The organism is Pantoea sp. SYBGC1 (genome assembly GCF_057197005.1).
On the sequence record NZ_JBXUNM010000001.1, the window covers coordinates 1,026,513 to 1,141,855 of the forward strand.

Sequence of the window (115,343 nt, forward strand, 5' to 3'; positions counted from 1 at the left end):
CGCGAACAGGGGTTCCCGCTGGAGCTGCGCATTCAGCCGGGTTACGACCATAGCTACTTCTTTATCGCCACGTTTGTGGAAGATCACCTGCGCTTTCACGCGAAACATCTGCTGGTATAACCGCCTCGCCCTGCTGGGCGAGGCTGCACAGGGCGCGCAGGCTGCGCGCCCTGCCTTACATCAGCGACTCTGCCACCAGCCCGTCAATCATTACCTGCGGCATGCCCTGCGAGCAGTGCTCAATACGGCCGCGCACGCCGTACACCTGCGCCAGCGTCTGCGGCGTAATCACCTCTGCGGGTATGCCATCCGCCAGACGTCTGCCCTGCTTCAGCATCAGCGCGTGGTCAGCATGCCGCAGCGCGATATTGATATCATGCACCACCACCACCGTGACCATATTACGCAGCCGGGTTTCGCGTCGTACCAGATCCATCACGTGAAACTGATAGTTGAGATCCAGCGCGCTCAGCGGTTCATCCAGCAGCAGCAGCTCCGGCCGGCGGATCAGCGACTGCGCCAGGCCTACCAGCTGCTTCTGCCCGCCTGAGAGCTGATCGAGGTAGCGCATCGCCAGATGAGCGATACCCAGCTGCTCCAGCAGCGCCATAATCTCCGCTTCGCTGTCCGCATTATGGAGGCCGCCCGAGGCGCGCTGCGCCACGATAATCGACTCCAGTACGTGCAGGTGGACTCCGGCAGGCAGCGTCTGCGGCAGATAGACCACCCGCTTTGCACGCTGCGTGAAGGGCTGCGCCATTAAATCAACGCCGTTCAGCCAGAGTGCGCCCTCACCTTTACCCAGGCCCGCCAGCGCGCGCAGCAGCGTGGATTTACCGCAGCCGTTAGGACCAAGCAGCACGGTGATTTTGCCGCGCGGCAGCGTGGCAACGTCCAGATTGTCGATCACCTGACGCTTAGGATAACCGGCGCTGAACTGCTCAATACGTAAGCCTGAATCCATTACACGCTCCCCCGGTGACGCAGAATAATACTCAGGAAGAAGGGAACGCCGACCAGCGAGGTCACGATCCCCACCGGAATAATCACGCCCGGGATCAGGTTTTTCGACGCAACCGAGGCCAGCGACAGCACCAGCGCGCCGACCAGCGCGCTGGCGGGCAGATAGTAACGATGATCTTCGCCAAACATCATGCGGGCGATGTGCGGGGCGACGAGGCCGATAAAGCCAATCGGCCCGACAAAGGCCACTGCCAGCGCCGAGAGAATGCTGATGCGTAACAGCGTTGCCAGTCGCAGGCGGCGCACGTCGATACCAAAACTAATGGCGCGATCTTCCCCCAGCCGCAGCGCGGTCAGCTTCCAGCTGCTCAGCATGGAAAACGGTACCAGCAGCGCAAAGGCGGCGCTGAGCACGCCCAGCTTCTCCCACGACGCGCGCGCCAGGCTACCCATGGTCCAGAACACCAGCCCCTGTAGCGTATCTTCGCTGGCGATAAACTGCATCATGGAAACCAGCGCGTTGAAGGTAAACACCAGCGCAATACCAAACAGCACCACGCCGGAGGTGGAGACTTTACTCCAGCGCGTAATGCCATCCAGCATCAGCGCGGCAAACAGCGCAAATACAAAGGCGTTAGCGGAGATAAACCACTGATCGGAGAGGCCGGGAAAACCCACGCCGAGGATAATCGCCAGCGCGGCACCAAAGGCTGCAGCGGAAGAGACGCCCAGCGTAAAGGGACTCGCCAGCGGGTTATTCAGAATGGTTTGCATCTCAGCACCCGCCAGCCCCAGAGAGAGTCCGACAACCACCGCCATCAGCGCATAGGGCAGACGGATATCCCAGACGATGACGCGGGTACCGGCATCCATAGCATCCGGATGCAGCAGCGTCTGTCCGAGCGTTTCCAGCGTAAGCCCGGCCGGACCGAGGGTGAAATCGAGAATAACCGAGGCGAGAATAGCAACAACCAGTATGCCAGTCAGCAGCAGTCGCTGACGCAGCACCTGACGATAACGTGTCAGGGTGTCAGCTTCAGGGGGGTGTTCCGCTATCAGCACGGAATCCGTCGTACGCATGAGTCTACCTGTATAGCCGTAATCATAACGGCTGACACAATAGAGCAGGTGATAATAATTATCAATTATATCTCTGTAACAAAGCTCAACCCGGCAGGGATGCATAAATACGCCAGGGACGCATGAATGCGCCCCCTACGTACCGTGCAACCGTTGGGGCGGCATTAATGCCGCCCTGGGTTGGGTGAATCGTATGAAACCAGGGACGCATTAATGCGTCCCCTACGTACCGTGCAACCACAGGGGCGGCATTTATGCCGCCCTGGGTCGGGTGAATCGTTTGAAACCAGAGACGCAAGAATGTGTCCCCTACGTATCGTGCAACCGTAAAGGCGGCATTTATACCGCCCTGGGCCGGGTGAATCGTTTGAAACAAGGGGCGCATGAATGCGTCCCCTACGTACCGTGCAACCGTAAGGGCGGCATTTATACCGCCCTGGGTTGGGTGAATCGTATGAAACCAGGGACGCATTAATGCGTCCCCTACGTACCGTGCAACCACAGGGGCGGCATTTATGCCGCCCTGGGTCGGGTGAATCGTTTGAAACCAGGGACGCATAAATGCGTCTCCTACGTACCGTGCAACCACAGGGGCGGCATTTATGCCGCCCTGGGCCGAGGTGAATCGTATGAAACCAGGGACGCATGAATGCGTCCCCTACGTCTGGATTGGGTGCAACCGTTGGGGCGGCATTAATGCCGCCCTGGGCCGGGTGAATCGTTTGAAACCAGGGACGCATAAATGCGTCTCCTACGTCTGGATTTGATATAACCCTAGGGGCGGCATTAATGCCGCCCTGGGTCGGGTGAATCGCCTGAAACCAGGGACGCATGAATGCGTCCCCTACGTCTGGATTCGGTGCAACCACAGGGGCGGCATTAATGCCGCCCTGGGCCGGTTGAATCGTTTGAAACCAGGGACGCATAAATGCGTCTCCTACGTCTGGATTTGATATAACCGTAAGGGCGGCATTTATGCCGCCCTGGGCCGGGTGAATCGCCTGAAACCAGGGACGCATAAATGCGTCCCCTACGTTTAGACTGGAATACCGCTGCGCCAGGTTTTACTGTTTAAAAACCGGGAATTCCATCTCGCTATATTTCACTACGCGACTGCCGCGCGTCAGCCTGTAACCCATCCAGATAATCAGGAATAACGGGATACCGATATAGGTTGCCGCCACGCCGTACCAGTCGATGGTATCGGCGAGGAACGCCTGATAGTTCTGCCCCAGCGTAATAATCAGGCAGAGCACAAAGGCGAAGACAGGACCCAGCGGGAAAAAGCCGGAGCGGTAAGGTAGATCGGCCAGATCGCGTCCCTGCGCTTCATAGCCGCGACGGAAACGATAGTGGCTGATGGCGATGCCCAGCCAGGCGATAAAACCGGTCATACCTGAGGTATTAAGCAGCCACAGGTAAACTTCCTGATTACCAAACTTTGACGTCAGGAAGCAGAGGCCCGCGACTACGGTCGTCGCAATCAGCGCATTGCGCGGCACGCCGCCTTTTGAGAGTTTTGCAAAGATGCGCGGCGCTTTGCCCTCACGGGCGAGATTAAACAGCATGCGCGTTGAGGCGTACATACCGGAGTTACCTGCTGAAAGCACCGACGTCAGGATCACCGCGTTCATGATCGCCGCCGCTGAGAGCAGACCGGCATTCTGGAACACCAGCGTAAACGGGCTGACGCTGATATCGGTCACGTCATTATGCAGCAGCTGCGGATCGGTATAGGGCAGGATCAGACTGATGATCAGAATCGCAAACACGTAAAACAGCAGAATACGCCAGAACACCTGCCGCACCGCGCGCGGAATATTTTTGGCGGGATCTTCAGATTCACCGGCGGCGATACCGATAAGTTCGGTACCCTGGAATGAGAAACCGACAATCATCGCCACGCCGATCATTGCAGAAAATCCGCCGGCAAAAGGCGCATCGCCCACGGTCCAGTTGTGCCAGCCTGCATGTTCCGCACCGCGCATAATGCCGGTGATCATCAGAATCCCCACTACGATAAAAATAACGACGGTGGCGACTTTAATCAGCGAGAACCAGTACTCTGTTTCGCCAAAACCTTTAACCGAGATGAAGTTAATCAGGAACATCAGGCAGAGGAAAGTCGCGCTCCAGATCCAGCCTGGCGTATCGGGGAACCAGTAGTTCATCACCAGCTGCGAGGCGACCAGATCAACAGCGATGGTCACCGCCCAGTTGTACCAGTAGTTCCAGCCCAGCGCGAAGCCAAAGCCCTCTTCAACATATTTTGCGCCATAGGTGGCAAAGGAGCCGGAAACCGGCATAAAGGCAGCCAGTTCGCCGAGGCTGGTCATCAGAAAGTAGACCATCAGCCCGATCAGGGCATAGGAGAGCAGCGCGCCGCCGGGTCCGGCCTGTGAAATGGTGGCGCCGGAAGCGACAAACAGGCCGGTACCAATGGAGCCGCCGATGGCGATCATCGTGAGGTGGCGCGCTTTTAATTCACGGCGCAGCCCAGGTTGTTGTGTTGTTTTTGAGTCATTATGCATGTGTAAACGCTATGCCGGATAAAAATAAGGCGCGATTGTAGCAGCTAACCCTGAGCTGTATAGCATTCACCTCGGGTTATTAGTTACCTTCATGATCGGCGGGCGATTATTAGCAGCACCCGCCGCCGCCGGCTATTCACAGCAGTAGGCGAGAAAGCGGTTGAGTGCATTCGAGAGATGTTTTTGCCGGTGGTGAATGCGGTAGAGCGTGCGCGTCAGGCGCGGCAGCGGAACCGCCACTTCTGCCAGCGTGCCCGCTTCCAGCAGGTCGGCAATGACCCGGCGCGACAGGCAGCTGATGCCCATGCCGTGCCGTACCGCATGTTTAATCGCTTCGGAGTTACCCAGTTCCATACCCAGCTGAAACTGCGGCAGATGCGACAGCAGCTGATAATCAACAATTTCACGCGTGCCGGAGCCGCGTTCACGCAGGATCCACGGTGCCGCCGCAAGGCTTGCCAGCGTCACCGGCTGCTGCAGCAGCGCCGAGTCGGGTGCTGCAAACACCACCAGCTCATCTTCCAGCCACGGCGTGCTGATGATATCCGGCTCGTGACACGGCCCCTCGATCAGGCCGATATCCACGCGAAAATCGGCCACTGCCTGAATCGCATCCTGACTGTTGCCGACGCTCAGCTCCAGCGGAAGTGCGGGAAAATCGCGCCGGTAGGCGGCAATCATGCCCGGCAGCAAATAGTTACCGATAGTGCTGCTGGCAAACAGCCGGATCGCCCCGCTATCTTCCCGGAAGAGCTGCTCTATTTCACCCGCCTGCTCCAGCAGCCCGACGGCGCGCGGATAGAGCAGCCGGCCATGCTCATTCAGCACCAGCCGCTTGCCTACGCGATCGAACAGCTGTACTCCCAGCTGGTTTTCGAGATCCGCCAGCGCCGCGCTCACCGCCGACTGCGACAGTGACAGCACCTGCGAGGCCTGGGTGGTGGAACCGCTCTTCAGCACCTCAGTAAACACTTCAATCTGGCGTAGCGTAATATGCATGCTTGCTCCTCACGCCATATAGCGCTGTATCAGCCAGACGATAATGCCGATCCAGATCAGCAGGATCAGGCCAAATCCGGCGCGACTGACAATTTTTACTCCGCGTGCGCGCTGCACTTCCGCGCGTTCAGCGCTGCTGATGCGAATATCGCGCGGCAGCAGGCGCAGCAGAATAATCACGCCAAGCGGTACAATGATGGCGTCATCCAGCAGACCAATAATCGGGATGAAGTCCGGAATAAGGTCAATCGGGCTGAGCGCATAGGCCACCAGCCCAAACGCCATCAGTTTGAACCACCATGCCGTACGCGGATCGCGACAGGCAAACCACAGCGTCAGCACATCCCGCTTAATCAGCTTTGCCCAGCGGCGCAGGCGCACAAACATAGCCCTTCTCCTTATCACTTATTCCGGTCGATTATAAAGATATTATCAATTTCACTTTTATATCAGAGAGGCGCAGGCTATTGCCATACTCAGGAGGTGGTTAATGGCTGAATTTAGCATAATAAAACCGGCGCTCCCGCCCTGCCGCGTGGTGGCGGGTCTGGCACTAACGGCAGCGCTGGCAGGCTGCGCCGCCTGGCTTACCACGCTGCCGTGGCTGTCTCACATCGGTCTGGGCGCGCTGACGCTGGCGATCGTTGGCGGCATTATTGCAGGCAATACTTTTTACCCGCGTATCGCCAGCCACTGCGACAGCGGCGTGCTGCTGGCAAAACAGCGCCTGCTGCGCCTCGGCATTATTCTTTTTGGTTTTCGCATCACCGTTCAGCAGATAGCCGACGTCGGCCTGCGCGGCGTGATTATCGATACGCTGATTATCGGCACAACGTTCCTGCTTACCTGCCTGGCTGGCATCCGGCTGCTGAAGATGGATCGCGAGATGGTGTGGCTGATTGGTGCCGGCAGCAGCATCTGCGGTGCGGCGGCGGTGCTGGCGACGGAACCCGTGGTCAAAGCTGACGCCTCGAAAGTGGCGGTGGCGGTGGCAACCGTGGTGCTGTTTGGTACTGCCGGGATCCTGCTTTATCCCACGCTGTTTGCGCTGCTGCCCGCTGTCAGCGCCGCGCAGTTTGGCATCTTTACCGGCTCCACGCTGCATGAGGTGGCACAGGTGGTGGCGGCCGGGCACGCCATAGGCGCTGAAGCAGAGAATATGGCGGTGATCACCAAGATGCTGCGCGTCATGATGCTGGCCCCTTTCCTGCTGCTGCTGGGTAGCTGGCTCCGTCAGCGCGGTCCGCGCACGGCAACGTCTGCGCGCAGCTTTCCGTGGTTTGCACTGCTGTTTATCGCGGTCGCGCTGGTTAATTCACTGCAGCTGCTGCCAGCCGGAGTGGTTAGCGCGCTGAACCAGCTGGCTAACCTGCTGCTGGCGATGGCGATGGCAGCGCTGGGTCTGAGCACGCGTTTCTCCGCGCTGAAACAGGCGGGCGTGAAGCCGCTACTGCTGGGGCTGATGATGTTCTGCTGGCTCATCGTCGGCGGCGGCGGCCTGAATTTGCTGGTGCAACATTTCATGGCATAGCCGCTTCCGCTATCATGTGCGCCTTGTTTTAGTTAACGTCCATACAGGAGAGCGGCATGAAATATATCGGTGCACACGTCAGCGCATCCGGCGGCGTGGATCAGGCAGTGATCCGCGCCCATGAGCTGGAGGCCACCGCCTTTGCGCTCTTTACAAAAAATCAGCGTCAGTGGAAAGCTGCACCGCTCTCTGCGCAGACCATTGACGCGTTCAAAAGCGCCTGCGCACGGTATAACTACTCTTCCGCGCAAATCCTGCCGCACGACAGCTTTCTGATTAACCTGGGTCATCCGGAGGCTGAAGCGCTGGAGAAATCACGCGCCGCTTTTCTGGATGAGATGCAGCGTGCTGACCAGCTTGGCCTGACGCTGCTGAACTTCCATCCCGGCAGCCATCTGCAGAAGCTTGATGAAGAGACATGCCTGAAGCGCATCGCCGAATCGATTAATATCACGCTGGATAAAACGCAGAATGTCGTCGCGGTGATTGAAAATACCGCCGGCCAGGGCAGTAATCTCGGCTATCGCTTTGAACATCTTGCAACCATTATTGAGCACGTGGAGGATAAATCGCGCGTGGGGGTCTGTCTTGATACCTGTCACACCTTCGCCGGCGGATACGATCTGCGCACCGAAGCTGACTGCGTCGCAACCTTTGCCGAATTTGAGCGCGTGGTGGGCTTTAACTATCTGCGCGGTATGCATCTGAACGATGCCAAAAGCGCACTTGGCAGCCGCGTCGATCGCCATCACAGTCTGGGTGAAGGCAACATCGGCAAAACCGTGTTCAGCTGGCTGATGAAAGATGCGCGCTTCGATAACATCCCGCTGATCCTGGAAACCATTAATCCCGATATCTGGAAAGATGAGATCGCCTGGCTTAAAGCTGAGCAGCACGCCGGATAGCCGACAATAAAAAAGGGAGCCGCAGCTCCCTTTTTTTATATCCGCAGGTTACGCGGCTTTCGCCAGCTCCTCTTCCGGACGCTTCAGTACGGCATAACCGAGACCGGCAATCGCGGTACCGATGATAATCGCCAGCAGATAGCCCAGCACCGGCGTAATCGCACCCGGGATCAGCAGCACAAACAGACCGCCGTGAGGTGCCATCAGCTTCGCGCCAATCGCCATTGAGATGGCGCCGGTCACGGCTCCGCCAATGATACAGCACGGCAGCACGCGCATCGGATCGCGCGCCGCAAACGGAATGGCCCCTTCAGAGATAAAGCAGAGACCCAGCACCAGCGCCGCTTTGCCGCCCTCCTGCTGTCCTTTATTGAACTTGCGGCGTGCAACCAGCGTCGCCAAACCCATCGCCAGCGGTGGCACCATGCCCGCGGCCATAATCGCGGCCATTGGCGCATAGGTTTGTGAACTCAGCAGCCCGACGCCAAACGCGTAGGCTACTTTGTTGACCGGGCCGCCCATATCGGTACACATCATACCGCCGAGAATGGCGCCCAGCAGCACGGCGTTCGCGGTGCCCATGTTTGCCAGCCAGCTGGTCAGGCCGCTCATGATGCCGGCAACCGGTTTGCCCACCACGTAGATCATCAGCAGGCCGGTGATCAGGCTCGCGACCAGCGGAATAATGAGAATAGGCTTCAGGGCTTCCATACTCTGCGGCAGCTTCACTTTGCTGCTCAGGAACTTCGCCGCATAACCGGCGATAAAGCCGGCGATAATACCGCCCAGGAAACCGGCATTGATGCTGGTGGCGATCATGCCGCCAATCAGACCGGGCGTCAGGCCGGGACGATCGGCGATAGAGAACGCAATAAAGCCTGCCAGTACCGGTACCATCAGCGCAAATGCGCTGCCGCCGCCAATCTGCATCAGCGCCGCTGCCAGCGTGCCCGGCTCTTTAAACGCGGTGATCCCGAACGCAAACGACAGCGCAATGCTCAGGCCGCCTGCAACCACCATCGGCAGCATGTAGGAGACACCGGTCAGCAGGTGACGATAGGCGCCCGCTTTCTCTTTGCTGTCGCCCTGTGCGCTGGCGCTCTGGCTGCCGGAAGGCTGATAAACTTTCGCTTCTGCCTGTGCTTTATCCAGCTCCTGCGCCGTTTTCTTCAGCGCCAGGCCGGTAGAGGTGCGGTACATCGGCTTGCCGGCAAATTTCGCCAGGTCCACATCGATATCCGCTGCCACGATCACCAGATCGGCGGCGGCCACCTCTTCCGGAGTAATCGGGTTGCCCGCGCCAACGGAACCGCGGGTTTCTACTTTTACCCACCAGCCGCGTTTTTTCGCTTCCGCGTCAATCGCTTCTGCCGCCATAAAGGTATGTGCGACGCCGGTCGGACAGGCGGTCACAGCGACGATGCGCTTTTGTGCATTGGCCGTAACCGGTGCTGTCGCAGCGCCGGCTGCCGGTGCGGTTGCGGGCTGCCAGCGCTGCGCGTTTGCCTGCGCCTGTGCTATCGCCGCCTGCGGATCGCGCAGCGCCTGCTGTACATCAACGCGCGCCATGGATTTGCCCGTCAGCTGCGCATCTTCCGGAATATTATCGCCGGCAACCAGGATCAGTTCGGCTTCAGCGGCAGTGCTGACCAGCTCCAGTCCGGCCTGTGCTGCTGCAGCACGCAGACGTTCGATAGCCAGATGTGCGGAGGCCAGTCCCAGTGAAGAATCTTTTATCAGCAGCGTTTTCATTATCATCGCTCTCCTGCTGTTAGTTAACGGGTTGTAAGTCGACGCGCGCCATCATCGCGGCCAACCGGGTACGATCGGCTACGCCGACGTTGCTCTGGCTGACAGCCATTGCCGCCACGGCGGTAGCCAGCCGCAGCGTATGTTCGCTGGATTCACGCATCAGCAGGCCATAAATCAGGCCGCCAACCATGGAGTCACCGGCACCAACCGTGCTGACAACCTCACAGACCGGCGGTTTTGCCAGCCATTCGCCAGATGCGTTGACCCAGAGTGCACCTTCTGCGCCGAGCGAGATCACCACGTGGGCAATGCCCTGTTCGCGCAGCTCATGCGCCGCGCTAATCACATCCTGCAGTTCAGGCAGCTTGCGGTTAGCCCAGATTTCCAGCTCGCGCCGGTTTGGTTTAACCAGCCACGGGGCGGCTTTCAGACCCGCAACCAGCGCATCACGGCTACTGTCAAAAATGATGCACGGACAGAGCGTACGCAGATCGCTCATCCAGCGGGTAAACGCCTCTGGCGTTACGCCGCCCGGCAGGCTGCCGCTGACGCAGACCATATCGAACTGGCCGAGCCAGGTCAGTGAGTCTGCGGTAAAACGCTCCCAGTCCTGCGCGGTTACTTCAAAGCCGGAGAAGTTGAGGTCGGTCACCTCGCCATCTTTCTCCGTAAGCTTTACGTTGATGCGGGTACGTCCCTGCACGACCTGAAAGCGGTTAGCTATTCCCAGCTCGCTAAACAGCTGCTGGAAGCCATCCTGATTTTCCCGGCCGAGAAAGCCGCCAACGGTGACGTCGATGCCGAGATCTTTAAGCACTTTGGCAACGTTGATCCCTTTGCCTGCCGCATGCAGGCCGGTGGTTTTGACCAGATTGACTTCACCGCGCTCTATCTCCGGCGTAAAGCCTACCAGGTCATACGCCGGATTCAGCGTAATGGTGGCGACACGACGGCTCATGCTGCCCCCTCGCCCAGACCGGAATTAATGGCCTCTTCGATAGCCTGCATCGCCTGCGGCGCATCGTCACCGCTGGCGGTAAAGCGCAGGCGATGGCCTTTCTTCACGCCCAGCGCCACCACTTTCATCAGGCTGCGGCCGTTAGCGGGCTTACCGCTGCCGTCAAGGTTGGTAACCGTGACATCACTGTTAAACTGCTTGATAACGCTGACCAGCGCCGTTCCCGGACGCGCATGCAGGCCATGCTCATTGCGAATGGTAAATTCTGCGGTCAGCACTTCAGCGGCTTCATCCACCTCGCTGGTGAGCAGCGCCAGTACACCGGCTGCATCCGCTTTCAGCAGACGTTCAGCTTTATTGTTCTGCAGCAGGTTGCTCAGGTAGCCCAGCACCTCCAGCGGACGCTCATCCACTGCGGCAACCGTCAGCAGCAGCGCCACGCGCTCGCCCTGCCGGTCAAACGGCACCGCCGGGCGGCTTACCGCGACTGCGCTGCCCAGGTTGCCCTGCGCGCTGTCGTTCAGCCAGATCCCCTGCCCCAGACTCAGCGGCGTGCGGGAGATAACGTCGGTGATAAATGCGGCGTCAACTGCGCCCGCCGCCTGCAGACGACCGGCATTCAGCGCCTGCAGCGTGATCAGATCGCTCGCCGCCACATCTACCGCAATCAGCGAGGTATCAAAGGTAAATTCAGCTCCCTGCTTCTCACCCATCAGCAGCGCGCGCAGATCGTCAGCAGAGGCCGTTTTTAGCTGCTCTGCCACGCTGTCATCGCTTAATACATGCGTCAGCTGACGCAGCAGCGCCAGATGCTCATCTGATTTAGCGGCGATGCCGATAGCCACATAGGCAACCTGCCCTTCGCCCCACTCTACGCCCTGGGGAAACTGAAAAACCTGTACGCCGGTTTTCAGTACCAGGTCGCGGGTGTCGGTGGTGCCGTGTGGAATAGCAATGCCGTTGCCGAGAAAGGTGCTGGTCTGCTGTTCGCGAGCCAGCATGCCGCTGACATAGCCTTCAGCAACGTTGCCTGCTGCAGTCAGCGCGGCGGCAACCTGACGAATAGCGTCTTCTTTTGTCTGTGCCGTGGCGCCGGTATGGATGGCCTGAACTTCGAGCTGGAACATATCTCTCCTCGCTTGCTGAATTGAATCGTTTCAGCTTAATGGCGAAAAAACACGCTGCATCACAGCCACTTAGCCGCAACTACAACGCTGAAACGTTTCAGGGAATATGGTACAGGCGGACCTTTGAGGCAAGAAAATGCGTAAACCAAAGAATAGATCTTTGATGCTACGCACACTTCATCGGGAAATTAAGATTTTTCGCACGCCGCCGCTGATGGGTTTGCTGAAAGTGAAGACGGCGGCCAGGGAAGATTTTCAGCACGCTTACAGCTGTTCAGGGTGCCGTTTCTGCCTCAAGCTGCAGCAGATAAATCATCGCATCTTCCCGGTTGCGACCACACATTTCCGGTCCAGGCTGCAGGCCCGCACAGACCGCCGGACGCAGCGGCGAACCAAATAGCTGGCAGCGCTGCTGCGCGTCAAGCTGAACGCAGGGCGTATTGGCGGGCTTGCCATGAGGCATACCCGGAATAGGCGAAGAGATTGAGGGCGCGGTGCAGCAGGCACCGCACCGATCGCGGCATAACATGAGGCGCTCCGGCAGAGATTTCGCGGCGACAATAGCAGTCCCGCCCTCTGAAAGCTATGCGCAGATAACAATTTTACCGGGCCTTACTTGCCTGTTTCCGATCGCGCGCGTAACGTGACGCGCACCTCTCTTTTCTGAGTAAATAACATTATGCCTAAGGCAAACGAAATCAAAAAAGGAATGGCCGTGACCTGGAACGGCAAGCTGTTGCTGGTGAAGGATATTGATGTGCAGAGTCCCAGCGCACGTGGGGCGGCCACGCTCTATAAAATGCGGTTTACCGATGTGCGTACCGGCCTCAAGGTCGAAGAGCGGTTTAAAGGCGACGATATTATCGATGCCATTCAGCTCAGCCGTCGCCCGGTGACCTTCTCTTATATCGACGGCGACGAATATGTCTTTATGGATGATGAAGATTACACGCCCTACAACTTTAAGCAGGAGCAGATTGCCGAAGAGCTGCTGTTTATCCCGGAGGGCGGTATTCCCGGTATGCAGGTGCTGACGATGGAGGGCCAGGTTCTGGCGCTGGAGCTGCCGCAGACGGTGGATATGGTGATTGCTGATACCACGCCCGGCATCAAAGGCGCATCTGCCAGCGCGCGCACGAAACCCGCGATGATGAGCACCGGCCTCTCAGTGCAGGTGCCTGAATACCTCAGCAACGGCGACCGTATCCGCATTCATGTAGCTGAACGGCGCTATATGAGTCGCGCCGACTGATCGCTGCGTTGTCCGCGCCCGACAGGTTGTTATACTATAACAACATCGGGCGCGGCCCGCGTTACCGGCCGCGCGATCAGTTCACTGCCTGCCAGATAGCAGCAGGCTACAGGGAGAAATTATGACGCGCGTCAACCTCATAACCGGCTTTCTCGGCAGCGGCAAAACCACCACGCTGCTGCATCTGCTTGCGCATAAACCGGCCGATGAAAAATGGGCCATTCTGGTCAATGAGTTTGGCGAAGTCGGTATAGACGGCGCCCTGCTGGCCAACCGCGGCGCTGAGCTAAAAGAGATCCCCGGCGGCTGCATGTGCTGCGTAAACGGTCTGCCGCTGCAGGTCGGGCTCAATATGCTGCTGAAACAGGCCAGACCCGATCGTCTGATTATCGAACCCACCGGCCTTGGCCACCCCAAACAGTTACTTAATATGCTGCGCGCCGCCGTCTATCAGCCGTGGATAACGGTAGATGCGACACTGACCCTGCTCGATCCGCGCCAGCTTGCCGATACGCGCGTGACCGCAAATGAAAATTTTCGCGACCAACTCACTGCCGCTGACATTATTGTCGCCAGCAAAAGCGATCGCTGGCAGCCGGAAGATCGCCAGCGCCTGGCGGAGTGGCAGCGGGACAATCTGGGCGATCGCCTGCTGACAGAGACAGCCTGGGGAAAAATCGATCCGGCGCTGCTGACGCACCCCGCACGAAACGATCGTCCGGTTCCGGACGCACTCCACCACGCTCACAGTACCCGCCCGCAGGGACTGGCGGCGCTGAAACTGGAGGGTCAGGCGCGCTGGCGGCGTGCGTTGAATGAAGGTCAGGGCTATGCTTCATGTGGCTGGATTTTCGATGAAGAGACGCAGTTTGATACCATTCCGCTGCTGGAATGGGCGCGACGTGCGCCGGTCGACCGGGTAAAAGGCGTGCTGCGTACGCCAGATGGGCTGGTGAACGTTAATCGCCAGGGGGACGATCTGTTTATTGAAACCCGTCCGGTCGCGCCTCCCGATAGCCGTATTGAACTGATCCATCATCAGCCAGCCGACTGGAATGCTCTGCAGACCTCGCTGTTGAAGATTCGTTTAAATTAATTGCGATAGGTTTGCCCGTTATTTCACTTTTTGGGTGTTACTTTTTTTATGCGCGCAACACGTCTTGTCACCATCCTGCTGCTTAACGCGCTGGGTGTGATGCTGTTTCTCTCATGGTATCTGCCGGCCAATCACGGTTTCTGGTTCACTATCGATAAAGGGATCTTTTTCAGCTTTAACGATCTGATGGTCGATCACCACGCGTTTGCCGTTTTGGTGGCGATAACCAACTATCGCGGTTTTGACGCGGTTTCACTGCTGGCGATGGGGCTGCTCTACCTCGCCTTCTGGCGACGTGAAACACCTGAAGGCCGTCGTCGTATGCTGGCTATCGGGATCACTATGCTGCTAACGGCAGTTTTACTTAACCAGCTGGGACATCTGCTGCCGGTGAAACACGCCAGCCCGACGCTGTTTTTTGATAACGTCCATCGCGTCAGTGAACTTACCGGTATTCCGGCGAAGGATGCCTCGCGCGACAGTTTCCCTGGCGACCACGGCATGATGCTGATTATTTTTGCCTGTTTTATGTGGCGCTATTTCGGCTTCCGGGCATTTTTAACCGGCGTGCTGATTGTGGTGCTGTTTGCCCTGCCGCGCATAATGGCCGGCGCCCACTGGTTTACCGATATTGCCGTGGGTTCGCTGTCGGTAATATTCGTTGGACTGAGCTGGTGGTTATTAACGCCGGCCAGCGACAAACTGGTGGCGTGGCTATATCGCACGCTGCCTGGCAAATATAAGCCACGCGGGTAATTGTTTAGCGCAGGTAACCGGAGAGCGAAAAGTGACCCGCCTGCGCTTATTGAATGTTTAAAAAAACTATTAGCAACCTAACAGTTTGCCATCAAAAGAAAACATGATGGCAAACAAGCCTTAACATTTTCTCTTGTTATCCCCTGTCCAGTCAGAACCCGCTGAAAATCAGCGCTAACGCCGGAATTACCTGCTTAAGCCGCCGCTTATTTGCGCATTAATTACGCCCGACTGGTGATAAAGTAGCCGTTCAGTGAATGTTTTAATTTACATCAAAAAAACCTATAGAAATTTATATAAAACCACTCGCCACGGGGTCTGTAATCAGTTAACCTCAAGCTCGATTAACCTGGTGCAGCATAAAATGTGGTGGCAAACTGAGCGAAAAATGTGTGCATTAACACATTTTAGTAATTAAGGATTTGTCTTAGACCGCTGTACTTATTAATCTCAACCCGTTTTGTCATCTGGCTGGCGACATTCTGTCGTAAGGACATCGAAGGAACACACGTATAATGGTCAAGTCTCAACCAATTCTGAGATACCTCAGGCGGATCATTCCCGCGGTAGCATTAGCCACACTTTTATCAGCATGTAGCAGCAGCCATAACGGCCAGAATGCGAAAAACGAGAATCATGAAGTTAACAACCACAATGGTTTTTTACTTCAGGCGTCTCAGGACGAATTTGAACAAATGGTGCAGAACGTGGACATCAAGTCCCGCATCATGGAACAGTACAGCGACTGGAAAGGTGTCCGCTATCGCTTAGGCGGTGACACCAAACGTGGCATCGACTGTTCTGCTTTTGTTCAGCGCACCTTTCGCGACCAGTTTGGTCTGGAGCTGCCCCGCTCTACCTATGAGCAGCAGGATACGGGCAAAGGCATTTCGCGCGGTAAACTGCGTCCGGGTGATTTAGTGCTGTTCCGCGCCGGCTCAACCGGGCGACACGTCGGCATCTATCTGGGCAATGATAATTTTGTTCACGCCTCTACCAGCAGCGGCGTCATGATTTCAAATCTCAACGACAGCTACTGGAAAACGCGCTACCGCGAAGCACGACGGGTTCTGGCTAAAAATCCAAGCTGATCCCTCTCTCCGATGATTCTCTCAGCCAGAGAAAACAGAAACGCTGCCCCGGCAGCGTTTTTTTTATTGCGGATATATGCTCCGCTGAAATCCGGTTGGTAATCAGAAATATAACAAGACTTTCCAGGCATCCTCGTTATATTCTCACTCCCTCTCCGGTGCAGCCTCAGACGGTTTACTCACATGGCAATATCAGGAACATTGACACCATGCCACTGTCGCGGACGCTGAAACCGCACGCTACGCACATGCGCCGCCTGTTCTGGAAGAGTGCGCTGGCAGGCATGGTTTCATTTACTCTTTTTATCAGCATATTGCTTACGCTGACCTGGCATAAACGCCAGCAGCAGCATGAATTGCTGCTGCAGCACAGCGCGGACGACCTGCAGCAGATGCTCGCGACGCTGACCGACACGCTGCGTCCGCTGCAGCAGTATACGCTGCTGGATTGCAACAGCATCAGCCGTGAGCTCACCTCGCGTGCCGCCTTTACAGACAATATCCGCGCAATTCTGCTGGTGCGGAACGGCCTCGCCTGGTGCTCATCGGCCACTGGCGCCTTCAGGCTGCCTGCCAGTGAGATTTCACCCGCCACCGATCTGGAAAGCGATCGCGATATACGGCTGCTGCCGGGTACCCCGCTGCTGCCGTCGCGCCCGGCGCTGGTGCTGTGGATCAAATATCCCGGTAGCGCAGAGAGCGGCATTCTGACAACGGTTAACCTCTCCCTTGCGCCCTATCAGCTGCTCGCCTCTTATCACCCTGAAATCACCGGCATGGCGCTGGTTATTGGCAACAATGCGCTGAAGAGCGACGTCAGCCACGCTATCCCGCGCCGCGATCTGCCAGCTGGCCTGACCGCCCTTACGCTGCCGCACAGTGATATCCGCTTTGTTCTGTACGGCAGCACGCTGGCAACGCGCGACTATCAAATGACGCTGCTGACCGGCATCCTGTTTGCGCTGATGATCGGCTGTCTGACCGGCGTGCTGCTTAACCGCCACCAGCGCCCGGCGCGCGAGATCATGCTGGCTATCCGGCGCGGGCAGTTCTATGTTGAATATCAGCCGTTGATCATGGCACATAACGGTGAACCCTACGGCGTGGAAGCGCTGCTGCGCTGGGCGCATCCTATAGAGGGCACGATCCCGCCCGATGTGTTCATCAGCTATGCCGAAGCGCAGAACCTGATTATTCCGCTCACCCGGCATCTGTTTTGCCTGGTCGCGCGCGACGCGCATAGCCTGAGCCAGCAGCTGCCGCGCGGTACGCGTCTGAGCCTGAACCTCTCTCCGCTGCATCTTGCCGCCGACAGCTTTCGTCACGACGTTCAGACGTGGATTGCCGCAATGCCAGCTGACCACTTCAGCTATGTGTTTGAGATCACCGAGCGCACCATGGTGAAAGAAGCCAATGCCGGAGAGGTGTTTGCCTGGCTGCGCGCTAACCAGTTCAGCATTGCCATCGATGATTTCGGCACCGGCCACAGCGCGCTGATCTATCTGGAAAAGTATCCGTTTGATTATCTGAAGATAGATCGGGGATTTGTTCAGAGCATCGGCACCGAGACGTTGACCTCACCGGTTCTGGACGCCGTGCTGCTGCTGGCCAGAAAACTCAATCTCAAAACGGTGGCTGAGGGCGTGGAGACGCGCGAACAGGCCAGCTGGCTGGTCAGCCGCGGCGTAACGCATTTGCAGGGCTACCTGTTCAGCCGGCCGCTGCGGCCGGAAAAGTTGATCAGCTACTATCAAAACTTTCCGCGTTTCGGGTAAGGTGGCTTCACACGCTTACCGGCTGAACTGAAGCACAGACTATTCGGGAGAGTCTCTCACTTATGCTGCGTCTGATAACTCTGCTGCTCTGCGGCGTACTGATGCCGCTGCGCGCCGAGCCGGTACGTGAAGGCTATGCGTTTGCAAAGCTGGGGGTGCCGCGCTACGCGGTCAACTTTACCCACTACGCTTATGCCAATCCCGCTGCCCCGAAAGGCGGCAGCATGACGCTGGCGGTGGTCGGTACGTTTGATAACTTTAACCGCTTTGCTTCACGCGGAAATCCGGCCGCCGGCACGGAAACCCTCTACGATTCACTGTTTACCACCTCAGATGATGAGCCCGCCAGCTACTATCCGCTGATTGCTGAACGGGCACGCTATCCTCAGGATTTCCGCTGGATGGAGGTTACCCTCAATCCACACGCCCGCTTTCATGATGGCACGCCCGTCACCGCCCGCGATGTGGCATTTACTTTTCAGAAGCTGATGCGCGAAGGCGTTCCGCAGTTTCGCGTCGCGTTCCGCGGCACGGAAGTCACCGCGCTCAATCGCCTTACGGTGCGCATTACGCCACCGCGGCCGGATAAAGATCGTATCCTGAGCTGGCTGACGCTGCCCGTGCTGCCGGAAACGTTCTGGCAGAGCCGCAAATTCAATGAGCCGCTTGGCTACCCGCCGCTCTCCAGCGGACCCTACCGCATCTCTGCCTATAAGGCGGGCCAGTTTGTGCAGTACAGTCGGGTAAAGGATTACTGGGCCGCCGATCTGCCGGTCAATCGCGGACGCTTTAACCTGGATACGCTGCGCTATGACTACTATCTCGATGACAACGTCGCTTTTGAAGCTTTCAGGGCGGGCGCTTACGATTTGCGCGAAGAGCTGTCGGGAAAAAAGTGGGCGACGCAGTATAAGGGCGGGCCATTTGCAGAACAGACCATCGTAAAACTGACCACGCCTCAGGACGCCGCTACGGATACCCGCTGGCTCGCCTTTAATAATCAAAAAACGCTGTTTGCCGACCGCCGGGTGCGCGCGGCGTTAACGCTGGCCTTTGATTTTGAGTGGATGAATAAGGCGCTGTTTTACCACGCGTGGCGCCGCCCCGGCAGCTACTTTCAGAACACAGAATATGCGGCGGCCGGCTATCCCGACGCGGCACAGCTGCAGCTGCTGGCGCCGTGGAAAGCGCAGCTGCCGCCTGTCCTCTTCAGTGAAATCTATACGCCACCGCGCTCGGATGGCAGCGGCTATAACCGGGCTAATTTGCTGCGGGCGATGCAGCTGCTGGAAGAAGCGGGCTGGGAGATCCGCAACCGGAAGCTGGTCAATCGCCAGAGCGGTGAACCGTTCCGGTTTGAGATCCTGCTGCGCAGCGGCGCGCAGAATGAGTGGGCGCTGCCCTGGCAGCAGAGTCTGGCCCGACTGGGCATTACGGCCACCCTGCGCCAGGTCGACAACTCACAGTTTCTGCGCCGGCTGCGCGAAGGCGACTACGATATGATTCAGACGCTCTACCCGGCTGCGCCGTGGCCTGCTGCCAGCCTGCGCGTGAACTGGCAGTCAGAGTATATCGACTCATCGTGGAACAGCGCGCGCGTTAAGGATCCCGTGGTCGATCACTTTATCAAAGAGATTGTGGCGCATCAGGGCGATGAGCAGGCGCTGCTGCCGCTGGGTCAGGCGCTGGATCGCATTCTGCTCTGGCAGGCGTATATGATACCGATGTGGTTTAGCGCTGAGCAGCGCCTGGCCTACTGGAACAAATATGCTTACCCTGCCGTCCGGCCCGCTTTCGCAACCGGGCTGGAAAACTGGTGGTACGATGTCAACAAAGCCGGGCGGCTGCCGGCTGATCGACGTTAAGGAGGCTGGCTTGGGTGCTTATCTGCTGCGCAGAGTGTTGCTGGTGATCCCGACCCTCTGGGCGATTATCACGCTGAACTTTTTTATTGTGCAGGTAGCACCGGGTGGCCCGGTTGATCAGGCGCTGGCCACTATCCAGTTTGGCTATACCACCGGGCTGCCGGACAGCAGCGACAGCAGCGCGCACGGTGCGTCGCTGCGCGACAATCCGGGTGACAATCGGTATCGCGGTGCACGCGGCCTGGATCCGGAAGTGATTGCTGAGATCACCCGGCGGTACGGTTTTGATAAGCCGCTGCTGCAGCGCTACGGCGAGATGCTGTGGAACTATCTGCGCTTTGATTTTGGCGATAGCCTGTTTCGCAGCGCCCCGGTGCTGCAGCTGATCAAAGAGAGCCTGCCGGTTTCTGTCAGCCTGGGACTCTGGAGCACGCTGATTATCTATCTGGTCTCCATTCCGCTCGGGATCCGGAAAGCGGTGCATCACGGCAGCCGTTTCGACGGCCTGAGCAGCCTGCTGATTATTATTGGCTACGCTATTCCGGCCTTTATTTTTGCCATCATGCTGATCGTGCTGTTTGCCGGCGGCAGCTATTTCGACTGGTTTCCGCTGCGCGGTCTTACCTCTCCGCAGTTTGCCTCGCTGCCGTGGTATGGCAAACTCCTCGACTACTTCTGGCACATTGCGCTGCCGGTGCTGGCCACGGTCATCGGCGGATTTGCCACGCTTACCATGCTGACAAAAAATGCGTTTCTGGATGAAATCCGCAAACAGTATGTCATGACCGCGCGCGCCAAAGGCCTGGATGAAAAACGTATCCTGTATGGTCACGTGTTTCGTAACGCCATGCTGCTGGTGATCGCCGGCTTTCCGGCCACGTTCATCAGCCTGTTTTTTACCAGTTCAGTATTAATCGAAGTTATGTTTTCTCTGAATGGCCTCGGGCTGCTGGGCTATGATGCCACTATCCAGCGTGACTATCCGGTGATGTTTGGCACGCTCTACATCTTTACGCTGATTGGCCTGCTGATGAATATTGTGAGCGATTTAACCTGCACGCTGGTCGATCCGCGCATCGATTTTGAGGCACGCTGATGGCTCTCTCTGCGGTTCATCGCCAGCGCTGGCAGCGTTTCTGTCACAACCGCCGGGGTTACTGGTCGCTGTGGCTTTTTCTGCTGATTTTCCTGTTGTCACTGGCCGCTGAGCTGCTGGCGAATGAAAAACCGCTGCTGGTGCGCTACCAGCAGCGCTGGTATGTGCCGCTGCTGGTTGATTACAGCGAACAGGATTACGGCGGCGTATTTGCTACCGCCGCCGACTATCAGGATCCGTGGCTGCAGCAACGGATTGAGCAGCAGGGCTGGGCACTCTGGGCTCCGATTCGCTTTAGCGACAGCACAATTAACTTTGCGACCCGTTCGCCCTTCCCTTCGCCTCCGTCAGCACAAAACTGGCTCGGTACCGATGCCAGCGGAGGCGATGTGCTGGCGCGCCTGCTCTACGGCACCCGCGTCTCTCTGCTGTTTGGCCTGCTGCTGACGCTCTTCTCCAGCGTTATCGGTATTATTACCGGGGCGCTGCAGGGCTATTTTGGCGGCCGCATCGACTTAGCCGGCCAGCGGCTGATTGAAGTCTGGTCCGGCATGCCAACGCTGTTTATGCTGATCCTGCTTTCCAGCGTGATACAGCCCGGCTTCTGGTGGCTGCTGCTGCTGACGGTGCTGTCTGGCTGGATGAGTCTGGCCGGCGTGGTGCGGGCCGAGTTTCTGCGCACGCGTAATTTTGACTATGTGCGTGCCGCGCGTGCGCTTGGCGTCAGCGACAGCCGTATTATGCTGCGCCACATTCTGCCCAATGCGCTGGTAGCGACCCTGACCTATCTGCCCTTTATTCTGTGCGGTGCCATTACCACCCTGACCTCACTCGATTTTCTCGGCTTCGGGTTGCCGGTGGGCGCGCCTTCCCTGGGCGAGCTGCTGCTGCAGGGCAAAAATAATCTGCAGGCGCCGTGGCTCGGACTGTCCGGTTTTATTGCGCTGGCGCTACTGCTGTCGCTGCTGATTTTTATCGGCGAGGCGGTGCGCGATGCATTTGATCCGGCGCGGGGAGGCTGAATGGATCTGTTAACCATTAATCATCTTGCGGTGGCTTTTCAGCAACAGCAGGTCGTACATGATGTTTCACTGCGCCTTGAGGCGGGCGAGACGCTGGCGCTGGTCGGCGAGTCAGGCTGCGGGAAAAGCGTGACCGCTCAGTCGGTGATGCGCCTGCTGCCGCAGCCGGCGGTAAGTTATCCGCAGGGTGAAATTCTGTTTCAGGGTCAGGATCTGCTGCAGGCCAGCGAACGCACGCTGCGCGGCCTGCGCGGCAACCATATGGCGATGATTTTTCAGGAGCCGATGGTGTCGCTCAATCCGCTGCATACGATTGAAAAACAGCTGAGCGAAGTGCTGGCGCTGCACCGGGGCATGCGGCGTGAAGCTGCACGCGGCGAGATCGTTGCCTGCCTCGATCGCGTCGGTATCCGGCAGCCGGTGAGCCGCCTGCGCGATTTTCCTCATCAGCTCTCCGGAGGCGAGCGCCAGCGCGTGATGATCGCCATGGCGCTGCTGACGCAGCCGCAGCTGCTGATTGCCGATGAGCCCACCACGGCACTGGATGTGACCGTGCAGCAGCAGATTTTACAGCTGCTGCGCGAACTGCAGCGCGAGCTGAATATGGGCATGCTGTTTATTACCCATAATCTCGCTATCGTACGTCAGCTGGCACACAGCGTTACCGTGATGCGTGCCGGACGCGTGATAGAGCAAAATCGCTGCGCCGCGCTGTTCCGGCAGCCCCGGCACCCCTATACGCGCGAACTGCTTGCCGCTGAACCCACCGGTGAACCGGTACCGCTGAAAGCGACACCGCTGCTGCTTCAGGTCCGCAATCTGCAGGTAAGTTTTCCGCTGCGACGCGGCTGGTTCAGGCGTAAGACAGAGGAGAAGCAGGTACTTAAGCAGCTGAGTTTTTCGCTGCATCAGGGCGAGAGCCTGGGTCTGGTAGGTGAATCAGGCTCCGGCAAAAGCAGTACGGGGCTGGCTCTGCTGCGTCTGATCGCCGCACGCGGTGAGATCTGGTTTGCCGGCCAGCCGCTGCATCAGCTGACGGCCAGAGAGCTGCTGCCGCTGCGCCAGCGCATTCAGGTCGTTTTTCAGGATCCCCACTCCTCGCTCAATCCGCGCATGACGGTGCAGCAGATTATTGCTGAAGGTCTGGCGGTACACCGGCCGGAGCTTAGCGCAGCGCAGCAGGATGCCCGCGTTATTGCCGTTATGCAGGAAACCGGGCTCGATCCCGACAGCCGCAGCCGCTATCCGGCAGCTTTCTCCGGCGGGCAGCGGCAGCGTATTGCGATTGCGCGTGCGCTGATCCTTGAGCCACAGCTGCTGATACTTGATGAGCCGACCTCCTCACTGGATCGTCCGGTCCAGCAGCAGATCCTGACGCTGCTGCGACGCCTGCAGGCGGATCGTCAGCTGACCTATATTTTTATCAGTCATGATATGCAGGTAGTGCGCGCGCTCTGTCATCAGCTGGTGGTACTGCGGCAGGGAGAGGTCGTTGAACAGGGAGAAAGCGCGGTGCTGTTCACTGCGCCAGCGACAGCTTATACACGCCAGCTGCTGGCCTCGGCGCAAATGAGCAAATGAGGGGGCAGAGATCAGCGTCCGTTAAAATCTTCTGCAATGGCCACGCCCTGGTTTTTCAGGCAGCAGCTTGCGGCACTTTCGTTAATTCGCTGGATTAACAGGCAGGGATGCCCTTCACAACTGGCGATTTTGCACTCCACCTGAATCTGCGCCAGCGTTTCACGCAGCTGCTGCAGAATATCCAGCGCCAGCGCGCCTTCATGACTCAGTAATCTCAACGCAACCAGATCTTCATCGTTAATGCCGCTGGTGGTTTCCAGCAGTTCAATTTCGCCTATCTGATCTGCAGACCAGCGATAGAGCTGTGGCAGACGATGCACAACAGAGAGCTGCAGCATGGTGTTCCCCAAAGATGTTAATCCTGTTTCCGGCCTGAACCCTGTGCCCGCAGCCGGAAATCCCACCTCAAATCAAAAAACGGATGTCAGTGATGACCTTCGCGTTTTAAATACAAATCATAGAAAAAATACGTTATTTGCGAGCATTCTCGCAGTTAAGCCTATGTGTACCGCGATCGTCAAACGCAGACAACCAGTTTATACGCATTAGCGTTACTTTTTTGTCTAAAAATTTTCACATCACGGAAACATTAAGCATAACGAATAGCTGGCGTTTAGCGAGCCAGGTTCTCTTTTTTTGTCTGAGTGGGGGGTAAATATCCCCGGGCGCGTAATTACGCCAGGGCCGCATGAATACGCCAGGGCCGCATGAATGCGGCCCCTACAGGGGATAGGGCACCGCATATACGTAAGGGCCGCATAAATGCGGCCCTTACGGGGAGTAAAGCACCGCGTATACGCAGGGGCCGCATTTATGCGGCCCAGGGCGGTATGGAACACCGCATTTATGCGGCCCCTGCGGGATTAGATGGTTTTACGCGGGCGGGCAGCGTAGCTGAACAGGATAATGGAAAGGGTGGCGCACAGCGCGATGGTGGCCACCATTGGCCATGCGCTGTTCATACTGACCAGCGACAGCAGCGCGCCCACCAGGCCGCCGACGCCAAAGCGCAGCGTGCCTGCCAGCGACGAGGCGGTCCCCGCCATGTGCGGAAACTCATCGAGTACAATTGCCATGGCGTTAGAGGAGACAATAGAAACACAGCCGATAAACATCGCCACGCCCAGCACCAGCGGCAGAAAGCCGAGCTGCAGCGCGCTGACAATCAGCAGCCAGATTCCCATAGCAAACTGAATAGTCAGCCCCAGGCGAAACATCTTCAGCGGACCAAAACGGCGTACCGCGCGGCTGTTAACCAGCGTCATCACAAAAAGAAAGATGATATTGAGGCCGAAGTAGTAGCCAAAATCCTGCGGCGATACGTGGTTGACCTCGATATAAACAAAGGGACCAGCGTTGAGAAACGCAAATAATCCGGCAAACGAGAAGCCGCTGGCCAGCATATAGCCGAACACCCGCTTATGCCGTACCAGCGCCACAAAATTGCCCAGCATCGTACGCAGATGAAAGCGCTGACGCTGCTCCGGCTTCAGGGTCTCACGCACCTGCGTCACTACCAGCACGGTCGTTACCAGTGCCGCAATCGCCAGCGCCCAGAAAATAGCGTGCCAGCTCCAGATAAGCAGCAGCCAGCCGCCCAGCACCGGGGCCACCAGCGGCGCGATCGTGGTGATCAGCAACACAAAGGACATCATGCGCGAAAAGTCCTCTTTTGAATAACTGTCGCGCATCAGGGCGTTGATCACCACGCTGGCGGCGGCGGCAGAGAGACCGTGTAAAAAGCGCATCAGGATTAGCTGATCGATAGAGCCGGAGAGTGCGCAGGCGGCAGCGGCACAGGCGAAAATCAGCGTACCCAGCACGATGACCGGCTTGCGGCCATAGCTGTCCGCCAGCGGACCATACACCAGCTGCCCGATAGCGAACCCCAGGATGTAGAGGTTCAGCGTCATCTGCACGCTGCCTGCGGAGACGGCAAATTCGCGGGCAATCTGCGGCATGGCAGGCAGATACATATCAATGGAGAGCGGCATCAGCATCGCCAGCAATCCCAGAATCACCACTAATCCTGCCGGGGAGTTTTTCTCCTTGCGCACCTTGTACTCCGTTATTTGTGCTGTTTCAGTTCGTCTGGCAGACCGATGCTGTCAATCTCTTCGGGGGTCAGTTCGCGATACTCCCCCTCTTCCAGCGCTTCATCCAGCACAATCGAGCCGATACTTTCACGATGGAGCGCAACCACATGGTTCCCCATCGCGGCAAACATGCGCTTAACCTGATGATAGCGCCCTTCGCCGATTGTCAGTCGCGCCGCTTTTTCATCGAGAATCTCCAGCCGGGCTGGCCTGGTCAGCGTCTTCTCATTGTGCAGCTGGATACCGGCAGCAAACGTCTCCACCAGCGCCGGATCGAGCGGTGCCTCCACCTCAACCAGATAGGTTTTTTCTAAATGATGACGTGGTGAAGTGATGCGATGCGACCACTGGCCATCATCCGTCAGCAGCACCAGACCGGTGGTATCGATATCGAGTCGGCCAGCGGCGTGCAGCTTATAGGCTGAGGGCTCCTCGATAAAATAGAGGATAGTGGGATGATCGGGATCGTCTGTGGAGCAGACATAGCCCTGCGGCTTGTTCAGCATAAAGTAGCGTGGTCCCTGCTGTACCACCAGCGGGTTGCCATCGTAGGCAATATCATCTTCCGGCATCACTTTGTATGCGGTATCGCGCACAATTTCGCCATTAATGGTGATCTTTCTGGCGCGAATTTCGCGGCCAGCGATAGCACGGCTAACTTCCAGTTGCTGAGATATGAATTTGTCGAGTCGCATGAATTCGCTTTTGCCTGTTACTGCGGGGGAAAAACTGAAACGGTGCCTGTGCGCAGAATACGTCGGCCAGGGTAACCGTTAAAAAAGTGCGGGCAGTATAGCCTGAAGCTTTGACTGCTAATAGTGCCGATCCTGCGTTTCATCCGCTTACATGGCATAATACGCCTCTGATCCAGAAAAAAGTTTATGCTGATGGCCTTTACACTTCGTCCTTATCAACAGGAAGCGGTTGATGCAACCGTTGCCCACTTCCGGCGCCATACTACGCCGGCGATGATTGTGCTGCCCACCGGTGCCGGTAAGAGCCTGGTAATTGCTGAACTGGCGCGGCTGGCGCGTGGCCGGGTGCTGGTGCTGGCACACGTCAAAGAGCTGGTCGAGCAGAACCACAGCAAGTATCAGGCTTACGGGCTGGAAGCGGATATTTTTGCGGCCGGGCTGCAGCGCAGGCAGAGCGAGGGCAAAGTGGTATTTGGCAGCGTACAGTCCGTGGCGCGTAACCTTGACCGCTTCGACAGCGCATTTTCACTGGTAATTGTCGATGAGTGTCATCGCATCAGCGACAATGAGGAGAGCCAGTATCAGCAGCTCTTCAGCCACCTGCGCCAGCATAATCCACAGCTGCGCCTGCTGGGGCTGACCGCCACGCCGTTCCGGCTGGGCAAAGGCTGGATCTATCAATTCCACTATCACGGCATGGTACGCGGTGATGAAAAAGCGCTGTTTCGCGACTGCATCTACGAGCTGCCGCTACGCTACATGATCAAACACGGTTTTCTGGTGCCGCCGGAACGTCTTGATATGCCGGTGGTGCAGTATGACTTCAGCCGGCTGGTACCGCAGAACAGCGGCCTCTTCAGCGAAGTGGATCTTAACCGTGAGCTGAAACAGCAGCAGCGCGTCACGCCGCAGATTATCCGCCAGATCGTTGAGTTTGCCGAAGATCGGCGCGGCGTAATGATCTTCGCCGCCACGGTTGAACATGCGCGCGAAATCCTGTCGCTGCTGCCGGAGAACAGCGCGCTGGTCTCGGCAGAAACCGCGGTGAAAGAGCGTGACCGGCTGATTCAGCAGTTCAAAGCGCAGCAGCTGAAGTTTCTGGTTAACGTGGCGGTACTGACTACCGGCTTTGACGCACCGCACGTAGATCTGATCGCGATTCTGCGCCCGACTGAATCCGTCAGCCTCTATCAGCAGATAGTCGGACGCGGACTGCGCCTGGCTCCGGATAAACGCGACTGCCTGATCCTCGACTACGCCGGTAATCCGCACGATCTCTTTACGCCGGAAGTGGGTGCGCCAAAAGGCGCCAGTGACAACCAGCCGGTGCAGGTGTTCTGCCCTGCCTGCGGCTTTGCGAATACCTTCTGGGGAAAAGCCACCGAAGACGGGCATGTGATTGAACACTTTGGTCGCCGCTGTCAGGGGATCCTGGAGGATGATGAGGGCGGTCGTGAGCAGTGCGATTTCCGCTTTCGCTTTAAAAGCTGCCCTGACTGCGGCGCTGAAAATGATATCGCCGCACGGCGCTGCCAGCAGTGCGACAAAATTCTGGTCGACCCCGATGATATGCTGAAAGCGGCGCTGAAGCTGAAAGATGCGCGGGTGCTGCGCTGCAGCGGCATGACGCTGGCGCATGGCCGTGATGACAAGGGCGAATGGCTGAAAGCGACCTATTACGACGAAGATGGCAGCGACGTCAGCGAACGCTTCCGGCTGCAGACGCCCGCGCAGCGAAAAGCATTTGAGCAGCTGTTTATGCGCCCGCACCAGCGCGCGCCTGGCGTGGAGCTGGGCTGGCAGCAGGCGGCCGACGTGGTCGCGCTGCAGCCGCTGCTGCGGCATCCTGACTTTGTGGTGGCGCGTGCCCGGGGACAGTTCTGGCAGGTGCGGGAGAAAGTGTTTGATTACCAGGGGCGCTTCCGCCGCGCCAATGAGCTGCGCTAGATGGCAGAATCATTTGCCCCCCTGCCCCGATCCGGCTATAATCCCGCCCGCTTTTGCATCCGCATAAGCGTTTGAATAACCGTCCTGTTGCTGGGTCGCCTGTAGCAGGAATTATTGAAGAGAAATAATGATGTTCACTATCAACGCAGAAGTACGTAAAGAGCAGGGTAAGGGTGCGAGCCGCCGCCTGCGCACAGCTAACAAGTTCCCGGCTATCATCTATGGCGGAAATGAAGCTGCAGTTTCTATCGAACTGGATCACGACTTCGTGATGAACATGCAGGTTAAGCCTGAGTTCTACACCGATGTGCTGACACTGGTTGTTGACGGTAAAGAAACGAAAGTTAAAGTTCAGGCTGTTCAGCGTCACCCGTTCAAGCCAAAACTGCACCACATCGACTTCGTTCGCGCGTAATCGCAGACGAAATCGTGAAAAACGCCGCCTCTGCGGCGTTTTTTTATGCCTGCAATTTACTTCCCGCCGGTGCGGCGCTGCAGCTGATCGCGCAGGTTAGGCGGCGTGCCTTTGATGGTCAGGGTATCGGTTGCCGGATCCCAGAAGATACGCTCGCCAAGCAGCAGCGCGTCAAAATTAAGCGTTAATCCGCCACCGCTGCCGGAGAATTTTGTCAGCTGGCGCAGCGTGCTGCGGTCGGCCGGAAAGTGCTCCTCCAGCTCATAGCCCTGCTCCTGCGTAAACGCCTGAAAGCTTTTCTCCCCCAGCGGTGGCAGCTCCTGCGAGAGATCGTCCAGCGCAATCTCCTCCCCCGCCTGCAGCTGTTCGTTACAGTAGCTGTAGACCTGCTGACGGTAGTTCTGCCGCTCGTTCTTATCCAGATTTGACTCAGCGCAGTAATCATCGACCGCCTGCAGCAGGCCGCGGTTCTGCGCTTTAGTGTCGAGACCGACGCTGGCCCCGAGGAAATCCATGAAGAAGTCAGCCACTTTACGTCCGACGCGACCCCGCAGAAAGGTCAGATAGCGCGTTGACTCCGGGCTGGTTTCCCATTCGGTCAGATCGATACGCGCGACGATATCGGCGTGATTGATGTCAAGATAGTGCGTACTGCTGATATCCAGCTGTTCGTTCACGCGCATGCTCGACTGGCTGTTCAGCACCGCAACCAGCAGATACTCTACCGCCAGATAGCGGTAGTGCATAAACAGCACCACGCCACCGTCAGCAAACGGATATTTGCTCAGCTCGTCGCGCAGGCGTCCGGTGGCAGCCCGGCTGAATGCCAGGAAGTCATCCTGCCCGCGACGACAGTTGCGCAGCGCGTCGGCCAGCTCGCTCTCTTCATTAAACAGGCCATAGGCTTTGCTTTTGGCGCTGTACACGCGATGCAGCTCTTCGGCCATGCTGCTTACCGCCTGCGTCACCGGCAGCAGCGTATCACGCAGTACCAGCTCCAGCTGATTCTCGTCGCGTTTGATTAACTGATGCAGGGCAATCTGGTCAATATCCAGACTCATGATAGACTCTCCTTTAAACTCAGGCGCGTATTCAATCACTGCCCGCCGTCGCTTTCAACTGCGTACGCAAACCGATCGCTTTGCTTGCGATAAAAGTGCGGAAAAAATCGCATGGTTACGGTACTATACCGCCTTTTCACACTTGATTAGTCGACGATATGCCACAATCATCCCGTTATAGCGACGAGCGCGTTGAGCAGCTTCTCGCACAGCTGGCGCAGATTCTTGAAAAAGATAAAGCGCCTGTCGATCTTTCCCTGATGGTTCTGGGAAACATGGTCACCAATTTAATTAACACAGATATCGCACCAGCCCAGCGCCGTAGCCTGGCCCGGTCATTCGCGGAAGCGTTGCAGTCTTCCGTGCGCGATGATAACGCTCATTAATTTGCAGATCTGACTCCTATATATGGTAACCAACCGGCAGCGCTACCGTGAAAAAGTCTCCCAGATGATTAGCTGGGGGCACTGGTTCGCGCTGTTTAATATTCTGTTTGCGCTGGCTCTCGGCAGCCGCTACCTGTTGGTCGCTGACTGGCCCTCCTCGCTGGCGGGCCGGATTTACGCCTTTACCAGCTGGATTGGCCATTTCAGCTTTATCGTTTTTGCCGCCTATCTGCTGATTATTTTTCCGCTTACCTTTGTGGTGATGTCGCAGCGTCTGCTGCGTATACTCTCCGCCATTGTTGCCACCGCCGGGCTGACGCTCATCATGGTGGATGGCGCCGTGTTTAACCGCTTTCACCTGCACCTTAATCCGGTGGTCTGGGAGCTGGTGGTTAACCCCGATCAAAGCGAGATGGCGCGTGACTGGCAGCTGATGTTTATCAGCGTGCCGGGCATTTTTCTGGTGGAGATGCTGTTTGCCACCTGGAGCTGGCAGAAGCTGCGCAGTCTTAACCGGCGCTCATTTGGCAAGCCCCTCGCCGCGCTGTTTATCAGCGCCTTTTTTGCCAGCCATCTGCTCTATATCTGGGCCGATGCCAATTTCTATCGTCCTGTCACCATGCAGCGCGCCAATCTGCCGCTCTCCTATCCGATGACCGCGCGCCGCTTTCTGGAGCGTCACGGGCTGCTGGATGCGCAGGAGTATCAGCGCCGTCTGGTGCAGCAGGGCGATCCTGAAGCGCTGTCGGTCCAGTATCCGTTAAGCGATATCACCTTCCGTGACGGCGGAACAGGTCACAACCTGCTGGTGCTGACGATCGATGGCGTTAATAACGCCACGCTGGACAGCGCACTGCCGTCGCTGAAGCAGTTTGCTGCTGAGAATGTGCGCTTTACCCGGCACTACAGCGCCGGGGTGCAGCCTGAAAAAGGGGTGTTTGGCCTGTTTTACGGCATCTCTTCCAGCTATATGGATGGCGTGCTGGCATCGCGCACGCCGTCGGCGCTGCTGAACGCGCTGAACGCGCAGGGCTATCAGTTTGGCCTGTTCTCCTCTGATGGATTTAATCAGCCGCTCTACCGGCAGGCGCTGCTGGCGGACTATACGCTGCCGGAAGCGACCTCGCAGTCTAACAGCCAGACCGTCACGCAGTGGCAGAACTGGCTCAATGGTCAGAAAAGCAGCCGCTCTCCCTGGTTCTCCTGGGTCGCGCTGAACGGAATAAGCGCCAGCGGCGACAGCACGAAGGCGCGTCAGCGCAGCTATCTGCGCCAGGCGGGCAGCGTGGATGAGCAGATTGCTGCAGTACTGAGCACGCTGCAGCAGCGTGATTTGCTGAAAAACACGGTGGTGGTGATCACTGCCCAGCGTGCGGTGACCTTTAATAACAGTGATAACCCGGGCAACCGTGCGACGCTGCAGATCCCGCTGGTGGTGCACTGGCCCAATACGCCAGCACAGACTATCGATCGCCTGACCGATCAACAGGATGTGATGACAACGCTTATGCAGCGTCTGCTGCACGTGCGCACCAGCCCGGTCAGCTACTCGCAGGGTGAAGATCTGTTCGCCGCCCAGCGCAGCCATAACTGGGTAGCCAGCAGTGAAGATGGCAAACTGGTCATCACTACGCCATCGGTGACGCTAGTGCTGAATAACAGCGGCAGTTATACCGCGTGGGATGCCAGCGGTCGCGAGCTGAAAGATCATAAGCCGCAGCTGGCGCTGCTGCTGCAGGTGCTGACAGAAGAGAAGCGCTTCACGGCAAACTGATTAAATATGAGGCAGTTAACGCTGAGGCATCTTGCAATCGGCTGGGGAATCAGTAGTATGGTTTTCCACGTTCGGCACGTAGCGCAGCCTGGTAGCGCACTGTCATGGGGTGTCAGGGGTCGGAGGTTCAAATCCTCTCGTGCCGACCAAATTATCCCGAAGAAGCAGCCTTTATGGCTGCTTTTTTATTGCCTGTCGGGCGTACTATCGATGCGTGCCCTTTCCTCTCAAACTCTCATTTTTTCAGCCAGTTGTCCCTGCAACTGAGCGCGATCACATTTTGCGCCTGCCCTGGCGTGCTTTCATCAAAACGCAACAAAAGTGTCATGAAGATCCCCTACTCTGATGCTCTCTTTTATTTGATGGGAAATCGATTATGGTCATCAAAGCAAAAAGCCTGCAGGATGCAGAGGAGCTGCTGCATTCAGGCATCAGCAAAGTAGAGCTGGCCTATGATATCGGCAGCGACGACTTCTTTCGTCTGGCGACCCACTGGTGCGATCGTGGTGCCCGCATCACCCGCGGCCATCAGCACTTTGTTGTCCAGCTGAAAAGCTTTGCCATCCCGCCCAACCACTGACGCTGCCGCGTCCCGCCTGTGACCCATGACCGGCTCCCTGGCCGGTTATGAGGAGTGTTACCCGCTGACGTTAACGACCGGTATCCGTTCGCTCCACCGCATCGAGCGTGGCCAGATCGCGCTCGCGACCGCTGAGTTCCACCAGCTGTCCGTTGCGCATCTCCAGCAGACGATCGGCGTGGGTAAAGTAGTGATCGTCATGACTGATAGCAAACACCGTTTTGCCTGACGCCTGCAGCCAGGGCAGCAGCTCGCGGTAGAATATCCGGCGGAAATGAGGATCCTGGTCGGCTGCCCATTCATCCAGCAGCAAAATATCCCGCTCTTCCGCGGCCGCCAGCAGCAGCGCCAGGCGCTTGCTCTGCCCTTTCGACAGCTGCAGATTCAGCACCCGGTTGCCATCCAGCTGCAGTTTCTCACTCATTTTCAGCCGCTCCAGCCAGCGCTGAACCAGGGCCGGATCGGCCGGCTCGCCGCCGTGGCCAATCAGGCGGTCAAACAGATGCACATCGGTAAATACCGCTGAAAAGTGCTGTCGCCACAGATCGGTTTGCTGACTGCTTATCTCTTTACCATCCAGCAGCAGGCTGCCGGCGTGCGGCTGATAGAGGCCGGTCAGCAGCATCGCCAGCGTGGATTTTCCGCTGCCGTTGCCGCCAATAAGAAACAGCAGTTCACCACGTCGCAGCGTCAGATTGATCGGCCCCACCGCAAAGCCCTGTTCGCCATAGTGAAAGCAGACGTCGCGCAGCTCCAGCGTCTGCCATGCGCTGGCCGGTGCCGGGGCGCTGAAGGCAGGCTTATAAGGTGCCAGATCGAAGCGATTGAGTTTGCGAAACGCGACCTGAGCGCTGAGCAGCGTAGGCAGCGCGCCGACGGCTGAGATCAGCGGCGTGCGCAGGAACAGCAGCGTCAGCGAATAGGTGGCCGCCACCGCCGTGTTGGCCCAGCCGAGACCGTTTGCCATAAAGAACACGATACCGATGCCGCCCAGCATCATGATGTTAGACCAGTTAACGGCGCTGAGATGGAAGGTGTCGGCGCGCACAATATGATGGCGATAGCGACCCGCATTCGCCTGGTAAACCGTGTCGTAGATAAGACGCGCCCGATCGCGGTTAAGCTGCAGCTCTTTGCGGCCCTCGATAATGGTCTGGAAATCGCGATAGAGATCATCTTCGATATCGCGCAGCTTTGCCATATGCTGGTAGACGCGCGAAACCAGCAGCCAGCCGCCCACCAGCGTGATCGCCAGCCACAGCATAGTGACCAGCAGCATTTCCGGCGAGAGCCAGGCAAGGTAAATCGCCGATCCCAGCGTGATGATAATGCCCTGAATCAGCTCCGGCAGCCGGACAAAAGCGATGGTAATGGCCCGCACGTCGCTGGTCAGCCCGGCCAGCAGCTGTGCGCTGCCCAGCTGTTCAATGCGCTCAACGTTAGTATCGAGGATACGCTTGATGAATTCGCCCCGCAGTCGCCAGACAAAATGGTGCCCCAGCTGCGTCAGCGCCAGCTGCGAAGCGAGCGTGACTGCCATCAGCAGAAACAGCTGACCGAGAAATGCCGGCAGCACCGTTGCATCGCTATTAATCGCCACAATCAGCTCATTGTTAATATAAGCGATCAGGCCAATACCGAGTGCGGCACTCAGCAGGGTAAGAAAAAGAACGCCGGTAAACGGCCAGCAGTACTGACGAAAAACCACCTGAAGCAATGCCATCAATCTGTTCCAAAGGTCAAAAAAATGCTGCCTGCAGTTTAATGACCCATCAGATGATAGCAAGAATAATTCTCATTCCCTGTTGCGTCAGTGCGCCCGGCGGAAGGTCAGATTGTAGCGAACGGCCCCCGCCGCGGGATGCACGCCGGGTTTAAGCGGCAGAATACCGTGATAGCGCAGCCGCGATGGTCCGCCCCACACCACGATATCACCATGCTCCAGCAGCACGCGCCGGGTGGCATCACCGCGCGCAAAACCGCCAAACTGGAATACCGCCGGCAGACCCAGCGAAACGGAAACGATCGGCTGATGCAGATCGCGCTCATCTTTGTCCTGATGCAGCGACATTTTTGCCCCCGGCGCATAGCGGTTAATCAGGCAGGCGTCTGGCGTAAAGTGACTGAAACCCGCTTCCTGCGCGCACTGCTGCGCCAGCTGACGAAACAGCGGCGGCATCGCGGGCCAGCGCTGGCCAGTGCTGACATCCTGTTCGCTGTAGCGATAGCCGCGCGCGTCGCTGAACCAGCCAACATCGCCGCAGTTAGTCATCGCCACGGACATACGATAGCCTCCCGGCGTGATGCGGTGGGTAAACGGATGCTGCGCCGCAACGGTTTCAATCGCAGCCAGTAGCGCAGGTGCATCATCGCGGGCGCGGCGGCGCAGAATGACCGCGCCTTCTGCCAGCGGCTCCTGCCACGGCGCTTCATCGCTAAACAGATCCAGCATTATGGCCTCCGGTTACGATTTATCGATAAGAAATGCTTTGAAGCCGGGCGACATCCAGTGGCTGAAACTGTCACCCTCTTTGGTGATCAGATAAACGGCCAGGTGCTCTTTCAGCGCCAGCGCTTTTGCGCGCCCGGTCCCCAGCACCATCAGGCCGGTATCCCAGCCATCCGCCTCCAGCGCCGTGGTGGCAATCACCGTAGCAGAAACCAGTTTATGCTGAATGGGCCGTCCGGTTGCAGGATCGATGACGTGTGAAATGCGTTTCCCGTCCAGTTCATAATAGTTGCGATAGCTGCCGGAGGTGCTGATGCCGTGCCCCTGCAGGTCAACGCGCGCCTCAACCGCGTTTTCGCGATCGGTGGGTTTCTGCACCGCCACCCGCCACGGCTGCTGGCTGGCATTGCGACCCCGGCTGAGCACGGCTCCGCCGACCGACACCAGATAGTTAGTTATTCCCTGCTGCTCCATCAGCCGCGCCAGATGATCGGTAGCGTAGCCCTCGCCCATGGTTGAGAGATCCACATACAGACCCGGCAGATCTTTCTGCAGCCACTGCCCGCTTACGCTCTGGATCACCCGCAGATGCGAGAGGCCGGTTTCAGCTTTAGCCGCCGCGATTGCTGCTTCGTCAGGCTGATGCGCCGGCTGTCCGTCGGGTCCAAACCCCCATAAGTTCACCAGCCTGCCTGCCGTGATATCCATGGCGCCTGCGGTTTTGGCGCCAATGCGCAGTGAGAGAGCCACGATATCTGCCATATCTGCGCTAACGGGCTTCGGCTCTGTACCCTGATACTGGTTGAAGCGCGACAGCACTGAGGTGGTTTTCCAGGTAGAGAGTTCACCGTCATCACGATCGAGCTGCTGCTGAATCGCCTGCTGCAGCTCGCCTTTACGCTGCGGGTCAACGCCGGCGAGCGTGACCCGCCACACGGTGCCCATGGTTTTGCCCTGCAGAACCAGGGGTTCATGTTGCGGTGCGCGGTCGCAGCCCGTCAGCCCGGCTACGATCAGAGTAGTCAGAAAAATATTCCGGAAATGCATCGATTCCTCATCTGTTACACGGAAATACAGCGTATTACAAAGCATAAACTGCGGGTAATTTACGCTAAATCTCATTGAATTAACGCCTGCCATGCTGCAGGCTTTACTTCCAGACATCCCCTTTAAGGAGCACAGATGATGTATGTATTAATCGCCGCTTTCTCCGCCGCGCTGTTCCTGTACGGCAGCTATCGCAGCTGGCAGCACGCACGCCAGCGTTCACTGGAGAGCTACAGCGCACGTCGACGTTAAGCACTGCACCATTATTACCCACTCTGCACCGCTTCAGGGCTGACGCAGTGTAACAAACCCCGCCGGGGGCGTGTGACGCTGAGAGCGGCAGCATGGCATAAATGCTGCATTGTTGAGAGCAGGTTTATTCTCAGCGAGGTGCAGCATGGCGATATCAAAAACGCAGAGTGAAAAGTGGCAGCGGTGGCTGAGCTTTTCTGCTTTCACCCTGGCAGGTATTGCGCTGGAGGGCAGCCAGCCGGCCGCGGCAGTGCAGGCTGAACCTCGTCCGGCGGCAAAAGCCCGGCGCTGGCGCAGTGTGCAGTAGTTCAGATGCTGTGCCTGCCTGAGGCGGGTGCTGCAGATAAGAAGCGAATATTACCGACTGAAAAGAGAGGTGGCGCGCAGCCCGCCGGGCCGCGCGCCAGAGGCTCAGAACTGGTAAACCAGACCCAGCGCCACAATATCATCGGTGTTGATACCGGTATTGTTGGTAAAGTTGTTGTCATCCAGCAGATTGATCTGGTAATCCACATAGGTCGACATGTTTTTATTGAAGTAATAGGTCGCGCCCACGTCGATATATTTCTTCAGGTTCTGGCTGCCATAACCTTCAATATCTTTACCGCGTGAATTGACGTAAGCCAGTGACGGACGCAGGCCGAAGTCAAACTGATACTGCGCGACCACTTCCCAGTTGTCCGCTTTGTTTGCATAACCGAAAGCGTCAGAATCCACTGAGCCAAAACGCGTCGCATTGTACGAACGGGTATACATCGCAGCTAAATAGACATTGTTTGCGTCATATTTCAGGCCGCCGGTGTAGGCTTCCGCTTTATCGCCCTGCCCCAGCACACCTGCAGCATTCTGGTTATTGGTGCGATCGGACTGGAACATGGCGCCGCCCAGTGCCAGACCATTACCCAAATCATAGGTGGTGCTCAGGCCCCAGCCGTCACCGTTTTCGCCCAGCACATCACGGCCAGAAGTGGATTCGGTCGGGTTATCATTTTTGCCCTGGTACTGAACGGCCACGTTCCAGCCATCCACCAGACCAAAGAAATTATTATTGCGGTAGGTTGCCATGCCGTTGCCGCGCTGGAACATAAAGTTGTCCGCGCCATAGGTATCGCCACCAAACTCCGGCAGAACGTCAGTCCATGCGCCAATATCATACGCAATGCCATAGTTGCGACCGTAATCGAAAGAGCCAGCGTCACCAAAACGCAGACCGGCAAAGCCGACGCGGGTATAGCTGTTTTTAGTGCCTTCGCTTTCAGCGGTGTTCAGCGCGGCCTGGTATTCCCACTGACCGTAACCCGTCAGCTGATCGGTCACCTGAGTTTCACCTTTAAAACCAAAGCGCAGGTAAGACTGGTCACCGTCTGAGCCATCGTTGTCAGAGAAGTAGTGCAGACCATCTACTTTGCCGTAGAGGTCGAGTTTGTTGCCATCTTTATTATAGATCTCGGCTGCGCTTGCTGAACCCGCCACCAGCAGCGCCGGGATCATCAGGGAGAGAACGCGACGATTCATTTATTTACCCTCGGTTATGTGCCTTTATAGTTATGCCACTGCAAACTGAATGTTAAAAAATTCAGCCGGCAATTCATTGTTGTTTTATAGCGGGCAATAATCTATCACGAAAATGATACTAAATTTCCGAAAGTGTTTCATTTGATTACAAATTTATTGCCAGATGTAAATATCGCGGAACTAATAATCAGCACATATAGATAAAAAATAAAGCACGAATAAACAAACCGGATTAAATTACTTTGCATTCAAATAGATACATTAATTCAATGCCGCACTGAATGATAAAACTTTGTTGCTGTCAGCCTCTACAATTATCCACGCTATCATCATTTATTTTATTATTATCTTCATTCATCCCGAATGAGTGTTTTACCCTGATTCCCGCCGGACATATTTGTCCGGCATTTTTTTATCTGCGCTATTTTCCCGCCAATATAATAACGCATTCAGCGCTCACGCAGCGCTTCAGCCGCTTTATTCAGCGGCTTAAGCAGATAATCCAGCACCGATTTTTGCCCGGTTTTTATCTCCACATCTGCCAGCATACCCGGCAGCACAGGAAAGCGCTGACCGCGCCGGCTGGTAAGCGTCGCCGTCTGTGTCCGCACATAGACCCGAAAATAGGGCGGCTCGCGCAGGTCGCTATCCTGCAGCGTATCCGGAGAAACGCTCTCGACGATGCCCGGCAGATCGCCATAAATAGCGGTATCGTACGCGGTGATTTTAACCGTTGCGGGCAACCCGGCCCGGATCCAGGCGATATCGCGTGGCGCAATGCGTGTCTCGATCAGCAACCGATCCTCCAGCGGGACAATCTCCATCAGTTTACCGCCCGGCTCTACCACACCGCCCGGCGTGGTGATAGCGATGGCTTTGACGATGCCATACACCGGTGAGAGCAGCGCGGTGCGCGTCAGCTGATCTTCTCTGCCTGCCGCAACCTGCAGCTGCGCATCCAGTTCTGCGCTGTTTTTGACCTGCTCCTCATGCGTTCGCACAGCGTAGTCATTATGCACCTCGTCGATTTTTCCCTGCAGGTCGCTGACCTGGCGCCGCAGCCGGAGCGCTTCAACTTTACCCGCCGCACCGCGCGCCACCAGCGGTTCAGTCAGATTGAGTTCTGCCTCTACCAGCTTCAGCGACTGCTGAAGGTTTTGCAGCGTTGTCGTCAGGTTTTGCCGGCGCGACTCATAGAGCTGAGTTTCACGGGCGACCAGCTGCGGGTAACGGCGAATATCCGCGCTGAACTGCAGAGGACGATCGCTGAGCTCAGCATCCAGCCGCTCTGCCGTCGCCCGCAGTGTCCGTACCCTGGCGCTCGCCTCACCGTAGCTGGACTGATAGCGGGCGGGATCGAGCGTCGCCAGCAGCTCACCCTTACGGACAATATCGCCTTCGTGTACGCTGAGCTGTTTGAGGATCCCGCCATCCAGATTATTGATAATCTGCGCCCGGCTGGAGGGCGTGACTTTGCCGCTGCCTGTTGTCACCTCATCCAGCACGGCAACGCGCGCCCAGATCAGCAGCAGCAATAGCGTGAGCGCGCAAAGCCAGATAATGCGCGACGCCGCCGCCTCGTTATCTGTGCTCATCTGCCACCTCCGGCCGTAAAGCGCTACGCTGCAGAATGGCATCGCGCGGGCCATCAGCCACAATCTCGCCGTTCTTCATCACAATGATGCGATCGACCAGCCCCAGCAGCGCCGGACGATGGGTGACCAGCACCAGGGTACGCCCCGGCAGCCACTGCGCCAGCTGACGGATTACCTGCGCCTCCAGCGGTTCATCAAGCGCTGCCGTCGGCTCATCCAGCAGCACAATCTGTGGCTGACGCAACACCATTCTGCTGAGCAGAATCATCTGCCGCTGGCCACCAGAGAGCCCGCGCCCGCCTTCATGAATGAGGCGGTCAAGCGCAGCGGCATCCTGCTGCAGCAGCGATAACGCACCGCTTATGCGCAGCGCCTGCAGCATCTCCTGTTCAGTGGCGTGCGGATTGCCAAGCAGCAGGTTCTGCCGCAGCGTACCGAAAAAGAGGCGCGAATCCTGCGACAGCCAGCCGAGCTGCCGCCGCAAATCAGCCGGATCGAGCTGCTGCATGCTGACGCCATCGATTATGATACGTCCGCTGCCGGGCAGCGCCTGCCCGGCCAGGATTTTCAGCAGGGTCGATTTACCGGCTCCCGCGCCGCCGACAATCGCGATGCGCTCACCGGGACGGATTGTCAGGCTCCCGATAGCAACCGCACGCAGGCTGCTTTCATCATAGTGATAGCGCACCTGCTGCAGCTCATAGTGTCCGCGGAGCACCGCCGCATAAGCCGGCACGCCACTCTGCGGCTGATCAACCGGCTTTTTAAGCAGTTCATTGAGTCCGTTCATGGCGCTGCGCGCATGCTGCCAGCGCGAAAATACCAGCGTCAGCTGCATCAGGGGAGCGAGCGTACGCGCGGAGAGCAGGCTGCTGGCCACCAGCGTACCGGTAGTGATCTGATTGTTCAGGATCAGATAGACCCCGGCGACCAGCATCCCCGCGTAGGTCAGCTGCTGCACGCTGCCCGCCCAGCCGGTAAGCCGCGCGCCCCAAAGCCGCTGCTGGCTGGCGAGCGTGGCGCTGACGTCGTGCGTCTGTTCCCACTGCCGCTGGAACCCGGCCTCGGCCTGCAGCGCCTTGATATCCTCGACTCCTTCCAGCGTCTCCACCAGCAGCGCCTGCCGCAGAGCACTTTCACGCTGCCCCTCCTTAGCCAGCCGCGCCATCGGGATCTGTACCAGCAGCCCCGGGATCACGATCAGCGGGATCGCCAGCAGCGGCACCAGCACCAGCCAGCCGCCAATCGCGGATAAAATCACCAGAAACAGCACCACAAAAGGGATATCCGCTGCGGCACTTACCGTCGTAGAGGTCAGTAATTCGCGTACCTGCTCAACCTCACGCAGCTGAGCAATGAAAGCTCCGGTGGAGCGCGGCCGCGCCTCATTGCGGATGCGCAGCGCGCGGGCAAAGAGTTGTGCAGAGAGGGCCAGATCGATCCGCTTTCCCATGCCGTCAGCCACCCGGGTCCGCGCCAGCCGGATCAGATATTCCATCAGCGCCGCCAGCATCACTCCGCCAAACAGCACCCATAGCGTGGGTTGTGATTGGGCCGGTATCACCCGATCGTACACCTGCATTGAGAACAGGATCCCCGCCAGCGCCAGCATATTGCTGACCAGCGAGGCGAGACTGATTTCCACCAGGCGTCGCTTCATTGGCCGGAAATGCTGCCATAACCAGTGTGGCTGCCAGGGACGGACAAACTCATCCATGCGCGCATCGCGTGCGCGGGTCGCTGGCGTAATGACGCCCACTTCCGGCTGCGCCTGTGCCAGCAGGTCACTCAGCGGAGCTGAGCGCAGGCCGTCACCGCCTGCACTCAGCCAGTAATGCACTCTTCCCTCGTCATCTGCCGCTTCTGCAAGCGCCAGCGTGCCGTCGTTAAGGCGCAGCAGCAGCGGCATTACGGCCTGCCGCCAGCGCAGCTTGCGGGCGCTGACAAACTGCAGCGTCAGCCCCATATGCTGCGCCAGGTCTGTCAGCTGCGCCTGCGGTGACGCCGCGGCCAGCCACTGAAGCTGCAGGCGACGGCGATCGATGGCGATCCCCAGCGCGGCCGCAGCCCGGTTCAGCGCGGCAATCGCTTCGTCGCGCGTATGCAAGGGTGAACGCATCCCTGGGTCGCCTTTCAGAAAAGAGTGATTGTGCTGCGTGTGTCGCAGATAATTTATACCAGCGCCGCTACCGGCTGCTGCTGCAGATGATCGGCCAGCGTCCAGGCAGCGTCGCTGCTGCCATAGTGGTGGTCTGGCTCACTGCCCGCCGCGGCGGCATCCGGTATGGCCTCTCCGGCACCATAGTGCGCCAGCAGAGAATCGATGGTGGTCGCGCTGAAATCTGTGCTGCCGGCGTCCTCCACCGTTACCGTCCGGACGGCGCTGGCCAGATTGCCCGCTTTATCCTGCGCGCTGACGCTCATCTGATAGCTGCCCGGCTCCAGCGTTGCCAGCTGACCCGCCAGAATGGTCAGCGACCACTCTCCGCTCTCATCCACTGCGGCGCTGTAGTGCCGATCGCCCAGCGTGACGGTGACCAGGCTTCCCTGCGTCAGATGGTCAGAGCTGCCCTGGATAAGGTGCCAGTGATCCATGTCGCCGGACGCGATGACGCCATCGCCAAACGGCTGCTGCAGGGTCAGCGACGGCAGCTGGTGAATCGCCACGGTGAACAGATCGCTGAGCGTCTGGCTGTCGTGATTACCGTAGCTGTCCCAGCGTTCGGCCATAGCGCTGACCGGTCCATCCGGCAGCGCCTGCAGGTCGGCCACGCTGAGCGTTACCATGCCATCGACTGGCGTATAGGCCTTACCGTTAAGCGTAAGCTGGTTCACACCCTCCAGATAAAAGCTCAGCGGCTGCTGCGCTTCCTGTGCGTTAAGGAAGGTATCGCCGCCGATATTCATTTCACAGTAGATCTCCGGCAACGTCGTCACGACATTCAGCCCCAGCGTGGTGTCGGTGCTGTTGCCGGCGGCGTCGAGCGCGTAGACGCGGACTTCACCGAGCGAAATAAAGTTGCTGACCTCGCTGGCAGGAACGATCGCCTGCCAGTGGCCCTGCGCATCAATCGCGGCGTGATAGACTTTATCCCCGACGCAGAGCTCCAGTTTCTGGCCCGGAGCCAGCGCCGAGAGCGTACCGCTCAGCGTCAGGTCCTGCTGGCTCTCAGCAAAGTTGATAACGTTATCAGCGGTAACGCTGTCAAAACTGATATGCGGCAGGCTTTCCGGATGGGTTATCAGCGTCAGCTCATGCTGAACCGTGCTGGTTTTGCCATTCGGATCGCGGGCGCTGACCTGCAGCTGATAAACGCCATCCGGCAGCGCGTGCAGATCCTCCGGCGTAAACGTTGCCTGCCATGCGCCGTGCTCATCAACGAGAGCAGTGGTGCTTTTATTTCCCAGCGTCAGCGTGACATGGCTGTTAAGCGGCATATGCGTAACCTGCCCGCTCACCTCCACGCCGTAAATCCCTTCCGCTACGCTAATCGCGTTATCACCACTCACGGGCGCCACGCTGATCTCCGGACGGAGCGTTTTATCCACATAGACGCCAAACCCTACTTCGGTGGCGGTACTGTTACCCGCTTTATCGGTAATGGTCAGCGTCAGGCTGTGGTTGCCATCCGCGACACCCTGTAATACCGAAGGGGGCATGGTTGCATGCCAGTAGCCCCAGTGGTTGACCGTGCTGTGCCAGCTTTCTCCATTAAAGCTGAGTGTGACCGTTGCGCCTGGCTCCTGCTCCGCGCGTCCGCGCAGATGAATGGCGCGGTTGCTCTCCCAGGCAGCGATAACGCCATCCTGCGCCAGCGGCTCATAGGGGTGTAGCGCGGCCGGTGGCGTGGTATCGCGGCGCTGCTGGCTGGCTATTATCGGGCCGACACGCTCAGTGCCAGAGGTAAATAACGATGCGAAAGATGAAGTGGACTGACCTGAAAACATAGGTAACCTCGTTACAGAGTATGCATTGCACCAGTGATTACCTGTATTAATGTTTCAGGCAGATCGGTGCGCCATACAGGCCATAACAGTATGGCCCGTTTCACCTGATGAAAACGGGTTACCCGCAGGTAACAAGGTTAAAGGTATGACGTTAAATGCGCGCTCCCGGCCGGGCTGGCGCGCGTGGCGATCTTGCTATAAGCGGCCCCTTTAGCGGTGACCTGCTTCATCTTAGCGCGCTTTACCCGCTGCTGTCTGGTGGCAAAAATCCGGAAATCGCCGTAAAGCGCGCAACCAGCGAAAACCTTAGTCAGTCGGTGACCTCTCGCTGATTGCATCAGTATATGTCATCAATTGTCTGACTTAATTTGCGTTAAGTCACTTAATGTCTCTCAGGCAGTACCAGGAAATATCTGGAAAAAATTCAGGCCCGGCCAAATATCGGTAAGATGTCCGATTCCTGTGCAGCAGCAGGCAACGCAAATTGCGCGTTAATTCCGCTGCACCGCCTGCTTTGATGCTAAACTTCGACGCTTTAACAGCGGATCAAAATAACGACTATGACTGCACTGGACGCCGCACAGCCAGCCAAACTGCATCAGCGTGTTAATTTCGGCACGCGTACTGTTTTCCTTATCGCCGGGTTGAGTATGTCTGCCTGGGCGCCGCTTGTGCCTTACGCCAGCCAGCGTCTGCAGCTGAGCGGAGCCTCCCTTGGCGGGCTTTTACTGTGCCTGGGCATCGGTTCGCTGGCCGCTATGCCGGTGACGGGGGCGCTGATTGGTCGTTTTGGCTGCCGCCGGATTATGACCTGCTCTGCGCTGCTGATTCTGGCGGTGTTGCCGCTGCTTGCCACGCTGGACCATCTCTGGGCGATGGCGTTTACGCTGATGCTATTCGGCGCCGGACTCGGCATGCTGGATGTGGCAATGAACGTGCAGGCGGTTCACGTGGAAAAAGCGGCGGGCAGGCCGATGATGTCAGGCTTTCACGGCTTCTTCAGCCTCGGCGGCATTATCGGCGCCGGTGCGGTGAGTCTGCTGCTGGGTGCCGGGCTGACGCCGCTGCAGGCCATCGCGATTATGATGGTGCTGATCGCCGTGCTGCTCTGCTGCAGTCTGCCAACCCTGATGAGCGAGCGGCTGCGTCAGGCTGATGAACCCTGGCTGGTGATCCCGCGTGGCTGGGTCGCTTTTCTCGGCTGCCTCTGCTTTATTCTGTTCCTCGCCGAGGGTGCCGTGCTCGACTGGAGTGCCCTGCTCCTGCTGCAGAGTCCGGGCCTCAGCGTAGCCTATGCCGGACTGGGCTATGCGGTGTTTTCGGTTGCCATGACGATTGGCCGGCTGACCGGCGACAAAATCATTCAGCGCTTTGGCCGCTATCGCGTCATGCTTACCGGCGCGCTGGCAGCCAGTGCAGGTATGACGCTGGCCGTGCTGGTCCCCTGGCCGCAAACCGCGCTGCTGGCGTTTCTGCTGGTCGGATTCGGGCTGGCGAATACGGTGCCGATGCTGTTTAATGCCGCCGGTAACCAGCAGGCCATGCCTGTCAACCTGGCGATCTCGGCCATGACAACGTTAGGCTATGCGGGTATTCTCTCAGGCCCGGCGTTAATCGGCTTTATTTCCCAGTGGCTCACACTAAGCGGTGCATTCCTGCTGATTGCTCTGATGCTGCTGGCTGTCGCCGCCAGCGCACGCCGGGTTACGCGTTGATTGCAGGATCCTGAGACTCACTATGCTTTATAAATTTCCACTGACTTCCGGTAACGTTACGCGTTTTGTTGTCGTGTTTAACCTGGTGCTGCTGCTGGCGCTGGGCGCCGTGGTGCACAATAGCGTCAGCGCCTGGATTGCCGAAAAGCGTTATGCCATGGCTGACCTGGCGCGTGATATGCAAAAACGCATCGACGCTTACCGCTTCGCCACCTGGCAGATTTACGAAAACCTCGCCACCAGTGCGGCCGGCTCTGCGCCTAACAGCACGCTGCAGGAGACCCGGCTGCGCCCGGATGTTTACTATCTGGAAAAAACACGCCGCAAAACGGAAGCGCTGATTTTCGGTTCGCACGACGGCAGCACGCTGGATATGACCATGCGTATGTCCGGCTATCTCGATACGTTATGGGGTGCGGAAAACCCGGCGTGGTCAATGTATTTTCTGAACGGTCAGGATAATAGCCTGATTATGATCTCTACCCTGCCGCTGAAAGATATGGCAACGCGCTATAAAGAGAGCGCGCTGAATACGCTGGTCGACAGCCGCCGGGCGGAGATGCTGCAGCAGGCTAACGCCCTGGATGAGCGCGAAAGCTTCTCGCCGCTGCGTCATTTTACCTGGCAGAACGATCACTACTTTACGCTGCGCACCACCTTCAACCAGCCGGGTCATCTGGCAACGGTGGTGGCTTTCGATCTGCCGGTTAACGATCTGGTGCCGCAGAACCTGCCGCTGGAGAATTTCCAGCTGCGTCAGGATGCGACCCCGGGCAGCAGCACGGATGATGGCAGCGACGGTACGACCAGCGTTACGCTGGTTAACCCGGATCTGGAGATCGCCGCCTCGCTGCCCAGCACGCCGCTGCAGCTGGTTTATCGCGTACCGCTGGTTAGCCTTGCGCTTGATATGCTGCATAACCTGATGTGGCCGCTGCTTATCAACCTGCTGCTCTTCCTGCTGTCGATTGCCGGCGTGACCCTGCTGCGTCAGCAGGCGCTGCGCCCGAATGAGAATCAGAGCGCAGAGCTCGATTCGCTGCGTATGCTGAATGAAGAGATCGTCGCCAGCCTGCCGGTCGGGCTGCTGGTGTATGACTTCGCCACTAACCGCACCCTGCTGAGTAATAAGATTGCCGATCACCTGCTGCCGCACCTGAACCTGCAGAAGATTATCAACATGTCCGATCAGCATCAGGGCGTGCTGCAGGCGACTATCAATAACGAAGTCTATGAGATCCGTCATGCACGCAGCGTGCTGTCGCCGCACACGCAGCTGTTTATGATGCGCGACCAGGATCGCGAACTGCTGGTGAATAAGAAGCTGCAGAAAGCACAGCAGGTACTGGATCGCAATCACCAGATGCGCCAGCAGCTGATGCAGCAGCTTGGCCATGCGCTGAACCGCCCGCTGCAGGATATGGTGACGCGGCTGGTACAGCTCAGCCAGCGCGGTGACGATGAGAGCGTGCTGGATCTGCTGGATGAGAGCCAGCGGCTGGCCCGCCTGGTCGATGACATCGTGCTACTGAACCGGCTGGAAGCGCATGACTGGTCGCCGGAAACCAGCCCGTTTAATCTGCAGGATCTGCTGGATGAGATTGCGCTGGAGAGCCTGCCGCTGCTGCGACGCAAGGGCCTGACGCTGGTCGTAAATAACCAGCTGGCGAATGATGAAATGCGCAGCGGTGACCGCCGCGCGCTGCGCAAGGTGCTGACCACCCTGATGCATTATGCGCTGACCACCACGCAATGGGGAAAAATCACGCTGGAAGTGAAAACGCCAGCGGATAAGCCTGACGTGCTGCAGCTGCAGCTGGTCGATACCGGTTCCGGGCTGACGGCGGATGAACTGACCAATGCCGATTTCCCCTATCTTGGTGAGACATCGCAGGATCGTTTTGGTCAGGCCTCCGGAATGGCCTTTTTCCTCTGTAAACAGCTCTGCAAGCAGATGGGTGGTCAGTTAGACATTATCGCTAAACCCGGCATCGGCACGCGCTATAACATCCAGCTGCCGCTGACGCTGCAGCTGCTGCTGGATGAGCAGGAAGAAAAATTACTGGAGGGCGTGACCGCTCTGGTCGATATAGCAGTTGAAGATGTACAGAAAATCGTCTGTCGTCATCTGGAGAACTGGGGCGCTAAGTGCCTGACCTCAGATGAACGGCTTTCGGGTCAGGAGCACGATGTTCTGATCACGGACGATCCTGAACGTCTCAGCGGCTGGGCATTACTGCTGGCGGGCGACGAGCTGGGGCATCACGCCCTGAATGACAGACAGTATCGCGTGAATTATAACCTCAGCAACGCCCTGCTTGACGCACTGCTGGCCCTGATTGAAAAGCAGCTGGCCAGTGATTTGATGGAGGAGAGTGAAGAAAATGAGGCTGCCACACCGCTGTTAAGCGGCGGCTATTTCCAGCTGTTTACCGAGACAGTACCGCCTGATGTCAGGAGACTGTATACTGAAGCGTCGGATAGCGACTATCCTTCTCTTGCTCAGACAGCGCATCGCCTGAAAGGCGTTTTTGCCATGCTCAATTTGCTGCCGGGTAAACAGCTTTGTGAAGCGTTAGAACAGCACATTAAAATGTGCGACGATTTAACCATTAAAAATACCACCAGTGAAATTGACGCCTATGTCAATCAACTGCTGCAGCAAGGTAACCAATAAGATGAATAACCTGAACGTAATTATTGCCGACGACCATCCCATTGTTCTGTTTGGTATCCGTAAGTCTCTGGAACAGATTGAATGGGTTAACGTAGTAGGTGAGTTTGAAGACTCCACAGCACTGATCAACAGCCTCTCTAAGCTGGACGCGAATGTTCTGATCACCGATCTCTCAATGCCTGGCGAAAAGTATGGCGACGGTATTACCCTGATCAAGTACATCAAGCGTCACTATCCCGATCTTTCGATCATTGTTCTGACCATGAACAACAATCCGGCGATCCTGAGCGCCGTTCTGGATCTCGATATCGAAGGGATTGTGCTGAAACAGGGCGCCCCGACCGATCTGCCAAAAGCGCTGGCCGCCCTGCAGAAAGGCAAAAAATATACGCCGGAAAGCGTTGCCAAACTGCTGGAGAAGATCAGCGCAGGTGGCTACGGTGACAAGCGTCTGTCGCCGAAAGAGAGTGAAGTACTGCGTCTCTTTGCGGAAGGTTTCCTCGTCACTGAGATTGCCAAGAAGCTGAACCGCAGTATCAAAACCATCAGCAGCCAGAAGAAATCAGCCATGATGAAACTGGGCGTGGATAACGATATCGCACTGCTGAACTACCTCTCCTCGGTCAGTGCCACGCAGATCGACAAAGATTAATCTTTACGGGCGGCCCGCGGGCCGCCCGTTCGCTTAATCCCCTGCCCTACTACCCCTGACGACCGGTACGCACGCGGGCAGCATAGCGCGCCAGGGTGACTTTCAGCTCATCCAGCGTCACAGGTTTCGACAGGCAGTTATCCATACCGGCATCCATACAGCGCTGCTTCTCTTCCGCCAGCGCGTTCGCCGTTACGCCAATCACCGGGAACACGTGCCCCAGCTGGCGCAGCCGCTGCGTCAGGCGATAACCATCCATGTTTGGCATGTTTACGTCGCTCAGTACGATGTCGATATGATTGCGGCTCAGCACGTTAAGCGCATCAACGCCATCCTGCGCCGTTTTGGTCTGATAGCCCAGCGTACCGAGCTGCTCCGACAGCAGCATACGGTTGATGGGATGATCGTCCACAATCAGAATCGTAATATCTTCATTGCTGCTCGCATTCTCTGCCGCAGGCGGCGGCAGCGGGGTGGTGGTATCGCTGTCAATTGTGATGCGATAGATACGTCCCAGCAGCAGCGGCAGGTCGTGCAGCGTTGCGCTGCTCTGCACCCAGACGCCCGGCGAGCGCTCCTGCGGCATATCGATATGTTCACCGCAGATCAGAATGCGCGCGCGCACCGCCTGCGTCAGTGAATCGTCGTGATCGCTTATCACCACATCATCGCTTTCTGCCTGACCCTGCCAGGCTGCCACTTTCAGTCCCTGCTGCTGCAGCAGGCGCAGCAGAAACGCAGCGAGATAGTCGTTGCGCAGGTCAAGCCAGATCGCTTTCTCCTGCAGGCCATCCAGCAGCGGCGGCGCCGGCTGCTGGCCGGCGTAGATTGGGATACGTACGATAAACTGGCTGCCCATCCCCGGTTCAGAATCGACCTCAATATCGCCATCCATCATGTTGATCAGTTTTTCGCAGATCGCGAGTCCCAGCCCGGTGCCCTGGAAGTTGCGCTGAACGCCGGAGCCGACCTGGAAGAAAGGATCGAACAGCCGCGTCACCTCTCTGGCCGGAATGCCGACGCCGGTATCGCGCACGCGGAAAGCAAGATAGCCCTCTTTAACGTAGGCGTGCAGAATAATGCAGCCGGTATGGGTAAATTTGATGGCGTTATTAAGCAGGTTGGAGATCACCTGCTGCAGCCGTAGCGGATCGCCATCCAGCGCCAGCGGCACGTTGTTTTCCATGAATACATAGAGCGTAAGACGCTTGCGCACCACCAGCGATAAATAGTTGCTGGTGATATGGTTAATCACTTCGCGCGGTGAGAAGGGACGCGGCTCAATTTTCAGCTGCTCTGACTCTATCTTCGAGAAGTCGAGAATGTCGCTGATAATTTTCAGCAGCAGGCTGGAGGAGTTGTTCATGGCGGTAACCAGCGACTCCACCCCTTTGGGCAGGCTTTTGGTCTGCAGCAGATCGAGGTTACCGATGATGCCGTAAAGTGGCGTGCGCAGTTCATGACTGACGGTCGCGAGGAACATCGATTTCGACTGGCTCGCCTGTTCAGCGGCGTGCGCCATCTCCTGCAGCGACTGCTCCATACGTACGCGGGATGAGACATCAACCAGCACGCAGATGGCCACGTTTTCATTGCGGTAGCGCGAATGCACAAAGCTGATCTGCAGGTTGGTATTGCTGCCGGTCAGCACATCCACAAAATTCACCTGCTGGCCGCTGATAATTTCATTAAGCCGCTGGCGATCCTCCTGCGTCAGCAGCGTAAGATAGTTGTGCGCCAGTTCGTTACTCAGAATATTGGTGCCATCGCTGGTGCGCAGAATGCAGATCCCTACCGGTGCCGACGCGACAATTTTACGGTTGAACTGCTCGTGCTCCTCCAGCCGGTGCGCGTTATCTTCCGCCGGCAGGAACATGCGGCGCTCGAATATCCACGCCAGGGTGAAAAGCACAATCGCACTGAAGATGTTAAGCAGCAGCGCGTTAAGCAGCAGCAGCCGCAGCTGATCCACCATTACCGACGTGGGCAGAGACCAGATGATATTCAGATCTGACGGCGGCAGCGGCTTTTTCAGCACCAGCTGGCGGTAGCTATCGAGGTAGCCAAACCAGGTGCTCTCATCGGGCAGATCGTCCAGCGCGTAACCGGGTCCGCTGCGGCGGCTGCTCAGCAGCGGGCGGTAATTTTCATCGGTAATGGTCGCCACCAGCGGCAGTCCGCCGGGCTGTAAAAATTCATCCAGCCGGATATTCTGCTCAACGCCCAGCAGCGCCTGAAGTTTGTTGGCGACGTAAACCGGGACGACCATGTAGAAATTGCCGCTTCCGGGCTGCGCGCTGTCGGTGATCCAGTACATCGGATTGCGCCGATCTTCCTCATTGCTGTTGCGATAGTGCAGCACATGTTCGCGCAGCGCCTTCATGCTGCGCTCCCGGTCTAACGGATTGCTGCTGCCGATGGTGAAATCAGCCAGGCACTGGCTCTCACCGCCGATAAAAAACACGCGATTCAGCTCATAGGCCGCAGCAAAATTGCTTTTCCAGTAGTTGATATAGTAGCTGAGCGAGTCGAGCGAATTGCGCCAGGTGTTGCTCATTGAGGTGCAGTCACCGTCGGAAAAGAGCGGCGTAAACTGCGGCAGCGTGCTTTTACCGGCGGGCAGGCCGTTGAGCATATCCAGCCCGTTGGCGCTGCTGCTAAGACGATTTTCCGTGATGTACTTCAGTTCCCGCATGACGTCAGCCGAGTGCCGGACGTACCACTCTGCTTTACCGTAGTTCGCCGCAAACTCCTGGCGTATTCCGTTCTCTTTTTCATGCAGCACATTGATGATGTAGAAGGTGGTCAGCAATGCACCCAGCGACCAGAGCAGCAGCGCCAGCGCCCGGAAAAGATAGCGCGAGATACGAAGCGTGGTGCGAAAGGAGACGAGATATTTCAAGAGAGGCTCACTGGCGGTAACGGTTAACAGGACCCAAAAAGGTGCACATACACTAGCTTTATCGCTGCGAAAAAGCCAGTTGGTGCAGAGGTGCGGGGCGAAAACTCAGATAATAAAACGGCAGGTCGGTTGCCCTGACCTGCCGCTGATAAGGTGCATCAGACGATTATGCGTCGTCTTCTGCGTCCGGTGCCTCGTCATCGCTGTCGACTTCCGGCGCAATATCCTCTTCGCCTTCCGCCACGCTGCCGTCGATGGCATCCAGCTCCTCTTCTTCAACTGGCTCCGCCACACGCTGCAGGCCAACCACGTTCTCATCTTCCGCGGTGCGGATCAGGATCACGCCCTGCGTGTTACGGCCGACCACACTCACTTCCGATACGCGGGTACGTACCAGCGTGCCGGCGTCGGTGATCATCATAATCTGATCGCCGTCTACCACCTGTACCGCACCGATAACCGGTCCGTTACGCTCGGTAACTTTGATCGAGATAACGCCCTGAGTGGCACGTGACTTCGTCGGATACTCGCTGTTAGCCGTACGCTTACCGTAACCATTCTGCGTAACGGTGAGGATCGCGCCCTCTTCGCGCGGTATAATCAGCGACACCACTTTATCGTTCTCTGCCAGCCTGATACCGCGCACGCCTGAGGCTGAACGCCCCATGGCACGCACTGCACTCTCAGCAAAGCGCACGACTTTACCGCCAGCGGAGAAGAGCATCGCTTCATCATTGCCGTTGGTCAGCGCCACGCCAATCAGCTCATCATCTTCACGCAGGTTGATGGCGATGATGCCAGCGCTGCGCGGACGACTGAACTCCTGCAGCGCGGTTTTCTTCACCGTGCCGCTGGCTGTCGCCATAAAGATATTGAAGCCTTCGGTATACTCACGCACCGGCAGAATAGCGGTAATGCGCTCGTTTGCTTCCAGCGGCAGCAGGTTGACGATGGGACGTCCGCGTGCGCCACGGCTCGCTTCCGGCAGCTGATAAACCTTCATCCAGTAGAGACGACCCCGGCTGGAGAAGCAGAGAATCGTGTCGTGGGTGTTAGCCACCAGCAGGCGATCAATGAAGTCCTCTTCTTTGATACGTGCGGCTGATTTCCCCTTACCGCCGCGGCGCTGCGCTTCATAATCTGACAGCGGCTGATACTTAACGTAGCCCTGATGCGACAGGGTGACGACCACATCTTCCTGGTTAATCAGATCTTCGATATTGATATCCGCGCTGTTGGCGGTGATCTCAGTACGGCGCGCATCGCCAAACTGATCGCGCATCGCTTCCAGCTCTTCGCGGATCACTTCCATCAGGCGGTCAGCACTCTGCAGAATGTGAATCAGCCCGGCAATCTGCTCCAGCAGCTCTTTGTACTCATCAAGCAGTTTCTCATGCTCAAGGCCGGTCAGTTTCTGCAGACGCAGATCCAGAATCGCCTGAGCCTGCTGCTCGGTAAGATAGTAGCGGCCATCGCGAATACCAAATTCAGGCTCCAGCCACTCCGGCCGCGCAGCGTCATCGCCGGCACGCTCAAGCATGGCGGCAACATTGCCGAGATCCCACGCCTGTGCCAGCAGAGCACCCTTCGCTTCTGCCGGCGTCGGCGCGCGACGGATCTGCTCGATAATCGGATCGATATTCGCCAGCGCAATTGCCAGGCCTTCAAGGATATGGGCACGATCGCGCGCTTTGCGCAGTTCGAAGATGGTGCGACGCGTCACTACTTCGCGACGGTGGCGCACAAAGGCTTCGATGATCTCTTTCAGTGACATGATCTTCGGCTGACCCTGATGCAGAGCCACCATATTGATACCGAAAGAGACCTGCAGCTGCGTCAGCGAATAGAGGTTGTTCAGAACCACTTCACCCACGGCGTCGCGTTTGACTTCAATGACAATGCGCATACCGTCTTTATCAGACTCATCGCGCAGCCCGCTGATCCCTTCAACGCGCTTCTCTTTCACCAGCTCGGCAATTTTTTCAATCAGGCGCGCTTTGTTAACCTGATACGGGATCTCATTGACGATAATGGTTTCGCGGCCGGTTTTGGCATCGGTTTCGATTTCGCCACGCGCGCGAATATAGATTTTACCGCGCCCGGTACGGTAGGCCTCTTCAATACCACGACGGCCATTGATAAAGGCTGCGGTCGGGAAGTCCGGACCGGTAATGTGCTCCATCAGCCCTTCTACGCTGATGTTTTCATCATCGATAAAGGCGAGGCAGCCGTTGATCACTTCAGTCAGGTTATGCGGCGGAATGTTGGTTGCCATTCCCACGGCGATACCCGAGGAGCCGTTTACCAGCAGGTTAGGAATTTTGGTTGGCAGCACTTCCGGGATCTGCTCGGTGCCGTCGTAGTTTGGCACAAAGTCGACCGTCTCTTTTTCCAGATCGGCCAGAAGCTCAGAGGAGATCTTCGCCATACGGACTTCGGTATAACGCATCGCTGCAGCGGAGTCGCCATCAACGGAACCGAAGTTACCCTGACCATCAACCAGCATATAGCGCAGGGAGAACGGCTGGGCCATACGGACAATACTTTCGTATACAGCAGAGTCACCGTGCGGGTGATACTTACCGATAACGTCACCTACCACACGGGCAGATTTCTTATAGGCTTTATTCCAGTCGTTACCCAGTTCGCTCATGGCGTAAAGCACGCGGCGATGCACCGGCTTCAGGCCATCACGGACATCGGGTAAGGCTCGGCCAACAATGACCGACATGGCGTAATCGAGGTAGGAGTTTTTCAGCTCTTCTTCGATATTGACCGGTGTAATTTCTCTCGCAAGGTCGCTCATGGAGCCGCTATCCCTCTACTTAATCCCGGATTTTAAAGGTGCGAAAGTATATCACATTGCTTACGTACGGTGAACGTAAAGCGGGGTTTTCTGGCGCTTTTCGTTCACGCTGAGAGATGCCACCTGACGTTTAAGCGTTTATACTCAGGAGATATTTTGCCAGGAGTCGTTATTCAATGAGTGAACAACCGCAGGAAAGCCGTCAGAACGTCGATCACAGCGAGATTGCCAAGTTTGAAGCGGTCGCTTCGCGCTGGTGGGATCTGGAGGGTGAATTTAAGCCGCTGCACCGTATTAACCCGCTGCGTCTGGGCTGGATTGCGCAGCACAGCAACGGCCTGTTTGGTAAAAAAGTGCTCGATGTCGGCTGCGGCGGTGGCATTCTGGCAGAGAGCATGGCGCGTGAAGGCGCAGAAGTAACCGGGCTGGATATGGGCGCGGAACCGCTGGCAGTGGCGCGTCTGCATGCCGAAGAGAACGGCGTCAGCGTCGATTATATTCAGCAGACGGTGGAGGATCACGCGAACAGCCATGCTGGCCAGTATGACGTAGTGACCTGCATGGAGATGCTGGAGCACGTACCCGATCCGCGCTCGGTTGTTATGGCCTGCGCCCGCCTGGTAAAACCAGGCGGTGAGGTCTTTTTCTCCACGATAAACCGTAATCCTAAAGCCTGGCTGCTGGCGGTTTTCGGTGCCGAATATGTGCTGCGCATGCTGCCGCGCGGTACGCATGACGCCAAAAAGTTTATCCGCCCGGCTGAATTACTGGACTGGGTAGACGAAACCACACTGCGCGAACGCCACATGATTGGCCTGCACTATAATCCGCTGACCAACAAGTTCCGTCTCGGGCCGGGTGTGGACGTGAACTATATGATTCATACCCACGCTCAGGATGACACCGCAGGCGAAACACGCTGATAACAGAGGCCCGCTCTGCGGAGCGTGCCTCTCTTCTTCATCCCCGCTAGCCGATCTTCTCCGTTTCGTCTCTGCCTTAATGACGGGTTCCGCGCCTTTGATTGAGATTTACGCGCTCAGTCATACTATTAAAAAAAAGTATGAAGCCGTTGACAGCTAACCCAGGCCTTATGCCACGCGGATCCAGGATTTTTCCCGGCTACCAGGACTGATTCTTTGCCAAAAATCAACTCTTGTTAAGCAAAGAATGCTGACTAAAATACTCACCATATAGTTAGTAAAACTTCCCGAACCCCCTATATATAGTGTTTATCCACAGGCTTACTCACAGCGAGCGGCTTGTGCATAGACCTTGTGAATAGTTAGGGGATAATTTCCTATTTCATGGACAGGTAAACACGCGACATGAACCAAAGTCTGCTCGTCACCAAACGCGATGGCCGTCAGGAACGCATTGATCTCGATAAAATTCACCGTGTACTCGACTGGGCGGCTGAAGGGCTGAACAATGTTTCAGTTTCTCAGGTTGAACTGCGCTCTCACATTCAGTTTTATGATGGCATCAGAACCTCTGATATCCATGAAACCATCATCAAAGCCGCAGCCGATCTGATTTCGCGCGATGCGCCAGATTACCAGTATCTGGCAGCACGTCTGGCTATCTTCCACCTGCGTAAAAAAGCCTATGGCCAGTTTGAGCCGCCGAAGCTTTACGATCAGGTCGTGAAAATGGTGGAGCTGGGCAAATATGACCGCCACCTGCTGGAAGATTACAGCACCGAAGAGTTTGAGCTGATGGACAGCTACATCGATCACTGGCGCGATATGAACTTCTCTTACGCTGCGGTTAAGCAGCTGGAAGGAAAATATCTGGTGCAGAACCGCGTCAGCGGCGAGATCTATGAGAGCGCGCAGTTCCTGTATATTCTGGTCGCAGCCTGCCTGTTCTCAAACTATCCACGCGATACGCGCATGAGCTACATCAAGCGCTTTTATGACGCGATCTCCACCTTTAAGATCTCGCTGCCGACGCCAATCATGTCTGGCGTGCGCACCCCGACCCGTCAGTTCAGCTCCTGCGTTCTGATTGAGTGCGGCGACAGTCTGGACTCTATCAACGCCACCTCCAGCGCTATCGTGAAATATGTGTCACAGCGCGCCGGCATCGGTATTAACGCAGGCCGTATTCGTGCGTTGGGCAGCCCGATTCGCGGTGGCGAAGCGTTTCATACCGGCTGTATCCCGTTCTATAAGCATTTCCAGACGGCGGTGAAATCGTGCTCTCAGGGCGGCGTGCGCGGCGGTGCAGCGACGCTGTTCTACCCGATGTGGCATCTGGAAGTGGAAAGCCTGCTGGTGCTGAAAAACAACCGTGGTGTGGAAGGTAACCGCGTGCGCCACATGGACTACGGCGTTCAGATCAACAAGCTGATGTATACCCGCCTGCTGAAAGGCGAAGATATCACCCTGTTCAGCCCGTCAGATGTCCCGGGCCTGTATGATGCGTTCTTCGCCGATCAGGAGGAGTTTGAACGTCTCTACACCAAATATGAGAAAGATGAGAGCATCCGTAAGCAGCGCGTAAAAGCGGTCGATCTCTTCTCGCTGATGATGCAGGAGCGCGCCTCAACCGGTCGTATCTACATCCAGAACGTCGATCACTGCAATACCCACAGCCCGTTTGATCCGGCGATTGCGCCAGTGCGTCAGTCTAACCTCTGCCTTGAGATTGCGCTGCCAACCAAGCCGCTTGAGGATGTGAATGATGAAAATGGCGAAATTGCGCTCTGTACGCTTTCCGCCTTCAACCTCGGTGCCATCAACAGCCTCGACGACCTCGAAGAGCTGGCGGTGCTGGCGGTGCGTGCGCTCGATGCGCTGCTTGATTATCAGGACTATCCGATTCCGGCAGCACAGCGTGGTGCCATGGGTCGCCGTACGCTGGGTATTGGCGTCATTAACTACGCTTACTACCTGGCGAAACACGGCGTACGCTACTCTGACGGCAGCGCCAACAATCTGACGCACAAAACCTTCGAGGCTATTCAGTACTATCTGCTGAAAGCATCAAATGAGCTGGCAAAAGAGCAAGGCGCCTGCCCGTGGTTTAAAGAGACAACCTATTCACAGGGCATTCTGCCGATTGATACCTATAAAAAGGATCTGGACGCCGTCTGCAATGAGCCGCTGCATCTCGACTGGGAAGCGCTGCGTGAATCGATCACCACACACGGCCTGCGTAACTCCACGCTCTCTGCCCTGATGCCGTCAGAGACCTCTTCGCAGATCTCTAACGCCACTAACGGTATTGAACCGCCGCGCGGCCACATCAGCATTAAAGCGTCTAAAGATGGCATCCTGCGTCAGGTCGTGCCGGAGTATGAGCGTCTGAAAGATCAGTATGAGCTGCTGTGGGAAATGCCATCTAATGATGGTTATCTGCAGCTGGTCGGCGTGATGCAGAAGTTTATCGATCAGGCGATCTCCTCAAACACAAACTACGATCCGGGCCGCTTTGCCAACGGTAAAGTACCGATGAAACAGCTGCTGAAAGATCTGCTTACCGCCTATAAGTTTGGTGTGAAGACGCTCTACTATCAAAACACCCGCGACGGCGCAGAAGATGCACAGGACGATCTGGCTCCGTCGATTCAGGATGATGGCTGCGAAAGCGGCGCCTGTAAAATCTAACCGGCGACGCGTACTTATGTCAGGGCTGGCGCTGCCAGCCCGCTTCACTTTTTGGACTTAGTCATGGCTTATACTACTTTTTCACAGAATAAAAACGATCAGCTGAAAGAGCCGATGTTCTTCGGCCAGTCCGTGAACGTAGCGCGTTTCGATCAGCAGAAATATGACATTTTTGAAAAGCTGATTGAGAAGCAGCTCTCTTTCTTCTGGCGTCCGGAAGAGGTCGACGTCTCACGCGATCGTATCGACTATCAGGCGCTGCCGGATCACGAAAAGCATATCTTCATCAGTAACCTGAAGTATCAGACGCTGCTCGACTCTATCCAGGGCCGTAGCCCGAACGTCGCGCTGCTGCCGCTGATCTCTATCCCGGAGCTGGAAACCTGGATCGAGACCTGGGCGTTTTCTGAGACCATTCACTCACGCTCTTACACCCATATTATCCGCAACATCGTCAACGATCCGTCGCTGGTGTTTGATGATATCGTCACCAACGAGCAGATTCTGGCGCGCGCACAGGATATCTCAAAGTACTACGACGATTTGATTGAGATGACCAACTACTGGCATCTGCTGGGCGAAGGCACGCATCAGGTTGCCGGTAAATCAGTTACCGTCAGCCTGCGTGCGCTGAAAAAGCAGCTCTATATCTGTCTGATGAGCGTTAACGCGCTGGAAGCGATTCGCTTTTACGTCAGCTTCGCCTGTTCATTCGCGTTCGCCGAACGTGAACTGATGGAAGGCAACGCCAAAATCATCAAGCTGATCGCGCGTGATGAAGCGCTGCATCTGACCGGTACCCAGCATATGCTGAATCTGCTGCGCAGCGGTGAAGACGATCCGGAGATGAAAGAGATTGCTGCGGAGTGCCGTGAAGAGTGCTTCGAGCTGTTTAAGAAAGCGGCGCTGCAGGAGAAAGAGTGGGCAGAGTATCTGTTCAGCGGCGGCTCGATGATTGGTCTGAACAAAGATATTCTGTGCCAGTACATTGAGTACATTACCAATATCCGTATGCAGGCGGTGGGGCTCGATCTGCCTTTCCAGACCCGCTCCAACCCGATTCCATGGATCAACTCCTGGCTGGTGTCTGATAACGTGCAGGTTGCACCGCAGGAAGTGGAAGTCAGCTCCTATCTGGTGGGTCAGATTGACTCTGAAGTAGGCGAAGACGACTTCAACGATTTCCAGCTCTGAGCATGAGCCGCGCTGTTGTTATCCTGCGCAGTTCAGGTTCCCGCCTGGAGTGCGCAGATGAACATCCTAATCTGCTGACCACGCTGGAGGCACATAACCTCTGCGTGGAGTTTCAGTGCCGTGAAGGCTACTGCGGCTCTTGCCGCATGCGCCTGGTACGGGGCGAAGTCGATTACGCTGAAACCCCGCTGGCTTTTATTCAGCAGGGTGAAATCCTGCCCTGCTGCTGTAAAGCGCGCGGCGAGATTGAGATTGAGCTATAACCGCCATTTCTGCTGATAGATCTCCCCGCTATTAGCTTCAGGTAAGTCGTCAGAGACGTTACCCCTTGCTGCACCGGCATGAATCCATCCCTGGAGCCTGCCGCCGCGCCGTCCTGGCGCGGAGGCTGCTGCAAGCGGCAACTTCTCTCACGCCCCTGAGGCATATTTACTGCTGCCAGCAAACTTCAGCTTACCGCAGCACCAGCGCTGAGGGGCAGAGGGGATGTTAAGCTAAGCCGGACGTCACGCGGCATGGATGCCGCGTGCCGAGGCCCGCAGGGATGCGGGTTTTGCCGATCCGGGCGTGCTTAACATCCCCTCTGCCCATGCTGATGCTTGCTGCATAAAACATTTAATGCTTTACCGTTTCCAGGATGTCGATCCAGCCGTGTCCGGTTGAAACTTCACTGCCGTGCAGCCAGCGACGCAGCATGTTCATTGCCATCATCGCCACCACTTTCTGCCGGGTTTCCTGATTATGCCGACCGTGTGAAAACTTCACCCGCTGTCCCCAGCCCGCTTCCGGCGTCTGCAGCGCAATCGCGATTTCTCCTTCGGCCAGTTCACCGACAGAGAGCGCCAGAGCGCTGCCCTGCTCTGCCGCCAGCGCGCGTGTCCGCTCAACCTGGGCTTCAAGTGTCTCTGCCTGCGGCGCCAGGATCTCGCCAGCACTTAGCGGCACGCCCGCGGCGGCCAGCTGCCAGTGCAGAAAGCCCGCGGTATACTGCTCACTGGTGGCGAGGCGAAACTCACGCTGCTGCAGCTCACGTGCCAGCAGCGCGGGCAGCCCTTCAGTGCCTTCAAAAATCGTACATTCGGCCAGCAGCAGCTTTACCTGCTGCCAGACCTGCTCCATCGCCACGCGCGCACTGGCAGGCCCGGTAAGCTTGATTTCAATAATCGGCATTGAAGAGCGGTAACCCATTACGACCCCTTCGGGCAGCGCCAGCGGCTCCAGCTCAGCCGCAATATCACTCTCGCCGCGACCAAAGGTCGTCAGGCGCAGGCAGAGCGGGGGTTCAGGCAGGGTAAAGCGCGCTTTCAGGCGCGGAATAATCTCCTGCTCAACCATCACTTTAAATTCTGACGGCACGCCCGGCGTAAAGAAAATCCAGCAGCGGTTGAGCTGGAGTGCGAAACCACAGGCGGTGCCCACCGGGTTATCAATAAGCGTGGCATTGGCCGGGATTTCAGCCTGCTTGCGATTGCTGGCGGCCATCACGCGACCGCGGCTGGCAAACCAGGCTTCCATTTTTGCCAGCCATTCTGTCTGCAGCACCAGCTCGCAACCGCTGGCGGCAGCGGCGGCCTGCGCACTCAAATCATCAGAGGTCGGCCCCAGTCCCCCGTTAACAATCAGCACATCCGCCACCTGGCTGCGGCTCTGTAATGCATCAATCAGCGACGGCAGCGCATCGCCCACGGTTATGCGGCTGGTCATTGGCAGGCCATGCTTAAACAGCACGTCCGCCAGCCAGGCGGCGTTGGTATCCACAATTTGTCCATGCAGCACTTCATCGCCCGTGGCGAGCATCTCAACACGTATCACGTTGCATTCTCCTTGTCCTGGTTACGCTTTACTGTAGAAAGCAGGCGAGGTAAACACAATCATCAGAAAGGGAAATCGGGAAAGAGATCGTAAACAGCGCAGAAAGTGCGGCAGGCGAAGCCGGGCGCAGCGTTGCGTGCGCCCGGCAGCGTATTAACGACGGGCCAGCAGTAAACCTACAAACAGGCCTGCAGCGGCGCCAATACCCACGCCCTGCCACGGTTTTTCATGCACGTAATCATCGGCACGATAAGCCGCCTGTTTGGCACGATAGTAGTAGCTGTCCGAAGCCTGGCTGACGCGGCTCTTCACATCTTCCAGCGCCTGCTCAGCTTTTTGTTTGAGTTCAATATACTTCTGATCGGCCGGGTCGCCGGACGCGCGCAGCACTTCTTCAAGCGTTTCGGTTAACAGCGCCAGATCGTCGTCAACACCTGATTCATAACGGTTATCAAATTGGTCTGAAGATGACATTATGCGGTTCCTCCGTGTTCATAACGTGTCGATTAACTATAGCCACAAATCATAACTTTGCTGGCCGAAATTACGCTGGCACGCTCCGGAAAAGCGTGACGACTTTGTAAAAACAGGCCGGTTAACCCTGAGCGACAGAGAATCTGCTTCGTTTATTTGATTAATCTGATAAATTTTCCGGCGAGTGAATTTTTTGATTGCGCCACTGTCGTAACCCCCTGTAGCCCGACGCTAACCGTCTGGAAACAGACACAATACACCCGAGCAGCTAAGGATTAGAATTCCGGCATGAATCGTAGAAAATTTGTGAAAGCGTCCGTCGCTCTGTCAGCCCTGAGTGGTATGACCGGGCTCTCCTCGCTGTTTGCGCAATCTGCATGGGCCGATGACGGCATCGCCGATGGCAAAGCCGTGCGCTTCGATTTTGATGTATTGAAACAGAAGGCCGCAGCGCTGGCGAAAAAGCCCTGGGGCGGTGCGCCCGGTGCGCTGCCTGACACGCTGGCGACCCTTACGCCGCAAGCCTATAACGAAATTCAGTATGACGCTCAGCACTCGCTGTGGAACAACGTCGCCGATCGCGAGCTGGACGTGCAGTTTTTCCACGTCGGCATGGGGTTTAAACGGCGTATCCGCATGTTCTCCGTTGATGCGGCCAGCCGCGAAGCGCGGGAGATCCACTTTCGCCCGGAGCTGTTTAAGTATCATGACGCCGGTGTCGACACCCAGCAGCTGGCGGGTAAAAACGATCTCGGCTTTGCCGGTTTCCGCGCGTTCAAAAAGCCGGAGCTGGCGCGACGCGATATCGTCTCTTTCCTCGGAGCCAGCTACTTCCGCGCCGTGGATGAAACCTATCAGTATGGCCTCTCCGCCCGCGGCGTTGCTGTTAACACGTTCAGTAACGGTCAGGAGGAGTTTCCTGATTTCACCGCGTTCTGGTTTGAAACGCCAAAAGCAGACGACACCACCTTTGTCGTTTATGCCCTGCTGGATGGTGCCAGCCTGACCGGCGCCTATAAGTTCACCATTCACTGTGAAGAGAAGCGCGTGGTGATGGAAGTGGAAAACCACCTCTACACCCGTAAAGCAATTCGCCAGCTCGGCATTGCGCCGATGACCAGTATGTTCAGCTGCGGTACCAACGAACGCCGCATGTGCAACACCTACCATCCGCAGATCCACGACTCCGATCGCCTGGCGATGTGGAGCGGCAGCGGTGAATGGATCGCCCGTCCGCTGAATAACCCGCAGCGCCTGCAGTTCAACGCCTACAAAGATGAAAACCCGCGCGGCTTTGGTCTGCTGCAGCTGGATCACGACTTTAAAAATTATCAGGATGTGATTGGCTGGTACGACAAACGCCCGAGCCTGTGGGTCGAGCCAACCGGAAAATGGGGTAAAGGCGCGATTAATCTGATGGAGATCCCCACAACCGGGGAAACGCTGGATAACGTGGTCTGCTTCTGGCAGCCAGAGGAGCCGATTCAGGCGGGCAGCGAGCTGAACTTTGGCTACAAGCTCTACTGGAGCCAGCTGCCGCCGGTGCGCAGCGATCTGGCACGCGTGGATGCGACCCGCACCGGCATTGGCGGTTTTCCCGAAGGCTGGGCGCCGGGGGAACATTTCCCGGAGACCTGGTGCCGTCGTTTTGCCGTAGATTTCATTGATGGCGACCTGAAAGCGGCCGCCGCCAGAGGCATTGAGCCGGTCATTACCGTTTCATCAGGCACATTCAAACAGGTAGAGATCCTCTACGTTGAACCGATTAACGGTTATCGCATTCTGTTTGACTGGTATCCGAACAGCGATGCGACCACGCCTGTGGAGATGCGCCTGTTCCTGCGCACCAAAGATGAGACGCTGAGCGAAACCTGGCTCTACCAGTATTTTCCGCCGCCGCCCGATCAGCGTAAATATACCGATGACCGGCAGATGACGCCGGGCTGATAACGATAACGGCGAGGCTTCCCTCGCCGTTATATTTTCTGCATGCCGATATGCGGAATCTCATCTTCAAGGTAAACCGCAGTGACCGCCTGAAAACCGAGCCGGCCATAAAATCCCTCAAGGTGCGCCTGCGCCGACAGATAAATGGCCTGCCCGGGCCAGTACGTTTCGCAGCTGTTCAGCACCTGTTCCATCAGCCGGTAGCCCAGCTTCAGTCCACGCGCTTCTTCAGAGACAATCACCCGCCCCACAACGACCGCCTTATCCGGTTGCATAGGTGTCAGTATGCGCGCGCAGGCCAGCAGCTTACCCTCCAGAAAGCCGAGAATATGACGGTTTTCTGCGGCCAGATCCTGGCCGTCCAGATCCTGATAGGGGCACTGCTGCTCCACAATAAAAACCTGGTTACGCAGCGCCAGCAGCGTATAGAGTTGCTGTGCCGTCAGTTCCTGATGGTGGCAATCAAGCCATGCTATTTCCACAGATCTCCTCCTCTTTAAATGACAATATTCTGAGACTACTCTGTCAGCTGCAGTTACACCATGACGATAGCGGCTGCGGATAGAGATAAAAAAAATCAGGCCCGGAGGCCTGATTTTTGTCAGCAGAAAGCATCGTTACATCAGCGGTTGCGCCATCTGCACCAGCCTGATGAGCGGCTGCGGATAAACACCCAGCAGCAGCACAAGGATGGCGGAGATCAGGACAACCACACCGCCCGCGGTAAATGCCCAGTTAGCAGGCGTATCACGCGTATGCAGCTCTGGCGGGGTGAGATAGAGACTCACCGTGACGCGCAGATAGTAGTACAGGCCGATGGCGCTGCCGGCAACGACTGCAGCAGTCAGCCACCAGAGATGCGCATTCACACCGGATGCGATAACGTAAAACTTACCGATAAAGCCCAGCGTCATCGGAATACCCGCCAGCGACAGCATCATCACCGTCATAACCGCTGAGAGCACCGGACGATGCCAGAACAGGCCGCGATAGGAATAGAGCGAATCGGCATCCGGACCACGATACGGACTGGACATCAGACTGACCACGCCAAACGCACCCAGGCTGCTGAACAGATAACCCGCCAGGTAGACGCCAGCCGTTTCCAGCGACAGCTGATGCGTTTTCACCGCAATCAGCGCGACCAGCAGATAGCCGAGGTGAGCGATAGAGGAGTAGCCGAGCAGACGTTTAATGTTGCTCTGCGAAATCGCCATCAGGTTACCCACCAGGATAGAGACAAAGGCGATAATCCCCAGCACGGTGCGTACCGCTTCGCTGTCGGTCAGCGGCGCGTACATAAACAGGCGCATAATGACACCAAAGATAGCGATCTTGCTGGCGGTTGCCAAAAAGGTCGATACCGGTGCAGGCGCGCCCTGGTAAACGTCCGGCGTCCAGAGATGAAACGGCACCAGCGACAGCTTAAAGCCCAGGCCGATGATCATCATCCCCAGCCCCACCAGCAGCAGCGGCTGCTGGATCATGCTGTCGGTCAGGCTGTTACCCAGCTGAACAAAGCTCAGGCTGCCGGAATCGGCGTAAACCAGCGCAATACCAAACAGCAGAAACGACGAGGCGGCCGCAGAAAGAATGGTGTATTTCAGCGCCGCTTCCAGCGAACGTTTCTGCCGGAAGGCGTAGCCAATCAGGCCAAACAGCGGCAGGGAGAGCAGCTCAATACCGATAAACAGCGCGGCGAGATGGTTGGCACTTGCCAGCACCACGCCACCCAGCGCGGCAATCAGCACCAGCAGGTAAAACTCATCCTTGTTATCCGGGAAGCCCGCCAGCCAGGGATAGGCGAAAGTACAGGTCGCCAGACTCGCCAGCATCACCAGCGCGGTATAAAACATGGAGTAGCCGTCAACGCGCAGCAGCGGCGTGACATCCATTGCGCCCGCCTGACCAACAAACCACAGCGATACCAGCGCAAGGTTCAGGCCAATGACGGTCAGCGTGGCATTAACGAAGTGGTTGCGTCGCCACGCAATGGACAGCATCACCACCACCACCGTCAGTCCGACGATCAACAGCGGCAGTAGCGCGATCAATTGTTGAGGAGTTATTGTCATGGCGAATTACGGCCTTGTAGTTGAAATTGAAGCGGTAAACCACTGCTGAATATTACTCATCGCAGCATGGGACGTATCGAGAATCGGCTGCGGGTAGATACCCAGCAGCACCAGCAGCACGACCAGCACGCCGATGGTGGCAAATTCGCGTACTGACATGCCCGGCAGCGGCTCTTTCGATTTCGCTTCGCCATAGTAAGCACGCTGCATCATGATCAGCGAGTAGACCGAGGCGAACACCAGCCCAAAGGTGGCAATCACGATGATCACAGGCACAACCAGGAAGCTGCCGGTCAGGATCATGAATTCGCCCACGAAGTTGCCGGTGCCCGGCATGCCGAGATTCGCTACCGCAAAAAAGAGTGACAGGCCCGGGATCCATTTGATTCGCGACCACAGACCGCCCATCTGACGCATATCACGGGTATGCAGACGCTCATACAGCTGGCCGCACAGAATAAACAGTGCCGCGGCTGAAAGACCGTGAGCAATCATCTGGATAACCGCACCCTGGAAGGCCAGCTGGCTACCGGTATAGATCGCGATCAGCACAAAACCCATGTGCGAAATCGAGGTGTAGGCGATCAGACGTTTGATATCGGTCTGCGAGAACGCCATCCAGGCGCCGTAGAAGATACCAATGATGCCGAGCCACATCGCAATCGGTGCAAATTCAGCTGAAGCGTTCGGAAACAGCGGCAGGCTAAAGCGCAGCAGACCGTAGGCTGCGGTTTTCAGCAGAATACCGGCCAGATCGACGGAGCCGGCAGTCGGCGCCTGACTGTGCGCATCAGGCAGCCAGCCGTGCAGCGGCACCACCGGCATTTTCACCGCAAAGGCGATGAAGAAGCCCAGCATCAGCAGCCATTCGACATTGCGTGACATCGGCGTTTTCAGCAGCTCTTCATAGCTGAAAGTCCAGACGCCGGTCGCATTGTAGTGCACAAACACCAGCGCCAGAATCGCAATCAGCATCACCAGACCAGACGCCTGGGTGTAAATAAAGAACTTGGTCGCCGCTGTGATACGGGTTTTACCATCCGACGCTTTATGTCCCCAGAGCGCGATGAGGAAATACATCGGCACCAGCATCATCTCCCAGAAGAAGAAGAACAGGAACATGTCGATGGCAAGGAATACGCCGATAACGCCGCCCAGGATCCACATCAGATTGAGGTGGAAAAAGCCCTGATACTTCTCAATCTCGTTCCATGAGCAGAGGACTGCCATCAGGCCCAGCAGGCCGGTCAGTACCACCATCAGCAGTGACAAACCATCAATAGCCAGATGGAAGCGAATACCAAAGCGCGGGATCCACGCAACATCAAAGCTTGATTGCCACTGCGGCAGACCGCTCGCCTGCGTCAGCGAATAGCCCCCCTGCAGCCACAGCTGCAAGCCAAGAGCCAGCGTGAGCCCCATGGTGATCAGGGCGATCCAGCGCGGTACTTTTGCGCCAAGCCGTTCAGCCAGCCAGCAGAGCAGGCCCCCGACGAAAGGTATTATTATTAGCCAAGGTAATAGCACGGCATACTTCCCTTTTTTTAACCTGGTTTCGAGCTATCCTGCTTGCCCGTTTCGTTTCCGGCAGTGCCTGCAATCCTTGCGTACATCAGTACGCTCCGGTTGCTGTGCGCTGGCGATAACAAAACGGGCTGCGCCGATTACGCTTCGTCATTCAGGCAATTTTTACATTCGCTATCAGGAAGAGAAGCGTTTTCTGTCATCTTCTCTTCCAAGCCCATCAATCTTTACATCACCAGCATCAGGGCAAGCACCACAACGGCACCCACACTCATGGAAGCAACATACCAGCGCAGATACCCGTTCTCGCTGACGACCAGACCTTTATTACCAATACGCGACAGCAGCGCAGGCAGGTTCATCAGTGAGTTCAGCGGATCGCGCTGCAGCAGCCAGGCGATACCGAGATAGGGTTTGACAAAGACTTTGTCATACAGCCAGTCGAAGCCCCAGGCGGCAAACCACCAGGTGCCGAAGAAGCGGCCCGGTGCGCTGTTGGCCACGCGGGTCACCAGCTGACGCTTGCCCAGCCAGAGTGCGGCTGCAATCAGGATACCGCTGACAGCGACTAAGCCGGAGGCGATCTCCAGTGCCATTTTGCCGTTTTCGCCAAATTCATTTTCCGGCAGTACACCTGCCAGCGGAGGCGTAATCAGCGCGCCAATGAAGGTGGAGAGGATCAGCAGCACAATCAGCGGCAGATGATGGGTAATGCCTTTACCGGCATGCGCGTGGATCTTCTCTTCGCCGTGAAACACGATAAAGATCATGCGGAAAGTATAGATAGAGGTAAGGAATGCCCCGACCAGACCGGCAACCATCAGATTGATGTGACCATTAGCCAGCGCACCAAACAGGATCTCATCTTTACTGTAGAAGCCTGCGGTAATAAGCGGCAGCGCAGCCAGCGCGGCACCACCCACCAGGAAGCAGGCATAAACCAGCGGAATGCTCTTGCGCAGGCCACCCATTTTGAAGATGTTCTGCTCATGATGGCACGCCAGAATAACGGAGCCAGACGAGAGGAACAGCAGCGCTTTAAAGAATGCGTGCGTCATCAGATGGAAAATCGCCGCATCCCACGCCTGCACGCCCAGCGCCAGAAACATGTAGCCAATCTGACTCATGGTTGAGTAAGCCAGGACGCGCTTGATATCGGTCTGAACCAGCGCAGCAAAACCCGCCAGTACCAGCGTGATAGCCCCGACAATGCCCACCAGGTGCAGAACGTCAGGCGTCAGCAGGAACAGGCCGTGCGTACGGGCGATCAGATAGACACCCGCCGTGACCATGGTTGCCGCATGGATCAGCGCCGAAACCGGCGTCGGACCCGCCATCGCATCCGCCAGCCAGGTCTGCAGCGGCAGCTGAGCCGATTTACCTACCGCGCCACCCAGCAGCATCAGGGTCGCCCACTGCAGCATGCTATTGTCTGCGGCAAAGTGTGCCGGTGCCAGCGCCATCAGCTCACGGAAGTTCAGCGTGCCGAGTTCGTTGTAAAGGATAAACAGCGCAAAGGCCAGGAACACATCGCCCACGCGGGTGATGATAAAGGCTTTCATGGCCGCTTTGCCGTTGTCCGGATTGCTGTAGTAGAAGCCGATCAGCAGATAGGAGCAGAGCCCTACCCCTTCCCAGCCGAGGTACATCAGCATCAGGTTATCAGCCAGAACCAGTACCACCATGCTGGCGATAAACAGGTTGGTATAGGCGAAGAAGCGCGAATAGCCCTCTTCACCACGCATATACCAGGAGGCGAACATATGAATAAAGAAGCCGACGCCGGTGACAACAGAGAGCATGGTCAGCGACAGGCCATCCAGCACCAGGTTCACTTTAATGTCGAAATTGCCAACCTGCATCCAGGTCCACAATGCCTGCGTAAAAGGCTGCTGTCCCTGACTGAAAAATTCCATACCCGCATAGAGCGTGGTCAGGGCTGAAAGACCGACCGACCCCATTCCGACAGCGGCTGACAGGTTCTCCGACCAGCGACCCCGGGAAAACGCTAACAGCAAAAAGCCAATTAGCGGAAACAGTACAGTTAAATAGAGAAGATTCATCCGCGCATCTCGCTCACTGTGTCAATGTTCAGCGTCTGACGACGACGATAGAGCTGCAGCAGCAGAGCCAGACCAATACTCGCTTCCGCTGCCGCAAGGCTGATTGCCAGGATATACATCACCTGACCATCTGCCTGCCCCCAATAGCTGCCCGCTACCACCAGCGCCAGCGCGGCGGCGTTAATCATGATCTCCAGACCAATCAGCATAAACAGCAGATTACGGCGCAGCACCAGCGAGGTCAGGCCGAGAACAAAGAGCACCGCAGCCAGAATCAGGCCATGTTGTAATGGGATCATGCCTGTCCCTCCTTATTGGATGCCGCATCCGTGACGCGATGGCTCATCACTTCAGCGTGACGATCGTCGCGACCGATATGGAAGGCCACCACCAGGCCTGCCAGCAGCAGCATTGAAGCCAGCTCAACTGCCAGAACATATGGGCCAAACAGGCTGATACCGACCGCTTTTGCATCGATAACCGTGCCATCAATACCCTGATCGGTGGCGGTGAGAATAGCGTAAACCATCACCACCAGCAGCAGCGCAGAAACGATGCCGGGTCCCACCCAGAGCGAAGGCTTAAGCCACTCACGTTCCTGCTCCTGCTGCTGCTTGCCGAGATTAAGCATCATCACCACAAACACAAACAGCACCATAATGGCACCGGCGTATACGATAATTTCCAGCGCGCCTGCAAAGTAGGCGCCCATGGCAAAAAACGCGCCGGCAATCGACAGCAGCGAAACAATCAGGTACAGCAGCGCGTGTACCGGGTTCGTATGCGTGATAACGCGCAGCGTCGTCAGCACCGCCACCAGTCCGCAAAGATAAAACGCAAATTCCATACCTGGCTCCTTAAGGTAGTAACCCTTTGACGTCGATCGGTTTGGCTTCGTTTTCCGCGTCGCCCTTCTCTTTTCCGTCGATCGCCATACCCGCCATACGATAGAAATTGTATTCCGGGTATTTGCCGGGTCCCGAGATCAGCAGATCCTGCTTCTCATACACCAGGTCCTGACGCTTAAACTCACCCAGCTCAAAATCAGGGGTCAGCTGAATCGCAGTGGTCGGACAGGCTTCTTCACACAAACCACAAAAAATGCAGCGTGAAAAGTTGATGCGGAAGAATTCCGGATACCAGCGGCCATCCTGCGTCTCTGCTTTCTGCAGCGAGATACAGCCCACCGGGCAGGCTACTGCGCAGAGGTTACAGGCAACGCAGCGCTCTTCGCCGTCAGGATCGCGCGTCAGCACAATGCGGCCGCGATAGCGCGGCGGCAGGTAGACCGGCTCTTCCGGATACATCTGCGTTTCGCGTTTGGCAAAGGCGTGCATACCGATCATCCAGATACTGCGCACTGTCGTGCCGAAGCCAACGACAATATCTTTTAATGTCATCTCAATACCCCTTACTGCGCGTTGTACAGAATCACTGCGGCGGTCGCCAGCAGGTTCAACAGCGTCAACGGCAGACAAACTTTCCAGCCGAACGACAGCACCTGGTCATAGCGTGGACGCGGCAGCGCAGCACGGATCAGGATAAACATCACCATGAAGAACGCCGTTTTCAGGGCGAACCAGATGAATGGCGGCAGGAAAGGTCCATGCCAGCCGCCAAAGAACAGCGTGACAATCAGCGCGGAAACCGTGGTAATGGCGACATATTCACCCACAAAGAACAGACCGAACTTCATACCGGCATATTCAATATGGTAACCGTCAGCCAGCTCCTGTTCCGCTTCCGGCTGGTCAAACGGATGGCGGTGGCACACCGCTACCCCGGCAATACAGAAGGTCACAAAGCCAAAGAACTGCGGAATGATGTTCCACAGGTGCGTCTGGTTTTCAACGATCGCATTCAGGTTAAACGATCCCGCCTGCGCCACTACGCCCATCAGCGACAGGCCAAGGAACACCTCATAGCTCAGCGTCTGCGCAGAGGCACGCATCGCACCCAGCAGCGAGTATTTGTTGTTACTCGACCAGCCGGCAAACAGCACGGCGTAGACGGCCAGACCCGCCATCATCAGGAAGAACAGCAGACCGATGTTCAGATCCGTGACCATCCAGGTGGGTGAAACCGGTACAATCGCAAACGCCAGCAGCAGCGATACAAAGGCAATCACCGGTGCCAGAGTAAAGATGAAGCGGTCGGTAAACGGCGGTACCCAGTCCTCTTTAAAGAACATTTTGATCATATCCGCCGCCAGCTGGAGTGAACCGCCCCAGCCGACACGGTTAGGGCCGTAGCGGTTCTGCCATAAGCCGAGTAAACGACGCTCGGCAAAGCTCATGAACGCCCCGCAGGCTACCACCACCAGCAAAATTACAATCGCCTTAACCACCTTCAGAATGATGTCGATAACGTCCGATGTCAGCCAGCTCATTGCGCAGCCTCCTGCAGTTGATCAATTTGCGCATGCGCAAGGAACGGCGGTACACCCGGCATGCCGAGCGGCAGACCAATTTGCCCCGGCTGCAGGAAAGCGGAGAAGCGTACCGGCAGGCGCAGCGTTTCGCCGGCGCAAACCAGCTCTGCGGCAGCGCCGTGATTGACGCCAAGCTTCTCTGCATCCGCTGGGTTAATCACCAGCTCAGCAGGCACCATACGCTTCTGGAACGTCGGAGAGCGCTGCGTCATCTCTTCACTGCCAAACAGCCGGTAGTAAGGCGCAACGCGGAAATGGCTGCCGCTGGCAAACTGCTCCGGCACATTGCTGAACCACGGCAGTGAGCCTTCGCCCGCTTCAAACAGCCGGACACCCGGATCGCCATTCCGCAGCTTGCCGCCAACTTCATCCTGGAATTTGTTCCACGCCTGCGGTGAGTTCCAGCCCGGCGCCCAGGCAAATGGGATCTGCGAGCGCGGTGCTTCAGGCTGGTTGTTCCCTTCCATTGAGAAGGCAAACATGGTGTCTTTATCCTGCGGCTGACGCGGCTCATGGACGCTGATATTAGCGCGGGCTGCAGTACGACCACTGGCGCGATGCGGTGAACGCGCCAGCTTCTGACCGCGAATGCGGAAGCTGGCATCCGGTGCCGCATCTTTGATGCCTTTCAGCTGCGGCAGCGCAATAATCGCTGCATCAATCACGTGATCCAGCTGCGTCCAGTCGATATGGCGGCTCTCCAGCGCGCTGTGCAGCGAATGCAGCCAGCGCCAGCTTTCCAGCATCACAATGCTGTTGTCATAGTAAGCGGGATCGTAAACCTGGAAGAAGCGCTGCGCGCGGCCTTCATGGTTGATTGAGGTGCCATCACTTTCAGCGAAGCTGGCCGCGGAGAGCACCATGCTGGCTTTCTCCAGCGTGGCGGTCCGCTGGTGGTCAACCACAATCACGCCTGACGCTTTCTGTAGCGCAGCGTCGACGCGGGCTTTCGGCGCGTGGCGATAGAGATCGTTCTCCAGTACCACCAGCGCATCCGCTTCGCCGTTTGTCAGCTGCTCCAGCGCCGCATCCAGCGAGTGACCGCCCATCATGCCCAGCCCTATGCTGTTAGCCGCGCCAGCCAGCAGGGTGATCCCTACGTCGGCACCGCGGGCTTTCAGCGCTTTCGCTACGTTTGCCGCCGCCTCAATCATTGCGGTCGAGCCGGAGTGGGTGCCGGAGATAATCAGCGGCTTTTTCGCCCCTGCCAGCGCCTGCACTACCACATCAATTTTGCTGCTGAGTGACTTATCAATATCACTTACCGCGGGTGCGCTCTCATCCAGCGCGCTGGCGATGGCAAACCCGAGGCGCGCCTGATCTTCTACCGGTGCGCGATAGCTCCACGCCGCGATATCATCCAGACGGGTTTCATCGACGTTAGTGACAAACAGCGGATGTTTCGCATGCTGACCGATATTCAGGATCGCGGCGATCTGCCAGTCTGCGACTTTCTGCGCGGCTGCCATCTCGCGCGCTTTGCCTTTTACGGCCTGGCGCACTGACAGCGCGACGCGCGCGCCCACCTGCGTCAGATCTTCGCCCAGCACCAGCACGGCATCGTAGCTCTCCATTTCGCGCAGTGAAGGCGTATAGATACCGCTGTTCTGCAGCACGTTCAGCATCAGTTCAACGCGCGCCTGCTCTCCTGCCGGCATGCCGGTTGAGAAATTGCCGGCGCCCACCAGCTCACGCAGGGCAAAGTTGCTCTCGATGCTGGCGCGGGGCGAGCCGATACCGATCACGCGTTTCGCCTGACGTAGCATGTCAGCCGCAGCGTTAACCGCCTGCTCTGCGTTCAGCGTAATCGTATCGCTGCCGCGCAGCTGATGCGGGTGACGCGGGCGATCTTTACGGTTGACATAGCCATAGCCAAAACGACCGCGATCGCAGAGGAAATAGTGGTTTACCGTACCGTTATAACGGTTTTCAATACGACGCAGCTCGCCATAGCGCTCGCCAGGGCTGGTGTTACAGCCGACGCTGCACTGCTGGCAGATGCTGGGCGCAAACTGCATATCCCATTTACGGTTATAGCGCTCAGAGTGCGTTTTATCGGTGAACACGCCGGTCGGACAGATCTCAACCAGGTTACCCGAAAATTCGCTCTCCAGCGTGCCATCTTCCGGACGACCAAAGTAGACATTATCGTGTGCGCCATAAACGCCCAGATCTTTGCCGTCAGCATAATCTTTGTAATAGCGTACGCAGCGATAGCAGGCGATACAGCGGTTCATCTCATGGGAGATAAACGGCCCGAGATCCTGATTCTGGTGCGTGCGCTTGGTAAAGCGATAACGACGGAAGCTGTGGCCCGTCATTACCGTCATATCCTGCAGATGACAGTTACCGCCCTCTTCGCAGACCGGACAGTCGTGCGGATGGTTGGTCATCAGCCACTCTACGACGCTTTCACGAAACTCTTTTGCTTCGCCATCATCGATAGAGATAAAAGTGCCATCCGATGCCGGTGTCATGCAGGACATAACGAGGCGACCGCGGGTATCTTCGGCATTCTGGAATTGCTTCACCGCACACTGGCGGCAGGCGCCTACGCTGCCGAGCGCCGGATGCCAGCAAAAATAGGGAATATCAAGGCCCAGAGAGAGACACGCCTGCAGCAGGTTGTCCGCTCCGTTCACATCATATTCTTTACCGTCTACATGGATTGTAGCCATAGTGAACATGCTTCCGTAAGGCTCGTCCGGGGACGAGCGTTAAACATCAAATTCTGTTATCCCGCTTTTCAGCCGGACTGGCGTCTGGCGCCTTCCGTCTACGGTGGCCTGCTTACCAGCGCGCTTTCAGCAGGTTAGGCTGAATACCGCCAATAGAACGGGTATTGCCAAACACCTGCGGCGCAATGCCGGCTTCAAACTCTTCACGGAAATATTTAATTGCGCTCTGCAGGGGCTCAACCGCGCCCGGTGCATGCGCACAGAAGGTTTTACCCGGACCCAGCTGGCGGCAAAGCTGCAGCAGCGTTTCGATATCACCCGGCTGCCCCTGCTTCTGCTCCAGCGCGCGCAGGATCTTGACGCTCCACGGCAGGCCGTCGCGGCACGGCGTACACCAGCCGCACGACTCACGGGCAAAAAACTCTTCCAGGTTACGCACCAGCGACACCATATTGATCTCGTGATCCACCGCCATCGCCAGCGCCGTACCCAGACGGCTGCCCGCTTTACCGATGCTGGCAAACTCCATCGGCAGATCGAGATGCTGGTCGGTCAGAAAATCGGTTCCCGCGCCGCCTGGCTGCCACGCCTTAAACTTCAGGCCATCGCGCATACCGCCGGCATAATCCTCGAGAATCTCGCGGGCGGTAATGCCAAACGGCAGTTCCCAGACGCCGGGGTTTTTAACGCGGCCGGAGAAGCCCATCATTTTGGTGCCGGCGTCTTCACTTTTAGACAGCCCTTTGTACCACTCCACGCCGTTCAGGAAGATAGCCGGCACGTTGGAGAGGGTCTCAACGTTGTTAACGCAGGTTGGCTTGCCCCAGACGCCGGCGCTGGCCGGGAACGGTGGCTTGGAGCGCGGGTTAGCGCGACGCCCTTCCAGCGAGTTGATCAGCGCCGTCTCTTCACCGCAGATATAGCGGCCCGCGCCGGTGTGAACAAACAGCTCAAAATCAAAACCGGTGCCGAGAATATTTTTACCGAGATAGCCCGCTTCTGTAGCTTCGGCGATGGCGCGACGCAGGTTCTCTGCTGCTTCGACATATTCGCCGCGCAGGAAGATATAGCCGCGATAAGCTTTTAGCGCGAAAGCGCTGATCAGCATGCCTTCCACCAGCTGATGCGGCAGCTGCTCCATCAGCAGGCGGTCTTTATAGGTGCCTGGCTCCATCTCATCCGCGTTACACAGCAGGTAACGGATATTCATGGACTCATCTTTTGGCATCAGACTCCACTTCAGGCCGGTGCTGAAGCCTGCACCGCCGCGCCCTTTCAGGCCCGAGTCTTTGACCGCCGTAACGATTTCATCCTGGCTCATGCCTTTCAGCGCTTTTTCGGCGCCAGCGTAGCCATTTTTGCTGCGGTACTCTTCCAGCCAGACCGGCTGTTTGTCGTCGCGCAGACGCCAGGTCAGCGGATGCGTTTCCGCAGCACGAATAATGGGTTTCATCATTGATACTGCTCCAGTAGCGAGGCGATACCTTCCGGCGTCAGGTGAACGTGCGTATCGTCATTCACCATCATGGTCGGCCCCTTATCGCAGTTGCCGAGGCAGCAGGTAGGCAGCAGCGTAAAGCGGCCGTCTGCCGTTGTCTGGCCGGGTTTAATATGAAGATTCTGCTCCAGCGCCGCCTGAATACCCTGGTAACCAGTAATGTGGCACACTACGCTGTCGCAGTAGCGGATCACGTGACGGCCAACCGGCGTACGATAAATCTGGCTGTAGAACGTTGCCACACCTTCGACATCGCTGGCCGGAATACCCAGCACATTAGCAATCGCGTGGATAGCGCCATCCGGCACCCAGCCTCGCTGTTTTTGCACGATCTTCAGCGCTTCAATTGAGGCTGCACGCGCATCCTCGTAGTGATGTTTTTCATGCTCAATAGCGTGGTGCTCGGCCTCGCTCAGCACAAAGACCTCATTCGGGTCGATGGTTTGAATGGCAATTTTTTGATCGTGCATAATTAGCGGTCCACGTCTGACATAACAAAATCGATACTACCGAGGTAGACGATAAGATCGGATACCAGGCTGCCGCGGATCACTGACGGGATCTGCTGCAGGTGCGGGAAGCTTGGCGTGCGCACGCGGGTGCGGTAGCTCATGGTGCTGCCGTCGCTGGTCAGGTAGTAGCTGTTGATCCCTTTCGTCGCCTCAATCATCTGAAACGATTCATTGGCGGGCATCACCGGTCCCCAGGAGACCTGCAGGAAGTGGGTGATCAGGGTTTCAATGTGCTGCAGCGTACGCTCTTTCGGCGGCGGCGTGGTCAGCGGATGGTCCGCTTTGAACGGCCCTTCCGGCATGTTGTTCAGGCACTGCTCCAGAATACGCAGCGACTGCCACATCTCTTCCATTTTCAGCTGTACGCGGGTGTAAGCATCGCTGATGCCTGCGCCAACCGGAATTTCAAAATCGAAGTTTTCGTAGCCTGAATAAGGACGCCACTTACGCACGTCAAAGTCGAGGCCGGTTGCACGCAGACCCGCACCGGTTGTGCCCCACGCCAGCGCTTCATCCATATTGTAAGCGGCTACGCCCTGCGAACGCCCCATCAGCACGGTGTTGCGCAGTGCCGCTTTGTCATACTCTTTCAGGCGTTTTGGCATCCAGTCGAGGAACTCACGCAGCAGACGCTCCCAGCCTTTCGGCAGATCGTGCGCCACACCGCCGATACGGAACCAAGCGGGATGCATGCGGAAACCGGTAATCGCTTCCACGACATCATAAATTTTCTGACGATCGGTAAACGCAAAGAACACCGGCGTCATTGCGCCAACGTCCTGAATAAAGGTTGAGATATAGAGCAGGTGGCTGTTAATACGGAACAGCTCAGAGAGCATCACGCGAATGACGTTAACGCGGTCTGGTACCGTGATCCCGGCCAGTTTCTCTACGGCGAGTACGTAAGGCATTTCATTAACACAGCCGCCCAGATACTCGATACGATCGGTATAAGGGATATAGCTGTGCCAGGATTGCCGCTCGCCCATCTTCTCGGCACCGCGATGGTGATAGCCAACGTCAGGTACGCAGTCGACAATCTCTTCACCGTCAAGCTGCAGAATGATACGGAAAGCACCGTGCGCAGAGGGGTGGTTCGGGCCAAGGTTGAGGAACATAAAGTCCTCATTAGCCGTGCTGCGCTTCATGCCCCACTCTTCGGGTTTGAACGTCAGCGACTCCATTTCCAGATCTTCTTTCTGCTTAGTCAGCGTAAAGGGATCAAATTCAGTCGCGCGCGCCGGATAATCTTTACGCAGCGGGTGCCCTTCCCAGGTCTGCGGCATCATAATGCGCGTCAGATGAGGATGCCCCTGAAACGTAATGCCAAACATCTCCCAGGTTTCGCGCTCATACCAGTTGGCGTTGGCGAAAATAGTGGTGATGGTTGGCACATTCAGATCGTTTTCAGATAACGCCACCTTGAGCATAATGTCGCGGTTGCGTTCAATAGAAAGCAGATGATAGAAAACGGAAAAATCCGCAGCAGGCAGGCCTGCGCGGTGGGTACGTAAACGCTCATCAAAGCCATGCAGGTCATACAGCATGACATAGGGCTTAGGCAGCTTGCGCAGGAACGTTATCATTTCCAGCAGCTGTTCGCGCTTTACCCAGACTACAGGAATGCCGGTGCGGGTTGCCTGAACAGTAAAGGCGTCCGGCCCAAAACGATTACGCAGCTCGCCGATCACCGGGTCATCCAGGTGCTCACGGGTTTGCCATGCTGGCTGAGCGAGATCTTGCGTGGTCAAATCTGTCATACGTTACTCACCATTCCGGCCTGTTATCAGGCACTCAAAAGAAGGCGTCAGGATGGCGGCACACACTACGTTGTCATTTTCTGATGCGGCCGTTACTCCATCCGTGTACGGGATACTTACACTTCGTCCGGGGTTCTCAGGTTAGTGACGGCAATGCGCTCGCCACGTTTCCTTTCACGTTCAGACTGCATGTTGGCGCGATATACACCCTGGTCACCGACTACCCAGGAGAGTGGACGGCGCTCTTTACCGATCGACTCACGCAGCAGCAGCAGCGCCTGCATATAGGCTTCCGGACGCGGCGGGCAGCCTGGAATGTAAACATCCACCGGCAGAAATTTATCCACACCCTGCACGACAGAATAGATGTCATACATCCCGCCTGAGTTAGCGCAGGCACCCATAGAGATCACCCATTTGGGTTCCAGCATCTGATCGTATAAACGCTGAATAACGGGTGCCATTTTGGTAAAAGGCGTACCGGCAATAACCATAAAGTCAGCCTGGCGCGGCGAGGCGCGCATAACTTCAGCGCCAAAGCGTGCCACGTCATGCACCGCAGTAAATGACGTGGTCATCTCTACGTAGCAGCAGGAGAGGCCAAAGTTATAGGGCCAGAGAGAGTTTTTACGCCCCCAGTTCACCATGTCATGCAGAGCGTGTTCCAGCTTGCCCATATAAACGCTACGGTGAACGTGCTGTTCCAGAGGATCGGTAACAATCTCCTGTTTCTGCAGAGGATAACGATCGCCATCCCCGCCGTTCGGGTCTACGCGTGTCAGCGTGTAGTCCATCTTATTGCCTCGCTTTTACTGCTTATGAGGGTTGGTGTGACTGTGGCTGACCGGGCTTGATTTGACCACTACGCGACGACGCGCAGGAGCCCAATCCAGCGCGCCGATGCGAACCAGATAAACCAGGCCTGCCAGGAGCACCAAAATGAAAATTGCGGCTTCGACAAAGCCGACCCAGCCGCTTTCGCGAATGGAGGTCGACCAGGCGTATAAATAGAGGGCTTCCACGTCGAAAATGACGAAAAACATGGCAACCAGATAAAATTTTGCAGAGAGGCGGATGTGGGTATCGCCAACCGATTCAATACCAGACTCAAACGGGGTGTTTTTGTAACGCGCTTTAGCACGTCCACCAAGCAGCCAGCCGCCGGTTAACATAAAGGCACAGAGGCCAAATGCGATCACAATAAATACAATAAACGCCCAGTGATGAGCGATGACTTCGGTGGTTGTTGACATACGCTTTGCTTACTCATCAAAAGTGGCGATGGCATCCTGCACGGTTGCAGCAAACACACCACATCGATTCAAGGGAAGGATAAAAACCTTATAAACGTTGCTGTCTTTCCTGATTAGGCAGCAATTTTATGGGGTTTTTTACTCCTTTCTATAACCTTTTGTCAACTTTGACAAAAGTATCCAAACATTATTTTACACCCGCATCATATTATTAACATATACCCTCATCAGCGCCAGCTAAATCGCTTCAGTTTGTGCGGTTAATTTCAGTGTCGCGGGGTTTTACATGCATGGATCGTGCGTTTAACACTCACATTTTGACAGGTCTTCCGCAGATTTCCCTCTCCCTGGCAGGGTTATTTTTTTGATCCAGAACACACTTTTGCGCTTTTAGCTCTAAAAAGCAGCGTCTATGGCAGGGTCGACGGCCGTAAAGAAGGCATTTTTTGATAAAGAATTTCTAAAATGAATAAAATTGAAACAACCGCTCGCTTTTCGGAAAGCGCAATAATTATCGGTCATAAAAAACGTGTGTCTGGCCCTGGTCAACAGGCACAAAAAAAGCCTTAGTCACTGTTACGCCGACTAAGGCTTTTTTATAGCAATTATACAGTGCGTAACGCGCGTATTACCGCGGTATCACTACGACTTACTCTTCATCATCCAGCAGCAGTGAGCTATCCGGATTTGCACTGAGATTGTAAGGATCGTTTGTCGACTGCATAGCGTTGAAAATGGCCAGCGCCAGTTCATTATCGCTGTCAGCGTTACGACACAGCAGATATTGCGTATCCGGTAACACAGGTAAACCTTCGGCTGCGCCCATTACGCGCAACTCAGGACTCATCATCTCAACCGGACGTGCCGTGACACCCAGACCAGCTTTAACGGCCGCGCGCACTGCTGCCAGCGTTGATGCCACGTAAGAGATACGCCATGGAATGCCCGCTTCGTTCAGATGATCTATCGCCATATCGCGATATGGGCTCGGTTCATCCAGCAGTACCAGAGGAATCGCTTCGCCGCGCTGGAAAATATAGTCAGCGGCACAGTACCAGAGCGTTGGTGAAGTACGCAGTACCTGATGCGTAAAGTTACCCGGGCTGGAGGTGGTCACCACCAGATCGACTTCTCCCTGGTTCAGCATCTCCATCATAAACGGGTTACGTTTTACACGTACATCGATGGCGAGCTTTGGATAGACTGACGTCACCCGGTTCAGCAGGAAAGGCAGAATGGTATCTGACGTGTCATCAGAGGCTCCGATAGTCAGAACGCCCTGAATATTGCTGTACATAAGTGAGGTGCAGGCTTCGTCATTGAAACGCAGGATTTTCCTGGCATAGCCAAGCAGCTGGATACCGTGCTCCGTCAGAAGTTTGTTACGTCCATGTCGGGCAAACAGCTCTTTACCTACCAGTTGCTCCAGACGTTGCATCTGCTGGCTTACCGCTGACTGAGTTCTGCACACAGCCGCTGCCGCCGCCGCAAACGTATTCAGGTCTGCAACAGCAACAAATGTACGCAGCAGATCGAGGTCGAGATTCAGTATCGGACGATTTGCATTAGTCATGATTTTTTCTTCACTTTATAAGATTTTTAGAACTACTACCCTGGTGTATTGCCACAAAATCAAAGAGATAAGGGGCAATGGTGCTTACTGACAATCTCCAGAGGGGATCGTCTTAAAACCGAGTTCAGGCGGGTAATGACGAGCATACGTTCTCTGGCAGCAGAGAGGCGGCGTCATTAGAGACAGAACAACTTCAGGGCCAAAGACAAGAGTCGTACCGGTGCTGGAAGCTGTGTAGTTGCCTGGTTGCCTGCATAAAAGGTTGCAGAGCAAAAAAAGAGATAACACGTTGTTATGTCGAAACGAAGCCATAAAGTGCTTCAAATAATAAATTATACTTAATCATTTTTACGCATTAAAGGGAAATGTTTTCGTGCAAAACATCAAATTTTTTGCTGAATAAGCCCATTTGGCCCCTTTGGTAACGCCGGGGTTAAATTTTGACCAACTGGTTTGTAAACTTATTTGGAGCAATAAAGTTACAGAAAAACGCTCATTGTCCGCCAGTATTGCGATCGCACCCGTTGCTATTCGCGCAATTTCTATGCTGAGACTGCGCATAAGAATGCAGATATTGTCGCTGCGCCATGCATGAGTTAACGCCAGCTGAATAAAACATCATCATTTAGCAAGATACGCTTAACTATTTCATTGCGCAGCTAATCATTAGCATGGAAAGCATAACCCGGTTTTCTTATGACAGCGCTGCAGCTGGCATAGCCGTTACAGGCAAACCATATCGCTATTTACCAAAATAATAATCTGTTAAATTAGCTACAGGCAGTCATAAAAGCCAATTTAATCGGCATATAACTATAATTTAGCTACTCAGACCGGGAATCTGTCTCAATCACGCCAAAAGCCGCAGCCGCCCTTCTTTTGTTATCAGGAGAGGAGTAAATTGGGCAGGTTTTAACTGGGTGGCGGGTTAAAGGACTCTGCCCGAAAAGGCGGCAACGATGAATTTCCAAATTGATAAATCCGGTAAGCTGGAAAATGTCTGTTACGACATTCGCGGACCGGTACTAAAAGAAGCAAAGCGACTCGAAGAAGAAGGCAACAAGGTTCTCAAGCTGAATATTGGCAACCCTGCGCCATTTGGTTTTGAAGCACCTGATGAAATTCTGGTCGACGTGATACGTAATCTGCCGGGCGCGCAGGGATACTGCGACTCCAAGGGGCTCTACTCTGCTCGTAAAGCCATTATGCAGCATTATCAGGCGCGTGATATGCGCGACGTTACCGTTGAAGATATCTATATCGGCAATGGGGTATCAGAGCTGATCGTGCAGGCGATGCAGGCGCTGCTCAATAGCGGTGATGAGATGCTGGTGCCGGCACCGGATTACCCACTGTGGACGGCAGCCGTTTCACTCTCCAGCGGCAAAGCTGTCCATTACCGATGCGATGAGTCAGCCGGCTGGTTTCCGGATCTGGATGATATCCGCAGCAAAATCACACCGCGCACGCGTGGTATTGTGATTATCAACCCCAATAACCCGACCGGCGCGGTTTACAGTAAAGAGCTGCTGCTGGAGGTGGTGGAAATAGCGCGTCAGCATAACCTGATCATCTTTGCTGATGAAATTTATGACAAGATCCTCTACGACGATGCGCAGCATCACTCCATTGCGGCGCTGGCACCCGATCTTCTGACGGTAACCTTTAACGGGTTGTCTAAAACCTATCGCGTGGCCGGTTTTCGTCAGGGCTGGATGGTATTGAACGGGCCGAAAAAACACGCCAAAGGCTATATTGAAGGCCTGGAAATGCTCGCCTCTATGCGCCTGTGTGCCAACGTGCCCGCTCAGCATGCGATTCAGACCGCGCTCGGGGGCTACCAGAGCATCAGCGAATTTATCGCCCCTGGCGGACGGCTCTACGAGCAGCGCCAGCGTGCCTGGGAGCTGATTAACGATATTCCCGGCGTAAGCTGCGTTAAACCGCAGGGCGCGCTTTACATGTTCCCGCGTATCGATCCGAAAAAATTTAATATTTATGACGATCAGAAGATGGTGCTCGATTTCCTGCTACAGGAAAAAGTGCTGCTGGTACAGGGCTCCGCCTTTAACTGGCCACATCCGGATCACGTGCGCATTGTTACTCTGCCGCGGGTAGACGATCTGGAGATGGCGATCGGCAAGTTTGGACGTTTTCTGCAGGGTTACCGGCAGTAAGTCACCTTCTGCTGCAGCCAGCCAGGTGCTGAACCTGTCATGTACCTGGCTGCAGTCAGGTATATACTGTATGCATTCCGGGGAGGGGTTTCCTCCCCGCTGTGCTGACAGGATGCTGTATGACTCAAAGCCACTTTTTCGCTCACCTCTCCCGCCTTAAACTCATCAATCGCTGGCCGCTGATGCGCAATGTGCGTACAGAAAATGTCTCTGAACACAGCCTGCAGGTCGCGATGGTGGCGCATGCGCTGGCGGTGATCAAAAATCTGAAATTTGCAGGTGAACTCAATCCCGATCGTATTGCAATGCTGGCGCTCTATCATGATGCCAGTGAAGTGCTGACCGGCGATCTGCCAACGCCGGTTAAGTATTACAACGCGCAAATTGCGCATGAATATAAAAAGATTGAGAAAATTGCCCAGCAAAAGCTGATCGAAATGCTGCCGCCGGAACTGCAGGAAGCGTATCGGCCGCTGATTGATGAACACCACTATAGCGCGGCTGAACAGGCTGTGGTTAAACAGGCTGACGCTCTCTGCGCCTATCTGAAATGCCTTGAAGAGCTCTCTGCCGGCAACCATGAATTTTCACTGGCTAAAACGCGGCTGGAGAAGACCCTGACCGAGCGGCGTTCACCTGAAATGGATTATTTTATGGAGGTGTTTGTCCCGAGCTTTACTCTGTCGCTTGATGAGATTTCACAGGAGACCCCGCTCTGAGCGAGCGGGTATCGTTCAGGCGCGCAGGCTCAGCGTAAAGGCGCCGGTGTCGTTCTGCGTAATTTCCAGCGTGCTCAGATCGGGCAGATTAAACAGCACCTGGTTCAGGCCGGGCGTATCTGCCGCCGGATCGATGGCGATCACTGCGCTGCCAGCCGCAAGGCCTGCCGCAATACCTGCGGGCGCATCTTCAACCACCACACATTCAGACGGATGCAGGCCCAGACGCTCTGCACCCAGTAAATAGGGCTCCGGATCGGGCTTGCCGCGCCGGATATCATTGGCCGTAATAAACACCGCTGGCAAAGGGAGCTCAGCTGCGCGATGCCGGGCGTGGGCTACCGGCACCGAACCGGAAGTGACAATCGCCCAGGGGATGTTCTGCTCATTAAGCAGCGTCAGCAGCGCACGCGCGCCGGCTATTTCCCGTATGCCCTGCGTATCCCGGGCTTCCTGCTGCTCCAGCCAGTGAAATTCCGCCTGGATGGCGGCCTCACTCTCGCCGCGCATGAAATGGCGCAGCGAATCGATAGCGGGTTTGCCGTGAATATAATCGAGTACCACATCAGCGCTGAGCGCGTGACGTTCGCCCCACTGCGTCCAGCAGCGGTTCACTGCCGGCAGTGAATCCACCAGCGTGCCATCCAGGTCAAACAGAAATCCTTTAAAATTCACCTGCTGCTCCTTATCCGGTTATGCAGAGTTAAAGATCGTCCAGAAAGGTGCGATCCAGCTGTCTGAACGCCCGTTTAAGCACATCAGCCAGCGCCTGATAGGTGGGCTTTCCCTCTACCGGTGCAATCGCCTGCCCCGCCTCTTCCAGTTTGCTGCGGACTTCGTTGAACCACTGCAGCAGCGCAGGCGGCAGCGGCGTACCGGCTCGTTTACCCAGCCACCACAATCCCTGCATCGGCAGGCTGCAGGCAAACAGCGCGGTGGCGATGGCTGGCCCCAGCTGCCCGCCCAGCGCTATCTGCCACGTCAGGGTAAATACGGCCAGCGGCGGCATAAAACGGATGGCAAAGCGGGTCGCCGTAACGACCCGATTTTCCGGAAACACTGGCGCCAGACGTTTATCCGCAGGCCAGGTTCTCATGTAGTGTTGTCCGCGCTGGAATAAGCCAAACCAGCCCGGATTACCTGCGTCATTCGCCATTATGCACCTCAACTAATACTGCATTATTTAAAATAAATTTGTAACTACACAACTTTACGTGACATCCTTCAAAACATTTTGTTTTTGCAGGTGACAGTGGGTATTCTGACGCCGTTTTCAGTAACATTACCGGAAGCTGCCGCCTGATTAAAGCACAGCCAGAGCCAGGTATTGCTACAGCGCTTTCAAAAATTTGCGTAAAATTACCGAATTTTTTTTGCGTGTCGTTTTCTTTTTAGCTGGCGCATGATGTTAATCATAAATCGCCCCGCTTTCATGGGCTACGCTGTTAGTCTGATTGCGTTATTTTTAGCCACTATTTAACAAATAGGTACTTCCATGTCGACGAAGTTAGTACTGGTTCTGAACTGCGGCAGTTCTTCTCTTAAATTTGCTATCCTCAATCCAGCTACCGGCGATGAGTACCTGTCGGGACTGGCTGAATGTTTCCACCTGCCGGAAGCGCGGATTAAATGGAAGCTGGAAGGCAGCAAGCAGGAAGCACCATTAGGTGCAGGCGCAGCCCACAGCGAAGCGCTGAACTTCATCGTTAAATCTATTCTGGCACAAAAACCAGAGCTTTCGGCACAAATCGCTGCAATCGGCCACCGTATCGTACATGGCGGTGAGCGACTGACCCAGTCTGTCATCATTGATGAGGCGGTCATTCAGGGCATTAAAGATGCCTCTTCTTTTGCACCGCTGCACAATCCGGCGCACTTAATCGGTATTGATGAGGCGATGAAAAATTTCCCGCATCTCTCTGATAAGAATGTGGCGGTTTTTGATACGGCTTTCCATCAGACAATGCCTGAAGAATCGTATCTCTACGCCCTGCCTTATCATCTCTATCGTGAGCATGGCGTACGCCGCTACGGCGCTCACGGCACCAGCCACTACTATGTAACGCAGGAAGCGGCAAAAATGCTGAACAAGCCAGTCAGCGAGCTGAACATCATCACCTGTCACCTTGGTAACGGCGGCTCCGTGTCTGCTATTCGTAACGGCCAGTGCGTTGATACCTCAATGGGCCTGACGCCGCTGGAAGGATTAGTTATGGGCACCCGCAGCGGCGACATCGATCCGGCCATTGTTTTCTTCCTGCATGACGCTCTGGGTATGAGCGTTGATGCAATCAACAAGCTGCTGACCAAAGAGTCGGGACTGCTGGGCCTGACGGAAGTGACCAGCGACTGCCGCTATGTTGAAGATAACTATGCGACCAAAGAAGATGCAAAACGTGCGATGGATGTCTTCTGCCACCGGCTGGCCAAATATATCGGCAGCTATACGGCGCTCATGGATGGCCGTCTGGATGCCGTGATCTTTACCGGCGGCATTGGCGAAAATGCGGCTCTGGTACGTGAGCTGGCGCTGGGCAAACTGGCGCTGCTGGGCTTCGAAGTTGATCACGACCGCAACCTCGCGGCGCGCTTCGGCAAGTCTGGCTTCATCAATAAAGAAGGCACCCGTCCGGCAGTGGTGATTCCGACCAACGAAGAGCTGGTGATCGCGCAGGACGCCGCGCGCCTGACGGCCTGATCCTTTTCTCCGTCGGCTCAGGCTGACGGAGCCTTTTTGACACCCTGTAACACCGCGAGGTTTTTAACGTGTCACGTACAGTTATGCTTATCCCCACCGGCACCAGCGTCGGCCTGACCAGCGTCAGCCTTGGCGTAATCCGCGCAATGGAGCGCAAAGGCGTACGCCTGAGCGTCTTCAAGCCGATTGCACAGCCGCGTGCCGGGGGCGATCGACCGGACCAGACAACCACCATTATCCGTAAAAACTCCGCCATTCCTGCTGCTGAACCGCTGCAGATGTCGCGCGTTGAGTCACTGCTGGGTTCAAACCAGCAGGATGTGCTGATGGAGGAGATCATTGCCAACTACCACGCCACGGCCAGAGAAGCAGAGGTGGTGCTGGTCGAAGGCCTGGTGCCGACACGCAAGCATCAGTTCGCTTCTGCGCTCAACTACGAGATCGCCAAGACGCTCAATGCAGAGATTGTTTTTGTAATGGCGCTAGGCAACGACTCCCCTGCTCAGCTGAAAGAGCGTATTGAACTAAGCCAGAGCAGCTTTGGCGGCAGTAAAAATAAAAACATCACGGGCGTTATTATCAACAAACTCAATGCGCCGGTTGATGAGCAGGGGCGCACCCGCCCCGATCTGTCAGAGATCTTCGATGACTCCTCTAAAGCCAGCGTAGCCAACATCGATCCGAAACAGCTGTTTGCCAACAGTCCGCTGCCGGTGCTGGGCTGTGTGCCGTGGAGCTTTGACCTGATCGCCACGCGCGCTATCGATATGTGCCGCCACCTCAACGCGGAAATCATCAACGAAGGTGAAATCGAGACGCGCCGCGTCAAATCTGTGACCTTCTGCGCACGCAGCATCCCGCACATGCTGGAGCATTTCCGTCCCGGCTCGCTGCTGGTGACCTCGGCCGATCGCCCTGACGTGCTGGTTGCTGCTTGTCTGGCAGCGATGAACGGTATTGAAATTGGTGCCATTCTGCTGACCGGTGGCTATCAGATTGAAGCGCCTATTGCCCGTCTGTGCGAGCGCGCTTTCCAGACCGGCCTGCCGGTGTTTATGGTGAAAACCAACACCTGGCAGACGTCACTGAGCCTGCAGAGCTTCAACCTGGAAGTACCGGCTGACGATACGCAGCGTATTGAAAAAGTGCAGGAGTATGTTGCCGGCTTTATCAACGCCGACTGGGTTGAGTCGCTGACCGCCACTTCCGAGCGCAGTCGTCGCCTGTCGCCTCCTGCTTTCCGCTATCAGCTGACCGAACTTGCACGTAAAGCGGGCAAACGCATTGTTCTGCCGGAAGGCGACGAACCGCGCACGGTTAAAGCGGCGGCAATCTGCGCCGAGCGCGGCATTGCCACCTGCGTCCTGCTGGGAGATCCGGATGAGATCCAGCGCGTGGCGGCGGCTCAGGGCGTGGAGCTGGGCACCGGCATTGAGATTGTCGATCCGAAAGTTGTGCGCGGAAACTATGTGCCGCGCCTGGTTGAGCTGCGCAAAAGCAAAGGCATGACGGAAGTCGTGGCGGAGGAGCAGCTGGAAGACAATGTGGTGCTGGGGACCATGATGCTGGAGAGCGGAGAAGTGGATGGCCTGGTCTCTGGCGCGGTGCACACCACTGCCAATACCATTCGTCCGCCGCTGCAGCTGATCAAAACGGCGCCCGGCAGCTCGCTGGTTTCATCCGTGTTCTTTATGCTGCTGCCGGAACAGGTACTGGTCTACGGCGACTGCGCCATCAACCCCGATCCTAACCCGGAGCAGCTGGCTGAAATCGCGATTCAGTCTGCAGATTCCGCCAGCGCCTTTGGTATCGATCCGCGCGTAGCGATGATCTCTTACTCAACCGGCAACTCCGGTGCGGGCAGCGACGTTGAGAAAGTGCGCGAAGCCACCCGCATTGCGCAGGAGAAGCGCCCCGATCTGGTTATTGATGGTCCGCTGCAATATGACGCGGCCATTATGGAAGATGTTGCCCGGTCGAAAGCGCCCAATTCGGCGGTTGCCGGACGCGCCACGGTCTTTATCTTCCCGGATCTCAATACCGGTAACACTACGTACAAAGCGGTGCAGCGCTCTGCAGATCTGATCTCTATCGGCCCGATGCTGCAGGGCATGCGTAAACCGGTCAATGACCTGTCACGCGGCGCGCTGGTGGATGATATCGTCTACACCATCGCCCTGACGGCCATTCAGTCGCAGCAGGCGGAAGGGTAAGCTCCCCTCCCCTGCTCAGGTATAAAAAAAGCATGCGCCAGGCGCATGCTTTTTTTTCGCGTCATACAGATGCAGCAGTCAGCTTTCGCTGTTCTGCTTGCTGCGTGCTGCATCGCTATTGCGGCTCAGCCACAGCGAGAGCGCTTTCAGCGAATCATCGGTAAACTCATCGCAGCGCGCCGTGATCTCTTCTGGCGTCATCCAGAAAATCTCATCAACTTCACTCTCCTGCATCGCAAACGGACCGTGGGAAACACAGCTGAACAGCCCGCCCCAGACGCGGCAATGCTGATCTTCAAAGTAGAACTTGCCGTGTTCGGCAAAGGGTACTGCCGCAATCCCCAGCTCCTCTTCCGCTTCGCGCCGTGCAGATTCGAGCATCTCTTCACCGCTCTGCACCACGCCACCCGCGGTGGCATCCAGCATGCCGGGCATGAAATCTTTGGTTTCTGTGCGACGCTGTACCAGGATCTTGCCCATACCATCATGTACCACGATATAGGTGGCGCGATGGCGCAGACACTGTGCCCGCATCTGAGCCCGGCTGGCCTGCGCAATCACTTCGTTCTCTTCGCTGACGATATCCACCCACTCAATAGCGTCATCTGCCGTTTGATCCACCATCCGTAACCCTTTTGACGTTTTAGCGTGCGCGGCACGCGTCGATTTTTTTATTGCTTTATCAGAATGCGCGTAAGGTAAAGCGTTCTTATCACTGTCGCAAGCGCTCAGCGTGCTTTGCCCGATCCCGCCAGCCTCAGCACAAGCAGCCGGGGTGCCACATCTTTACCGGCTTTTTTCGCCTAAGGCAATAATCTGCTGGTCGGATCTTTACCTCTCCGGCAGCCTCAGGGCCGCTTTTTCCCTCACGCTGCAGGCGCTGTCACACTCACTCTCCGCTTCTCATCTATGCTCAATTCAGCGCAAATAAAAAAATTCCAGGGAGACTCAATATGCATCTGCTTATCACCGGCGGTACCGGACTGATTGGCCGCCATCTGATCCCGCGCCTGTTACAGATTGGTCATCAGGTGAGCGTAGTCACGCGCGACGTGGCAGCAGCACGCGACAAACTTGATGCGCGCGTGAAGTTATGGTCAGGCATCAATCAGCAGACGGACCTGAACGGTATAGATGGCGTCATAAATCTGGCTGGCGAACCGATCGCCGATAAGCGCTGGAGCGCCAGCCAGAAGCAGCAGCTGTGCGAAAGCCGCTGGCAAATCACTGAACAGCTGGTTTCATTGATCCACGCCAGCAGTACTCCTCCCGCGTTTCTGATCTCCGGTTCGGCCACTGGCTTCTATGGCGACAGCGGCGAGGTCATTGTGACCGAAGAGGATCCCGGTCAGGATGAGTTTACCCATACGCTATGCGCGCGCTGGGAACAGCTGGCGCTCAAGGCAGAGAGCGAGCAAACGCGGGTCTGCCTGCTGCGCACCGGTGTGGTACTGGCGCCGGAAGGCGGTGCGCTGGAAAAGATGAAACTGCCTTTTCGTCTTGGCGTGGGCGGGCCGATTGGCAGCGGCAAACAGTATCTGCCGTGGATCCATATTGATGACATGATCGATGCCATCATCTGGCTGATGGATCACCCGTCGCTGCGCGGTCCATTCAACATGGTTGCCCCCTATCCGGTGCGTAACGAACAGTTTGCCGCGACGCTGGGACAGGTCATGCACCGCCCCGCTTTTATGCGCACGCCGGCGGCCGCCATTAAACTGATGATGGGGGAATCCGCGGTGCTGGTATTAGGCGGACAGCATGTGCTGCCTAAACGGCTGGAGGCGTCCGGCTTTACCTTTCGCTGGTACGATTTACAGCAGGCGCTGCAGGATGTGGCGGGGTCACCGTCCCGTCCATAACCATCGAAGCGGCTCAGGCCTGCTTCGGCTGGGCATTAGACGCCGTCAGACCTACCTCAACCCGCAGGTTAACGCCGGTGATATAACGTGCGCCATCGCTGGCGATAAAAGCAATTGCGCTGGCGATATCTCACGGCTCACTGGCGCGGCGCTGCAAAATACGATCATAAAAGCGTTAAGGCAGCGCCTCGTCTCTTTAGTTGAGGCAATAACCTGCGGATATTCAAATAGTGCACTTTTTCGTACAGGCTCAACTGCGCTGCTGCGCGATACGCGATTTCACTGCGGATGCTTCCCGGGTGTGTCCCGGTTGCGGCACGCGAATAATAAACGTCAGCACGCCGGCAAACACATACAGCCCGGTATATACCCATACCACGCCGACGATATCGAAGAACGGCAACATAACTGAAGCAATCGCCGGTGCCACAAAGTTGCTGAGGCCTGCCGACAGATTGTAAATCGAAACGGCTGCCCCTTTATGATGCGGTTCAAGCGTCGGGAACACGGCGGTCATTGGTACAAATGCCGCGACAAAAATCCCCAGCATCACCGCCGGAATCAGCGCGACCCAGAAATTGTGGCCGGCATACAGCGGCAGGTAGTAAAACGCCAGGCTGGAGATCGCCATACCGAGACAGCCAAACCAGCGCACCTGGCGGATCCAGCCAATTTTCTCGCCGGTGATGCCCCAGAAGATGTTGGTGAAAATGGTGACAAAAAAGAACACGGCCCAAATCTGCAACCATTCAGAGATGGTAAAGCCGAGACGATCAACAAACAGCAGCGGCATGATAATCGCGAAACCAAACAGCGATAGCGTATTGATGATGCGAATCAGGCAGGCGTAAAACACGTGCTGGTTGGTGAACAGAATGGTCACTGCGCGTGACATTTCGGTCATCTTGTCGCGCAGCGGCAGATTCACGCGTGAACGATCCACCGGCACATTGCGCAGGCTGGAGAAGGCCAGTACGCCGCCCGCCGCTACCCAGCCAATCGCCAGCCACAGCGTGCCGGTTTCACCCAGCATCGGGATAGTCAGGCTGGGCAGATAGCTGCCGACTACGCCAATGCCGACTGAATACATCGCCCAGAACCATCCGGTGGCGGCAGCCAGTTTCTCGCGCGGCAGGACCTGCACCAGCATCATCATGAAGGAGTAGATGAACAGCGGATAAGCCAGCCCGCGAATGCCGTAAAACAGCACCATCAGCGGATAATTGCGCAGGCCAAGACCGAGTGACATAAACAGCGTGTGCATCACTATCCATAGCACAAAGCCAATCAGCATTGCACGTTGCGGGGTAATCAACTCCGCAACCACGCCGGACGCCCAGGCCGCCAGCGCCGCCGCCAGTCCGTAAAAGGTAAACACCAGCGCCGACTGGCCCGGCGTGAAGCCCATGTCAGTAATATGGCGGGAGAGAAACGCCATTTCGAAGCCGTCGCCCGCCATAAAAATGGCAATCGCGAGGAAGCCCCAGAACATTTTTTTCGGTAAGCCAAACCAGTAATCGTTCGCGTGCATCACCATCTTCCTCTGTTCAGTAAGCCATCAGGCAGGCAGCAGCGCGCGTGCCTGCTGTTGTTGAGCGTAGAGTTCGCGGAACAGGCGCAGGCGCTGCTGCAGCACCGCACCGCGCGCCGCATCGGGCTGGTAACGCGCCTGAACCGGCGGTTTCAGGCATACCTGCTGCTCGTTGCCGCCGGCACTGAGCCAGGCCAGACGCGCGGCCCCGAGAGCGCCCGAGGCGCTGGCTGGATGAGTGACGATCGGCAGCTGCAGCACATCCGCAATCAGCTGTGCCCACAGCGTACTGCGCGCGCCGCCGCCGGTCAGGCTGCACTGGGTAATTTGTCGCTGCGCATCGCCCAGCACCGCCAGTCCGTCCGCCAGGCCAAACGCTACGCCTTCAATCACCGCATAACCCAGCAGCGCACGCGGTGTTTCGTGGCGCAGATTGAAGAAGGCGCCTGAGGCATCAGGATCGTTGTGCGGTGTGCGTTCACCCGAGAGATAGGGCAAAAACAGCGGTGCGCGGCGGCACTGCTCCGCGCTCAGTTCTGCCATCTCAGCCATTAGCTGATTCTCGCTCACCGATAACAGCTGGCACAGCCAGCGCAGACAGCTGGCAGCACTTAGCATCACGCTCATCTGATGCCAGCGCCCCGGCAGCGCGTGGCAAAAAGCGTGCACGCCGGATTGTGGATCGGCCTGCAGACGGTCGTTAACCACGAAGATCACGCCGGATGTGCCGAGTGAGATAAACGCATCGCCGGGATTAACCGCGCCTACGCCTACCGCAGAGGCCGCGTTATCACCGCCGCCGCCTGCCACGCTCACCGTGGCGGACAAGCCCCAGGCGCGGGCAACATCTTCACGCAGCGTGCCGCTGACGGCGCTTCCCTCCACCAGCGTGGGCAGTTGCGCGCGCGTCAGTCCGCTTATCGCCAGCAGTTCATCTGACCAGTCGCGCTGTGCCACATCCAGCCACAGCGTGCCCGCCGCATCAGACGGCTCGCTGACGAATGCTCCGGTGAGCCGCCAGCGCAGATAATCTTTCGGCAGCAGCACTTTCGCGATGCGCCGGAAGATCGCGGGTTCGTGCTCAGCCACCCAGAGCAGTTTGGGGGCAGTAAAGCCCGGCATGATCATGTTGCCGCTGATGTGCATCATCTGCGGACGTCGGGTGCGCAGCGTCTCGCACTGGGCGGCGCTGCGCGTGTCGTTCCACAGTATGCACGGGCGCAACACCTGGCCGTCGGCATCCAGCAGCACTGCGCCGTGCATCTGGCCGGAGAGGCCAATGGCGCGGATGGCGTGCCAGGCATCCGGCACCTGTTGTCGCAGTGCGGCCAGCACCTGTTCGCACGCCTGCCACCAGCTTTCCGGATCCTGCTCAGCCCAGTGCGGATGTGGACGCTGCACGCTAAGCGTGGCATGGCTGGAGGCCACAATGTCGCCCTGCGCGTTGACGATCAGCGCTTTGAGTTCGGAGGTGCCAATATCAATGCCAAGATACATCACACGCTCCTTATACCGCTGCCAGCATCTGTTCAGGCTGTTTCAGCCAGCGCTGCAGATCCGCCACCGTACGGTGCATCAGCGCGTGAAATGCGGCATCATCCGCCAGTTCAGCAAACAGCGCTTTGTCGCGGATAAACGCGTCCAGCGCATCGGCAGCCGCAAATTGCTGACGCAATGCCTCTGCCTGCAACGCGCCATCCTGATAGGTATAAGGCAGATCGTCAGCGGCCCAGCGCTGCAGAAACAGGAAGAACAGCGCCGGCAGTACCGCCGTAGCGGCGGGCTCCGCGCCGCGCTGCCAGGTCTCACGCAGCGTCGGCGTTACCATGCCAGGGATTTTTGACAGGCCATCCGCGCCGACGCGCTGGTTGGTATCTTTGATATAGGGATTACTGAAGCGCGCCAGTACCACATCGCGGTAATCGGCGAGATCGAGCGGACACGGCGTGAGCGACGGAATAACATCCTGAGTGATGTAGTCGTGCGCCAGCTGATAAATCGCCGGCTGGCGCGTGCTGTCGTCAATGTAATTCAGTCCGGTAAGCGTGCCCGCCCAGGCAATCGCCGCGTGCGTGGCGTTGAGAATGCGGATTTTCGCCTCTTCCCACGGTAACACACTGTCCACCAGCTCAACGCCCACTCTCTCCAGCGCCGGGCGACCGGCGATAAAATTGTCTTCGATTACCCATTGAATGAAGGATTCAGCCATCACGGCCGCGCCATCCTCCTTACCGGTAGCGGCCCTGACGCGTTCCACCACATCGGATGTCGGGCGCGGTGTGATGCGGTCTACCATGGTGTCAGGCGACGTGGTGTTATCACGCACCCAGGCCGCCAGCGCCATATCGCCTTTCGCCGCCAGAAATGAGAGAAACCCGTGGCGGAAGCGCTCTCCGTTGTGGCGCAGGTTATCGCAGCTCAGCAGCGTAACCGCTGCGCCGCCGCTGGCCATACGCTGCTGCAGAATCCGCGTCAGCGCGCCGTACAGCGTGCGGATTTCACCGTGAATATCAGCCTGCACGTCCGGCTGCGCCAGATCCAGCTCATGCTCTGGCGTCAGGTAGTAACCGGCTTCGGTCACGGTAAAGCTGATCACGCGGGTGTGCGCCTCTGCGCCCTGGGCGACCAGCGCACTGATGTCACTGTCCCACGGCAGGATTTTGCGCAGCGAGGTGATGGTTTCATACGCGCGTTCGCCCTCTGGCGTGACAGTCTCCAGCACATACTCGCCGTTCTGCGCCTGCAGCTGATTGAGCAGTACCGCTGCATCATTGCGGATGTTGCCCAGCGCAATGCTCCAGCTCTCATCACCCTGCTCACGTAGCTTGTGCAGATACCACGCCTGATGGGCACGGTGAAAGGAGCCAGCACCGATGTGCATCCATACTAAATTCGTCGTCATAATCGCCTCTGAGTAAGCTTTTGCCATTGCGAAGGGCATTTGCCCGATACGACGTAGCATAGTCGTCGGCTAACATTTTGTTCTGCGAGATGCATCACAATTAATACATTTGCTCTTATTTAGGGCTTTTGCCCGATTAGCACTTGTGTCTGATTCCGCGATAAACTGACGCTTCAGTTTTCGACGGAAGCGCGTGATGAGCAGAGAAGAGAAAAAGCAGGAGCTGGCGGCGCGGGCGGCATGGATGTATTACGTCGCTGGCGTAACACAGCAGGAGATTGCGCGCGCGCTCGGCTTATCGCGTCAGGTGGCGCAGCGGCTGGTGTCCAGCGCACGGGAAATGGGCATGGTCAGCGTCAAAATCGATCATCCGGTTACCCACTGTCTGCAACTGGCGCACGAGGTGCAGACGAAATTTGGTCTTGATCTGTGTCGGGTGGTGCCCTCTGCCCGTCTGGAGGATGACGCTATTCAGCAGATGCTGGCCGTTGAAGGCGCCTCAGTGATGAGCCAGTTTATCAGCGAGGAGCAGCCGCAGGTGTTCGGCATTGGCTCCGGCAAAACGCTGCGTTCGATGATCGACGCGCTGCCGTGGATTGAACGGCCACAGCATCAGTGCGTGTCGATGATTGGTGCGATTGCGCGCGATGATTCCGGTACGCGTTACGACGTGCCGCTAAAGATGGCTGAGAAAATGCAGGGCAAATATTTTTTCATCCCCGCGCCGCTCTATGCCGACACGCCCGAAGACAAAACTATGTGGGTGCAGCATCAGGTCTACCAGCGCGTGACGCAGCGCGCCCTGCAGGCGGACGTTGCGTTTGTTGGCATTGGTGAAGTGCAGCCGGGCTGTCCGCTAAATGCCGAAGGCTTTATAACCGATGTGCAGGTCAGAGCGCTTAACACGCGTGGCGTGGTGGGTGAGATGCTTGGCCATTTCTTTAATCAGCAGGGCGAGCGGGTGTGGGGCGAAACTGATGCGCTGCTCACCAGCGTACTGCTGGAGAGTCAGACGCAGCGGAAGATTATCGGCTTTGCCGGCAGCGCACGGAAATATCCGGCCATTCGCGCCGCGCTGTTGGGTGGGTGGATCTCCGGGCTGGTGACCGACGAAGACACGGCGCTGAAGTTGCTTGGCGAGTGATTAAAACGTTTTTGCGATACGTAGCGACGCGATTTATCGCGCGGGGTTGATCGCCAGATGGCAAACAAGCGCGCCATGAATTGCGCCGCTACGGCTCAGCAGCCTATTTTAACGAGCCTTTTAAAAACTGCTGCAGGCGCGGACTCTTTGGATTGCCAAACAGCTCATCGGGCGTCCCCTCTTCCTCAATTTTTCCCTGATGCAGGAAAATCACATGGTTTGAGACGTGGCGGGCAAACTCCATCTCGTGCGTGACCACGACCATGGTTTTTCCCTCTTCCGCCAGCTTCTGCATAATACGCAGCACTTCGCCTACCAGCTCGGGATCGAGCGCTGAGGTCGGTTCATCAAACAGCAGCACTTCCGGTTCCATTGCCAGCGCACGGGCAATCGAGACGCGCTGCTGCTGGCCACCGGAGAGATGTACCGGATATTTTGCCCGCGCGCGCGCATCAATCCCGACTTTATCCAGATATTTAATCGCCCGTTCGCGCGCTTCCGCCTTGCTCAGACCAAGCACCTGAATGGGTGCTTCAGTCACATTATCCAGCACCGTCATATGACTCCAGAGATTGAAGTGCTGAAACACCATCGTGAGGCGCGTGCGCAGCGAGCGCAGCTGCTCCTTGTTCGCCACTTTCAGCTGGCCGTCGGTATCACGCACCAGCGCAATCTGTTCGTTATTAACAGCGATAGCCCCTTCGCTCGGCTTTTCGAGGAAGTTAATGCAGCGTAAAAACGTACTTTTCCCGGAGCCAGAAGAGCCAATGATGCTAATCACATCGCCGGCGTTGGCGCGCAGTGAGACGCCTTTCAGAACTTCATGTTCACCGTAACGTTTGTGCAGTTCGGCAACCTGTAATTTATTTTCAGCCATAGTGATACTCAGTGCGACGAAGAGGGTTTCACATGTGCCAGAAAGCGGCGTTCCGCAAGGCGGAACAGGCTAATCAGCACATAGGAGATAATCAGATAGAGCACGGCAGCGAGTCCAAACGCGGTAAACGGCTGATAGGTGGCCGAGTTAATATCACGCGCGATTTTCAGCAGATCCGGCACGGTCGCGGTGAACGCCAGCGCGGTGGAGTGCAGCATCAGGATCACTTCATTGCTGTATGCAGGCAGCGCGGTACGCAGCGCGGAGGGCAAAATGATGCAGCGGTAAAGCTTTACGGTTGAAAAACCGTAGGCGCGCGCCGCTTCAATTTCGCCATGTGGCACGGCGCGGATGGCGCCCGCAAAGATTTCAGTGGTGTAGGCGCAGGTATTCAGCGTAAATGCCAGCAGCGTACAGTTCAGACCGCTGCGAAAAAAGGCATTCAGCAGCTCAGATCCTTTCACCACTTCCAGCGTATACATGCCGGAGTAGAACACCAGCAGCTGGACGTAGAGCGGCGTACCGCGAAACACATAGGTAAACAGCCAGACCGGGGTTGAGATAAACCGGTTAGGTGACACGCGGGCGATGGCCAGGATCACAGCCAGACAGCCGCCGAGGACGACAGAAAGAATCAGCAGCCACAGCGTGATCGCCACGCCGGTGAAGCGATAGCCGTCGGTCCAGAGCAGTTGCTTCCAGTACTCCTGAATAATTTCGATCATAATTCTGCCCTTTTTACCCCGACCGAGTAGCGGCGCTCAAGCCACCACAGCACGCCATTGGAAAGCGTGGTAAACACCAGATAGATCACCCCTGCCACAATGGCAAAGTAGAATGGCTGCCAGGTGCTCTTGCCCGCCAGCTGCGTCGCTTTGACCACATCTTCCAGCCCCAGCAGCGACACCAGTGCGGTAGCCTTGAGGATCACCTGCCAGTTGTTTCCGATACCGGGCAGCGCAAAACGCATCATGGCCGGAAACAGAATGCGCCGGAACGTCTGCGAGCCGGTAAACCCAAAGGCGGTGGCGGCTTCAATCTGTCCCTTCGGCACCGCCAGAAACGCGCCGCGAAAGGTTTCAGTAAAATAGGCGCCGTAAATAAACCCGAGGGTAATGATACCGGCCACCATCGGGTCGATATCAAACTGCGCCAGGCCCAGTGCGTCAGTTACCGCGTTGAGCGCAATCTGCAGCCCGTAAAAGATCAGCAGCATCAGCACCAGATCGGGCACGCCGCGGATCAGGGTGGTGTACCCTTCCGCAATGATCGCCAGCGGCCGGCTGCGCGACAGTTTGGCACCCGCCCCGAGCAGGCCAAGGATAACCGCCAGCAGCACGGCGCTCAGCGCCAGCTCCAGCGTCACCAGCGTGCCTTTGAGAATGACTTCAGAATAGCCGTACAACATGATTTCGATCCTGTCGTGAGGGGAAAATAACACACGCTGCCCGGGAAATAGCGGACAGTCCTGACCAGGGATATGAATCACGGAAGGATAGCGGCAAGCGTATGAACCCCGGGAGTTTACATAAGTAAGCGCCCGGAGTGAATAGTTATGGCCCCGGTTCCTGTCACTCAACCCGCAGTATCAGGAAACAGGTCAATCAGTCACCGTAGACGTTGAAATCGAAATATTTTTTCGCAATCTTGTCGTAGGTGCCATCTTTGCGCATCTCATTAAACGCCTTATCGATAGCGGCTTTGAGATCGCTGTCATCTTTGCGCAGTCCCATGCCGGTGCCTACACCAAAGATTTTGTCATCTTTCACCGCCGGGCCAGCAAACGCATAGTTTTTGCCTACCGGCTGCTTCAGGAAGCCTTCGCTCGCCTGCACTTCATCCTGGAAAGCGGCATCAATGCGTCCGGCGTTCAGGTCCTGATAGACCAGATCCTGATTTGCATAAGGCGTCACGGTAACGCCCTTCGGCCGCCAGTATTGATTCGCATAGGTTTCCTGCGTGGTGCCCTGCAGCAGACCGATATTTTTGCCCTTCAGCGATTCGATGGTTGGCTGCAGCGGAGAGCCTTTTGCCGCCACCAGACGAGCGTTAGCCGCATAGAGTTTTTCCGAGAAGCCAATCTCCTCCTGACGCTTTTCGGTGATAGAGAGCGACGAAATAATGGCATCAATTTTTTTCGCTTTCAGCGACGGAATGAGCGCATCGAAATCACTTTCCACATAGGTGCATTTGGCCTGAATGCGTTTACAAATCTCATTGGCAAGGTCGATATCAAACCCCACCAGCTGGCCCTGGGCATTTTTTGACTCAAACGGCGGGTAAGTTGGATCGGTCCCGATACGCAGCGACTGCGGTACTGCGGCAAAAACGCTGGCGGTGCCGGTCATTGCCAGCAGCAGGGAGAGAGCCAGAACTCGCTTTTTCATAGTTTACCCTCAAGTGACGTGCTTATTGTTATGTGGTGTGATGTGTGTTTTGCGCTGAATGGATTGCAGTTTTCATGCCAGGTCTCAGAGCTGGCGATGCAGCACGCAGGCGCGTTAACGAGAGCGTCGTAACGGGACGCAGAGAGTTCGTTATGAGGGGAATATAACAGCGGGATGCAGAAGAAAAAGCGAGTTTGCTAACTTTTAGTGCAGATTATGCACGAAGAGTGATCGACACCGCGTATTTGCACATCCATTGTGCAGCGCGCAACGTTTATGCGCCATTCCAGCGCATAAACAGATCTTCCGGCAGCGTGATATCAAATTGATCCACCACGCGGTTAACCGTCTGGTCGACTAAATCCTCAATACGCTGCGGCCGGTGATAGAACGCCGGTACCGGCGGCATTATCATCGCGCCCAGTTCAGCCGCCGTGGTCATCATACGCAGATGACCGACGTGCAGCGGAGTTTCGCGTACGCAGAGCACCAGGCGGCGCTGCTCTTTCAGCACGACGTCGGCGGCGCGCGTCAGCAGGCTGTCGCTGTAGCTGTGTACAATGCCGGAGAGCGTTTTCATTGAGCACGGCAGGATCACCATACCCAGCGTTTTAAATGAGCCGGAAGAGATGCTTGCCCCGATATCCCGCACGTCATGCACCACGCTGGCAAGCGCCTGCACATCCCGCACGCTGTAGTCCGTTTCCAGCGCCAGCGTCTGGCGCGCTGCCGGGCTCATCACCAGATGGGTTTCCACCTCCGGCACCGATTGCAGCACCTGCAGCAGCCGCACGCCGTAGATTGCGCCGCTGGCGCCGGAAATACCCACGATGAGACGTTTCATAACTCTGCCTTACTCTGTTCAGAATCGGCAATGATAGCCTGCTACAGGCAAAATTGCGCTGGCGCCCGGTGAAAAAGCGCAAAACAGACGGGGCAGGCTTGCGCCTGCCCCGTCGGGAGTGCCGGATAACAGCTCAGTCAGCCTTCGTTATGGATCTCCAGCCCTTCCACTTCGTTCTGACGCTGCAGCGCTTTGGCATCGTCGTTACGCAGCGACTGCAGATACTCCAGGTATTGCTGGTCCACATCTTTGGTGACGTAAACGCCGTTAAAAACGGAGCACTCAAACTGCTCAATGTCCGGATTCTCTTCGCGTACCGCTTCAATCAGATCGTTCAGATCCTGGAAGATCAGCGCATCCGCCTTAATCAGCTTGCGAATCTCCTCCACCTCACGGCCATGGGCAATCAGCTCGGTGGCGCTTGGCATGTCGATGCCATAGACGTTCGGAAAACGGATCTCTGGTGCAGCTGAGGCGAGGTAAACCCGCTTAGCGCCCGCCTCGCGCGCCATCTCGATAATCTGTTCAGAAGTCGTACCGCGCACGATAGAGTCATCCACCAGCAGCACGTTTTTATCACGGAACTCTGCACGATTGGCGTTGAGTTTGCGGCGTACGGCGCTGCGGCGCAGATGCTGGCCCGGCATAATAAAGGTGCGGCCCACATAGCGGTTTTTCACAAATCCCTGACGGTAGGGCTTGTTCAGAATGCGCGCAATCTCCAGTGCAGTATCGGTGGAGGTTTCCGGAATCGGAATCACCACGTCGATATCGAGATCTTCCCACTCCCGGGCAATTTTTTCACCGAGCTTGGTGCCCATGCGCACGCGCGCGCTGTAGACGGAAATCTTATCCAGGAAAGAGTCCGGGCGGGCAAAATAGACATATTCAAACAGGCAGGGATTGCTTTTCGGATCCTCTGCACACTGGCGGGTCGAAAGCTGACCCTGTTCAGTGATATAGACCGCTTCACCCGGCGCAACGTCACGAATGAACTCAAACCCCAGCGTATCCAGCGCCACGCTCTCCGAGGCAACCATATACTCTGTGCGGCCATCCTGCATAGCGCGCTTGCCGAGCACCAGCGGACGAATACCGTTGGGATCGCGAAACGCCACCATACCGTGTCCGATAATCATCGCCACCACGGCGTAAGCGCCACGCACCTGCTGATGCACTGCCGCTACCGCGGCAAAAATGGTTTCCGCATCGAGCGGATAGTGCTGAAAGCGATCCAGCTCCTGCGCAAAAATGTTGAGCAGGATCTCTGAATCGGAGGTGGTATTAACGTGACGGCGACCGGTCTCAAACAGCTGTTTGCGCAGCTCATGCGCATTGGTGAGATTGCCGTTATGCGCCAGCGTAATACCGTAAGGGGAGTTAACGTAAAACGGCTGCGCTTCAGAGGCGCTGGAGCTGCCGGCGGTAGGGTAACGCACGTGGCCGATACCGATATTGCCCTGCAAACGCTGCATGTGACGCGCTTCAAACACGTCGCTGACCAGACCATTTGCTTTGCGCAGGCGGAAGCAGTTCAGCGCATCGATAGTACAAATGCCGGCGGCATCCTGTCCGCGGTGCTGCAGCACCGTTAACGCGTCATAGATCGACTGGTTTACTGGCATAAAACCGGTGATACCAACAATACCGCACATATTGTCATTTCCTCATTAGCCGCACTCCCGATGGTGTCACCGGGGTAAAAAACTTGACGTGCTTTTCAGGTAATCAAAAAACCACCTGATGATATAACTGAACTGGGGAATGAGCTGAGACTGTTGCCAGTCCGGGCTTTTTGAAAAGCCGGTGAATGTATCAAGGAAGAAAAGAATGGCGGAAACAATCAGCACGCCACGCAACGCCCCGAAACAGACCCCCAACACCCTGTCGGTTCCCGACAAGCCGGTTTTCTCAACCAGCGAGCCGATCACATAGTTCACGATGGCACCCACAATCAGGGTGGCAACGAATAACACCGCAATTGCGATGCCGTTGCGAACCAGTTCGTCGTTAAAACCTGTAAACCAGACTGCCAGGTAGGCGTAGTAATGACTGGCGACAAAAAACGCGCATCCCCAGGTAACAAGAGATAAGGCTTCCCGGACAAACCCGCGAATCAGGCTGACCAGAGCCGAAAAACCAACTACCGCAATAATGACGTAATCAATCCAGATCATGAACGCTTCCAGTACAGTGCTTCGCACCCCTGCATCCAGTTCGGGGCGCATTCTAACAGAAAAAGAAAACGTTTGCGTAGCCTTTTCCCGTTCGCGGTGATGAAAAAGGGCGAGGAAAAATAATTCCTTCGCCCGTTACTATCAGCAATATTTAACTAGCTGATTTTAATGTTAATTAACGGCTTCAATCCGGCATTCACGCGCTATAAGCCACGCCTGTTACTGCTATCGGCGTGGCTTATCAGCCTCTCAGCGCACGCTATAGGGTTTCACCACGCCGCCCAGTCCGGAAACGCTCTGCAGCTCGCTCAGCGAACTCTGCAGCTTCGCTTTAGAGGCGTCAGGTCCGACGTAGATACGGGTAATTTGTCCCTGTACCGGCGATGACGGCACGGTAAAGGCGCGGTAGCCAGAGAGCCGCAGCTTCGCCACAATCTCGTCCACTTTCGCAGCGTTCTTCAGTGCGCCAAGCTGTACCACATACGCCTGCCCGGCCGGCGCGCTGGCTGGCTTCGGCGTTTCTGCCGGCTTGCTCTGCTCCGCTGCTTTTGGCTGCTCTGCGGGTTTTGGCGTCTCCACCGGCTTCGGCTTCGGTTGCTCTGCCGGCTTCGGCCTGCTCTGCTCGGTGGTTTTAGGTTTCGTCTGCTCAGCCGCTTTCTGCTGGGTTTTGGGCTGCGTCTGCTGATGCACCGCCGGTGGCGTGACGACGCTCGGCTGGCTGTTCTGCACCGGCTGCGCGCTGCCGCTGACGGCCGGATTTTGCGCGGCCTGAGTGGTCGCTGACTGCTGCGCAGCACCGGCGCCTTCCGGCGGCTGCGACGGCAGCGGCTGCGTGACCGGCGGCACCATTTCGCTATCCTGCTGATCGTCAGGCTTCGGCACCAGCGGAATCGCTGCAAACTCTTCCTTGTAATGCTTTTTCTTACCGTCCAGCAGGCCCGGCAGCACAATGACGCCAATCGCCACCAGGATCACCGTGCCCACTAACCGATTTTGAAACTTACTCGCCACTGCCGTTCTCCGCTGCCATCGATTCCATAACCTGTGCTACGGTGTGAAATGACCCACACACCAGAATCACATCCTGCTGACTGGCCTGCGCACGCGCCGCCCGCCACGCCGCATCGACGCTGTCATATGCCGTCCCGCTCTCCAGATGCGTAAGCAGCTCCTCTGCTGATGCGCCACGCGGACCTGCCAGCGGCGCGCAGTACCAGTGCGTCACCTGCGGCGCCAGCGCAGCGAGCGTACCGGCAATATCTTTGTCGTGCAGCATACCCGCTACCGCATGAACCGTTCCGCCCGCGGGCAGCGCCGCCAGGCGCGACGCCAGCCAGGCAGCGGCGTGCGGGTTGTGCGCAACGTCCAGAATCACCTGCGGCGCATGGCTTATGGTCTGGAAACGCCCTGCCAGTACCGCCTGCGGCAGATGCGCGCGGATAATGGCGTCAGGCACCTGCAGACCCGACACGCGTAACGCAGCCAGCGCCGTGGCCGCATTCGGCAGCGGCACCTGCGGCAGCGGCAGATCGCGCAGATCACCCTGCGCATCCTGCAGCATCCAGCTATCACTACCGCCCTGCCACTGCCAGTCGCGATTGACCTGATGCAGCACGGCACCGGTCTCTGCGGCCACCGCAGCGATGCTTGCCGGCATCTCCGCTTCGCCCACCACGGCAGGTTTACCGGCGCGGAAAATACCCGCTTTTTCCCGCCCGATACTCTCGCGGTCGGGGCCAAGCCAGTCTGTGTGATCGAGTGCGATACTGGTGATCACCGCCACATCGCTGGCAACAATGTTGGTGGCATCAAGACGGCCACCCAGTCCGACTTCGAGGATCACCACGTCAAGATTCGCCTGGCGGAACAGATTAAGCGCAGAGAGCGTGCCAAATTCAAAATAGGTGAGCGAGGTATCACCACGCCCCGCCTCAATTTCAGCAAAGCTGGCGCTGTGCTGCGCCTCCGGCAGCTCCGCGCCCTGCACGCGCACGCGCTCGGTGTAGCGTACCAGATGCGGCGAACTGTAGACGCCCGTGCGGTAGCCTGCTGCCATCAGCAGCGTTTCCAGGGTGCGGCAGGTGGTGCCTTTGCCGTTGGTGCCGGCGACGGTAAAGATAAAGGGAGCGGGTTTCAGCAGGTCAAGCTGCGCGGCAACGCGCTGAATACGATCCAGACCCAGTTCAATCGCCTGTGAGTGAAGATGCTCAAGATAGTGAAGCCACGTGGCCAGCGGCGACGTGCCCTGAGGAGGCTGATGCGTGTTCATGAGTCCCGTCTGTTGCGTAGTACAGCTCATCGTTCAGCGCAGCGGCGGAAAGAGGGGCCTGCGCGCGGCTGATGGCTATCAACAGGCAGAAACCGGCACGGCTGCTCACTGAAAATGGGATGTACGGAATGAAAGTAAAAAGGCGCATCGCTGCGCCTTTCGGTTGCCTGTCAGGCGTCGTTGCTTTCTGGTTCCACCGCCACCGGCGGCTCGCCATCCAGCTGCGGAGCCGGCAGGTTCATCATTTTTGCCAGCAGGCTCGCCAGCTTAAAGCGCATTTCCGGACGACGGATGATCATGTCGATCGCGCCTTTTTCAATCAGGAACTCACTGCGCTGGAAGCCCGGCGGCAGCTTTTCACGTACCGTCTGCTCAATCACGCGTGGACCGGCAAAACCGATCAGCGCTTTTGGCTCCGCCACGTTGAGATCGCCCAGCATCGCAAAGCTGGCAGAAACGCCACCCATGGTCGGGTCAGTCAGCACGGAGATATAAGGCAGACCGCGCTCCTGCATTTTCGCCAGTGCCGCACTGGTTTTTGCCATCTGCATCAGCGACTGCAGCGCTTCCTGCATACGCGCACCGCCGCTGGCCGAGAAGCAGATCAGCGGGCAGTTATCTTCCAGCGCCTGCTCTACGGCACGCACAAAGCGCGCGCCCACGACTGAGCCCATCGAGCCGCCCATAAAGGCAAACTCAAACGCCGCCGCCACAACCGGCATGCCGTGCAGCTGGCCTTTCATGACGATCAGCGCATCTTTTTCGCCGGTGTCTTTCTGGGCCGCTACCAGACGATCCTTATACTTTTTGGAGTCGCGGAACTTGAGCAGATCTTTTGGCTCCAGCTCGCTTCCCAGCTCAACCATCGATCCTTCATCCATCAGGCTATGCAGACGCTCGCGCGCGTGCATACGCATATGGTGGTCGCACTTCGGGCAGACCTCAAGGTTGCGCTCCAGCTCGGCGCGGTAGAGCACCTGACCACAGCTGTCGCACTTGGTCCACACCCCTTCCGGGATGCTGGCTTTGCGCGTAGGCGTCGTGGTGCTTTTATTCAGTATGCGTTCAATCCAGCTCATTGATGACCTTTCTGTTTAATGCTGACCTGGTCCAGTCTTTTCGTTACTGCTGAAATCACCTTCAGCAGGCCGTAAATGTCGCTCATTAAACCACAACCTGTTCACGCTGTGGATAAAAATCTGGTGACGGGCTTACTGCGATTTCTGCTGACGCGCCTGACGGCGATGACGCCATACTTCAATCACGCCTGGCAGTATCGATACCACGATAATGCCGACAATCAGCAGCTTGAGGTTCTCCTGCACCACCGGCAGATCGCCAAACAGATAGCCGGCATAGGAGAACAGCAGTACCCACAACAGCGCGCCCGTAACGTTGAAGAGCGCAAAGTGGCGATAGGACATGTGCCCCATACCCGCCACGAAGGGGGCAAAGGTTCGCACGATTGGCACAAAGCGCGCAAGTATAATGGTTTTACCGCCGTGGCGATCGTAGAACGCATGGGTTTTATCGAGATAGCTGCGGCGGAAGATTTTAGACTGCGGATTACTGAACAGCTTCTCACCAAACAGGCGGCCAATGGTGTAGTTCACCGCATCGCCGAGAATGGCAGCGATAACCAGCAGCGTGACCATCAGATGTACGTTTAAGTCGTTGCCCGGTAAAGCAGCAAGCGCGCCTGCCACAAACAGCAGCGAGTCACCCGGCAGGAATGGCGTCACCACCAGACCGGTCTCGCAAAACAGGATCAGAAACAGGATGGCGTAGATCCAGATGCCATACTGCGCCACCAGTTCGGCCAGGTGCACATCAATGTGCAGAATAAAATCGACAACAAAATGGATAAACTCCATACCAGCTAACTCCCTGACACCCTACTGTTAAAAATTAATCTGCGAGGAACAGTGGTCCCGGCGCAGGCTGAGGTAACGCAAAATGCGACGGGTAATCCACCGCCACCAGGTATAACCCTTCCGCTTTCGCGGTTGCCGCTGCCAGCGTGCGATCTTTCGCCGCCAGCAGATCCGCTATCCAGCTTTCCGGCTGATTGCCATTGCCGACTTCTATCAGGCTGCCGACGATGTTACGCACCATATGATGCACGAAGGCGTTAGCTTTGATATCGACAATGACAAATGCCCCCTGACGTATGACGTTCAGATGGATCACGTTACGCCACGGCGTACGCGACTGGCACTGAACGGCACGAAATGAGGTGAAATCGTTCTCACCCAGCAGATGCTGGCCGGCACGCTGCATTTTTTCGGCGTCCAGCGGATGGTAGTAGTGCGTCAGCCCGTTGCCGAGAATAGCCGGGCGCAGCCGCTGATTATAAATCACGTAGCGATAGCGCCGCGCGGTCGCGCTGAAGCGCGCGTGAAAGCTCTCCGGCACCGCTTTTACCCAGCGTACGGCGATATCGTCCGGCAGATTGGCATTGACGCCCAGCGTCCAGGCGCTGTCGGCGCGCCGGGAGGTGGTTTCAAAATGCACCACCTGACCGGTGCCGTGTACGCCTGCGTCTGTCCGTCCGGCACAAAACACGCTGACGTCATGGTTCGCCACTTTTGCCAGCGCTTTCTCCAGCTTTTCCTGTACGCTGCGAACGTCATTTTGCCGCTGCCAGCCATAATAGCGGCTGCCGTCATACTCAATGCCCAGCGCCAGCTTCAGGGTTGTCGCCTCCGCCTGCATCAGTAGAAATACTCCTGCACCAGCTTCTCCGCCGTTTTCACTGCCATCAGCGCGCCACCGAAGCGCACGTTATCCGCCACCGACCAGAACTGCAGCAGTTCCGGAATGCCGTAGTCGTTACGCAGACTGCCGATGCTTAGCACTTCATTACCTGAGGCGTCGCCCACCTGCGTCGGATAATCACCCTCTTCACTCAGGCTGATATCTTCCGCACGCGCCAGTTCGTCACGCGCCTCTTCGGCGGAGAGCGGACGCAGATTTTCCACATAGACGATCTGCGCATTGCCATAAAACACCGGCGCCTGCACGCTGCTGACGGCAATCGGCAGTCCCTCATCCTGCAGCACTTTACGGACCTGCTCCACGACGCGACGCTCGCTTGCCACGCTGCCGCTGCTGTCCGCCTGCTGCGGCAGCAGGTTAAACGCCAGCTGACGACCAAAATAGTGCTCGTCAGGGGGAATGCCATTCAGCAGACGCGCGCTCTCACCGGCCAGACCATCCACCGCGGCTTTGCCCTGGCTGGATACCGACAGCAGGTTGGTCACCTGAATACGGCTCAGCCCGGCGGTTTCAACCAGCGGCTTAATCGCGCATAACAGCTGGCTTACCAGCGCATCCGCCACGCTGATGATATTACGGTTACGGTAGTCCGCCAGGACCTGCGGGTTCACATCCGGCACCACCAGCGGGACATCCGGCTCCAGCGCGAACAGATCGCTGCTGTCGATCACCAGGCATCCCTGGCTCGCCGCCTCTTCTGCGTAGCGGGCTGACGCCTCGCGACCGGCGGCGAAAAACGCCAGCTGCGCCTGGGTCCAGTCAAACTCAGCCGCATCCTCTACGCGCAGCGAGCGGCCGGCAAAACGCAGCGTTTCACCCGCGCTGTTTTCGCTTGCCAGCAGATGGATCTCACCAACCGGGAACTGGCGCTCCGCCAGCAGTTCCAGTACAGCGTTTCCTGTGGCGCCTGTTGCGCCCAGTAGCGCAATATTCCAGCCGTCAGACATGTTGGTTTACTCCAGACAATGACATAAAAACAGAAGGCGGTAATGATACCGCCTCATAATTCAGATTCGTTCCCGCTGTGCGCCGTAACGCATCATTCCGGGAAGGAAGAGGGTTTTGGCAGCCGGCTGACGCGAAAGCCCAGCTGCTTCAGCATGCTGGCACTGGCGGCGCTGTCGCAGATCACCTCCAGTGAAGACCACTCGCGGCGCTCCTTATACTGCCGGCGCAGCCGATCAAACTCGCCCGGCTGGCCTGCGGCTTTACGCAGCGGCGCGTCGTCGCGGCGCACATCATACACCAGGTGTGCCAGACGTTTCAGCGTTGCCTGATCGAGTTCGCCATGCAGCGTAATGCTGCTGAACTCCGGCTGGGGCAGCAGACTCTCCAGCGCCACCTGCTGCGGCTGACCGATAAAGGCGCTCCAGGCTTCAAAGACCTGCGTTGTGCCGCGCGCTTTGCCCTCCAGCGTATAGCCCGCGATATGGGCGGTGGCGATATCCACGCGCGCCAGCAGGTCAAGACTGAGATCGGGTTCGGGCTCCCATACATCCAGCACCACGCGCAGATCGCCGCGCATTTTCAGCACTTCCAGCAGCGCGATATTGTCGACCACCGGACCGCGGCAGGCGTTGATCAAAATAGTGTCAGGCCGCAGCGCCATCAGCAGCGCCGCATCCGCCAGGTGCCAGCTTTTATAACGCCCCTCTTTGTTGAGCGGCGTATGAAACGTCAGAATATCCGCCTGTGCCACCAGGGTTTCCAGCGAATGAAACGGTCCGGTATCGCCGCGATCGGCACGCGGCGGATCGCACAGCAGCGTTTTGACGCCCCAGGCTTCCAGCCGCGCCTGCAGACGGCTGCCAACGTTACCGACGCCCACGATGCCCACGGTGCGATCGCGCAGCGCGAACCCGTCGCGTTCAGCCAGCAGCAGCAGCGCAGAGAAGACATACTCCACCACCGCGATAGCGTTACAGCCGGGTGCGGCAGAGAAGCCGATACCGGCCGCCTGCAGCGAGGGCTGATCCACATGATCGGTGCCGGCTGTGGCGGTGCCGACAAATTTTACCGGCGTATCCGCCAGCAGCGCCGCATTGACCCGGGTGACCGAGCGCACCATCAGCGCGCTTGCATCGCGCAGCTCCGCTTCAGGCAGCGGACGGCCCGGTACGGCAACCACCTCACCGGTGCGGCTGAAGAGTTCACGGGCATAAGGCATGTTTTCATCAACGAGAATTTTCACGGCGGTGGTCCTGTCTGCGGGAAATGAACGCCGGCTAGTGTGCCACAAAGGTGCCGGTTAGCCTAACCGGTTGCGATAGCGTTCCGGAGAGGTGCCCGCCTGTTGCTGAAACATAACAATAAGCGCTGAGGCGGAGCTATAGCCGAGTTCATGAGCGATAGCCTGCACGCTCTTGCCCTGCTCCAGCAGCGCAAGCGTGCGCAGAAAACGCAGCCGCTGCCGCCACTCGCTAAAGGACATTTTCAGCTGCTGCTGGCAGCGCCGCGCCAGCGTACGTTCTGTGGTAAACACGCGCTGCGCCCACTGCGTCAGCGTGGTGTTGTCACCGGGATTGGCCTCCAGCGCACGCAGTATCGGTGCAAGAAACTTATCATCTGAGGCGGGCAGATAGCTGGTATGCGCGGGTGCCTGGCGCAGGCGATCCAGCAGCACGTCGCACAGGCGCCACTCCGCCTCGCTCTGCGGCTGCGCCAGCGCGCGCTGCGCGAACTCATTCATAATCGCATGCGTTATCGCATCCGCCGTCAGCAGGCAGGCGCGCGCTGGCAGACCGTGACAAAGCTCTGCTGCCAGATTCAGGGTACGAAACTGTGCCTGGCAGTGGTTATAGCTGCTGTGTCGCTGGCCGGGAGGGATCCATACCGGCATCTCAGCCGGTGCCAGCAGGCGCTCGCCTTCGATGTCCAGCTCCAGCACGTGGCGGGTAACAAAAATCGCCTGGCCCCACGCATGCTGATGCGGCAGATATTCGGTGCGCGCATGCGTCTGTTCATAACGCATAAAGATGCGCGGCGCGTCAGCGGGCGGGCAATAGGCAACCTGAATAGTCATTCTGTCCGGTCATTAACAAATTTTGTCCGATTTTAACTATCTGCTTTAAACCGGTCAAACGTATGCTGGCGGCACTTTTTTACGGAGCCTGTTATGAATCTGCTGTTCCCCCTCATTGCGGTGCTGATCTGGTCAGTCAACACCATCGTCAGCAAACTTTCGGCTGACGCGATCGATCCCGCCGCTATCTCATTTTATCGCTGGCTGCTGGCGCTGCTGGTGCTGACACCGTTCTGCCTGCCCGGTGTATGGCGGCATCGGCGCACTATAAAAGGCCACCTCGGCCAGCTGCTGCTGCTGGGGCTGCTTGGCATGGTGCTCTATCAGAGCCTTGCCTACTATGCGGCGCATAGCGTGTCGGCGGTGATGATGGGCATACTCGGCGCCACCATTCCGCTGCTGACGATTCTGCTCAGCCTGCTGGTGCTGCGTCTGGCCCCCACGCGCGGTATTCTGCTGGGCAGTGTTCTCTCGTTTACCGGTCTGGTCTGGCTGGTCAGCGGCGGCAACCCGGCTCAGCTGCTGGCGCAGCGTCCCGGTAATGGCGAAGTGATGATGCTGGCGGCCTCCACCTCTTATGCGCTCTATGGCGTGCTGACCAAACGCTGGGCGATCCCGCTCCCCACCTGGCAGAGCCTTTATGTGCAGATTTTCTTTGGCGTCATGCTGCTGCTGCCGGGCTTTTTGCTGGCCCCGGAAGTGGCGCTGACGCAGCAGAACCTGCCGCTGGTGCTGTTCGCCGGCCTGTTTGCTTCGATCGTAGCGCCCTTTTTGTGGATCCTTGGCGTGCAGCGGCTGGGTGCCAGCACCACCAGTATCTTTATGAACGTGGTGCCGGTATTCACGGCGCTGATTGCGGTGCTGTTTCTGCATGAGCAGCTGCACAGCTACCACTGGATTGGCGGCGGTATTACGCTTACCGGCGTGATGCTGGCGCAGCGGCTGAAAACGCCGCTGCGCCGGACGGCGATCAGGGAAAGCTGACGGTGACCCGCAGCCCGCCCAGCTGCGGGCTGCGATCGAGCCGCAGCCGCGCATCGTGCCAGGCGCAGATATCCTTCACCAGCGCCAGCCCGATTCCGGCACCAGGCTGGCCGCTGTGATCGAGACGCGTAAACGGCTGGAGCGCCTGCTGCTGCTGCCCGGCCTCTATACCGGGGCCGCTATCTTCAATTTCCAGCTGCCGCTCCTGCAGCCGCGCTGTTACCGTTCCCTGCGCCGGCGTATATTTAATCGCATTATCCAGCAGGTTGGCGCACAGTTCAGCCAGCAGCAGCGCATCTCCCTGTACGCGACACGTCTCTTCGCCTTCAAAGCCTAAATCGATCTGCTTGTGTCGCGCGGCGGTATAGCCGCTCAGGCACGCCTGCTGCACAATCTGGCTGAGGTCAACGCGGGTAAAGGGTTTATCTTCGCCGTGCCGTGCCTTGATTTGCGCCAGCTGCAGCAGCCGGTCGGTAAGCTGTACGGTATCGTTGAGCGTGTGGCGCATACCCTGCAGGCTCTCGCGCCACTGCTGCGGATCGTCGCTGCTGAGCGCCACGCTGACCTGAGTTTTTAAAATTGTCAGCGGCGTGCGCAGCTGGTGCGATACATCGGCGCTAAAGCGCTCCTGCCGCGCCAGCAGCCCGCGCAGCCGTTCCAGATGACGGTTAAACGCTACAATCAGCGGCTGCAGCTCTGACCACGGCACCAGCGAAGGCAGCGGCGTCAGTTCCCCCGGCGCGCGGCGCAGCATAATCCGCGACAGCCGGCGCAGTGGCCGCAGCACCCGGCGCAGCAGCATCCCCGCCAGCAGCAGCGTGATCAGCACCAGAAAGCTCTGGCTTATCAGCGCGGTACGCAGCAGGCTGTCGGCAAAGGCGTGCCGTGAGTTCAGCGTCTCCGCCACCAGCACCAGTGCCATGCCCTCTACCCCCTCTTCATTCACCGGCTGCCACAGCGCCGCCACGCGAATGGGCTGCCTGCGGTAGTGCGCGTCATAAAAGTGCACCAGCGCCGGGTAAGCCTCAGAGAGCGGCGCGTTACGCGGCAGCAGCGGCAAATCGGGATAGCCGGAGAGGGTATTTCCCTGCGGTGAAATAACCTGGTAGAAGAGCTGATCGTTCATATTGCGTTCAAAGCTGTCCAGCACCACCCAGGGCACATCCACTTCGAGATGGCGCTGGCGCACCGCCAGTCTTTCCGCCACGGTGCGCGCTGACGCCAGCAGCGAGCGGTCATAGGCCTGATTCGCTGCCTGCAGCGCGCTCTGATAATGGGTATAGACCGACAGCGCCCACAGCAGCAGCAGCGGTGCGCCCAGCCACAGCAGCAGTTCACCGCGCAGCGAGTGCATCAGCCGCACGGCTGCTGCTCCAGGCTGTAGCCGAGCCCGCGCAGCGTCACAATCGCCACATCGCTGCCGGAGAGCTTTTTACGCACCCGATGCACATAGAGCTCAATGCTCTCCGGACTGGCGTCGTCGGCCAGCGTAAATGTCTGCTCATAAAGATGCTGGCGCGATACCGGTCGTCCCGGCCGCTGCATCAGCGTGGAGAGCACGCTCGATTCGCGCGGCGTCAGCGACAGCGGCTTGTGATTCAGCAGGAAATAGCCTTCGCTGTCGCGCTCCAGCTGTCCGAGCCGCTGGGTCTGCGCCGTCTGGCCGTGGCTGCGGCGCAGCAGCGCGCGCAGCCGCGCATCCAGTTCATCCAGCTCAAACGGCTTGGTCAGGTAGTCATCGGCGCCGCCGTTTAAGCCCTGCACCCGCTGCGCCAGGGTACTTTGCGCCGTTAGCAGCAGCACCGGTACGTTCTGTCCGCGTTTGCGCAGCCGCGCCAGTACCGCCAGGCCATCCAGCCGCGGCAGCGAGACATCAAGCACCACCAGCGCGTAGTCCTCACTCTGCAGTATATGATCGGCGGCCAGCCCGTCGGCGACCCAGTCGACGGCAAACCCTTTTTGCGTGAGCGCCTTTTGCAGCCACGTGGCCAGTTCAGTGGTGTCTTCCACCAGTAAGAGACGCATATCACATCCTGTCATTTTTGCTGATGGCTGAAAGGTAAATGAAAGGTTACCGGTTTAACAATTCAGCAACCGAAAATGTTCGGTAGCAATCACAATCTGGAAGAATGACTGGAGCGAACCATGAAAAAAACAGGCTTTCTCATCCTCGCCACCTCCCTGCTGGCTTTTTCAGTGTCTTCGGCGCTGGCAGAGGCGCCAAAGCGCCCTGAGTGTATCGCCCCGGCTAAACCCGGCGGCGGTTTTGACCTCACCTGTAAGCTGATTCAGGTTTCCATGCAGGAGACCGGCCAGCTCACCTCACCCATGCGCGTGACCTACATGCCAGGCGGCGTAGGCGCGGTTGCCTATAACGCCATCATCGCGCAGCGCCCGGCCGAAGCGGGTACGCTGGTAGCCTTCTCCGGCGGGTCGCTGCTTAATCTGTCACAGGGCAAGTTTGGCCGCTATTCGGTCGACGACGTGAAGTGGCTGGCCGCCGTCGGCACGGATTACGGCATGGTGGCGGTACGTGCCGACGCGCCGTGGAAAACGCTGGGTGAGCTGATGGAGGCGATGAAAAACGATCCTAATAAAGTTGTGGTCGGCGCCGGGGCATCTATCGGTAGCCAGGACTGGATGAAAACCGCCCTGCTGGCGCGCGAAGCCGGTATCGATCCGCGCAAAATGCGCTATGTCGCGTTTGAAGGCGGCGGCGAGCCGGTGACCGCGCTGCTTGGCAACCATATCCAGGTAGTATCCGGTGATATGAGTGAAATGGTGCCGCACCTGCAGGGCGGTAAAATGCGCGTGCTGGCGGTGATGAGCGACAAGCGCCTGCCGGGCGAACTGGCCGATATCCCCACCGCTAAAGAGCAGGGGTATAACGTCGAATGGCCGGTGATTCGCGGCTATTACCTGGGTCCTAAAGTCAGCGATGCGGAGTACCAGTGGTGGGAAGATTCGTTTAAAAAACTGGTTACCACCAAAGAGTTCCAGCAGCAGCGCGACGCACGCGGCCTGTTTGAGTTCAACATGTTTGGCAGCGAGCTGGATGCTTATGTGAAAAAGCAGGTTGCTGACTATCGTGAGAAAGCGAAATCGTTCGGGCTGGCGAAATAGCGGAGGCAATGATGAGCGATCGTATTTTTGCCGTTGTCTGGCTGGCGCTCTGTATTGCCGGACTGTTTATCGGCTGGCAGATCCAGAGTGAATATAGCTATGAGCCGGTCGGTCCGCGCCCTTTCCCGATGCTGCTGCTTGGGCTAATGGCAATCTGCGCCGTCATGATGCTGCTGCGCAAGCCTGACGTCATACAGTGGCCCTCAGCCACCACGTTAAAAAAACTGGTTGTCCTGTGTATTTTGCTGATGGCGTATGGCTGGCAGTTTGAAAACCTGGGCTTTCCAATCTGCACCACCCTGCTGACCTTTGGCATCGGCCTGCTGTTTGGCGCGCGCTGGTGGGCAGCAGCGATCTCTGGCGTGGTGATGGGCGTGGCGCTATTTTACGCCTTCGACCGGCTGCTTGACGTAACGCTGCCGATGGGCAGCTGGCTGAGTTAACAGGAGTCAATAATGGATACCTGGTCTTTTCTGATGCAGGGCTTCGCCGTCGCTATGACGCCGGAGAACCTGATGATCGCCCTGATCGGCTGCTTTATCGGCACCATTGTCGGCTTGCTGCCGGGACTGGGACCGATCAACGGCGTGGCGATCCTGATGCCGCTGGCGTTTGCTCTGCACCTGCCGGCTGAATCAGCGCTGATCCTGCTGGCAACCGTCTATATCGGCTGCGAATATGGCGGACGTATCTCCTCTATCCTGCTGAACGTGCCGGGTGACGCTGGCGCGATTATGACCGCGCTGGATGGCTATCCGATGGCGCAGCAGGGCAAAGCGGGCGTGGCGCTCTCTATCTCGGCCGTCAGCTCATTTGTCGGCTCCACCATCGCCATCCTCGGCATTATCCTGTTCGCACCGATTCTGGCTAACTGGTCGCTGGCGTTTGGGCCGGCAGAATATTTTGCCCTGATGGTATTTGCCATCGCCTGCCTCGGCAGCATGATGAGCCACAACCCGCTGAAATCGTTCCTGGCCGCGCTGATAGGTCTGAGTATGGCTACCGTGGGCGTGGATGCGAATACCGGCGTTTATCGTTTTACCTTCGACAGCGTACACCTCTCCGATGGCATTCAGTTTGTTGTGGTGGTAATTGGCCTGTTCTCGGTCAGTGAGATTTTACTGATGCTGGAGTCGACCAGCGGCGGTCAGAAAGTCGTACGCGCCAGTGGCCGCATGATGTTCAACATGAAAGAAGCAGCCCAGGCGACCGGCGCCACGCTGCGCTCCTCCTTCATCGGCTTTTTTGTCGGCGTACTGCCGGGTGCGGGTGCCACTATCGCCAGCGCCATCGCCTATATGAGCGAGAAGAAGATCAGCGGCAGCGACCAGTT

Annotated in this window: 98 protein-coding genes, 1 tRNA gene and 1 pseudogene (2 of these 100 cut by a window edge); 37 read left to right on the forward strand and 63 right to left on the reverse strand. The window is 57.1% G+C overall.

Going from position 1 to position 115,343, the window contains the following annotated elements:
- On the forward strand, positions 1-120 hold the 3' portion of the coding sequence (fghA, locus tag AC2CF9_RS04780) for an S-formylglutathione hydrolase (protein WP_150016492.1). Its footprint begins 723 nt before the window's first position; the window shows 120 of its 843 coding nt (coding positions 724-843); its start codon lies off the left edge, out of view; it ends in the stop codon at positions 118-120.
- Positions 121-175: 55 nt separating this feature from the next.
- On the opposite strand, the gene AC2CF9_RS04785 is transcribed toward fghA, so the two are convergent.
- From AC2CF9_RS04785 to AC2CF9_RS04805, 5 genes are all read right to left on the reverse strand, one after another.
- The gene (locus AC2CF9_RS04785; protein WP_484556365.1) at positions 176-964 is read right to left on the reverse strand and encodes an ABC transporter ATP-binding protein; all 789 of its coding nucleotides are present in this window, start codon (positions 962-964) and stop codon (positions 176-178) included.
- Entirely contained in the window at positions 964-2,043 is a 1,080-nt protein-coding gene (locus AC2CF9_RS04790) for a FecCD family ABC transporter permease (protein WP_484556366.1), read from the reverse strand. The genes AC2CF9_RS04785 and AC2CF9_RS04790 overlap by 1 nt, the downstream gene beginning before the upstream one ends.
- Positions 2,044-3,107: 1,064 nt before the next feature.
- Positions 3,108-4,574: an amino acid permease gene (locus tag AC2CF9_RS04795; RefSeq protein WP_150016494.1), complete on the reverse strand. Its 1,467-nt coding sequence runs from the start codon at positions 4,572-4,574 to the stop codon at positions 3,108-3,110.
- A 132-nt stretch (positions 4,575-4,706) separates the two neighbouring features.
- Positions 4,707-5,573: a DNA-binding transcriptional regulator YeiE gene (gene yieE / locus AC2CF9_RS04800; protein ID WP_108569524.1), complete on the reverse strand. Its 867-nt coding sequence runs from the start codon at positions 5,571-5,573 to the stop codon at positions 4,707-4,709.
- Positions 5,574-5,582: 9 nt separating this feature from the next.
- On the reverse strand, positions 5,583-5,960 hold the full coding sequence (locus AC2CF9_RS04805; protein WP_039385465.1) for a YkvA family protein: 378 nt from the start codon (positions 5,958-5,960) through the stop codon (positions 5,583-5,585).
- Positions 5,961-6,063: 103 nt separating this feature from the next.
- On the opposite strand from AC2CF9_RS04805, the gene AC2CF9_RS04810 reads away from it, so the two are divergent.
- Positions 6,064-7,104: a YeiH family putative sulfate export transporter gene (locus AC2CF9_RS04810; RefSeq protein ID WP_484556367.1), complete on the forward strand. Its 1,041-nt coding sequence runs from the start codon at positions 6,064-6,066 to the stop codon at positions 7,102-7,104.
- 56 nt (positions 7,105-7,160) lie between these two features.
- Entirely contained in the window at positions 7,161-8,009 is an 849-nt protein-coding gene (gene nfo / locus AC2CF9_RS04815; RefSeq protein WP_150016496.1) for a deoxyribonuclease IV, read from the forward strand.
- Between the two features lie 48 nt (positions 8,010-8,057).
- On the opposite strand, the gene fruA is transcribed toward nfo, so the two are convergent.
- The 4 genes from fruA to AC2CF9_RS04835 form a co-directional block, all read right to left on the reverse strand.
- Complete coding sequence (gene fruA, locus AC2CF9_RS04820) at positions 8,058-9,761, reverse strand: PTS fructose transporter subunit IIBC (RefSeq protein ID WP_484556368.1); 1,704 nt, start codon at positions 9,759-9,761, stop codon at positions 8,058-8,060.
- Positions 9,762-9,780: 19 nt separating this feature from the next.
- Positions 9,781-10,719: a 1-phosphofructokinase gene (fruK, locus tag AC2CF9_RS04825; protein WP_150016498.1), complete on the reverse strand. Its 939-nt coding sequence runs from the start codon at positions 10,717-10,719 to the stop codon at positions 9,781-9,783.
- Positions 10,716-11,846: a fused PTS fructose transporter subunit IIA/HPr protein gene (gene fruB, locus AC2CF9_RS04830; RefSeq protein WP_484556369.1), complete on the reverse strand. Its 1,131-nt coding sequence runs from the start codon at positions 11,844-11,846 to the stop codon at positions 10,716-10,718. The genes fruK and fruB overlap by 4 nt, the downstream gene beginning before the upstream one ends.
- Positions 11,847-12,120: 274 nt before the next feature.
- Positions 12,121-12,375: a YkgJ family cysteine cluster protein gene (locus AC2CF9_RS04835; RefSeq protein ID WP_150016500.1), complete on the reverse strand. Its 255-nt coding sequence runs from the start codon at positions 12,373-12,375 to the stop codon at positions 12,121-12,123.
- A 150-nt stretch (positions 12,376-12,525) separates the two neighbouring features.
- Here AC2CF9_RS04835 and yeiP point away from each other — a divergent pair, with 150 nt between their 5' ends.
- From yeiP to yejF, 9 genes are all read left to right on the forward strand, one after another.
- Positions 12,526-13,098 carry an elongation factor P-like protein YeiP gene (gene yeiP / locus AC2CF9_RS04840; RefSeq protein ID WP_484556370.1) on the forward strand — a complete coding sequence of 191 codons (573 nt, stop codon included), beginning with the start codon at positions 12,526-12,528 and terminating at the stop codon, positions 13,096-13,098.
- Between the two features lie 121 nt (positions 13,099-13,219).
- Complete coding sequence (locus AC2CF9_RS04845; RefSeq protein WP_150016501.1) at positions 13,220-14,194, forward strand: CobW family GTP-binding protein; 975 nt, start codon at positions 13,220-13,222, stop codon at positions 14,192-14,194.
- 48 nt (positions 14,195-14,242) lie between these two features.
- Entirely contained in the window at positions 14,243-14,950 is a 708-nt protein-coding gene (locus AC2CF9_RS04850) for a phosphatase PAP2 family protein (RefSeq protein WP_484556371.1), read from the forward strand.
- A gap of 515 nt (positions 14,951-15,465) precedes the next feature.
- On the forward strand, positions 15,466-16,041 hold the full coding sequence (gene mepS / locus AC2CF9_RS04855; protein WP_150016503.1) for a bifunctional murein DD-endopeptidase/murein LD-carboxypeptidase: 576 nt from the start codon (positions 15,466-15,468) through the stop codon (positions 16,039-16,041).
- 209 nt (positions 16,042-16,250) lie between these two features.
- On the forward strand, positions 16,251-17,816 hold the full coding sequence (locus tag AC2CF9_RS04860) for a cyclic di-GMP phosphodiesterase (protein WP_484556372.1): 1,566 nt from the start codon (positions 16,251-16,253) through the stop codon (positions 17,814-17,816).
- A 62-nt stretch (positions 17,817-17,878) separates the two neighbouring features.
- Complete coding sequence (locus AC2CF9_RS04865) at positions 17,879-19,681, forward strand: extracellular solute-binding protein (RefSeq protein ID WP_484556373.1); 1,803 nt, start codon at positions 17,879-17,881, stop codon at positions 19,679-19,681.
- Between the two features lie 10 nt (positions 19,682-19,691).
- The gene (locus AC2CF9_RS04870) at positions 19,692-20,777 is read left to right on the forward strand and encodes a microcin C ABC transporter permease YejB (protein ID WP_484556374.1); all 1,086 of its coding nucleotides are present in this window, start codon (positions 19,692-19,694) and stop codon (positions 20,775-20,777) included.
- On the forward strand, positions 20,777-21,799 hold the full coding sequence (locus tag AC2CF9_RS04875) for an ABC transporter permease (protein WP_484556375.1): 1,023 nt from the start codon (positions 20,777-20,779) through the stop codon (positions 21,797-21,799). The genes AC2CF9_RS04870 and AC2CF9_RS04875 overlap by 1 nt, the downstream gene beginning before the upstream one ends.
- Positions 21,800-23,380 (forward strand): microcin C ABC transporter ATP-binding protein YejF, encoded by a 1,581-nt coding sequence (yejF, locus tag AC2CF9_RS04880; RefSeq protein WP_484556376.1) that lies wholly within the window; start codon positions 21,800-21,802, stop codon positions 23,378-23,380.
- An 11-nt stretch (positions 23,381-23,391) separates the two neighbouring features.
- Here yejF and AC2CF9_RS04885 read toward each other — a convergent pair whose 3' ends face one another.
- The 3 genes from AC2CF9_RS04885 to rsuA all read right to left on the reverse strand — a co-directional run bounded on the left by AC2CF9_RS04885 (position 23,392) and on the right by rsuA (position 26,171).
- Complete coding sequence (locus AC2CF9_RS04885; RefSeq protein WP_484556377.1) at positions 23,392-23,718, reverse strand: YejG family protein; 327 nt, start codon at positions 23,716-23,718, stop codon at positions 23,392-23,394.
- A 525-nt stretch (positions 23,719-24,243) separates the two neighbouring features.
- Positions 24,244-25,437 (reverse strand): Bcr/CflA family multidrug efflux MFS transporter, encoded by a 1,194-nt coding sequence (locus AC2CF9_RS04890; RefSeq protein WP_484556378.1) that lies wholly within the window; start codon positions 25,435-25,437, stop codon positions 24,244-24,246.
- Between the two features lie 11 nt (positions 25,438-25,448).
- Positions 25,449-26,171 carry a 16S rRNA pseudouridine(516) synthase RsuA gene (gene rsuA, locus AC2CF9_RS04895; RefSeq protein ID WP_484556379.1) on the reverse strand — a complete coding sequence of 241 codons (723 nt, stop codon included), beginning with the start codon at positions 26,169-26,171 and terminating at the stop codon, positions 25,449-25,451.
- 192 nt (positions 26,172-26,363) lie between these two features.
- Between rsuA and radD the strand changes: the two genes are divergently transcribed.
- Both radD and rplY read left to right on the forward strand, forming a co-directional pair.
- A complete protein-coding gene (gene radD, locus AC2CF9_RS04900; RefSeq protein WP_150016511.1) occupies positions 26,364-28,118 on the forward strand; it encodes a DNA repair helicase RadD in 1,755 nt (584 codons plus the stop codon).
- Positions 28,119-28,248: 130 nt separating this feature from the next.
- On the forward strand, positions 28,249-28,533 hold the full coding sequence (rplY, locus tag AC2CF9_RS04905) for a 50S ribosomal protein L25 (protein ID WP_150016636.1): 285 nt from the start codon (positions 28,249-28,251) through the stop codon (positions 28,531-28,533).
- Positions 28,534-28,589: 56 nt separating this feature from the next.
- Here rplY and yejK read toward each other — a convergent pair whose 3' ends face one another.
- Positions 28,590-29,594 carry a nucleoid-associated protein YejK gene (gene yejK, locus AC2CF9_RS04910; protein WP_150016512.1) on the reverse strand — a complete coding sequence of 335 codons (1,005 nt, stop codon included), beginning with the start codon at positions 29,592-29,594 and terminating at the stop codon, positions 28,590-28,592.
- Between the two features lie 158 nt (positions 29,595-29,752).
- On the opposite strand from yejK, the gene AC2CF9_RS04915 reads away from it, so the two are divergent.
- The 4 genes from AC2CF9_RS04915 (at position 29,753) to AC2CF9_RS04930 (ending at position 32,334) form a co-directional block, all read left to right on the forward strand.
- Positions 29,753-29,980 carry a YejL family protein gene (locus AC2CF9_RS04915; RefSeq protein WP_150016513.1) on the forward strand — a complete coding sequence of 76 codons (228 nt, stop codon included), beginning with the start codon at positions 29,753-29,755 and terminating at the stop codon, positions 29,978-29,980.
- A gap of 22 nt (positions 29,981-30,002) precedes the next feature.
- On the forward strand, positions 30,003-31,754 hold the full coding sequence (gene yejM / locus AC2CF9_RS04920) for an LPS biosynthesis-modulating metalloenzyme YejM (RefSeq protein ID WP_484556380.1): 1,752 nt from the start codon (positions 30,003-30,005) through the stop codon (positions 31,752-31,754).
- A gap of 72 nt (positions 31,755-31,826) precedes the next feature.
- Positions 31,827-31,903 (forward strand) — tRNA-Pro (locus AC2CF9_RS04925).
- A 227-nt stretch (positions 31,904-32,130) separates the two neighbouring features.
- Complete coding sequence (locus AC2CF9_RS04930; RefSeq protein ID WP_039385513.1) at positions 32,131-32,334, forward strand: hypothetical protein; 204 nt, start codon at positions 32,131-32,133, stop codon at positions 32,332-32,334.
- A 70-nt stretch (positions 32,335-32,404) separates the two neighbouring features.
- On the opposite strand, the gene AC2CF9_RS04935 is transcribed toward AC2CF9_RS04930, so the two are convergent.
- The 3 genes from AC2CF9_RS04935 to apbE all read right to left on the reverse strand — a co-directional run bounded on the left by AC2CF9_RS04935 (position 32,405) and on the right by apbE (position 35,830).
- A complete protein-coding gene (locus AC2CF9_RS04935; protein ID WP_484556381.1) occupies positions 32,405-34,057 on the reverse strand; it encodes a multidrug ABC transporter permease/ATP-binding protein in 1,653 nt (550 codons plus the stop codon).
- Between the two features lie 87 nt (positions 34,058-34,144).
- Positions 34,145-34,786 (reverse strand): DNA oxidative demethylase AlkB, encoded by a 642-nt coding sequence (gene alkB / locus AC2CF9_RS04940; protein WP_150016516.1) that lies wholly within the window; start codon positions 34,784-34,786, stop codon positions 34,145-34,147.
- 12 nt (positions 34,787-34,798) lie between these two features.
- The gene (apbE, locus tag AC2CF9_RS04945) at positions 34,799-35,830 is read right to left on the reverse strand and encodes an FAD:protein FMN transferase ApbE (protein ID WP_150016517.1); all 1,032 of its coding nucleotides are present in this window, start codon (positions 35,828-35,830) and stop codon (positions 34,799-34,801) included.
- A gap of 397 nt (positions 35,831-36,227) precedes the next feature.
- Between apbE and AC2CF9_RS04950 the strand changes: the two genes are divergently transcribed.
- Positions 36,228-36,389, forward strand: coding sequence for a hypothetical protein (locus tag AC2CF9_RS04950; RefSeq protein WP_190314886.1), 162 nt, complete (start codon positions 36,228-36,230; stop codon positions 36,387-36,389).
- Between the two features lie 104 nt (positions 36,390-36,493).
- Here the strand turns inward: AC2CF9_RS04950 and ompC are convergent, their stop codons facing one another.
- The 4 genes from ompC to AC2CF9_RS04970 form a co-directional block, all read right to left on the reverse strand.
- Positions 36,494-37,597: a porin OmpC gene (gene ompC, locus AC2CF9_RS04955; RefSeq protein ID WP_150016518.1), complete on the reverse strand. Its 1,104-nt coding sequence runs from the start codon at positions 37,595-37,597 to the stop codon at positions 36,494-36,496.
- Positions 37,598-38,046: 449 nt separating this feature from the next.
- Complete coding sequence (locus tag AC2CF9_RS04960) at positions 38,047-39,192, reverse strand: beta-barrel domain-containing protein (RefSeq protein WP_484556382.1); 1,146 nt, start codon at positions 39,190-39,192, stop codon at positions 38,047-38,049.
- A complete protein-coding gene (locus AC2CF9_RS04965; RefSeq protein WP_484556383.1) occupies positions 39,179-41,311 on the reverse strand; it encodes a type I secretion system permease/ATPase in 2,133 nt (710 codons plus the stop codon). Before AC2CF9_RS04965 ends, AC2CF9_RS04960 begins: the two co-directional genes overlap by 14 nt.
- 53 nt (positions 41,312-41,364) lie before the next feature.
- Positions 41,365-43,140, reverse strand: coding sequence for an Ig-like domain-containing protein (locus AC2CF9_RS04970; RefSeq protein ID WP_484556384.1), 1,776 nt, complete (start codon positions 43,138-43,140; stop codon positions 41,365-41,367).
- 560 nt (positions 43,141-43,700) lie between these two features.
- Between AC2CF9_RS04970 and AC2CF9_RS04975 the strand changes: the two genes are divergently transcribed.
- From AC2CF9_RS04975 to rcsB, 3 genes are read left to right on the forward strand one after another with little or no spacing between them, the layout of a single operon-like run.
- Positions 43,701-44,855, forward strand: a complete 1,155-nt coding sequence (locus tag AC2CF9_RS04975; protein WP_484556385.1) for an MFS transporter — start codon at positions 43,701-43,703, stop codon at positions 44,853-44,855.
- A gap of 22 nt (positions 44,856-44,877) precedes the next feature.
- Positions 44,878-47,532 carry a phosphotransferase RcsD gene (rcsD, locus tag AC2CF9_RS04980; protein ID WP_150016523.1) on the forward strand — a complete coding sequence of 885 codons (2,655 nt, stop codon included), beginning with the start codon at positions 44,878-44,880 and terminating at the stop codon, positions 47,530-47,532.
- 1 nt (position 47,533) lies between these two features.
- On the forward strand, positions 47,534-48,184 hold the full coding sequence (rcsB, locus tag AC2CF9_RS04985) for a response regulator transcription factor RcsB (RefSeq protein ID WP_033750421.1): 651 nt from the start codon (positions 47,534-47,536) through the stop codon (positions 48,182-48,184).
- A 49-nt stretch (positions 48,185-48,233) separates the two neighbouring features.
- Here the strand turns inward: rcsB and rcsC are convergent, their stop codons facing one another.
- Together rcsC and gyrA are read right to left on the reverse strand one after the other, a co-directional pair.
- The gene (rcsC, locus tag AC2CF9_RS04990; RefSeq protein WP_484556386.1) at positions 48,234-51,086 is read right to left on the reverse strand and encodes a two-component system sensor histidine kinase RcsC; all 2,853 of its coding nucleotides are present in this window, start codon (positions 51,084-51,086) and stop codon (positions 48,234-48,236) included.
- Positions 51,087-51,252: 166 nt separating this feature from the next.
- Complete coding sequence (gene gyrA, locus AC2CF9_RS04995) at positions 51,253-53,892, reverse strand: DNA topoisomerase (ATP-hydrolyzing) subunit A (protein WP_150016525.1); 2,640 nt, start codon at positions 53,890-53,892, stop codon at positions 51,253-51,255.
- 176 nt (positions 53,893-54,068) lie between these two features.
- Here gyrA and ubiG point away from each other — a divergent pair, with 176 nt between their 5' ends.
- The 4 genes from ubiG (at position 54,069) to yfaE (ending at position 58,963) form a co-directional block, all read left to right on the forward strand.
- A complete protein-coding gene (gene ubiG / locus AC2CF9_RS05000) occupies positions 54,069-54,815 on the forward strand; it encodes a bifunctional 2-polyprenyl-6-hydroxyphenol methylase/3-demethylubiquinol 3-O-methyltransferase UbiG (RefSeq protein ID WP_484556387.1) in 747 nt (248 codons plus the stop codon).
- A 405-nt stretch (positions 54,816-55,220) separates the two neighbouring features.
- Entirely contained in the window at positions 55,221-57,506 is a 2,286-nt protein-coding gene (gene nrdA / locus AC2CF9_RS05005) for a class 1a ribonucleoside-diphosphate reductase subunit alpha (protein WP_039385532.1), read from the forward strand.
- 63 nt (positions 57,507-57,569) lie between these two features.
- Positions 57,570-58,700: a class Ia ribonucleoside-diphosphate reductase subunit beta gene (nrdB, locus tag AC2CF9_RS05010; protein ID WP_039385534.1), complete on the forward strand. Its 1,131-nt coding sequence runs from the start codon at positions 57,570-57,572 to the stop codon at positions 58,698-58,700.
- A gap of 2 nt (positions 58,701-58,702) precedes the next feature.
- Positions 58,703-58,963 carry a class I ribonucleotide reductase maintenance protein YfaE gene (gene yfaE / locus AC2CF9_RS05015; RefSeq protein WP_039385536.1) on the forward strand — a complete coding sequence of 87 codons (261 nt, stop codon included), beginning with the start codon at positions 58,703-58,705 and terminating at the stop codon, positions 58,961-58,963.
- Between the two features lie 352 nt (positions 58,964-59,315).
- On the opposite strand, the gene AC2CF9_RS05020 is transcribed toward yfaE, so the two are convergent.
- Together AC2CF9_RS05020 and elaB are read right to left on the reverse strand one after the other, a co-directional pair.
- Positions 59,316-60,512 (reverse strand): nicotinamide mononucleotide deamidase-related protein YfaY, encoded by a 1,197-nt coding sequence (locus AC2CF9_RS05020; protein ID WP_484556388.1) that lies wholly within the window; start codon positions 60,510-60,512, stop codon positions 59,316-59,318.
- Positions 60,513-60,665: 153 nt separating this feature from the next.
- Positions 60,666-60,986, reverse strand: a complete 321-nt coding sequence (gene elaB, locus AC2CF9_RS05025) for a stress response protein ElaB (protein WP_150016528.1) — start codon at positions 60,984-60,986, stop codon at positions 60,666-60,668.
- 288 nt (positions 60,987-61,274) lie between these two features.
- Between elaB and AC2CF9_RS05030 the strand changes: the two genes are divergently transcribed.
- Positions 61,275-62,933 (forward strand): glucan biosynthesis protein D, encoded by a 1,659-nt coding sequence (locus AC2CF9_RS05030; protein WP_039385544.1) that lies wholly within the window; start codon positions 61,275-61,277, stop codon positions 62,931-62,933.
- A gap of 29 nt (positions 62,934-62,962) precedes the next feature.
- On the opposite strand, the gene AC2CF9_RS05035 is transcribed toward AC2CF9_RS05030, so the two are convergent.
- The 15 genes from AC2CF9_RS05035 to lrhA form a co-directional block, all read right to left on the reverse strand.
- Positions 62,963-63,415: a GNAT family N-acetyltransferase gene (locus tag AC2CF9_RS05035; RefSeq protein WP_484556389.1), complete on the reverse strand. Its 453-nt coding sequence runs from the start codon at positions 63,413-63,415 to the stop codon at positions 62,963-62,965.
- A gap of 135 nt (positions 63,416-63,550) precedes the next feature.
- Positions 63,551-65,008, reverse strand: coding sequence for an NADH-quinone oxidoreductase subunit NuoN (gene nuoN, locus AC2CF9_RS05040; protein ID WP_039385550.1), 1,458 nt, complete (start codon positions 65,006-65,008; stop codon positions 63,551-63,553).
- 6 nt (positions 65,009-65,014) lie between these two features.
- On the reverse strand, positions 65,015-66,535 hold the full coding sequence (gene nuoM, locus AC2CF9_RS05045; protein WP_484556390.1) for an NADH-quinone oxidoreductase subunit M: 1,521 nt from the start codon (positions 66,533-66,535) through the stop codon (positions 65,015-65,017).
- Between the two features lie 224 nt (positions 66,536-66,759).
- Positions 66,760-68,595 (reverse strand): NADH-quinone oxidoreductase subunit L, encoded by a 1,836-nt coding sequence (nuoL, locus tag AC2CF9_RS05050; protein WP_094111123.1) that lies wholly within the window; start codon positions 68,593-68,595, stop codon positions 66,760-66,762.
- On the reverse strand, positions 68,592-68,894 hold the full coding sequence (gene nuoK / locus AC2CF9_RS05055; protein ID WP_013509877.1) for an NADH-quinone oxidoreductase subunit NuoK: 303 nt from the start codon (positions 68,892-68,894) through the stop codon (positions 68,592-68,594). The genes nuoL and nuoK overlap by 4 nt, the downstream gene beginning before the upstream one ends.
- Complete coding sequence (gene nuoJ / locus AC2CF9_RS05060) at positions 68,891-69,442, reverse strand: NADH-quinone oxidoreductase subunit J (protein WP_039385563.1); 552 nt, start codon at positions 69,440-69,442, stop codon at positions 68,891-68,893. Before nuoJ ends, nuoK begins: the two co-directional genes overlap by 4 nt.
- A gap of 10 nt (positions 69,443-69,452) precedes the next feature.
- Positions 69,453-69,995, reverse strand: coding sequence for an NADH-quinone oxidoreductase subunit NuoI (gene nuoI, locus AC2CF9_RS05065; RefSeq protein WP_039385566.1), 543 nt, complete (start codon positions 69,993-69,995; stop codon positions 69,453-69,455).
- A gap of 11 nt (positions 69,996-70,006) precedes the next feature.
- Positions 70,007-70,984, reverse strand: a complete 978-nt coding sequence (gene nuoH, locus AC2CF9_RS05070) for an NADH-quinone oxidoreductase subunit NuoH (protein WP_484556391.1) — start codon at positions 70,982-70,984, stop codon at positions 70,007-70,009.
- The gene (nuoG, locus tag AC2CF9_RS05075) at positions 70,981-73,704 is read right to left on the reverse strand and encodes an NADH-quinone oxidoreductase subunit NuoG (protein ID WP_484556392.1); all 2,724 of its coding nucleotides are present in this window, start codon (positions 73,702-73,704) and stop codon (positions 70,981-70,983) included. The genes nuoH and nuoG overlap by 4 nt, the downstream gene beginning before the upstream one ends.
- Before the next feature lie 112 nt (positions 73,705-73,816).
- Positions 73,817-75,157, reverse strand: a complete 1,341-nt coding sequence (gene nuoF / locus AC2CF9_RS05080; RefSeq protein ID WP_484556445.1) for an NADH-quinone oxidoreductase subunit NuoF — start codon at positions 75,155-75,157, stop codon at positions 73,817-73,819.
- Positions 75,157-75,672 carry an NADH-quinone oxidoreductase subunit NuoE gene (gene nuoE / locus AC2CF9_RS05085; protein WP_039379025.1) on the reverse strand — a complete coding sequence of 172 codons (516 nt, stop codon included), beginning with the start codon at positions 75,670-75,672 and terminating at the stop codon, positions 75,157-75,159. Before nuoE ends, nuoF begins: the two co-directional genes overlap by 1 nt.
- A gap of 2 nt (positions 75,673-75,674) precedes the next feature.
- Complete coding sequence (gene nuoC, locus AC2CF9_RS05090; protein ID WP_150016533.1) at positions 75,675-77,474, reverse strand: NADH-quinone oxidoreductase subunit C/D; 1,800 nt, start codon at positions 77,472-77,474, stop codon at positions 75,675-75,677.
- 116 nt (positions 77,475-77,590) lie between these two features.
- Positions 77,591-78,268 (reverse strand): NuoB/complex I 20 kDa subunit family protein, encoded by a 678-nt coding sequence (locus AC2CF9_RS05095; protein ID WP_039379030.1) that lies wholly within the window; start codon positions 78,266-78,268, stop codon positions 77,591-77,593.
- A gap of 15 nt (positions 78,269-78,283) precedes the next feature.
- A complete protein-coding gene (locus AC2CF9_RS05100) occupies positions 78,284-78,727 on the reverse strand; it encodes an NADH-quinone oxidoreductase subunit A (protein WP_039379033.1) in 444 nt (147 codons plus the stop codon).
- A 649-nt stretch (positions 78,728-79,376) separates the two neighbouring features.
- The gene (gene lrhA, locus AC2CF9_RS05105) at positions 79,377-80,300 is read right to left on the reverse strand and encodes a transcriptional regulator LrhA (RefSeq protein ID WP_039379035.1); all 924 of its coding nucleotides are present in this window, start codon (positions 80,298-80,300) and stop codon (positions 79,377-79,379) included.
- Positions 80,301-81,259: 959 nt separating this feature from the next.
- On the opposite strand from lrhA, the gene AC2CF9_RS05110 reads away from it, so the two are divergent.
- Complete coding sequence (locus tag AC2CF9_RS05110) at positions 81,260-82,477, forward strand: pyridoxal phosphate-dependent aminotransferase (RefSeq protein WP_039379037.1); 1,218 nt, start codon at positions 81,260-81,262, stop codon at positions 82,475-82,477.
- A gap of 119 nt (positions 82,478-82,596) precedes the next feature.
- A complete protein-coding gene (yfbR, locus tag AC2CF9_RS05115) occupies positions 82,597-83,196 on the forward strand; it encodes a 5'-deoxynucleotidase (RefSeq protein WP_039379039.1) in 600 nt (199 codons plus the stop codon).
- Between the two features lie 15 nt (positions 83,197-83,211).
- On the opposite strand, the gene AC2CF9_RS05120 is transcribed toward yfbR, so the two are convergent.
- Together AC2CF9_RS05120 and yfbV are read right to left on the reverse strand one after the other, a co-directional pair.
- Positions 83,212-83,871: a sugar phosphatase gene (locus tag AC2CF9_RS05120; RefSeq protein WP_150016534.1), complete on the reverse strand. Its 660-nt coding sequence runs from the start codon at positions 83,869-83,871 to the stop codon at positions 83,212-83,214.
- A 28-nt stretch (positions 83,872-83,899) separates the two neighbouring features.
- On the reverse strand, positions 83,900-84,352 hold the full coding sequence (yfbV, locus tag AC2CF9_RS05125; protein WP_484556393.1) for a terminus macrodomain insulation protein YfbV: 453 nt from the start codon (positions 84,350-84,352) through the stop codon (positions 83,900-83,902).
- 339 nt (positions 84,353-84,691) lie between these two features.
- On the opposite strand from yfbV, the gene ackA reads away from it, so the two are divergent.
- Positions 84,692-85,894, forward strand: coding sequence for an acetate kinase (gene ackA, locus AC2CF9_RS05130; RefSeq protein ID WP_484556394.1), 1,203 nt, complete (start codon positions 84,692-84,694; stop codon positions 85,892-85,894).
- 68 nt (positions 85,895-85,962) lie between these two features.
- Positions 85,963-88,107: a phosphate acetyltransferase gene (gene pta, locus AC2CF9_RS05135; protein WP_190314890.1), complete on the forward strand. Its 2,145-nt coding sequence runs from the start codon at positions 85,963-85,965 to the stop codon at positions 88,105-88,107.
- A 78-nt stretch (positions 88,108-88,185) separates the two neighbouring features.
- Here the strand turns inward: pta and yfcD are convergent, their stop codons facing one another.
- Entirely contained in the window at positions 88,186-88,731 is a 546-nt protein-coding gene (gene yfcD / locus AC2CF9_RS05140; RefSeq protein ID WP_039379079.1) for an NUDIX hydrolase YfcD, read from the reverse strand.
- Between the two features lie 329 nt (positions 88,732-89,060).
- Between yfcD and AC2CF9_RS05145 the strand changes: the two genes are divergently transcribed.
- Complete coding sequence (locus AC2CF9_RS05145) at positions 89,061-89,972, forward strand: TIGR01777 family oxidoreductase (RefSeq protein WP_150016537.1); 912 nt, start codon at positions 89,061-89,063, stop codon at positions 89,970-89,972.
- Positions 89,973-89,985: 13 nt separating this feature from the next.
- On the opposite strand, the pseudogene AC2CF9_RS05150 reads toward AC2CF9_RS05145, so the two are convergent.
- The 4 genes and pseudogenes from AC2CF9_RS05150 to dalD form a co-directional block, all read right to left on the reverse strand.
- Positions 89,986-90,147, reverse strand: a pseudogene (locus AC2CF9_RS05150) (SDR family oxidoreductase); the annotation flags it as partial.
- 75 nt (positions 90,148-90,222) lie between these two features.
- Positions 90,223-91,503: an MFS transporter gene (locus tag AC2CF9_RS05155; protein WP_484556395.1), complete on the reverse strand. Its 1,281-nt coding sequence runs from the start codon at positions 91,501-91,503 to the stop codon at positions 90,223-90,225.
- 27 nt (positions 91,504-91,530) lie between these two features.
- The gene (gene xylB / locus AC2CF9_RS05160; RefSeq protein WP_484556396.1) at positions 91,531-93,000 is read right to left on the reverse strand and encodes a xylulokinase; all 1,470 of its coding nucleotides are present in this window, start codon (positions 92,998-93,000) and stop codon (positions 91,531-91,533) included.
- Between the two features lie 10 nt (positions 93,001-93,010).
- On the reverse strand, positions 93,011-94,405 hold the full coding sequence (dalD, locus tag AC2CF9_RS05165; RefSeq protein WP_484556397.1) for a D-arabinitol 4-dehydrogenase: 1,395 nt from the start codon (positions 94,403-94,405) through the stop codon (positions 93,011-93,013).
- A 196-nt stretch (positions 94,406-94,601) separates the two neighbouring features.
- On the opposite strand from dalD, the gene AC2CF9_RS05170 reads away from it, so the two are divergent.
- Positions 94,602-95,549 (forward strand): sugar-binding transcriptional regulator, encoded by a 948-nt coding sequence (locus AC2CF9_RS05170; protein WP_150016541.1) that lies wholly within the window; start codon positions 94,602-94,604, stop codon positions 95,547-95,549.
- Between the two features lie 103 nt (positions 95,550-95,652).
- On the opposite strand, the gene hisP is transcribed toward AC2CF9_RS05170, so the two are convergent.
- The 15 genes from hisP to AC2CF9_RS05245 form a co-directional block, all read right to left on the reverse strand.
- Positions 95,653-96,426 carry a histidine ABC transporter ATP-binding protein HisP gene (hisP, locus tag AC2CF9_RS05175; RefSeq protein WP_039379092.1) on the reverse strand — a complete coding sequence of 258 codons (774 nt, stop codon included), beginning with the start codon at positions 96,424-96,426 and terminating at the stop codon, positions 95,653-95,655.
- An 8-nt stretch (positions 96,427-96,434) separates the two neighbouring features.
- Positions 96,435-97,151 carry an ABC transporter permease gene (locus AC2CF9_RS05180; RefSeq protein WP_039379094.1) on the reverse strand — a complete coding sequence of 239 codons (717 nt, stop codon included), beginning with the start codon at positions 97,149-97,151 and terminating at the stop codon, positions 96,435-96,437.
- A complete protein-coding gene (locus tag AC2CF9_RS05185; protein ID WP_039379095.1) occupies positions 97,148-97,834 on the reverse strand; it encodes a histidine ABC transporter permease HisQ in 687 nt (228 codons plus the stop codon). Before AC2CF9_RS05185 ends, AC2CF9_RS05180 begins: the two co-directional genes overlap by 4 nt.
- Before the next feature lie 196 nt (positions 97,835-98,030).
- Positions 98,031-98,813: a lysine/arginine/ornithine ABC transporter substrate-binding protein ArgT gene (argT, locus tag AC2CF9_RS05190; protein ID WP_039379096.1), complete on the reverse strand. Its 783-nt coding sequence runs from the start codon at positions 98,811-98,813 to the stop codon at positions 98,031-98,033.
- A 274-nt stretch (positions 98,814-99,087) separates the two neighbouring features.
- A complete protein-coding gene (locus AC2CF9_RS05195; protein WP_094111117.1) occupies positions 99,088-99,657 on the reverse strand; it encodes a UbiX family flavin prenyltransferase in 570 nt (189 codons plus the stop codon).
- Between the two features lie 137 nt (positions 99,658-99,794).
- Positions 99,795-101,312, reverse strand: a complete 1,518-nt coding sequence (gene purF, locus AC2CF9_RS05200; protein ID WP_484556398.1) for an amidophosphoribosyltransferase — start codon at positions 101,310-101,312, stop codon at positions 99,795-99,797.
- Positions 101,313-101,348: 36 nt separating this feature from the next.
- Complete coding sequence (cvpA, locus tag AC2CF9_RS05205; protein WP_039379104.1) at positions 101,349-101,834, reverse strand: colicin V production protein; 486 nt, start codon at positions 101,832-101,834, stop codon at positions 101,349-101,351.
- A 249-nt stretch (positions 101,835-102,083) separates the two neighbouring features.
- Positions 102,084-102,845, reverse strand: coding sequence for a cell division protein DedD (dedD, locus tag AC2CF9_RS05210; RefSeq protein ID WP_484556399.1), 762 nt, complete (start codon positions 102,843-102,845; stop codon positions 102,084-102,086).
- Complete coding sequence (gene folC / locus AC2CF9_RS05215; protein ID WP_484556400.1) at positions 102,835-104,103, reverse strand: bifunctional tetrahydrofolate synthase/dihydrofolate synthase; 1,269 nt, start codon at positions 104,101-104,103, stop codon at positions 102,835-102,837. The genes dedD and folC overlap by 11 nt, the downstream gene beginning before the upstream one ends.
- 170 nt (positions 104,104-104,273) lie before the next feature.
- Positions 104,274-105,182 (reverse strand): acetyl-CoA carboxylase, carboxyltransferase subunit beta, encoded by a 909-nt coding sequence (gene accD / locus AC2CF9_RS05220; RefSeq protein ID WP_150016545.1) that lies wholly within the window; start codon positions 105,180-105,182, stop codon positions 104,274-104,276.
- Positions 105,183-105,314: 132 nt separating this feature from the next.
- Entirely contained in the window at positions 105,315-105,977 is a 663-nt protein-coding gene (locus AC2CF9_RS05225) for a DedA family protein (protein WP_039379114.1), read from the reverse strand.
- Between the two features lie 34 nt (positions 105,978-106,011).
- On the reverse strand, positions 106,012-106,818 hold the full coding sequence (truA, locus tag AC2CF9_RS05230) for a tRNA pseudouridine(38-40) synthase TruA (RefSeq protein ID WP_484556401.1): 807 nt from the start codon (positions 106,816-106,818) through the stop codon (positions 106,012-106,014).
- Positions 106,818-107,828, reverse strand: coding sequence for an aspartate-semialdehyde dehydrogenase (locus AC2CF9_RS05235; protein WP_484556402.1), 1,011 nt, complete (start codon positions 107,826-107,828; stop codon positions 106,818-106,820). The genes truA and AC2CF9_RS05235 overlap by 1 nt, the downstream gene beginning before the upstream one ends.
- Before the next feature lie 92 nt (positions 107,829-107,920).
- A complete protein-coding gene (gene pdxB, locus AC2CF9_RS05240) occupies positions 107,921-109,072 on the reverse strand; it encodes a 4-phosphoerythronate dehydrogenase PdxB (RefSeq protein WP_484556403.1) in 1,152 nt (383 codons plus the stop codon).
- Positions 109,073-109,129: 57 nt separating this feature from the next.
- On the reverse strand, positions 109,130-109,903 hold the full coding sequence (locus AC2CF9_RS05245; protein ID WP_150016550.1) for an AraC family transcriptional regulator: 774 nt from the start codon (positions 109,901-109,903) through the stop codon (positions 109,130-109,132).
- Positions 109,904-109,996: 93 nt separating this feature from the next.
- On the opposite strand from AC2CF9_RS05245, the gene AC2CF9_RS05250 reads away from it, so the two are divergent.
- Positions 109,997-110,887 (forward strand): DMT family transporter, encoded by an 891-nt coding sequence (locus AC2CF9_RS05250; RefSeq protein ID WP_484556404.1) that lies wholly within the window; start codon positions 109,997-109,999, stop codon positions 110,885-110,887.
- Here the strand turns inward: AC2CF9_RS05250 and AC2CF9_RS05255 are convergent.
- Both AC2CF9_RS05255 and tctD read right to left on the reverse strand, forming a co-directional pair.
- Positions 110,874-112,250, reverse strand: a complete 1,377-nt coding sequence (locus tag AC2CF9_RS05255; RefSeq protein ID WP_484556405.1) for a sensor histidine kinase — start codon at positions 112,248-112,250, stop codon at positions 110,874-110,876. The two genes, AC2CF9_RS05250 and AC2CF9_RS05255, sit on opposite strands and share 14 nt — an antisense overlap.
- On the reverse strand, positions 112,241-112,912 hold the full coding sequence (gene tctD, locus AC2CF9_RS05260; RefSeq protein WP_150016553.1) for a transcriptional regulator TctD: 672 nt from the start codon (positions 112,910-112,912) through the stop codon (positions 112,241-112,243). Before tctD ends, AC2CF9_RS05255 begins: the two co-directional genes overlap by 10 nt.
- A gap of 120 nt (positions 112,913-113,032) precedes the next feature.
- Here tctD and AC2CF9_RS05265 point away from each other — a divergent pair, with 120 nt between their 5' ends.
- The 3 genes in view from AC2CF9_RS05265 to AC2CF9_RS05275 are tightly spaced (at most 12 nt apart) and all read left to right on the forward strand, a layout consistent with a single transcriptional unit that may run on beyond the window.
- Complete coding sequence (locus AC2CF9_RS05265) at positions 113,033-114,010, forward strand: Bug family tripartite tricarboxylate transporter substrate binding protein (protein WP_108569497.1); 978 nt, start codon at positions 113,033-113,035, stop codon at positions 114,008-114,010.
- Between the two features lie 11 nt (positions 114,011-114,021).
- A complete protein-coding gene (locus AC2CF9_RS05270) occupies positions 114,022-114,453 on the forward strand; it encodes a tripartite tricarboxylate transporter TctB family protein (RefSeq protein WP_150016554.1) in 432 nt (143 codons plus the stop codon).
- A 12-nt stretch (positions 114,454-114,465) separates the two neighbouring features.
- A protein-coding gene (locus AC2CF9_RS05275) for a tripartite tricarboxylate transporter permease (protein WP_484556406.1) crosses the window boundary here: on the forward strand, positions 114,466-115,343 show its 5' portion. The gene runs 631 nt beyond the window's last position; only the first 878 of its 1,509 coding nucleotides appear in the window; the start codon lies at positions 114,466-114,468; its stop codon lies off the right edge, out of view.

Coding starts and splice junctions, on each gene's coding strand:
- AC2CF9_RS04785 (WP_484556365.1), bottom strand. CDS start 964: ATGGATTCAGGCTTACGTATTGAGCAGTTCAGCGCCGGTTATCCTAAG.
- AC2CF9_RS04790 (WP_484556366.1), bottom strand. CDS start 2,043: ATGCGTACGACGGATTCCGTGCTGATAGCGGAACACCCCCCTGAAGCT.
- AC2CF9_RS04795 (WP_150016494.1), bottom strand. CDS start 4,574: ATGCATAATGACTCAAAAACAACACAACAACCTGGGCTGCGCCGTGAA.
- yieE (WP_108569524.1), bottom strand. CDS start 5,573: ATGCATATTACGCTACGCCAGATTGAAGTGTTTACTGAGGTGCTGAAG.
- AC2CF9_RS04805 (WP_039385465.1), bottom strand. CDS start 5,960: ATGTTTGTGCGCCTGCGCCGCTGGGCAAAGCTGATTAAGCGGGATGTG.
- AC2CF9_RS04810 (WP_484556367.1), top strand. CDS start 6,064: ATGGCTGAATTTAGCATAATAAAACCGGCGCTCCCGCCCTGCCGCGTG.
- nfo (WP_150016496.1), top strand. CDS start 7,161: ATGAAATATATCGGTGCACACGTCAGCGCATCCGGCGGCGTGGATCAG.
- fruA (WP_484556368.1), bottom strand. CDS start 9,761: ATGAAAACGCTGCTGATAAAAGATTCTTCACTGGGACTGGCCTCCGCA.
- fruK (WP_150016498.1), bottom strand. CDS start 10,719: ATGAGCCGTCGTGTCGCCACCATTACGCTGAATCCGGCGTATGACCTG.
- fruB (WP_484556369.1), bottom strand. CDS start 11,846: ATGTTCCAGCTCGAAGTTCAGGCCATCCATACCGGCGCCACGGCACAG.
- AC2CF9_RS04835 (WP_150016500.1), bottom strand. CDS start 12,375: ATGTTATGCCGCGATCGGTGCGGTGCCTGCTGCACCGCGCCCTCAATC.
- yeiP (WP_484556370.1), top strand. CDS start 12,526: ATGCCTAAGGCAAACGAAATCAAAAAAGGAATGGCCGTGACCTGGAAC.
- AC2CF9_RS04845 (WP_150016501.1), top strand. CDS start 13,220: ATGACGCGCGTCAACCTCATAACCGGCTTTCTCGGCAGCGGCAAAACC.
- AC2CF9_RS04850 (WP_484556371.1), top strand. CDS start 14,243: ATGCGCGCAACACGTCTTGTCACCATCCTGCTGCTTAACGCGCTGGGT.
- mepS (WP_150016503.1), top strand. CDS start 15,466: ATGGTCAAGTCTCAACCAATTCTGAGATACCTCAGGCGGATCATTCCC.
- AC2CF9_RS04860 (WP_484556372.1), top strand. CDS start 16,251: ATGCCACTGTCGCGGACGCTGAAACCGCACGCTACGCACATGCGCCGC.
- AC2CF9_RS04865 (WP_484556373.1), top strand. CDS start 17,879: ATGCTGCGTCTGATAACTCTGCTGCTCTGCGGCGTACTGATGCCGCTG.
- AC2CF9_RS04875 (WP_484556375.1), top strand. CDS start 20,777: ATGGCTCTCTCTGCGGTTCATCGCCAGCGCTGGCAGCGTTTCTGTCAC.
- yejF (WP_484556376.1), top strand. CDS start 21,800: ATGGATCTGTTAACCATTAATCATCTTGCGGTGGCTTTTCAGCAACAG.
- AC2CF9_RS04885 (WP_484556377.1), bottom strand. CDS start 23,718: ATGCTGCAGCTCTCTGTTGTGCATCGTCTGCCACAGCTCTATCGCTGG.
- rsuA (WP_484556379.1), bottom strand. CDS start 26,171: ATGCGACTCGACAAATTCATATCTCAGCAACTGGAAGTTAGCCGTGCT.
- radD (WP_150016511.1), top strand. CDS start 26,364: ATGGCCTTTACACTTCGTCCTTATCAACAGGAAGCGGTTGATGCAACC.
- rplY (WP_150016636.1), top strand. CDS start 28,249: ATGTTCACTATCAACGCAGAAGTACGTAAAGAGCAGGGTAAGGGTGCG.
- yejK (WP_150016512.1), bottom strand. CDS start 29,594: ATGAGTCTGGATATTGACCAGATTGCCCTGCATCAGTTAATCAAACGC.
- AC2CF9_RS04915 (WP_150016513.1), top strand. CDS start 29,753: ATGCCACAATCATCCCGTTATAGCGACGAGCGCGTTGAGCAGCTTCTC.
- yejM (WP_484556380.1), top strand. CDS start 30,003: ATGGTAACCAACCGGCAGCGCTACCGTGAAAAAGTCTCCCAGATGATT.
- AC2CF9_RS04930 (WP_039385513.1), top strand. CDS start 32,131: ATGGTCATCAAAGCAAAAAGCCTGCAGGATGCAGAGGAGCTGCTGCAT.
- AC2CF9_RS04935 (WP_484556381.1), bottom strand. CDS start 34,057: ATGGCATTGCTTCAGGTGGTTTTTCGTCAGTACTGCTGGCCGTTTACC.
- alkB (WP_150016516.1), bottom strand. CDS start 34,786: ATGCTGGATCTGTTTAGCGATGAAGCGCCGTGGCAGGAGCCGCTGGCA.
- apbE (WP_150016517.1), bottom strand. CDS start 35,830: ATGCATTTCCGGAATATTTTTCTGACTACTCTGATCGTAGCCGGGCTG.
- AC2CF9_RS04950 (WP_190314886.1), top strand. CDS start 36,228: ATGGCGATATCAAAAACGCAGAGTGAAAAGTGGCAGCGGTGGCTGAGC.
- ompC (WP_150016518.1), bottom strand. CDS start 37,597: ATGAATCGTCGCGTTCTCTCCCTGATGATCCCGGCGCTGCTGGTGGCG.
- AC2CF9_RS04960 (WP_484556382.1), bottom strand. CDS start 39,192: ATGAGCACAGATAACGAGGCGGCGGCGTCGCGCATTATCTGGCTTTGC.
- AC2CF9_RS04965 (WP_484556383.1), bottom strand. CDS start 41,311: ATGCGTTCACCCTTGCATACGCGCGACGAAGCGATTGCCGCGCTGAAC.
- AC2CF9_RS04970 (WP_484556384.1), bottom strand. CDS start 43,140: ATGTTTTCAGGTCAGTCCACTTCATCTTTCGCATCGTTATTTACCTCT.
- AC2CF9_RS04975 (WP_484556385.1), top strand. CDS start 43,701: ATGACTGCACTGGACGCCGCACAGCCAGCCAAACTGCATCAGCGTGTT.
- rcsD (WP_150016523.1), top strand. CDS start 44,878: ATGCTTTATAAATTTCCACTGACTTCCGGTAACGTTACGCGTTTTGTT.
- rcsB (WP_033750421.1), top strand. CDS start 47,534: ATGAATAACCTGAACGTAATTATTGCCGACGACCATCCCATTGTTCTG.
- gyrA (WP_150016525.1), bottom strand. CDS start 53,892: ATGAGCGACCTTGCGAGAGAAATTACACCGGTCAATATCGAAGAAGAG.
- ubiG (WP_484556387.1), top strand. CDS start 54,069: ATGAGTGAACAACCGCAGGAAAGCCGTCAGAACGTCGATCACAGCGAG.
- nrdA (WP_039385532.1), top strand. CDS start 55,221: ATGAACCAAAGTCTGCTCGTCACCAAACGCGATGGCCGTCAGGAACGC.
- nrdB (WP_039385534.1), top strand. CDS start 57,570: ATGGCTTATACTACTTTTTCACAGAATAAAAACGATCAGCTGAAAGAG.
- yfaE (WP_039385536.1), top strand. CDS start 58,703: ATGAGCCGCGCTGTTGTTATCCTGCGCAGTTCAGGTTCCCGCCTGGAG.
- elaB (WP_150016528.1), bottom strand. CDS start 60,986: ATGTCATCTTCAGACCAATTTGATAACCGTTATGAATCAGGTGTTGAC.
- AC2CF9_RS05030 (WP_039385544.1), top strand. CDS start 61,275: ATGAATCGTAGAAAATTTGTGAAAGCGTCCGTCGCTCTGTCAGCCCTG.
- nuoN (WP_039385550.1), bottom strand. CDS start 65,008: ATGACAATAACTCCTCAACAATTGATCGCGCTACTGCCGCTGTTGATC.
- nuoL (WP_094111123.1), bottom strand. CDS start 68,595: ATGAATCTTCTCTATTTAACTGTACTGTTTCCGCTAATTGGCTTTTTG.
- nuoK (WP_013509877.1), bottom strand. CDS start 68,894: ATGATCCCATTACAACATGGCCTGATTCTGGCTGCGGTGCTCTTTGTT.
- nuoJ (WP_039385563.1), bottom strand. CDS start 69,442: ATGGAATTTGCGTTTTATCTTTGCGGACTGGTGGCGGTGCTGACGACG.
- nuoI (WP_039385566.1), bottom strand. CDS start 69,995: ATGACATTAAAAGATATTGTCGTTGGCTTCGGCACGACAGTGCGCAGT.
- nuoH (WP_484556391.1), bottom strand. CDS start 70,984: ATGAGCTGGCTGACATCGGACGTTATCGACATCATTCTGAAGGTGGTT.
- nuoG (WP_484556392.1), bottom strand. CDS start 73,704: ATGGCTACAATCCATGTAGACGGTAAAGAATATGATGTGAACGGAGCG.
- nuoF (WP_484556445.1), bottom strand. CDS start 75,157: ATGAAACCCATTATTCGTGCTGCGGAAACGCATCCGCTGACCTGGCGT.
- nuoE (WP_039379025.1), bottom strand. CDS start 75,672: ATGCACGATCAAAAAATTGCCATTCAAACCATCGACCCGAATGAGGTC.
- nuoC (WP_150016533.1), bottom strand. CDS start 77,474: ATGACAGATTTGACCACGCAAGATCTCGCTCAGCCAGCATGGCAAACC.
- AC2CF9_RS05095 (WP_039379030.1), bottom strand. CDS start 78,268: ATGGACTACACGCTGACACGCGTAGACCCGAACGGCGGGGATGGCGAT.
- AC2CF9_RS05100 (WP_039379033.1), bottom strand. CDS start 78,727: ATGTCAACAACCACCGAAGTCATCGCTCATCACTGGGCGTTTATTGTA.
- lrhA (WP_039379035.1), bottom strand. CDS start 80,300: ATGACTAATGCAAATCGTCCGATACTGAATCTCGACCTCGATCTGCTG.
- AC2CF9_RS05110 (WP_039379037.1), top strand. CDS start 81,260: ATGAATTTCCAAATTGATAAATCCGGTAAGCTGGAAAATGTCTGTTAC.
- yfbR (WP_039379039.1), top strand. CDS start 82,597: ATGACTCAAAGCCACTTTTTCGCTCACCTCTCCCGCCTTAAACTCATC.
- yfbV (WP_484556393.1), bottom strand. CDS start 84,352: ATGGCGAATGACGCAGGTAATCCGGGCTGGTTTGGCTTATTCCAGCGC.
- ackA (WP_484556394.1), top strand. CDS start 84,692: ATGTCGACGAAGTTAGTACTGGTTCTGAACTGCGGCAGTTCTTCTCTT.
- yfcD (WP_039379079.1), bottom strand. CDS start 88,731: ATGGTGGATCAAACGGCAGATGACGCTATTGAGTGGGTGGATATCGTC.
- AC2CF9_RS05145 (WP_150016537.1), top strand. CDS start 89,061: ATGCATCTGCTTATCACCGGCGGTACCGGACTGATTGGCCGCCATCTG.
- AC2CF9_RS05155 (WP_484556395.1), bottom strand. CDS start 91,503: ATGCACGCGAACGATTACTGGTTTGGCTTACCGAAAAAAATGTTCTGG.
- xylB (WP_484556396.1), bottom strand. CDS start 93,000: ATGTATCTTGGCATTGATATTGGCACCTCCGAACTCAAAGCGCTGATC.
- dalD (WP_484556397.1), bottom strand. CDS start 94,405: ATGACGACGAATTTAGTATGGATGCACATCGGTGCTGGCTCCTTTCAC.
- AC2CF9_RS05170 (WP_150016541.1), top strand. CDS start 94,602: ATGAGCAGAGAAGAGAAAAAGCAGGAGCTGGCGGCGCGGGCGGCATGG.
- hisP (WP_039379092.1), bottom strand. CDS start 96,426: ATGGCTGAAAATAAATTACAGGTTGCCGAACTGCACAAACGTTACGGT.
- AC2CF9_RS05180 (WP_039379094.1), bottom strand. CDS start 97,151: ATGATCGAAATTATTCAGGAGTACTGGAAGCAACTGCTCTGGACCGAC.
- AC2CF9_RS05185 (WP_039379095.1), bottom strand. CDS start 97,834: ATGTTGTACGGCTATTCTGAAGTCATTCTCAAAGGCACGCTGGTGACG.
- argT (WP_039379096.1), bottom strand. CDS start 98,813: ATGAAAAAGCGAGTTCTGGCTCTCTCCCTGCTGCTGGCAATGACCGGC.
- AC2CF9_RS05195 (WP_094111117.1), bottom strand. CDS start 99,657: ATGAAACGTCTCATCGTGGGTATTTCCGGCGCCAGCGGCGCAATCTAC.
- purF (WP_484556398.1), bottom strand. CDS start 101,312: ATGTGCGGTATTGTTGGTATCACCGGTTTTATGCCAGTAAACCAGTCG.
- cvpA (WP_039379104.1), bottom strand. CDS start 101,834: ATGATCTGGATTGATTACGTCATTATTGCGGTAGTTGGTTTTTCGGCT.
- folC (WP_484556400.1), bottom strand. CDS start 104,103: ATGAACACGCATCAGCCTCCTCAGGGCACGTCGCCGCTGGCCACGTGG.
- accD (WP_150016545.1), bottom strand. CDS start 105,182: ATGAGCTGGATTGAACGCATACTGAATAAAAGCACCACGACGCCTACG.
- AC2CF9_RS05225 (WP_039379114.1), bottom strand. CDS start 105,977: ATGGAGTTTATCCATTTTGTTGTCGATTTTATTCTGCACATTGATGTG.
- truA (WP_484556401.1), bottom strand. CDS start 106,818: ATGCAGGCGGAGGCGACAACCCTGAAGCTGGCGCTGGGCATTGAGTAT.
- AC2CF9_RS05235 (WP_484556402.1), bottom strand. CDS start 107,828: ATGTCTGACGGCTGGAATATTGCGCTACTGGGCGCAACAGGCGCCACA.
- AC2CF9_RS05245 (WP_150016550.1), bottom strand. CDS start 109,903: ATGACTATTCAGGTTGCCTATTGCCCGCCCGCTGACGCGCCGCGCATC.
- AC2CF9_RS05250 (WP_484556404.1), top strand. CDS start 109,997: ATGAATCTGCTGTTCCCCCTCATTGCGGTGCTGATCTGGTCAGTCAAC.
- tctD (WP_150016553.1), bottom strand. CDS start 112,912: ATGCGTCTCTTACTGGTGGAAGACACCACTGAACTGGCCACGTGGCTG.
- AC2CF9_RS05265 (WP_108569497.1), top strand. CDS start 113,033: ATGAAAAAAACAGGCTTTCTCATCCTCGCCACCTCCCTGCTGGCTTTT.
- AC2CF9_RS05270 (WP_150016554.1), top strand. CDS start 114,022: ATGAGCGATCGTATTTTTGCCGTTGTCTGGCTGGCGCTCTGTATTGCC.